General features: G+C 65.1%; 104 protein-coding genes and 1 riboswitch (1 of these 105 only partly in view). Of the genes, 30 read left to right on the top strand and 74 right to left on the bottom strand.

Going from position 1 to position 113,838, the window contains the following annotated elements:
• The 9 genes from AC1VNY_RS14435 to AC1VNY_RS14395 form a co-directional block, all read right to left on the bottom strand.
• A protein-coding gene (locus AC1VNY_RS14435) for an amidase (protein WP_482405626.1) crosses the window boundary here: on the bottom strand, positions 1-316 show its 5' portion. It extends 1,088 nt beyond the left edge of the window; the window shows 316 of its 1,404 coding nt (coding positions 1-316); the start codon lies at positions 314-316; the stop codon falls past the left edge of the window.
• A gap of 86 nt (positions 317-402) precedes the next feature.
• Positions 403-1,164 carry an SDR family NAD(P)-dependent oxidoreductase gene (locus AC1VNY_RS14430; protein ID WP_482405625.1) on the bottom strand — a complete coding sequence of 254 codons (762 nt, stop codon included), beginning with the start codon at positions 1,162-1,164 and terminating at the stop codon, positions 403-405.
• 63 nt (positions 1,165-1,227) lie between these two features.
• Positions 1,228-1,938, bottom strand: coding sequence for an ABC transporter ATP-binding protein (locus AC1VNY_RS14425; protein ID WP_050386935.1), 711 nt, complete (start codon positions 1,936-1,938; stop codon positions 1,228-1,230).
• Entirely contained in the window at positions 1,928-2,647 is a 720-nt protein-coding gene (locus AC1VNY_RS14420; RefSeq protein ID WP_482405624.1) for an ATP-binding cassette domain-containing protein, read from the bottom strand. Before AC1VNY_RS14420 ends, AC1VNY_RS14425 begins: the two co-directional genes overlap by 11 nt.
• A gap of 3 nt (positions 2,648-2,650) precedes the next feature.
• Positions 2,651-3,724 carry a branched-chain amino acid ABC transporter permease gene (locus AC1VNY_RS14415; protein ID WP_482405623.1) on the bottom strand — a complete coding sequence of 358 codons (1,074 nt, stop codon included), beginning with the start codon at positions 3,722-3,724 and terminating at the stop codon, positions 2,651-2,653.
• A 13-nt stretch (positions 3,725-3,737) separates the two neighbouring features.
• Positions 3,738-4,604, bottom strand: a complete 867-nt coding sequence (locus AC1VNY_RS14410; RefSeq protein ID WP_018270848.1) for an ABC transporter permease subunit — start codon at positions 4,602-4,604, stop codon at positions 3,738-3,740.
• 94 nt (positions 4,605-4,698) lie between these two features.
• Positions 4,699-5,913, bottom strand: coding sequence for an urea ABC transporter substrate-binding protein (locus AC1VNY_RS14405; RefSeq protein WP_155258877.1), 1,215 nt, complete (start codon positions 5,911-5,913; stop codon positions 4,699-4,701).
• Between the two features lie 58 nt (positions 5,914-5,971).
• Positions 5,972-6,967, bottom strand: a complete 996-nt coding sequence (locus AC1VNY_RS14400) for an acetamidase/formamidase family protein (protein ID WP_482405622.1) — start codon at positions 6,965-6,967, stop codon at positions 5,972-5,974.
• Positions 6,968-6,984: 17 nt separating this feature from the next.
• Positions 6,985-8,385, bottom strand: a complete 1,401-nt coding sequence (locus tag AC1VNY_RS14395) for an amidase (RefSeq protein ID WP_482405621.1) — start codon at positions 8,383-8,385, stop codon at positions 6,985-6,987.
• Between the two features lie 423 nt (positions 8,386-8,808).
• Between AC1VNY_RS14395 and AC1VNY_RS14390 the strand changes: the two genes are divergently transcribed.
• Both AC1VNY_RS14390 and AC1VNY_RS14385 read left to right on the top strand, forming a co-directional pair.
• Complete coding sequence (locus tag AC1VNY_RS14390) at positions 8,809-9,972, top strand: transporter substrate-binding domain-containing protein (protein WP_028345130.1); 1,164 nt, start codon at positions 8,809-8,811, stop codon at positions 9,970-9,972.
• Positions 9,969-10,556, top strand: a complete 588-nt coding sequence (locus AC1VNY_RS14385) for an ANTAR domain-containing response regulator (protein ID WP_482405620.1) — start codon at positions 9,969-9,971, stop codon at positions 10,554-10,556. The genes AC1VNY_RS14390 and AC1VNY_RS14385 overlap by 4 nt, the downstream gene beginning before the upstream one ends.
• A gap of 9 nt (positions 10,557-10,565) precedes the next feature.
• Here the strand turns inward: AC1VNY_RS14385 and AC1VNY_RS14380 are convergent, their stop codons facing one another.
• From AC1VNY_RS14380 to hutI, 14 genes are all read right to left on the bottom strand, one after another.
• Complete coding sequence (locus AC1VNY_RS14380) at positions 10,566-12,854, bottom strand: nitric oxide reductase activation protein NorD (RefSeq protein WP_482405619.1); 2,289 nt, start codon at positions 12,852-12,854, stop codon at positions 10,566-10,568.
• A 14-nt stretch (positions 12,855-12,868) separates the two neighbouring features.
• Positions 12,869-13,696: an AAA family ATPase gene (locus AC1VNY_RS14375; RefSeq protein WP_482405618.1), complete on the bottom strand. Its 828-nt coding sequence runs from the start codon at positions 13,694-13,696 to the stop codon at positions 12,869-12,871.
• A 34-nt stretch (positions 13,697-13,730) separates the two neighbouring features.
• Complete coding sequence (locus tag AC1VNY_RS14370) at positions 13,731-14,750, bottom strand: alpha/beta fold hydrolase (RefSeq protein WP_482405617.1); 1,020 nt, start codon at positions 14,748-14,750, stop codon at positions 13,731-13,733.
• Between the two features lie 34 nt (positions 14,751-14,784).
• Positions 14,785-16,119, bottom strand: a complete 1,335-nt coding sequence (locus AC1VNY_RS14365) for a purine-cytosine permease family protein (RefSeq protein ID WP_482405616.1) — start codon at positions 16,117-16,119, stop codon at positions 14,785-14,787.
• A 95-nt stretch (positions 16,120-16,214) separates the two neighbouring features.
• Positions 16,215-17,252 carry an aliphatic amidase gene (locus AC1VNY_RS14360; RefSeq protein WP_028331418.1) on the bottom strand — a complete coding sequence of 346 codons (1,038 nt, stop codon included), beginning with the start codon at positions 17,250-17,252 and terminating at the stop codon, positions 16,215-16,217.
• Between the two features lie 33 nt (positions 17,253-17,285).
• Positions 17,286-17,978, bottom strand: coding sequence for an urea ABC transporter ATP-binding subunit UrtE (gene urtE, locus AC1VNY_RS14355; RefSeq protein ID WP_482405615.1), 693 nt, complete (start codon positions 17,976-17,978; stop codon positions 17,286-17,288).
• Positions 17,971-19,860: an urea ABC transporter permease subunit UrtC gene (gene urtC / locus AC1VNY_RS14350; protein WP_482405614.1), complete on the bottom strand. Its 1,890-nt coding sequence runs from the start codon at positions 19,858-19,860 to the stop codon at positions 17,971-17,973. Before urtC (AC1VNY_RS14350) ends, urtE (AC1VNY_RS14355) begins: the two co-directional genes overlap by 8 nt.
• Positions 19,861-19,876: 16 nt before the next feature.
• Positions 19,877-20,746, bottom strand: coding sequence for an urea ABC transporter permease subunit UrtB (urtB, locus tag AC1VNY_RS14345; RefSeq protein ID WP_482405613.1), 870 nt, complete (start codon positions 20,744-20,746; stop codon positions 19,877-19,879).
• Positions 20,747-20,875: 129 nt separating this feature from the next.
• The gene (locus AC1VNY_RS14340; RefSeq protein ID WP_057015919.1) at positions 20,876-22,126 is read right to left on the bottom strand and encodes a transporter substrate-binding domain-containing protein; all 1,251 of its coding nucleotides are present in this window, start codon (positions 22,124-22,126) and stop codon (positions 20,876-20,878) included.
• 127 nt (positions 22,127-22,253) lie between these two features.
• Positions 22,254-22,895 carry an ANTAR domain-containing response regulator gene (locus tag AC1VNY_RS14335; protein WP_016845707.1) on the bottom strand — a complete coding sequence of 214 codons (642 nt, stop codon included), beginning with the start codon at positions 22,893-22,895 and terminating at the stop codon, positions 22,254-22,256.
• Positions 22,892-24,046 carry a transporter substrate-binding domain-containing protein gene (locus tag AC1VNY_RS14330; RefSeq protein ID WP_028331424.1) on the bottom strand — a complete coding sequence of 385 codons (1,155 nt, stop codon included), beginning with the start codon at positions 24,044-24,046 and terminating at the stop codon, positions 22,892-22,894. The genes AC1VNY_RS14335 and AC1VNY_RS14330 overlap by 4 nt, the downstream gene beginning before the upstream one ends.
• A 374-nt stretch (positions 24,047-24,420) precedes the next feature.
• The gene (hutU, locus tag AC1VNY_RS14325; protein ID WP_482405612.1) at positions 24,421-26,088 is read right to left on the bottom strand and encodes a urocanate hydratase; all 1,668 of its coding nucleotides are present in this window, start codon (positions 26,086-26,088) and stop codon (positions 24,421-24,423) included.
• A gap of 42 nt (positions 26,089-26,130) precedes the next feature.
• A complete protein-coding gene (gene hutH, locus AC1VNY_RS14320; RefSeq protein WP_482405611.1) occupies positions 26,131-27,690 on the bottom strand; it encodes a histidine ammonia-lyase in 1,560 nt (519 codons plus the stop codon).
• Positions 27,687-28,901, bottom strand: a complete 1,215-nt coding sequence (gene hutI, locus AC1VNY_RS14315; RefSeq protein WP_482405610.1) for an imidazolonepropionase — start codon at positions 28,899-28,901, stop codon at positions 27,687-27,689. Before hutI ends, hutH begins: the two co-directional genes overlap by 4 nt.
• Before the next feature lie 85 nt (positions 28,902-28,986).
• Here hutI and AC1VNY_RS14310 point away from each other — a divergent pair, with 85 nt between their 5' ends.
• The 5 genes from AC1VNY_RS14310 (at position 28,987) to AC1VNY_RS14290 (ending at position 33,832) form a co-directional block, all read left to right on the top strand.
• Complete coding sequence (locus AC1VNY_RS14310) at positions 28,987-30,345, top strand: formimidoylglutamate deiminase (RefSeq protein WP_482405609.1); 1,359 nt, start codon at positions 28,987-28,989, stop codon at positions 30,343-30,345.
• Positions 30,342-31,085: a histidine utilization repressor gene (gene hutC, locus AC1VNY_RS14305; protein ID WP_482405608.1), complete on the top strand. Its 744-nt coding sequence runs from the start codon at positions 30,342-30,344 to the stop codon at positions 31,083-31,085. The genes AC1VNY_RS14310 and hutC overlap by 4 nt, the downstream gene beginning before the upstream one ends.
• Before the next feature lie 168 nt (positions 31,086-31,253).
• The gene (locus AC1VNY_RS14300; RefSeq protein WP_482405607.1) at positions 31,254-32,198 is read left to right on the top strand and encodes an ABC transporter substrate-binding protein; all 945 of its coding nucleotides are present in this window, start codon (positions 31,254-31,256) and stop codon (positions 32,196-32,198) included.
• 78 nt (positions 32,199-32,276) lie between these two features.
• Positions 32,277-33,050: an ABC transporter permease gene (locus tag AC1VNY_RS14295; protein WP_018270830.1), complete on the top strand. Its 774-nt coding sequence runs from the start codon at positions 32,277-32,279 to the stop codon at positions 33,048-33,050.
• The gene (locus tag AC1VNY_RS14290; RefSeq protein ID WP_482405606.1) at positions 33,047-33,832 is read left to right on the top strand and encodes an ABC transporter ATP-binding protein; all 786 of its coding nucleotides are present in this window, start codon (positions 33,047-33,049) and stop codon (positions 33,830-33,832) included. The genes AC1VNY_RS14295 and AC1VNY_RS14290 overlap by 4 nt, the downstream gene beginning before the upstream one ends.
• 15 nt (positions 33,833-33,847) lie before the next feature.
• Here AC1VNY_RS14290 and AC1VNY_RS14285 read toward each other — a convergent pair whose 3' ends face one another.
• The 7 genes from AC1VNY_RS14285 to urtA all read right to left on the bottom strand — a co-directional run bounded on the left by AC1VNY_RS14285 (position 33,848) and on the right by urtA (position 40,536).
• The gene (locus AC1VNY_RS14285) at positions 33,848-34,195 is read right to left on the bottom strand and encodes an FmdB family zinc ribbon protein (protein ID WP_173641971.1); all 348 of its coding nucleotides are present in this window, start codon (positions 34,193-34,195) and stop codon (positions 33,848-33,850) included.
• A gap of 101 nt (positions 34,196-34,296) precedes the next feature.
• Complete coding sequence (gene fmdA, locus AC1VNY_RS14280) at positions 34,297-35,526, bottom strand: formamidase (RefSeq protein ID WP_057015910.1); 1,230 nt, start codon at positions 35,524-35,526, stop codon at positions 34,297-34,299.
• Between the two features lie 28 nt (positions 35,527-35,554).
• Positions 35,555-36,244, bottom strand: a complete 690-nt coding sequence (gene urtE / locus AC1VNY_RS14275; protein ID WP_050400072.1) for an urea ABC transporter ATP-binding subunit UrtE — start codon at positions 36,242-36,244, stop codon at positions 35,555-35,557.
• A 12-nt stretch (positions 36,245-36,256) separates the two neighbouring features.
• Positions 36,257-37,012 carry an urea ABC transporter ATP-binding protein UrtD gene (gene urtD / locus AC1VNY_RS14270; protein ID WP_028345151.1) on the bottom strand — a complete coding sequence of 252 codons (756 nt, stop codon included), beginning with the start codon at positions 37,010-37,012 and terminating at the stop codon, positions 36,257-36,259.
• Positions 37,013-37,024: 12 nt separating this feature from the next.
• Positions 37,025-38,161, bottom strand: coding sequence for an urea ABC transporter permease subunit UrtC (urtC, locus tag AC1VNY_RS14265; RefSeq protein WP_482405605.1), 1,137 nt, complete (start codon positions 38,159-38,161; stop codon positions 37,025-37,027).
• A 17-nt stretch (positions 38,162-38,178) separates the two neighbouring features.
• Entirely contained in the window at positions 38,179-39,105 is a 927-nt protein-coding gene (gene urtB, locus AC1VNY_RS14260; RefSeq protein WP_482405604.1) for an urea ABC transporter permease subunit UrtB, read from the bottom strand.
• 168 nt (positions 39,106-39,273) lie between these two features.
• A complete protein-coding gene (gene urtA / locus AC1VNY_RS14255; RefSeq protein ID WP_069278810.1) occupies positions 39,274-40,536 on the bottom strand; it encodes an urea ABC transporter substrate-binding protein in 1,263 nt (420 codons plus the stop codon).
• A gap of 168 nt (positions 40,537-40,704) precedes the next feature.
• Here urtA and AC1VNY_RS14250 point away from each other — a divergent pair, with 168 nt between their 5' ends.
• Together AC1VNY_RS14250 and AC1VNY_RS14245 are read left to right on the top strand one after the other, a co-directional pair.
• Entirely contained in the window at positions 40,705-44,073 is a 3,369-nt protein-coding gene (locus AC1VNY_RS14250) for a hybrid sensor histidine kinase/response regulator (RefSeq protein WP_482405603.1), read from the top strand.
• The gene (locus AC1VNY_RS14245) at positions 44,063-44,989 is read left to right on the top strand and encodes a response regulator (protein ID WP_482405602.1); all 927 of its coding nucleotides are present in this window, start codon (positions 44,063-44,065) and stop codon (positions 44,987-44,989) included. The genes AC1VNY_RS14250 and AC1VNY_RS14245 overlap by 11 nt, the downstream gene beginning before the upstream one ends.
• A gap of 53 nt (positions 44,990-45,042) precedes the next feature.
• Here AC1VNY_RS14245 and AC1VNY_RS14240 read toward each other — a convergent pair whose 3' ends face one another.
• On the bottom strand, positions 45,043-46,038 hold the full coding sequence (locus AC1VNY_RS14240; RefSeq protein WP_482405601.1) for an AraC family transcriptional regulator: 996 nt from the start codon (positions 46,036-46,038) through the stop codon (positions 45,043-45,045).
• Between the two features lie 130 nt (positions 46,039-46,168).
• Here AC1VNY_RS14240 and AC1VNY_RS14235 point away from each other — a divergent pair, with 130 nt between their 5' ends.
• From AC1VNY_RS14235 to AC1VNY_RS14225, 3 genes are all read left to right on the top strand, one after another.
• Positions 46,169-46,705 carry a carboxymuconolactone decarboxylase family protein gene (locus AC1VNY_RS14235; RefSeq protein WP_482405600.1) on the top strand — a complete coding sequence of 179 codons (537 nt, stop codon included), beginning with the start codon at positions 46,169-46,171 and terminating at the stop codon, positions 46,703-46,705.
• Positions 46,706-46,741: 36 nt separating this feature from the next.
• Positions 46,742-47,248 (top strand): YkgB family protein, encoded by a 507-nt coding sequence (locus AC1VNY_RS14230; protein WP_482405599.1) that lies wholly within the window; start codon positions 46,742-46,744, stop codon positions 47,246-47,248.
• Between the two features lie 355 nt (positions 47,249-47,603).
• Positions 47,604-47,795: a hypothetical protein gene (locus tag AC1VNY_RS14225; protein WP_038382082.1), complete on the top strand. Its 192-nt coding sequence runs from the start codon at positions 47,604-47,606 to the stop codon at positions 47,793-47,795.
• A gap of 36 nt (positions 47,796-47,831) precedes the next feature.
• Here the strand turns inward: AC1VNY_RS14225 and cobF are convergent, their stop codons facing one another.
• Genes cobF through cbiE form a run of 6 tightly spaced genes read right to left on the bottom strand, consistent with a single transcriptional unit; the run spans position 47,832 to position 52,961 of the window.
• Positions 47,832-48,581: a precorrin-6A synthase (deacetylating) gene (cobF, locus tag AC1VNY_RS14220; protein ID WP_482405598.1), complete on the bottom strand. Its 750-nt coding sequence runs from the start codon at positions 48,579-48,581 to the stop codon at positions 47,832-47,834.
• Positions 48,582-48,588: 7 nt separating this feature from the next.
• On the bottom strand, positions 48,589-49,317 hold the full coding sequence (gene cobA / locus AC1VNY_RS14215) for a uroporphyrinogen-III C-methyltransferase (protein ID WP_482405597.1): 729 nt from the start codon (positions 49,315-49,317) through the stop codon (positions 48,589-48,591).
• Complete coding sequence (locus AC1VNY_RS14210) at positions 49,314-50,624, bottom strand: cobyrinic acid a,c-diamide synthase CobB (RefSeq protein WP_482405596.1); 1,311 nt, start codon at positions 50,622-50,624, stop codon at positions 49,314-49,316. Before AC1VNY_RS14210 ends, cobA begins: the two co-directional genes overlap by 4 nt.
• The gene (gene cobM, locus AC1VNY_RS14205; RefSeq protein WP_482405595.1) at positions 50,621-51,418 is read right to left on the bottom strand and encodes a precorrin-4 C(11)-methyltransferase; all 798 of its coding nucleotides are present in this window, start codon (positions 51,416-51,418) and stop codon (positions 50,621-50,623) included. Before cobM ends, AC1VNY_RS14210 begins: the two co-directional genes overlap by 4 nt.
• Complete coding sequence (locus tag AC1VNY_RS14200) at positions 51,415-51,783, bottom strand: cobalamin biosynthesis protein (RefSeq protein ID WP_482405594.1); 369 nt, start codon at positions 51,781-51,783, stop codon at positions 51,415-51,417. Before AC1VNY_RS14200 ends, cobM begins: the two co-directional genes overlap by 4 nt.
• A complete protein-coding gene (gene cbiE, locus AC1VNY_RS14195; protein WP_482405593.1) occupies positions 51,780-52,961 on the bottom strand; it encodes a precorrin-6y C5,15-methyltransferase (decarboxylating) subunit CbiE in 1,182 nt (393 codons plus the stop codon). Before cbiE ends, AC1VNY_RS14200 begins: the two co-directional genes overlap by 4 nt.
• On the opposite strand from cbiE, the gene AC1VNY_RS14190 reads away from it, so the two are divergent.
• The gene (locus AC1VNY_RS14190) at positions 52,960-53,709 is read left to right on the top strand and encodes a cobalt-precorrin-6A reductase (protein ID WP_482405592.1); all 750 of its coding nucleotides are present in this window, start codon (positions 52,960-52,962) and stop codon (positions 53,707-53,709) included. The two genes, cbiE and AC1VNY_RS14190, sit on opposite strands and share 2 nt — an antisense overlap.
• Here AC1VNY_RS14190 and cobJ read toward each other — a convergent pair.
• The 7 genes from cobJ to AC1VNY_RS14155 are packed head-to-tail and all read right to left on the bottom strand — an operon-like array spanning position 53,685 to position 61,592.
• Complete coding sequence (cobJ, locus tag AC1VNY_RS14185) at positions 53,685-54,419, bottom strand: precorrin-3B C(17)-methyltransferase (protein ID WP_482405591.1); 735 nt, start codon at positions 54,417-54,419, stop codon at positions 53,685-53,687. The two genes, AC1VNY_RS14190 and cobJ, sit on opposite strands and share 25 nt — an antisense overlap.
• Positions 54,416-55,147 carry a precorrin-2 C(20)-methyltransferase gene (locus AC1VNY_RS14180; protein ID WP_482405590.1) on the bottom strand — a complete coding sequence of 244 codons (732 nt, stop codon included), beginning with the start codon at positions 55,145-55,147 and terminating at the stop codon, positions 54,416-54,418. Before AC1VNY_RS14180 ends, cobJ begins: the two co-directional genes overlap by 4 nt.
• A 2-nt stretch (positions 55,148-55,149) precedes the next feature.
• Positions 55,150-55,779 carry a precorrin-8X methylmutase gene (locus AC1VNY_RS14175; protein ID WP_482405589.1) on the bottom strand — a complete coding sequence of 210 codons (630 nt, stop codon included), beginning with the start codon at positions 55,777-55,779 and terminating at the stop codon, positions 55,150-55,152.
• Positions 55,779-56,942, bottom strand: a complete 1,164-nt coding sequence (gene cobG, locus AC1VNY_RS14170; RefSeq protein ID WP_482405588.1) for a precorrin-3B synthase — start codon at positions 56,940-56,942, stop codon at positions 55,779-55,781. Before cobG ends, AC1VNY_RS14175 begins: the two co-directional genes overlap by 1 nt.
• Entirely contained in the window at positions 56,939-60,187 is a 3,249-nt protein-coding gene (gene cobN / locus AC1VNY_RS14165; protein WP_482405587.1) for a cobaltochelatase subunit CobN, read from the bottom strand. The genes cobG and cobN overlap by 4 nt, the downstream gene beginning before the upstream one ends.
• Positions 60,187-61,221 (bottom strand): cobalamin biosynthesis protein CobW, encoded by a 1,035-nt coding sequence (gene cobW, locus AC1VNY_RS14160; protein WP_482405586.1) that lies wholly within the window; start codon positions 61,219-61,221, stop codon positions 60,187-60,189. The genes cobN and cobW overlap by 1 nt, the downstream gene beginning before the upstream one ends.
• Positions 61,218-61,592, bottom strand: coding sequence for a DUF1636 family protein (locus AC1VNY_RS14155; protein ID WP_028331460.1), 375 nt, complete (start codon positions 61,590-61,592; stop codon positions 61,218-61,220). The genes cobW and AC1VNY_RS14155 overlap by 4 nt, the downstream gene beginning before the upstream one ends.
• 94 nt (positions 61,593-61,686) lie before the next feature.
• Positions 61,687-61,901: riboswitch (cobalamin riboswitch) on the bottom strand.
• Positions 61,902-61,937: 36 nt separating this feature from the next.
• On the opposite strand from AC1VNY_RS14155, the gene cobO reads away from it, so the two are divergent.
• Positions 61,938-62,591 carry a cob(I)yrinic acid a,c-diamide adenosyltransferase gene (cobO, locus tag AC1VNY_RS14150; RefSeq protein WP_411780794.1) on the top strand — a complete coding sequence of 218 codons (654 nt, stop codon included), beginning with the start codon at positions 61,938-61,940 and terminating at the stop codon, positions 62,589-62,591.
• Between the two features lie 11 nt (positions 62,592-62,602).
• Positions 62,603-64,051, top strand: a complete 1,449-nt coding sequence (locus AC1VNY_RS14145) for a cobyric acid synthase (RefSeq protein ID WP_482405585.1) — start codon at positions 62,603-62,605, stop codon at positions 64,049-64,051.
• Here AC1VNY_RS14145 and cobD read toward each other — a convergent pair.
• Positions 64,048-65,013 (bottom strand): threonine-phosphate decarboxylase CobD, encoded by a 966-nt coding sequence (cobD, locus tag AC1VNY_RS14140; RefSeq protein ID WP_482405584.1) that lies wholly within the window; start codon positions 65,011-65,013, stop codon positions 64,048-64,050. The genes AC1VNY_RS14145 and cobD overlap by 4 nt on opposite strands.
• Positions 65,014-65,024: 11 nt before the next feature.
• Entirely contained in the window at positions 65,025-65,966 is a 942-nt protein-coding gene (gene cbiB, locus AC1VNY_RS14135; RefSeq protein WP_482405583.1) for an adenosylcobinamide-phosphate synthase CbiB, read from the bottom strand.
• Between the two features lie 148 nt (positions 65,967-66,114).
• Here cbiB and cobU point away from each other — a divergent pair, with 148 nt between their 5' ends.
• From cobU to AC1VNY_RS14110, 5 genes are read left to right on the top strand one after another with little or no spacing between them, the layout of a single operon-like run.
• The gene (gene cobU, locus AC1VNY_RS14130; RefSeq protein WP_482405582.1) at positions 66,115-66,618 is read left to right on the top strand and encodes a bifunctional adenosylcobinamide kinase/adenosylcobinamide-phosphate guanylyltransferase; all 504 of its coding nucleotides are present in this window, start codon (positions 66,115-66,117) and stop codon (positions 66,616-66,618) included.
• A 32-nt stretch (positions 66,619-66,650) separates the two neighbouring features.
• Positions 66,651-67,283, top strand: a complete 633-nt coding sequence (gene bluB, locus AC1VNY_RS14125) for a 5,6-dimethylbenzimidazole synthase (protein WP_038382114.1) — start codon at positions 66,651-66,653, stop codon at positions 67,281-67,283.
• Complete coding sequence (locus tag AC1VNY_RS14120; protein ID WP_482405581.1) at positions 67,261-67,605, top strand: hypothetical protein; 345 nt, start codon at positions 67,261-67,263, stop codon at positions 67,603-67,605. The genes bluB and AC1VNY_RS14120 overlap by 23 nt, the downstream gene beginning before the upstream one ends.
• Entirely contained in the window at positions 67,602-67,811 is a 210-nt protein-coding gene (locus AC1VNY_RS14115; RefSeq protein WP_482405580.1) for a CbtB domain-containing protein, read from the top strand. Before AC1VNY_RS14120 ends, AC1VNY_RS14115 begins: the two co-directional genes overlap by 4 nt.
• A gap of 10 nt (positions 67,812-67,821) precedes the next feature.
• Entirely contained in the window at positions 67,822-68,568 is a 747-nt protein-coding gene (locus AC1VNY_RS14110) for a CbtA family protein (protein ID WP_482405579.1), read from the top strand.
• Here AC1VNY_RS14110 and AC1VNY_RS14105 read toward each other — a convergent pair.
• Positions 68,551-69,378: a dienelactone hydrolase family protein gene (locus tag AC1VNY_RS14105; protein ID WP_482405578.1), complete on the bottom strand. Its 828-nt coding sequence runs from the start codon at positions 69,376-69,378 to the stop codon at positions 68,551-68,553. The genes AC1VNY_RS14110 and AC1VNY_RS14105 overlap by 18 nt on opposite strands.
• Before the next feature lie 104 nt (positions 69,379-69,482).
• On the opposite strand from AC1VNY_RS14105, the gene AC1VNY_RS14100 reads away from it, so the two are divergent.
• Positions 69,483-70,406, top strand: coding sequence for a GlxA family transcriptional regulator (locus tag AC1VNY_RS14100; protein ID WP_482405577.1), 924 nt, complete (start codon positions 69,483-69,485; stop codon positions 70,404-70,406).
• Positions 70,407-70,441: 35 nt separating this feature from the next.
• Here the strand turns inward: AC1VNY_RS14100 and AC1VNY_RS14095 are convergent, their stop codons facing one another.
• Positions 70,442-71,137 carry a DUF4336 domain-containing protein gene (locus tag AC1VNY_RS14095; protein WP_482405576.1) on the bottom strand — a complete coding sequence of 232 codons (696 nt, stop codon included), beginning with the start codon at positions 71,135-71,137 and terminating at the stop codon, positions 70,442-70,444.
• Between the two features lie 223 nt (positions 71,138-71,360).
• Between AC1VNY_RS14095 and AC1VNY_RS14090 the strand changes: the two genes are divergently transcribed.
• A complete protein-coding gene (locus AC1VNY_RS14090) occupies positions 71,361-72,722 on the top strand; it encodes a glycosyltransferase family 87 protein (protein ID WP_482405575.1) in 1,362 nt (453 codons plus the stop codon).
• Positions 72,723-72,896: 174 nt separating this feature from the next.
• On the opposite strand, the gene AC1VNY_RS14085 is transcribed toward AC1VNY_RS14090, so the two are convergent.
• The 4 genes from AC1VNY_RS14085 to chvE form a co-directional block, all read right to left on the bottom strand.
• Positions 72,897-73,730, bottom strand: a complete 834-nt coding sequence (locus tag AC1VNY_RS14085; protein ID WP_482405574.1) for an inositol monophosphatase family protein — start codon at positions 73,728-73,730, stop codon at positions 72,897-72,899.
• Positions 73,731-73,787: 57 nt separating this feature from the next.
• Entirely contained in the window at positions 73,788-74,978 is a 1,191-nt protein-coding gene (gene mmsB, locus AC1VNY_RS14080) for a multiple monosaccharide ABC transporter permease (RefSeq protein ID WP_482405573.1), read from the bottom strand.
• On the bottom strand, positions 74,975-76,555 hold the full coding sequence (gene mmsA, locus AC1VNY_RS14075; protein WP_482405572.1) for a multiple monosaccharide ABC transporter ATP-binding protein: 1,581 nt from the start codon (positions 76,553-76,555) through the stop codon (positions 74,975-74,977). Before mmsA ends, mmsB begins: the two co-directional genes overlap by 4 nt.
• A 167-nt stretch (positions 76,556-76,722) precedes the next feature.
• Positions 76,723-77,796: a multiple monosaccharide ABC transporter substrate-binding protein gene (gene chvE / locus AC1VNY_RS14070; RefSeq protein WP_482405571.1), complete on the bottom strand. Its 1,074-nt coding sequence runs from the start codon at positions 77,794-77,796 to the stop codon at positions 76,723-76,725.
• 139 nt (positions 77,797-77,935) lie between these two features.
• Between chvE and AC1VNY_RS14065 the strand changes: the two genes are divergently transcribed.
• Positions 77,936-78,370: a hypothetical protein gene (locus tag AC1VNY_RS14065; RefSeq protein WP_482405570.1), complete on the top strand. Its 435-nt coding sequence runs from the start codon at positions 77,936-77,938 to the stop codon at positions 78,368-78,370.
• Positions 78,371-78,408: 38 nt separating this feature from the next.
• Here AC1VNY_RS14065 and AC1VNY_RS14060 read toward each other — a convergent pair whose 3' ends face one another.
• The 8 genes from AC1VNY_RS14060 to AC1VNY_RS14025 form a co-directional block, all read right to left on the bottom strand.
• On the bottom strand, positions 78,409-79,125 hold the full coding sequence (locus AC1VNY_RS14060) for an HAD-IA family hydrolase (protein WP_482405569.1): 717 nt from the start codon (positions 79,123-79,125) through the stop codon (positions 78,409-78,411).
• The gene (gene cbbX / locus AC1VNY_RS14055) at positions 79,122-80,063 is read right to left on the bottom strand and encodes a CbbX protein (protein WP_482405568.1); all 942 of its coding nucleotides are present in this window, start codon (positions 80,061-80,063) and stop codon (positions 79,122-79,124) included. Before cbbX ends, AC1VNY_RS14060 begins: the two co-directional genes overlap by 4 nt.
• A 109-nt stretch (positions 80,064-80,172) precedes the next feature.
• Positions 80,173-80,598 (bottom strand): ribulose bisphosphate carboxylase small subunit, encoded by a 426-nt coding sequence (locus AC1VNY_RS14050; RefSeq protein WP_304499520.1) that lies wholly within the window; start codon positions 80,596-80,598, stop codon positions 80,173-80,175.
• Positions 80,599-80,610: 12 nt separating this feature from the next.
• Positions 80,611-82,068, bottom strand: coding sequence for a form I ribulose bisphosphate carboxylase large subunit (locus tag AC1VNY_RS14045; RefSeq protein ID WP_482405632.1), 1,458 nt, complete (start codon positions 82,066-82,068; stop codon positions 80,611-80,613).
• A gap of 36 nt (positions 82,069-82,104) precedes the next feature.
• Positions 82,105-83,187 (bottom strand): class II fructose-bisphosphate aldolase, encoded by a 1,083-nt coding sequence (gene fba, locus AC1VNY_RS14040; protein ID WP_016845644.1) that lies wholly within the window; start codon positions 83,185-83,187, stop codon positions 82,105-82,107.
• A gap of 15 nt (positions 83,188-83,202) precedes the next feature.
• On the bottom strand, positions 83,203-85,224 hold the full coding sequence (gene tkt, locus AC1VNY_RS14035) for a transketolase (protein WP_482405567.1): 2,022 nt from the start codon (positions 85,222-85,224) through the stop codon (positions 83,203-83,205).
• On the bottom strand, positions 85,221-86,096 hold the full coding sequence (locus tag AC1VNY_RS14030) for a phosphoribulokinase (RefSeq protein ID WP_028331481.1): 876 nt from the start codon (positions 86,094-86,096) through the stop codon (positions 85,221-85,223). Before AC1VNY_RS14030 ends, tkt begins: the two co-directional genes overlap by 4 nt.
• A 10-nt stretch (positions 86,097-86,106) precedes the next feature.
• Positions 86,107-87,126: a class 1 fructose-bisphosphatase gene (locus AC1VNY_RS14025; RefSeq protein WP_304500256.1), complete on the bottom strand. Its 1,020-nt coding sequence runs from the start codon at positions 87,124-87,126 to the stop codon at positions 86,107-86,109.
• A gap of 166 nt (positions 87,127-87,292) precedes the next feature.
• On the opposite strand from AC1VNY_RS14025, the gene AC1VNY_RS14020 reads away from it, so the two are divergent.
• Both AC1VNY_RS14020 and AC1VNY_RS14015 read left to right on the top strand, forming a co-directional pair.
• The gene (locus AC1VNY_RS14020) at positions 87,293-88,219 is read left to right on the top strand and encodes a LysR family transcriptional regulator (protein WP_028345195.1); all 927 of its coding nucleotides are present in this window, start codon (positions 87,293-87,295) and stop codon (positions 88,217-88,219) included.
• A gap of 97 nt (positions 88,220-88,316) precedes the next feature.
• The gene (locus AC1VNY_RS14015; protein WP_482405631.1) at positions 88,317-90,074 is read left to right on the top strand and encodes an ATP-binding protein; all 1,758 of its coding nucleotides are present in this window, start codon (positions 88,317-88,319) and stop codon (positions 90,072-90,074) included.
• Positions 90,075-90,087: 13 nt separating this feature from the next.
• Here AC1VNY_RS14015 and AC1VNY_RS14010 read toward each other — a convergent pair whose 3' ends face one another.
• Positions 90,088-90,792: a TetR/AcrR family transcriptional regulator gene (locus AC1VNY_RS14010; RefSeq protein WP_482405566.1), complete on the bottom strand. Its 705-nt coding sequence runs from the start codon at positions 90,790-90,792 to the stop codon at positions 90,088-90,090.
• Between the two features lie 156 nt (positions 90,793-90,948).
• On the opposite strand from AC1VNY_RS14010, the gene AC1VNY_RS14005 reads away from it, so the two are divergent.
• Positions 90,949-92,133: an HlyD family secretion protein gene (locus tag AC1VNY_RS14005; protein WP_482405565.1), complete on the top strand. Its 1,185-nt coding sequence runs from the start codon at positions 90,949-90,951 to the stop codon at positions 92,131-92,133.
• An 8-nt stretch (positions 92,134-92,141) separates the two neighbouring features.
• A complete protein-coding gene (locus tag AC1VNY_RS14000; RefSeq protein ID WP_482405564.1) occupies positions 92,142-93,755 on the top strand; it encodes a DHA2 family efflux MFS transporter permease subunit in 1,614 nt (537 codons plus the stop codon).
• A gap of 47 nt (positions 93,756-93,802) precedes the next feature.
• Here AC1VNY_RS14000 and AC1VNY_RS13995 read toward each other — a convergent pair whose 3' ends face one another.
• The 3 genes from AC1VNY_RS13995 to AC1VNY_RS13985 form a co-directional block, all read right to left on the bottom strand.
• Positions 93,803-95,446 carry a benzoate-CoA ligase family protein gene (locus AC1VNY_RS13995; protein ID WP_482405563.1) on the bottom strand — a complete coding sequence of 548 codons (1,644 nt, stop codon included), beginning with the start codon at positions 95,444-95,446 and terminating at the stop codon, positions 93,803-93,805.
• A 169-nt stretch (positions 95,447-95,615) separates the two neighbouring features.
• Complete coding sequence (locus AC1VNY_RS13990) at positions 95,616-96,431, bottom strand: alpha/beta hydrolase (protein ID WP_482405562.1); 816 nt, start codon at positions 96,429-96,431, stop codon at positions 95,616-95,618.
• A 3-nt stretch (positions 96,432-96,434) separates the two neighbouring features.
• Positions 96,435-96,929 carry a MarR family winged helix-turn-helix transcriptional regulator gene (locus AC1VNY_RS13985; protein ID WP_016845834.1) on the bottom strand — a complete coding sequence of 165 codons (495 nt, stop codon included), beginning with the start codon at positions 96,927-96,929 and terminating at the stop codon, positions 96,435-96,437.
• A 290-nt stretch (positions 96,930-97,219) separates the two neighbouring features.
• Between AC1VNY_RS13985 and AC1VNY_RS13980 the strand changes: the two genes are divergently transcribed.
• A complete protein-coding gene (locus AC1VNY_RS13980; protein ID WP_482405561.1) occupies positions 97,220-98,386 on the top strand; it encodes an ABC transporter substrate-binding protein in 1,167 nt (388 codons plus the stop codon).
• A gap of 84 nt (positions 98,387-98,470) precedes the next feature.
• On the top strand, positions 98,471-98,923 hold the full coding sequence (locus tag AC1VNY_RS13975; RefSeq protein ID WP_482405630.1) for a cupin domain-containing protein: 453 nt from the start codon (positions 98,471-98,473) through the stop codon (positions 98,921-98,923).
• A 195-nt stretch (positions 98,924-99,118) separates the two neighbouring features.
• On the opposite strand, the gene AC1VNY_RS13970 is transcribed toward AC1VNY_RS13975, so the two are convergent.
• From AC1VNY_RS13970 to AC1VNY_RS13925, 10 genes are all read right to left on the bottom strand, one after another.
• Positions 99,119-100,360, bottom strand: coding sequence for a flavin-dependent oxidoreductase (locus AC1VNY_RS13970; RefSeq protein WP_482405560.1), 1,242 nt, complete (start codon positions 100,358-100,360; stop codon positions 99,119-99,121).
• A 284-nt stretch (positions 100,361-100,644) separates the two neighbouring features.
• The gene (locus AC1VNY_RS13965; RefSeq protein WP_028345205.1) at positions 100,645-101,040 is read right to left on the bottom strand and encodes a RidA family protein; all 396 of its coding nucleotides are present in this window, start codon (positions 101,038-101,040) and stop codon (positions 100,645-100,647) included.
• Position 101,041: 1 nt separating this feature from the next.
• Positions 101,042-101,881, bottom strand: coding sequence for an enoyl-CoA hydratase family protein (locus AC1VNY_RS13960; protein ID WP_482405559.1), 840 nt, complete (start codon positions 101,879-101,881; stop codon positions 101,042-101,044).
• An 11-nt stretch (positions 101,882-101,892) separates the two neighbouring features.
• Positions 101,893-102,672, bottom strand: a complete 780-nt coding sequence (locus AC1VNY_RS13955; RefSeq protein ID WP_482405558.1) for an SDR family NAD(P)-dependent oxidoreductase — start codon at positions 102,670-102,672, stop codon at positions 101,893-101,895.
• The gene (locus AC1VNY_RS13950) at positions 102,669-104,984 is read right to left on the bottom strand and encodes a bifunctional salicylyl-CoA 5-hydroxylase/oxidoreductase (protein ID WP_482405557.1); all 2,316 of its coding nucleotides are present in this window, start codon (positions 104,982-104,984) and stop codon (positions 102,669-102,671) included. The genes AC1VNY_RS13955 and AC1VNY_RS13950 overlap by 4 nt, the downstream gene beginning before the upstream one ends.
• 424 nt (positions 104,985-105,408) lie before the next feature.
• On the bottom strand, positions 105,409-106,944 hold the full coding sequence (locus AC1VNY_RS13945; RefSeq protein ID WP_482405629.1) for a sugar ABC transporter ATP-binding protein: 1,536 nt from the start codon (positions 106,942-106,944) through the stop codon (positions 105,409-105,411).
• 11 nt (positions 106,945-106,955) lie between these two features.
• Positions 106,956-108,077: an SMP-30/gluconolactonase/LRE family protein gene (locus tag AC1VNY_RS13940; RefSeq protein ID WP_482405556.1), complete on the bottom strand. Its 1,122-nt coding sequence runs from the start codon at positions 108,075-108,077 to the stop codon at positions 106,956-106,958.
• Entirely contained in the window at positions 108,077-110,215 is a 2,139-nt protein-coding gene (locus AC1VNY_RS13935; RefSeq protein ID WP_482405555.1) for an ABC transporter permease, read from the bottom strand. Before AC1VNY_RS13935 ends, AC1VNY_RS13940 begins: the two co-directional genes overlap by 1 nt.
• 289 nt (positions 110,216-110,504) lie before the next feature.
• Positions 110,505-111,530 carry a sugar ABC transporter substrate-binding protein gene (locus tag AC1VNY_RS13930; protein WP_482405554.1) on the bottom strand — a complete coding sequence of 342 codons (1,026 nt, stop codon included), beginning with the start codon at positions 111,528-111,530 and terminating at the stop codon, positions 110,505-110,507.
• A gap of 70 nt (positions 111,531-111,600) precedes the next feature.
• Entirely contained in the window at positions 111,601-112,626 is a 1,026-nt protein-coding gene (locus AC1VNY_RS13925; RefSeq protein WP_482405553.1) for an ABC transporter permease, read from the bottom strand.
• A gap of 79 nt (positions 112,627-112,705) precedes the next feature.
• On the opposite strand from AC1VNY_RS13925, the gene AC1VNY_RS13920 reads away from it, so the two are divergent.
• On the top strand, positions 112,706-113,713 hold the full coding sequence (locus AC1VNY_RS13920; protein ID WP_225163683.1) for a LysR family transcriptional regulator: 1,008 nt from the start codon (positions 112,706-112,708) through the stop codon (positions 113,711-113,713).
• Positions 113,714-113,838 lie beyond the last annotated feature (125 nt).

Here is a 113,838-nt window from a genome sequence, read left to right as displayed (position 1 = left end):
AGGACGGCACGAACTTGGCGTGGATCGTGGTGCCACCGGCAGTCGGCGCAAACGAGGTGTAGCAGAGGTCCTTCAGCCCGATCGGAACGCCATGCAGCGGGCCGCGCCAGATGCCCTTGGCGATCTCCGCATCGTACTGCTTGGCCTGGGCCATCGCCCGCTCCGCAAGGACCAGCGCATAGCCGTGAAACTGTCCGTCCAGCTTCGCAATCCGGCTCAGCATCGCCTCGGTGATCTCCGAGGGCTTCGCCTCCTTGCGGCGAACGAGCTCGGAGATCTCGGTGATGGATTTGTAGTGCAATGAATCCGCTGACATCTGACGCCCTGCTGTTATCGGAAAATGCCTGCCCGGACCGCCGCCGCGGGCGGCGATCTCGCGACTCCGCTGACGGCGCGACCCGCCTAGAACTGGACGCCGCGCGTCAACGCGCCGTCCACCACGAGGTTGGTCCCCGTGATGAAGCTCGCCGCCCTGCTCGCCAGGAACACGGCGGCGTTCGCCATCTCCTGCGGAGTGCCCATGCGGCCGGTCGGGTTGAGCGCCAGTGCGGTCTTGTACAGTTCGGGATTGCCGTCCTTGATCATGTTCCAGACGCCGCCCTCGAAGTACGTGTTGCCCGGCGACACCGAATTGGCCCGGATGCCCTTGGCGGCGAGCTGGTAGGCGAGGCCCTGCGTGTAGTGGATAATCGCCGCCTTGAACGTCCCGTAGGGACCGCTGGCAAAATCGACCTCGCGTCCCGACACGCTCGAGATCGTGACGATCGCGGCGGCGCCGCTCTTCTCCAGATACGGCATCGCCGCGTTGACGAGCCGCACCGTCCCCATCATGTCGGTGGAGAATTCCTTCTCCCAGCTCTCCTCGTCCTGCCCGATCGACAGCGCGCTGACATTGGCGACCACGACATCGATGCCGCCGAGCTTGGACGCCATGTCGGCGACCCAGGCCTTCAGGACCGGCCCGTTCGAGACGTCGACGGCACTTCCGAACGCCGCAACGCCCTTGGCCTTGAGCGCGGTGACCGCAGCGTCGACGTCGCCCTGGTTGCGCGCACAGATGCCGACATTGGCGCCCTCCGCCGCGAACGTGTCGGCGATCGCCCTGCCGATGCCCTTGGTGCTGCCGGTAACGAGAACCTTCGCTCCCTTGAGTCCGAGATCCATGTCCATTCCCTCCGTTATTATCAATTATGCAACGCAATGATCCTTAGCGCATGGCGCGGTCGATCACAGCAACAGCTGTGCGCGAACGTTGTCCGCGTTGACCTCCTCGCCGGCCAGCGATCGCGTGATCTTGCCCTTCTCCATGATGTAGCAGCGCTGCGCGATCTCCAGGATGGTGTCGAGGTTCTGTTCGACGAACACGATCGTGGTCCCGAGCTCCGCCCGGAACGATTTCAGCGCCTCGCAAATGTGCTGCACGATCGACGGCTGGATGCCCTCGGACGGCTCGTCGAGGATCATCAGCGCCGGATTGCCGATCAACGCGCGGCCGATCGCAAGCTGCTGCTGTTCGCCGCCCGACATGGTGCCCGCGATCTGGCGCCGGCGCTCCTTCAGGCGCGGAAAATACTCGTAGACGAGCTCCGGCAGCTTCTTGCCTTCGGGCCCGCCGATCAACTCGCCGACCTGCAAATTCTCCTCGACGCTCATTTGCGGAAAGACGTCGCGGCCCTGCGGGATGTAGCCGAAGCCGGCGCGCGCCCGCGCATCGGCCTCGAGCTGAGTGACATCCTGATCCATGAAGCTGATGGTGCCGCGCCAGGTCTGCAGTAGACCGATCAGGCACCGCATCAGGGTCGACTTGCCGACGCCGTTGCGGCCGATCACGCCGACGATCTCGCCGCGCGAGACCGACATGCTGACGCCCTGCAGGATCGGCGTCGCGCCGTAGCCCGCCCAAAGCCCCGACACCTCCAGGATGCGATCAGTGGGCATGGGTCTTACCCAGATAGATTTCCGCGACCTTCTCGTCTTCCAAAATCGCCTCCAAGCTGCCGCGCGCGAAGATCTTACCAAGATGCAGAACGGTGACGCGCTGGGCGACCTGACGCACGAACGCCATGTCGTGCTCGACGACCAGGACGGTCATGCCCTCAGCATTGAACGACTTGATCAGCTCGCCGGTCTTGAAAGTTTCTTCGGGCGACATGCCGGCGGTCGGCTCGTCCAGCAGCAGCAGCTGCGGCTGCAGCGCCAGCGCCATGCCGATCTCCAGCCATTGCTGCTGGCCGTGCGACAGCGCACCGGCGAGCTTGCCGCTATCGTCAGCGAGATTGAGCAACGCGAGCAGCCGCTCCTCTTCGGCGCGACATTCCGCGCCCGAAATGCGTTCCTGCAGCGCGATCCGGATGTTCTGCCGCACCGGCAGCTCCTTGAACACGCTCGGTGCCTGCATCTTGATACTCATGCCGCGCTGCACCCGCGCGTAAGGCCGCTCGGCGGTGATATCGATCGAGTCGAAAAAGATGCTGCCCGTGGTTGGCGGATAGAGCCCGACGATCAATTTGAACAGCGTGCTCTTCCCGGCCCCGTTGGGCCCGATCAGGCAGTGGACCTCGCCGGCATTGACCGTCAGGTCGACATCCGAGACGGCGGTCAATCCACCGAAACGTTTCGATACGCCTTTTACGTCGACCAACGCCATGATTCAGGTCTCATCCGGTTGCAGGCGGGCGGTATCGGCCAGCGCGGGGGCTTCGTCGCGGCGCCGACGCCTGGTCCACCAATCGACGACCAGCTTACCGATGCCGAGCACGAAGCCTTGCGGCGCCAGCATCACGGTGGCGAGCAGCAGTACGCCCATCAGCACCAGCGCCGCTTGCTGACTGTAAACCGTGATGGTCTGGAAGCCGAACAGCAGCAGGAACGATCCGACCAGGGTCGCAGTCAGATCGTTGCGTCCGGAGAACGCCACCCACACGATCGGCATCGCCGCCGCCGGCAGGCCGATGCTGGATGGCGTGATGAACTGCCCCCAGGACGTGTACAGCGCACCGCTGAGGCCTGCGAGCCCGCTGCCGATCACGAAGGTCAGAAGCTGATACTTGCGGACGTCGTAGCCGAGCATCTCGGCGCGCTGCGGATTTTCCCGCGTCGCCACGATCACATTGCCAACGCTCGAGTTCACCAGCATGCGGAGCGCGATGTAGACGATCACGATCAGCGCGATCATAACGTAGTAGAGCGCCGAGCCCTCGATGTCGAAGTTGCCGACCGTGAGCGGGTCCATTCCCTTCATGCCGTTGAAGCCGTTCAGCCGGGCCGGACCGATATGCCATTCCGGCCCCGCGGTCTGCCCGAGGAAGAAGGCAAGCACCAGCGTTGCCGACAGCGTCACGATGCCGAAGAAAATCCCGCTGATGCCGCCCCAGATCATGAAGTAGCCGAGGATCCCGGCCGCGATCATCGCGATGACCACGGAGAGAACCAGCGCGGCGATCGTGGTCGTTCCCCCGCCCATATTGATGGCGAGCACGCCATAGCCGTAGCCGGCGATGCCGAAGAAGAAGGTCTGGCCGAACGACAGCATGCCGCCGTAGCCCCACATCAGGCAGAGGCCGAGCGCCATGAAGATCCAGATCAGGAAGTAGGCGAAATTGCCGACATCATAGGAATCAGCGAACAGCGGATAGATCAGTGCCCCCGCCAGCACGGCGAGGAAGCAGGACCAGAAGATCTTCCCGCGTCCGAGCGTCTGCGGGCCCTCGAGCAGCTTCAACATCAGAAATTCCCGTCTAGCGCCCACGACGAACCAGCACGCTGGATAGCCCCTCGGGCAGCACACGTATGATCAGGATGACTGCAAACAGCATGCCGATCTGGCCGATGATCTGCCCATAGCTCGCATTCAGCGCCATCCGGATCATCGCCAGGAACACGGCGGCCGGCGCAGTTCCCAGCAGGACATTGGCGCCGCCGATCACCACGGTGACAAAGCTCTCGACCACGAAGGTCGCTCCCATGGTCGGGATCAGCGTCATGGTCGGCGCGTAGAGCGCGCCGCAGAGCCCCGCGAGCGCGGTGCCTATGCCGAAGCTGATGGAATAGATCCGCCCGGTGCGCGCGCCGAGCGCCTTGGCCATCGCCGCATTCTGCATCGTGGCGCGTGCGATCACGCCAAAGCGCGTCTTCATGAAGATGATGTAGAGCCCGGCCAGCACGGCCACAGCACAGCCGAACAGCACAAGGCGGTAGGTCGAGAACGTGTAGCCCCCGATCGCAAAGCTTCCTTCCGGCGTGCCGATACCGCGCACCGCGGAGCCGACGATCAGCAGCATCGACTGCGTCACGATCAGGCTGAGGCCCCAGGTGGCGAGCAGCGAGTCGAGCGGACGCTTGTAGAAACGCCGAACGACGAGGTACTCGACGATCATGCCGATGATCCCCGCGGTCAGCGCGGCAAGGATCTGGGCAATCGGAAGCGGGACGCCGAGGTTGACGAGCCCCACGGTGACGTAGGCGCCGCACATGATGAACTCGCCATGCGCCATGTTGATGACGCCCATCATGCCGAACACGATGGCCAGGCCCGCCGCCGACAGGATCAGGAACGCGAAGACATCGGCGAACTGATAGAATACCGAGAAGAGTTCAGCCGACATTCCGGTCTCCCTGATCGCGGCGCCGCATCATTGCGGCGCCGGCTCGGTTCGAAGTCGTGACGCACCACACGAGCAAGATTCGTGCCTGCGCGCATCACGATTTGCTGGGGAGATGACTCGGCGTGTACTGATCCTTATCGTTCTTCTTGGTGAGGTCGCAGCCGATCTCGCCAAGCCAGTACGGCTGGATCGTCCCGTAGTCCTTCTCCACCGTCACCTCGTGCTTGGGCCCGACCGAGATCAGGCGCATGCGGTGCGACGTATGCTGGCTCTTCGGGTCGATGCAGACCTTGCCCTCGGGAGCGTCGATGCAGGCATCGCCGGTTGCGATCACCTTGCGCATGTCCTCGAGCTTGGTCGACTTCGCCTTCTCGACCAGCGCCTTGTACATGTAGAGCGCGTTGTAGGCGTTGTAGCCCATGTCGTTGATGTAAAGCTCATCGGGGAATTTTGCGTGCCAGCGCTTCTTGAAATCGTTGGCTTCGGGGGTATCGATCTCCTCGAACCAGTTCGCGGTCGCATGCATGTTGTTGAGCGCCGGCGGCTTGAACCGCTTGTGCTCGAAGCCGAGCATGATCTTGATCGAAGAGCCCATCGGCAGGTTGAGGTTGGCCGCGGCCGCCTGCTCGAAGAACGAGTCCTGCGCCGCGCCGACATTGATCGTCAACAGCCAATCCGGCTTCGCCTTCTGGATGTTCTGGATCGTCTGCGCGAACTGCGACACGCCGAGCGGGATGAATTCCTCTCCCACGACCTCGCCGCCGAGGTCCTTCATGATCTTGCGGTTCCACTCCGCGGAGATCTGGCCGAAATTGTAGTCGGCTGCGATGACATAGACCTTCTTGCCGAACTTCTGGACCATCCAGGGGATCAGGGTCGAGAACTGCTGCTCCGGCACCGCGCCCATGCTGATCATGCTGGCGTCGCAGACACCGCCTTCATACTGGTTCGTATAGAAGTACGGCGTGGTGGTGCGATCGACGATCGGGCGCAACGCCTCGCGCGAGGCCGAGGTGATGCCGCCGATCAGCACGTCGACCTTGTCGCGATTGAGCAGCCGGCGGCCGAACTCCTGATAGCGGGCATTGTCACCTTGGGGATCAAGGTGAATCAACTCGATCTGCCGGCCGAGAATGCCGCCGCTCTTGTTGATCTCCTCGACCGCCAGCTGCGAGCCGTGCAGCTTCGGCATGCCCATGAAGGCGAGATCGCCGGAGACGTCCTCCAGCAAGCCGACCTTCAGCGGCGGTTCAGCCGCCTGGGCGGCACCTATTGCCGCGGTCCCGAGCATTGCACCAAGCAAAGCCATTCCGACTATACGCCCCGAATACATCGCGATGTCCTCTGTCGTTGAAGGATGTTTGAAGTCACGCCTTGAGGTAATTCTTCAGGATCGACGCCCCCATCGTGTATTTGGGATCGACCATGTTGCCGAGCCGCATGCGGCCGGCCTGGCTGAGCAGCATGTAGGCGTCGATCTCATCGAAGCCGTAATCGGCGCTCATCCAGCGCACCAGCTCGCGATAGGCGATGCGCGCGGCGTCCTCGAGCGGGCGTGCGCTGCCGATCGTCATGATGAAGTCGCGCGTCTCCAGCCGCGGCCAGGCGAAGCTCCAGTTCTTGATCAGATCGATCTGCAAAGTGACAGTCGCGCGCTGCTCGAGCGCGACGCCCGAGAGCTCGCCGTCGCCCTGCGTGGCGTGGCAGTCGCCGACATAGAGCAGCCCGCCTTCGGCATGCACCGGCAGATAGATAATCGCGCCGGGTGCGACGTCGGGCAGGTCCATATTGCCGCCGTGATAATCGGGCTGCAGCGAGGAGATCGCCTCGATCTCTGGCGAGACGCCGATCGTGCCGATAAACGGCTCATAGGGCAGCGTGATCTTGTCGTTCCAGCGCACGCCGTTGCGGTCGACATGCAGCTTCTTGACGCGTTCCGGCAGCGGTGGATTGAGCAGCGCCGTGGATGCGGTCCCGACCAGACCGCCGAACTCCGGAATGATGCAGGTCGTTCCGGCCGGCTGCGCGCCGCGGGTCTCGACGTCGCGGATATAGACGGCGAGGCAATCGCCCTTCCTGGCGCCCCTGACCGCGATCGGCCCGCATTGCGGGTTCAAATAGGGGAAGTTCAGCTTCGCCGTAGGGCTATCGCTTTCGCTGGTGAGCACGCCGCCGAAGGCGTCTTCGGTTTCGACAACGACGACCCCGCCCGGGTCGATCGACAGGGTCGGCTTGGCATAGGGCCCATAGACGTAATGGAAGCCGCCCTGCTGCTCGATCGTCAGGCTATGGGTCGTGCCGGTCGCGCCCTTGGCAAGGGCACGCTTGGCCATGATGGAACTCTTCAACCAGTCTTCGGTCATGCGAACGGCTCCTCGATTCAGATCGCGGGATGGCGCTTGTGCCAGTCGGTGACGCGCTGGAAGGCATCGCCCGCGCGAACGAGGCTTGCTTCGTCGAAGTGTCGGCCGACGAACTGGAAGGCGACCGGCCCGCCGTTCGGCGCGAAGCCGCCGGGAAGCGTCACGGTCGGGCTTCCGGTCATGTCGAACGGACAGGTGAAGCGCAGCAGCCCGGTAATCAGCGACGGGTCCTCACCCAGCGCTGCCATCTTGGCCAATGTCGGCGCAGCGAATGCCTGGGCCGGAACGGCAATCAGATCGACCGTCTCGAACAACAGCCGCACCGCGCCGCGGAACGCTTCGCGCCGCAGCACGATCTTCTGATAGTTCATGCCGGATTGCGCCCGGCCGAGATCGAGCAGGCCGGCGAGCGCGGGACCATATTCGTCCTTGCGTGCGGGATAGATCTCTTCGTGCGCGACCGCCACTTCGATGCCGCACAAGGGGAACCAGTCCTCAATCACGGCCTTGGGATCGGGGAACGTGATGTCCTTGATCTTCGCGCCCAGATCGGCGGCAACGCGCAGCCCTTCGCTGAGCACCTTGCCGGCGGCATCGTCGGTGCCCTCGCTGGTCCAGCGCCGATCGACCCCGATCGTCACGCCGCGCAAGTCTCCGGACAGGCCGGCGAGATAGTTCGGCACAGGCAGCGGCACGGAGGTGGTGTCGTTGGGATCCTGGCCCGCAATCACGGCGAGGATCGCGCCGCAATCGGCCGCGCTGCGCGCCATCGGCCCGATGTGATCGAGCGTCGCCGCGAGTTCGAAAGCGCCATAACGGCTCACGCGTCCCCAGGTCGGCTTCAGCCCGGTGATGCCGTTGGCGGCCGATGGAAAGCGGATCGAGCCGCCCGTATCGGTGCCAAGCGAACCGAAGCAAAGCCCCGCGGCGGTGGCGACGCCGGAACCGCTCGACGATGCGCCCGACCACAAATCCGCATTCCACGGATTCTTCGGCGGATCGATCTTCGGGTGGTGGTCGGCATAGGCGCCCTCGGTCTGCTGCAGCTTGCCGAGGATAACAGCGCCGGCATCCTTCAGCCGCGCGACGACTGTGGCATCCTCGCTCGGCCGGAAATCCCGGTGGATGGTCATGCCGTGCGCGGCCGGAGCGCCTTTCGCCCAGCACAAATCCTTGACGGCGATCGGCACGCCGTGGAGCGGTCCCTTGATCTTGCCGGACGCGATGTCCTTCTCGGCTGCCGCCGCTTCGGCCAGCGCCGCCTCGCCCATCACATAAGCGTAGCTCTTGAGCTTGCCGTCGAGCTGCTCGATCCGCCCGAGTATCGCCTTGGTCACCTCGACCGGCGAGAGCTTTTTGGCCTGGATTTGCTGCCCGATCTCAATGAGCCCGAGATAGTGAAGATCCGTCGTCGGCATCGTTTCTCATCCCCGCACTTGACATGACGCAAGCGCAGGCACTGCCCATCACCGCGCATGCGCCTCCGGCTTGGCGGCACGGACGTGTCGCCAATTTGTTTAGCGGCAAAAGCAAAAAGCCACCCGCCCCTCCGAAACGAAGGTGACGAATGGCCCAAATGCCGCGGCTATGAACTATCGCATGGGTCCGGGGTCGAACGGAGCACTCTGCGCGGCGATCGGGACGTCATCGGCCAAATCGACGCACGCAAGGTTCGACAGGAAGCCCTGTAGGAGAAAATTCTAAGGAGGTGTGCAGCGCGTTGTCAACGAGGCTGGCTGCACAAATTTCGCGAGGTGCATGCGCAGCAAATCGGCATGACCCCTTGCACCGACCTCTGCCAAGATGATTTCCTTGATGCGTCGCGCCGCCGAAAGTACTCAATGACCAAGCCCTCCATTCCAGTTGGCATCATCTGCTCGCAGCACGGGCCCTATCAGGCCATGGGACGCGAGATCCTGAAGAGCGCCATGATGGCGGTCGACGAAATCAACAATCAGGACGAGTTCGACTTCGCGATATCTGCGCATGTCCGCGATCCCCGCGGAATCATTTCGGAGTACCACACGGTCTGCGACGACCTCATTCGCAACGTCGGCGTCGAGCACATCATCGGCTGCTACACCTCGGCCTCGCGCAAGCAGGTGCTGCCGATCGTCGAGCGTACCGACCGCCTGCTCTGGTATCCGGCGCGCTACGAGGGGTTCGAATGCTCCGACAACGTCATCTATGTCGGCGCCTCACCCAATCACAACGTGCTGCCGCTGGTGCGTTACGTGCTCGATAATCTGTCGCGCGAAATCTTCTGTGTCGGCTCCAACTATGTCTGGACCTGGGAAACCAATCGTGTCACCCGCGAGCTGGTGACGGCGGCCAAAGGACGCATTCTCGCCGAACGCCTGCTCGAACTCGGTGAAAGCGCGGTCACGCACATCGTGGACGAGATCGTGCGGCGCCGGCCGCCGGTCGTCTTCAACACGCTGGTCGGCAGTTCGAGCTACGACTTCATCCGCGCCTTTCATGCGGCGACCGCCGCGGCCGGCCTCGACATCCCGATGCTGAGCTGCAGCCTGTGCGAGCCCGAGCTCAAGATCGCGGGTCCCGCGTCGGCCGGATGCATCACCTCGTCGGCCTATTTCGAAAGCATTCGCCTGCCCGAGAACCGGGCCTTCGTGGCGCGCTGGAAGGCGCGCCACGGCGAACACAGCAGCCCGTCGGTCGACGGGCAATCCGCCTATGTCGCGGTCTATCTGCTGGCCCGCGCGCTGCAGCGCGCCGGCACATCCGATATCGGCGAGGTGCGGCGCGCCGCGGCCGGCCATCGCTACAATTCGCCGCAAGGTCCGGTCTGGATCGACGGCAGCAACAACCACTGCGTCCTGACGCCGCGGCTGGCCGTCTCGAACGCCGAAGGACAATTTGACATCTTCTGGGAAGCTGAAGCGCCGGTCAGACCGGATCCTTATCTGACGCAGCTCGACATCGCCGCCAGCCCGGCAAGGGATGGAACGTTGCCGAATGCGCCGCATTTGCGGGTTGTGAAATGAGCAAACCGTCTTCATTTTCACTGCGCGGGCGCAAGGCGCTCGTCGCCATCAGGGATGAACGCGATGCCTCGATCGTCAGGCGGCAGTTCGAGCGCCTCGGGATCGAGATCGTCACATGGGAGCCCGGCACCAATATCGACTGCCGTCCCGACGTGACGCTGATCGATGACGAGTTCCTGCCGCTCACCTCACCGGCACAGCGGGCGTCGCTTGGACGAAGCCCGGTCATCGCCCTGCTCGGCACCGAGACGCCGAGCCGTCTGAAGCTGGTGCTCGACCTCGATCCGGCGTCATTTCTGGTGAAGCCGCTGCGCTCGGCCGGAATCTATGCCGCGCTCGTCCTGGCTTTCGAGCGCAGCGAGCGCACCAGCGAGCTGAAGCAGCAGGTGCTCAAGCTGGAGCAGCGGCTGCGATCCCGCCGCGTCGTGCTCGCCGCGGTCCTTCAGGTCATGCACACCCATGCGCTGGCCGAGCCGGCTGCCTTTGCGCTGATCCGCCGCGCCGCCATGGAGCAGCGCAAGACGATCGAGGAACTCTCGGCGGAGATCACCGCAAAGGGCTCCTTGCCCCGGGCAACGGGCTAGCTCCTGCGCCTATTTCTTCAGTTCCGCGTAGAGCTGCATCACCCGTTGCGGCAACACCTCGATGCGCGGCACGCGGAGCGCATAGCGCTCGCCGAAAATCCGATCGAGCTGGGGAAATCTGTGCTCGCCGATGCCAAAAGCAAAGATATCGGTGCCGCGCCGCCGCAGCTGCTGGGCGGCACGGCGCGCGTCCTCGACGAGATATTGCGCATCCGGCACGTCGATGTCGGACGGCTCGCCGTCGGTCAGAACCAGCAGCACCTTCCGGAACGCGCGTCGTTCGGCGAGGTAGCCCCCGGCATGGCGCAATGCCGCGCCCAGCCGGGTGGAATGGCTGCTGCCTAGGCCCGCAAGACGCGCACGAACCACGGCGTCCATCGGCTCCGCAAAGCCCTTGATGCGCAGATAGCGCACCCGCTCGCGGCCGTCGGAGCTGAAACCATGCACCGCAATCGCATCATTGGCGGCCTCGACCGCCGCCGCCATGATCGCGGCCGCCTTGCGTTCGACGTCGAGGACCGTCCGGCCGCGGCGGTCACGGTCGGCGGTCGATTGCGACAGGTCCAAGAGCAGCAGGATGGCGAGATCGCGCGGTCCGGGCGCATCGCGCTGGTAGACCCTGGGCTCGCTGATATTGCCGGTGCGCCGCTCGATCGTCAGGGCGATCGCCGCGTCAATGTCGAGCGCGTCGCCGTCGCGCTGGCCCTTGTGTCTGATACGGCGGCCGATCGACGCGTCGCGGGTCAACTCCGTGATCCAGCGCATCGCCTCGGCGTCCGTCGAGGAATCGAAGGGCTGCGCGGAAACGGCGGCATCGGCCTCCAGGATCGTGGTCCAGTCCGGCCGCTCGGTACGCGCCGCATAGTCCCATTCCGGGTAGGTCGCGACTGGAAACCCGTCCAGCAGCGTGACCGCGCTGGCCTTCGCGCGCAACGTCTCGTCCGGCTTGGCGGTGTCGTCGGCCGATTGGCCACCCGCATCGTCGCGCCGCTCGATCCGGAAGGAATCGACGGCAAGTTCGATCGTCTCGACCGGACTGTCCGGCTGGTCGCCGAAATCCCACAGCGCCAGATTGTCGTCGCGATAGGCAGGTTCGACGACGTAGCTCTCGGCGTTGAACTGCAGCCGCATCTGCCCGATGTCGTTACCGAGCAAGCCACCGATCTCGCGGCTGATGGCGGGATCGTTCCAGCGGCCGGCGGCAGCGGCAAACAGCTGTTGTCCCTTGGTCACCCACGCATCCGGATCCTGATAATCGGGATCGATCAGCGCCCGCGCCAGCCGCACCATCAGTCCGGCTGCGGTTGCCTGGCCAGCCGGCGTCGCGCTGTGAAATGGCAACCACAGCCGGCGCAGCCCGGGCATCTCGCGGAGCGCCAGCGTCTCGACCCGGGCATCCTCGATCAGCGAGACCAGCGCGATCTGCAGCGCCTTCAGTCGCCCCACCGGAAAGCGGACGGTGGAATGTACCAGATGCGCGCCGGCATGCGCGACCGCCGCAAGATAGACGGCGTCCGCTGCCTCGCCTTCGAAGCCGGGAAAGGTCTGCGGAAGGCCGACGAGCCCGGCGGCGAGCGAGGTCCGCCGCGGCACCGGCGTCGGTGCAACGGCAAGTTTGCGGAAACGCGGCTTTCTGTTCCACAACGCAATCGTGGTCGCAGCGAGCCGCTTCTCCAGCCGCGCGAAATCATCCCCACTCCGGCCGGCTGCGAACAGCTGCGCCGAAAGCTGATCGTCGAGCGCGAAATAGGCGCGGCGGCGCGATGCGCGACCGCCGCTCGCACGCAAGCCGGCGGAAACCCACGCCGCAAACTCCTCGCCGCCGGCATGCGCCAGAAACTGCCCCAGCCGGCCGATCGCGAGGCTCGCCGATTCCGGCCCGGTGGCGGCGAGTTGGGCGAGCGCGACGAGAACCGCGGTGAGTTCGCCTGCACCCGCAAGCCGCGGCAGGACCTTGGACAATTCGCTCAGCAACGCATGGGCGACGCGGCTTCCGGCACTGCAGCCGATGTCCCGGACCGCACGGCCGATCGCGATCAGATCATCGGCCGATCGCTGCGCCGGCCATTGCTCCGATAGACGCAGAAAGCCCTGCACCACGGCTTGACCGAGATTGGCCTCGAACAGCGCGTGCACGGCCTCGTCCCAGACCGCGAGGTGATCGAACCAACCAGTTCGCTGCAGAGCGGCGCGCGCCGCCTGCACGGCCGCAGCTACATCGTCATGGCCGCGCAAGAGGGCCGCAAGCCGACGTCCGGACCGGAAGCTATCGAGCGAACTGATTTGCGCGACCGCCACCTGCAAACGTCCACTTACCCGCAGGCCGAGATCACGTCGCGCAATGTGTTCCTGGTGTCCACGTCATCGGTCAGGGGCACGACGATCGTGGTCTCGCAGGCCTTTTCGAGGCTGATGCCGCATCCGATCAGGCGGCCGGCATTGACCAGCATCCGGGTCGAGGCGCCTTCATCGAGCCCCTGGCCTTTCAGGTTGCGGCTGTGCTGGGCGATCTTCACCAGGAGATCGGCGAGGTTCGGCTCGATGCCGGCTTCGCGCGACACCACCTCGGTTTCGGCCGGCCGATCGGGATAGCCGAAATCCAGCGCCGCGAAGCGCTGCTTGGTGGATTCCTTGAGGTCCTTGATCGCGCTCTGGTAGCCCGGATTGTAGGATATCACGAGCTGGAAGTCGGAATGGGCGTGGATCAATTCACCACGCTTTTCCAGCGGCAGCACACGACGATCGTCGGTCAAGGGATGGATCACGACCGTCGTGTCCTGGCGCGCCTCGACGATCTCGTCGAGGTAACAGATCGCGCCAAGACGCACGGCGGTGGTGAGCGGCCCGTCACTCCACACCGTCCCCTCTGCGTCGAGCAGCCAGCGCCCCACCAGATCCGCCGCCGTCATGTCCTCGTGGCAGGCTACCGTGATCAGCGGGCGGCCGAGCCGCCACGCCATGTATTCGATGAAGCGGGTCTTGCCGCAGCCGGTGGGGCCTTTCAGCATCACCGGCATGCGGTTGGCATAGGCTGCACCGAACAGTTCGACCTCATCCTTGAGCGGCCGGTAATACGGCTCCTCCCGGATCCGGTACTGGTCGAGCAGCAAAGCGGGATTGGACAAGCTCACGCCTCCCATGATCGCGCAGGCAGCCGTTCGCAACCGGTCGATATCACGATGCGAGCAGCTCCTTGAGCTTGCCGTCGATGAAGGCGACATCGACCGGATTGGTCCCGGGCCCGCCGGCGAAGTGGCCCCAGATCGACGGTACCGGCACGAGCTTGGCGTTCGGCATGTTCTCGACCTCGAACGCGCTGTCTTCCGGCGGGAAATAGAGATCGGTCTGCCCCGGCATGACATAGGCCTTGGCCTTGATCGCTCTCAGCGCGGCCTTGAAGTCGCCATTGTAGATTTCGTTGTCGCTGATGTCGCCGTGCTGCCAGGTCCACAGCATGGTCAGCAGGTTGTTGGGATCCTTCGGCAGGAAGAAGCCTTCCCAGAACGCCACCAGGAAATCCTCCAGCGACGAATAGCCCAGCGTCTTGATGTCGAGCTGCTCGCGATAGAAGGCCTGCGAAAAGCCCCAGCCGGCATAGACACGCGCGGCGGCGCGCAGGCCGCGGGCCGGCTTGTCGGTGTACCAGCCCTCCTTCCACGCAGCATCCGCGGTGAGTGCCGCCTTGACGCCTTCGAGGAACACGAAGTTGTGGCGCGAGCATTTGGCCGAGCCGCAGAACGGCGCCAACAAATCCATCATATCCGGATAGAGCGCGCCCCAATGGAACGCCTGCAGCGCGCCCATCGACCAGCCGACCACCAGACGGATGTGCTTGATGCCGAATTTCTCGGTCACCAGCCGGTGCTGGGCGCGCACATTGTCATAGGCCGTCACCTGCGGGAAGCGCGGTCCGTTATACGGTTCCGGCGTGTTGCTCGGCGACGACGACAGCCCGTTGCCGAGCATGTTCGGGATGATGATGAAGTACTTTGCCGGATCGAGCGCCCTGCCCGGCCCGATCAGCCATTCATTGTCGTAGTGCTGGCCGGAGTACCAGGTCGGATAGACGATGACGTTGTCCTTGGCCGCGTTGAGCTGGCCATAGGTCTTGTAGGCGAGCTTGCAGTCGCGAATGGTCGCGCCGCGCTGCAAGGTCAAATTGCCGAGATCATGGATCTGATAGTCGACGCTCATTGATGCACCCTTCTTGCTTGATCGAGCTGATCGCTTACGCGGGACGCGCCACCTTTTCGGTCGGAGACTCCACCCGTGCGATCGCCCCGTACACGATGCCTGCGACCACCGCGGCGGAGATCGCAGTGGACAGTCCCGGCATCAGGTTTTCAACCGCAAAGGCAAACAGCGACCCGATGCCCCAGGCGATGAACGGCTTCGCACGCCAGTCCACGTCCGCCCGCGCCTCGGCCCGCAGCAGGTACTGGTCGACCAGGATGATCGCACCGATCGGCGGCACCAGGATGCCGAGCAGTGACAGCCACTGGATGAAGAACGCCCAGACATTGCCGGCAGCGACCAGGATGCCGAGCGCGCCGAGCACCACCGCCATCAGCCGCATATTGGTCCCGAGGATGCGCGACCAGCCAGTGGCCGCATTGTACAGGCAGTGCGAGCAGACCGAGCCGAGATTGGCATAGAGGAAGACGAACGCGAGGATGCTGAGCCAGGTCAGCTGCTTGCCGTTCATGTAGCCGAACATGTTGTCGACACCGAACGGATTTGCGTTCGGCACGGCGAGCGCCGCCGTCATCACGCCGCCGACCAGCATGGCCACCAGATTGGCGAATGGAAAGGCGCTGAACGTGGCGAACAGCGACGCCCGCGCGCTCGGCGCCCAGCGGTTGAAGTCCGCTGTCACTGTGCCCGCATCGATGAACAGCGCGAGCACCACGGTAAGCCCGACGCCCATCGACATGCTGGCGACGCCATTGTTGCCGGCATAGGCGAAGATCGCCGCCGACGTCGTGGTCGAGGCGGCATCAGCCGCGACCCAGAGGCCGAGCACGACAAACAGCGGCACCGACGCCAGCCCGATCCAGTGCAATCCCTTCACGCCGACGAAGGTAATTCCGATATAGAGCACGCCGGCGACGATGGTCATCGCCACATAATTGAGGCCGTAGGTCGAGGAGATCAGTGCGCCGGTGATGCCGGTCTGCACCGCATACCAGCCGAGCAACAGGGTCGACAGCAGGCCCGATGCCAGCACGTAGCCCTTCTTTCCGAACACGATGCTGGCGATCAGCGCGAAGTTCATGCCTTGCCTGGTGCCGATCAGGCCGAGTGCGCCGACATAGGCGAACATGATCAGATTGCCGACGATCATCGCCACCAGCGCATTCTTGAACCCCATGCCCAGCACCAGCAGCGATCCGGTCATCGCGCCGGTGATGATCATCGGAAAGCCCAGCCACACCATCGTGACCGAGAAGGCGCTGCGCCGGGCGCTCATCGGCACCGGCTCGTGCTCGAATTCATGGCCGAGAAGGTCGTCGATCTGCCCTTCGGTCTGATGAACCAGCCCGCTATTCGATTGACCGCTCATGATGTCCCCCTTGTTTCCTCCGCGAGGAAGTGTCCGCCGTTGCATCGAACCACGCCGGCGCGAAACGTCGCGCCGGCGCCGATCGTCGATGTCACTCAACGATGTGCGACTTTCTGGTTCGGAATGCCCTCGATCGGGCATTCGTCGGTTCCGACGGTCGGACGGGTCATGGCCTCGACCATTTCCCGGGTGCCCTCGGGGTCGGTGATCCAGTTCTTGTAGAAGGTGTAGGGGCAGACCGCGTGACCGCGATCGCCGTCGCCGGAGTTGATCAGGCCGGTATAGCCGCGGTGCATCAGCTTGAAGAGATGATTCTGCGACTGCATGTTGCGGCGGGCGTCGCGGATCAACGATACCGAGAGCTGCGCGTACTGGATGCCGTTCTCCTCGGTGCCGCACTCGCCGAGCGTCCTTCCGTCGAAGCCGATGAGCGCGGAATGGCCGAAGTAGGAATAGACGCCGTCGAAGCCGGAGGCGTTGGCGACCGCGACGTAGCAGTTGTTGGCCCAGGCCATCGACTTCGAGATCTGGATCTGCTGCTCCTTGGCCGGATACATGTAGCCCTGGCAGCGCACGATCAGTTCGGCGCCGCGCATCGCGCAGTCACGCCAGATCTCCGGATAGTTGCCGTCGTCGCAGATGATCAGGCTGATCTTCAGCCCCTTCGGCCCGTCCGAGACATAGGTGCAATCGCCGGGATACCAGCCCTCGATCGGCACCCACGGCATGATCTTGCGATACTTCTGGACGATCTCGCCCTTGTCGTTCATCAGGATCAGCGTGTTGTACGGCGCCTTGTTGGGATGCTCCTCGTGGCGCTCGCCGGTCAGCGAGAACACACCCCAGACCTTGGCCTTGCGGCAGGCGTCGGCGAAGATGCGGGTTTCCTCGCCCGGTACCGACGACGCGGTCTCGTACATCTCCTTGGAGTCGTACATGATGCCGTGGGTCGAGTATTCCGGGAAGATCACGAGATCCATGCCCGGCAGGCCAAGCTTCATGCCCTCGACCATCTTGGCGATGTTGCGCGCGTTATCCAGCACCTCGGCCTTGGTGTGCAGGCGCGGCATCTTGTAATTCACCACGGCAACGCCGACCGTGTCCTTGCTGCTCGATATGTCTCCATGCAACATGTCTCGACTCCCTTTCCTGAGCGATAATTCCCGCTACACGGCCATGTGCAGCTGGATGAGATCATCGGTGAGCTCACCGATCGCGCCCTTGGCGACGACGCGTCCCTTTTCGAGCAACGCGAAGCGATGAGACGCACGCCGCGCGAACGCGACATTCTGTTCGACCAGCACGACCGTGATGCCGCGCTCGCGATTGAGGTTGACGATCACGTCCTCGATCTGCTCGACGATGTTCGGCTGGATACCCTCGGTCGGCTCGTCCAGCAGGATGACCTTGGGCTTGGCCAGCAGCGCACGCGCGATCGCAAGCTGCTGCTGCTGGCCGCCGGAGAGATTGCCGCCATAGCGATTGAGAAAGTCCTTGAGGACCGGAAACAGCTCGAGCACCCACTCCTCGATGCCGTTGGCCGATTTCGCGGCGAAGGTCCCGAGCGTCAGGTTTTCCCGCACAGTGAACTTCGGCAAGATCCCGCGGCCCTGCGGCACGTAGGCGATACCGGCCTTGGCGCGCTGGTAGGTCCGCAGCGGCGAGATGTCGGCGCCGTCGAGCGACAGCCGTCCGGTACACCGGTCCATCAGGCCGAGGATGCTGCGCATCAGCGTGGTCTTGCCGACGCCGTTGCGGCCGAGCACCGAGAGGAATTCGCCATTGCCAACCGTCAGGTTGATGCCCTGCAGGGCGCGGCTGTTGCCGTAGAAGGCGTCGACGTCGGACAGCTCAAGCATGGCTGATGCCTCCCGATCCGAGATAGGCGCGGCGCACTTCCGGATGTGCCTCGACTTCCGCCGCGGTGCCCTCCGCCAGCATCTGGCCCATATGCATCACCGAGATGATGTCGCCGATCGCCTTGACGAAGCCCATGTCGTGCTCGACCACGATCAGCGTGTGCTTGCCCTTCAGCCGCGCGAACAGCTCGGCGGTCTTGCGGGTTTCCTGCGCCGTCATGCCCGCGGTGGGCTCGTCCATCAGGATCAGCTCGGCGTCCTGGGCGACCAGCATGCCGATCTCCAGCCACTGGGTCTGACCGTGCGACAGATAGGCGGCCGGCCGGTCGAGCTGCTCGGTGAGCCCGACCAGTTCGGCCAGACGCTCGACATGCTCGCGCCCTGAGTTGCCGATATTCCAGCGCAAATTGCCAAGCACGGAGGTGCGGCGGGCTCGCGCCACTTCAAGGTTCTCGGAGACCGAGAGCTCGCGGAATACGCTCGGCACCTGGAACTTGCGGCCAACGCCGGCGCGGGCGATTTCGTATTCCTCGAGATCCTGCAGCGCGGTGCCATCGAAGCTCACCGTGCCGGCGCTCGGCTTCACCTTGCCGCAGATGATGTCCAGCGCCGTGGTCTTGCCTGCGCCGTTCGGCCCGATCAGGCAGCGCAGCTCGCCCTTGCGCACGCTCATGTTGAGAGCATTGAGCGCCTTGAAACCGTTGAAGCTGACCGAGACGTCGCGGAGATCGAGATGGGAGCTCATGTGCTGCCCTCCGTCTGGCCGACGCCTTGCGCCACCCCCGCCCGTGGCCGCATGGCGGCGCTGCACGATCCAGCGCAGCACGACCTGCGCGAGGCCGGCGAGCCCCTTCGGCAGGAACAGCACCACGAGCACGAACAGCGCGCCCATCACCAGCGTCCAGGTTTCCAGGAACGCTGCGGACTCCGACAGTGCGCCCTGCATGCCCGCCACCAGCACCGCGCCAAGGAACGCACCGACCAGGCTCTGCCGGCCGCCGACCGCGCACCACACCACCACCGAAAGCGAGAGCTGCACGCCGAGGAAGGTCGGCGAGGCAAACTCCATCACCACCGTGTAGAGCATGCCGGCAAGGCCCGCGATCGCGGCCGACAGCGCGAACACGAAGATCTGGTAGAGCGCGACGTCGTAGCCGAAGTAGCGCACCCTGCTCTCATGGTCTCGGATCGCCTGCACGATCAGGCCGGCCTTGGTTCTTGTGAAAGCAAAGGCGACAAGCAGGCTGAGCAGGACACAGCTGGCGACGAGATAGTAGGTTGCGCGGCCATAGGCATCGAACGCGACGCCGAAGATCTCGAGCTGAGCGAGATCGGTGATGCCGTTGAAGCCGCCCGTGTAGCTCTGCTGGTCGATGATCACGAGATTGATCACCACCATGGTGGCGAGCGTGATGATCGAGACATAGACGCCGGTGACGCGGCCCCGGAACATGAACCAGCCGAGCGCCGCCGCGACCAGCGCCGGCACGATCAGGCCCGCGGCGATCGCGAAGGTCAGCGAGCGGAACGGCTCCCAGAACCACGGCAAATGCTGGACATTGTTCCAGACCATGAAGTCCGGCAGTCCGCTAGCTCCCGTATGCACCGGCACGGTCTTGAGCTTGAGCGCCATTGCCATGGCGTAGGAGCCGAGCCCGAAGCTCATCGCCTGGCCGAGATTCAGGATGCCGCCGAATCCCCAGGACAGCCCGAGCGATACAGTGAGGATCCCCAGCACCAGATAACGCGCGACCTTGTTGAGCAGGAAGTCGTTGTTGAGCAGCACCGGCAGCGCGAACACCGCGGCGCAGACGATCAGCAGAGGCGCAAGCTGCGCAATCAGGCGCTGCAATCCGCTGGAGTTAGGAACATGCGACGGCATAGATGAGCGATCTGTCTCAGGCCCGCACGCGTGCGGTGAAAAGCCCCTCGGGGCGGAAACGGATGAGCACGACGATGGCGAGCAGCACGATCGCCTTGGCCACCGTGTCGTTCTGCAGGAACGCAATGCCGCCGGAGAGCTCGCCGAGGATGAAGGCGCTCGCCACGGTCCCGGCGAGGCTCTGCACGCCGCCGAGCACGACCACCATGAAAGCATCCACCACATAGCCGGTGCCCATATCGGGCGAGACGCTCTTCAGCGGCGACACCAGCGCGCCGGCCAGTCCCGCCAGTCCCGCGCCATAGGCGAAAGTCAGCGCATAGACCCGTTTGGCGTTGATGCCGAACGAGGCGGCGACCGAACGGTCCTGGATGATCGCGCGCAGCTTCATTCCGACTGTGGTGCGGTTCATCAGCAACCAGGTCGCGACGAACAGTGCGATCGACACCACGAACAGGAACACCCGATAGGACGATACCGAAATGCCGAACAGGTCCATGCTGGCGGACAGCGCCGGCGGCAGCTGCACGTAGCGCAGTTCGCTGCCGACCATCAGCCGTACCGCCTGCTGCAGCATGATGCCGACGCCCCAGGTCGCAAGAATCGTGTCCAGCGGCCGGTTGTTGAGCAGGCTCAGGACATAACGCTCGATGACCCAGCCGAACGCGGCGACCACGAGGAAGATCGGCACCAGGCTCGCCAGCAGGCCGAGGCCGAGATAGGTGTGGAACACCCAGGCCGCGTAGGCGCCCAGCATCACGAACTCGCCATGGGCGAGATTGATGATGCCCATCGAGCCGTAAATGATCGACAGGCCCAGCGCGACCAGCAGCAGGATCGATCCAATACTGAGGCCGGTGACGATTTGTTCGATGAATTGGTCCACGTCGGGATCCGCTTTCGATGTTCGTTTTGTGCGCCCTGCCCCTCGCACCCGTTCGTACGAAAGGCCGCATTCGTTTCGGGACGCTGGCCGTCGGCGCCGCACGCCGACGGCCTTCGTCAGCCCCCGTCGTCAGCTCTTCTCGACCAGGCCCTTCTCGGTGCACGACTGCCCGGGATAGGCCGCGTAAGGCACCGGCTTCAGCCACTCCTTGGCCTCGACAAGAATCTCGAACTGTCCGTTCGACTTCGCCTGCGCGATCTTGGGCCACAGCCAGGTGTGCAGGTTCTCCGGCTCGATCCGGACCTTGCCCTGCGGTGCAATCACTTCCTGACCCTTGACCGCGTCGCGGATATTCGGCGGCGTGAGGTCGCTGGTCGCGAGCTTCTCGACCGCCTGCTTGAACAGGTAGGTCTGGAAGTAGCAGGCCTCCGACACGAAATGCGTCACCTTGTCGGCGCCCCAACGCTTCTTGTAGGCCTCAACGAACTTCTCGTTCTCCGGCGATTTGTGCACCATGAAGTAAGGCGCCGAGGTGAAATGACCGGCAGCCGCCTCGCCGCCCATCGCAGCGACTTCGTTCTCGGAGGTCGTCAGGCTCGCCATCGGCATCTTCTCGGGATCGAGGCCGGCCGCCTTGTACTGACGATGCAGCGCGACCACGGAATCGCCGACCACGGTGGAGAAGATCACGTTTGGTTGCGTCGAGCGGATCTTGTTGATGACGGAAGAGAATTCGGAATGGCCGAGCGGCACATATTCTTCCGCCACGACCTCGCCGCCGAGTTTCTCAAGCAGCTTCTTGCAGTAGTTGTTCTCTTCCTTCGGATAGATGTAGTTGGAGCCGATCAGGTAGAACTTCTTGCCGAACTTCTTGACCAGCCAGGGCACGAACTCGTCCTGCTGCTGGTTCGGCACCGCGCCGGTGTAGATGACGTTCTTCGAGCACTCGCGGCCTTCATAGAGCGTCGGATACCAATAGAGATTGTTCTGCCGCTCGAACACCGGGAGCACCGCCTTGCGGCTCGCCGAGGTGTAGGAGCCGAACACACTGACGCATTTGTCGCCGACGACGAGCTTACGAGCCTTCTCCGAGAAGGTCGCCGGATCGGACGCGGGGTCCTCGACGATCGGCACGATCTTGCTGCCCTTGATGCCGCCTGCGGCATTGATCTCCTCGATGGCGAGCAGCGTCGCCTTGTTGAGCGATTCCTCGATGATCGCGGTCGTTCCCGTCAGCGAGAACAGCACGCCGACCTTGATCTCGCCGCCGGCGGCGTAAGCGAGGTCGGCGTTCTTGATCCAGATGTGCGGCAGTCCGGCGCCGGCAAATGCGCCAAGCGCCGCGGTATTCCTCAGCAAAGTCCGCCGTGAAATGCTCATCCCTAGCTCCCTTCAGGACTGAAAAAACAAAAAGCCCTCCCGATGCGCGCTTACGCGAGCATTGGGAGGGCTTTGTTGCCGGTTGTGTCGAAGGCGGCGCTGTCGCCGCCGGCCCCGCTATTGGGGCTTACTGTTGATGATCGTAGCCAAGCAGTTCGAACGAGTCAACAATCGCCGCGGCGACTGCACTTGCCGACACGCGACGATCCATCGCTTGTCGTCTGATGAAGCCATAGGCTTCGGTTTCCGGCATCTGCCGCGTCGCCATCAAGATCGCCTTGGCGCGCTCCACCGTGCGCATCGAGCGCAGATTGTCGTCGAGCTTCTCGATCTTGCTGCGAAGCCGCCGTTCATAACCAAATTGACTGCGCGCCAGCACCAGGCTGGACAGCACTGCATTCTGCGTGAACGGCCGCGGCAGAACGGCGTTCGGCGTCGCATGACACAGCGCATCGGCGTGAACGGTTTCTGTCGCCGGCAGGATCACGACCAGCGCCGAGCGCGCATCGCCGGGAATCCACGGCAGGCGCCGCGCCAGGTCAGGAGAATATTCGCAGTACACTACGTCGGCATCGGCCGGCACGCTCTCCGGCATCGGCCAGACCTGCCGCACCCGCATCCGGAACCGCTGCAACTCGCGCAGCAACATGCCGACCTGATCGTCGACCGGCGCGACCACCACCGCCGACAGATCGGCAAGTTCCTGAACCATGGTCTTGCGTCCGCCGACGTCTCGGCTCAGCGACGGCTTACGCGACATTTCGTTCATTGGACGCTTCCTGTTTGCGTTGCACGACCATATCCGATCAGGAACGGATCCGCATGCACCGGCTCCTTCGACTGGCTGACGACATCGAACTGCCCCTGGCGGTTGGCGCGCCCGATGCGGGTCCAGAGGTCGGTATGACCCGACATCGGATTGACGGTGACCGCACCTTGCGGTGCATCAAAGCTGGTGCCGAACACCATCGAGCGGAGCACTTCGGTGTCGAGCGAATTGACCTGCTCAAGCGCTTTGGCAAACAGATGCAGCTGGAAGTACGACGCCTCGGCGCACATGTTGGTCGAGATATCGGCGCCGAACCGCTTCTTGAAGCGCTGCACAAACGCATTGTTGGCGCTGCCCTCGACGCCCTGGAAGTACGATGCCGCCGTGACGTGTCCCTCGCCGACGTCGAAGCCCATGGCGGCGATTTCGGCTTCCGTCGTGGTCAGGCTGGCGATCGGCACCTGCTTTGGATCGAGCCCGACATTCGCATAGGCCTGATAGAGGAACACCGTGCCCTCGCCGACGACGGTCGAGAAGATCACGTCGGGCCTGACACGCTTGATATCCTGGATGATCGGCACAAAATCCTGCCAGCGCGCATAGACATTGACATAGCGCTCGCCGACGACCGAGCCGCCATTGCTCTTGAGCAGCTCCCGCATCACCCGGTTGGACTCGCGCGGATAGATATAGTCCGACCCCACGAAATAGAACCGTGTTCCGAACGTATCCATCAAATAGCGGCACAGCGCGAGGCTGTTCTGGTTGGGCGAGGCGCCGGTGTAGATGACGTTGGGCGACGCCTCGAACCCTTCGTAAAGCGTCGGATACCAGAGCAGACCGTTCAGCCTTTCGACCACCGGCAGCACCGCCTTGCGGCTCGACGAGGTGTAGCAGCCGAAGATCGTGCTGACCTGATCCTCGATCATCAGCCGCTTGGCGTAATGGCCATAGGCAGCCGAGTCCGATCCGGGGTCATAGGCAACGGGAACCAGCTCGCGGCCGCAGACGCCGCCCGCTTCATTCACCTCTTCGATCGCGAGTTGCGTGCCCTGATACTGGGTCTCCTCGATGACCGACATGAAGCCGGTTCGCGAGAACAGCACTCCTATCCGCCACGGAGCGGATGTCGTCTGGGTAAGGTTCGACATGATCAGGCCCTCGACAGAATTGGAGGGACGAGAGGGATTATTGTTCTTGTTGCTCTCGAACAGCATTGCCGGCTGCGGAAGATTGCATGCCATCTGCCGCGAGACAAGGACCCCGGCCGCTCATCCTGTCAGCGAAGCTGACGCGAAAGCAGGCAGATTAATGTGTCACCCGCGACGGATCACAGGTGCAGCGCTCCACGGACCACCTATCTCCGGTAGCTGCACCACCGATTTCCCGTATCAAGGCATGTCCGGCCGGTCACCTCGCGCACATCAACCGGAAGGTTGAGAGCTGCGACGAGATTGCTCGTTAACCTGCGCCCCGATCGGGAGATGCCGCTGAACCCGCGAACAACTCCCGATCAGGAGTCCCCTCAGCGCAGGCTGGGCAGATCGAGCCCGTTGGCGCGGGCGCATTCGATCGCCGCGTCATAGCCGGCGTCGGCGTGGCGCATGACGCCGGTCGCCGGGTCGTTCCACAGCACACGCTCGAGCCGGCGCGCCGCCTCCGGCGTGCCGTCAGCGACGATCACCATGCCGGCGTGCTGCGAATAGCCGATGCCGACGCCGCCACCGTGATGCAGCGACACCCAGGTGGCGCCGCTCGCGCAGTTGAGCAAGGCATTGAGCAGCGGCCAGTCGGACACCGCGTCAGAGCCGTCGCGCATCGCCTCGGTCTCGCGGTTCGGGCTCGCCACCGAGCCGCTGTCGAGATGATCGCGGCCGATCACGATCGGTGCCTTGAGTTCGCCGCGCGCCACCATCTCGTTGAAGGCAAGGCCAAGCCGATGGCGGTCGCCGAGCCCGACCCAGCAAATCCGCGCCGGCAGCCCCTGAAACTTGATGCGCGCCTTGGCCATGTCGAGCCAATTGTGCAGGTGGCTGTCGTTGGGCATCAGCTCCTTGACCTTGGCATCGGTCTTGAAGATGTCCTCGGGATCCCCGGATAGCGCCGCCCAGCGGAACGGTCCGACGCCGCGGCAAAACAGCGGGCGGATATAGGCCGGAACGAAGCCCGGAAAATCGAACGCCTGCTTCAGGCCCATGTCCTTGGCCATCTGGCGGATGTTGTTGCCGTAATCGAGCGTCGGGATTCCCTGCGCGTGGAAATCCAGCATGGCCTGGACGTGATCGACCATCGAGGTCTTGGCTGCCGTCTCGACCGTCTTCGGGTCGGCCGCGCGTTTGGCTTCCCAATCGGCGAGCGTCCAGCCCTTGGGCAAATAGCCGTTGATCGGATCATGCGCGCTGGTCTGGTCGGTGACGATGTCCGGGCGCACGCCGCGGCGCACCAGCTCGGGAAAGATCTCGGCTGCATTGCCGAGCAGGCCGACCGACACCGGCTTCTGGCTCTTGACCGCTTCAGCAATGATCGCCAGCGCTTCATCGAGCGTCGTCGCCTGGCGGTCGAGATAACCCGTGCGTAGCCGCATCTCGATGCGGCTCGGCTGGCATTCGACCGCGAGCATCGAGGCACCGGCCATGGTCGCGGCCAGTGGCTGGGCGCCGCCCATGCCGCCGAGACCTGCCGTCAGGATCCATTTGCCGGCGAGACTGCCGCCATAATGCCGGCGGCCGACCTCGACAAACGTCTCATAAGTCCCCTGCACGATGCCCTGGCTGCCGATATAGATCCATGAGCCTGCCGTCATCTGGCCGAACATCATCAGGCCTTGGCGGTCGAGCTCGTTGAAATGATCGAGCGTCGCCCAATGCGGCACCAGGTTGGAATTCGCGATCAGGACGCGCGGCGCGTCGGCATGGGTCCGGAAAATGCCGACCGGCTTGCCGGACTGCACCAGCAGCGTCTGGTCGCCCTCGAGCTTGCGCAACGAGGCGGCAATGCGGTCAAAGCTCTCCCAGTCGCGCGCCGCACGGCCGATGCCGCCATAGACCACGAGCTCGCTCGGGCGCTCGGCGACATCAGGGTCCAGATTGTTCATCAGCATGCGCAGCGGTGCTTCCGTCAGCCAGCTCTTGGCGCTGATGTCGGTGCCGCGGGGTGCACGGATGATGCGTTCGTTGTCCAGTCGGCGGTTCATGACGGATGTCCCTGCTAAGCAAGTCTTTTAAGTCAGAGTCTTCTAAGTCAGTCTTGGAAATGGATCGGTCGAAAGCACCGCGATCGCAGCAGCGGGCAATGCGTCGGCTTCGATCAGCGATGCGGCCCGCGCGAGATCGTCGGCCATGTAGCGGTCGGCGGCGAGTGCGGGAACGTGCTGCCGCAGCGCGGCAATGACCGCCGCGAGCGGTGCGCTGGTCGCATGCGGCGCGCGCAGCGTGATGCCCTGCGCCGCGACCAGCAGCTCGATGCCGAGGATGGCGGCGAGATTGTCGGCCATGTCGGACAGCCGGCGCGCGGCATGGGCGGCCATTGAGACGTGATCTTCCTGATTGGCGCTGGTCGGCGTGGAGTCGATCGAGCAAGGTAATGCACGCTGCTTGTTCTCGGCATAGAGCGCGGCGGCCGTCACCTCGGCGATCATGAACCCGGAATTGATGCCGGGCTCCGGCGTCAGGAACGGCGGCAGGCCGAAGTTCAAGGCAGGATCGACGAGGGTCGCGATCCGGCGCTCGCTGGTCGCGCCGATCTCCGAAAGCGCCAGCGCGATCTGGTCGGCGGCGAATGCCACCGGCTCAGCGTGGAAATTGCCGCCTGACACGATCTCACCGGTCTCCACCAGCACCAGCGGGTTGTCCGTCACGGCATTGGCTTCAATCGTCAGCCCGCGGGCGGCTTGCGCGAGCAGGTCGAGCACGGCACCCGCAACCTGCGGCTGACAGCGCAGGCAATATGGATCCTGCACACGCTCGTCGCCTTCGAGATGCGATTGCCTGATGTCGCTGCCGTCGAGCAGCGCGGTCAGCGCCGCAGCCGCGGCGATCTGCCCGTCATGGCCACGCAAGGACTGGATCTCCGGACGAAACGGCACCGTGGAGGCCATCGCCGCATCGACCGACAGCGCGCCGGTCACCAGCGCGGCGCACGCCAGACGATGCGCACGCAGCAGGCCAGAGATGGCATAGGCGGTCGAAAACTGCGTGCCGTTGATCAGCGCGAGCCCCTCCTTGGGGCCGAGCGTCAACGGCGCGAGGTCGGCAGCCGCAAGCGCTTCGCGGCCTGGCACGATCCTGCCATCAAGGAATGCCTGCCCCTCCCCGATCATGACCGCGGTCATATGGGCGAGCGGCGCGAGATCGCCGGAGGCACCGACCGAGCCCTGCTGCGGCACCAGCGGAGTGACGCCGTGCGCCAGCATGTCCTGCAACTGCTCGATCACCTCGCGGCGCACGCCGGATGCGCCGCGACCGAGCGAAATCACTTTCAACGCCATCATCAGGCGCACGATCGGCTCGGATGTCGCCGCGCCCACTCCGCAGCAATGCGACAGGATCAGGTTGCGCTGAAGCAGCGCGGTCTGGTCGGGCGCGATGCGTGTCGATGCCAGCTTCCCGAAGCCGGTATTGATGCCGTAGACGGGAATGTCGATGCGCGCCGCCTTCGCCACGATCTCCGCGGCCGCCTCGACGCGCGGCCAGCACGATGGATCGAGCACAACGGGCGCACCGGCGAGCACGCGCGCCAGGACGTCGAGGCCGACGGTTCCGGGCGCTACGACAACGGGCGAATCCCGATCGTTCATTGTCCCCTCCACACCCGGCTGTGCAGCGGGTTGAAGCCGATGCGGTAGACCAGTTCGGCCGGACGCTCGATGTTCCAGATCGCCAGATCGCACCACTTGCCGGCCTCGATCGTGCCGGTCTCGGCGAGCATGCCCAGCGCACGCGCGCCTTCCCGCGTCACCCCTGCGAGGCATTCGGCGACCGTCATCCGGAACAGCGTTGCGCCCATGTTCATCGCCAGCAGCAGCGAGGTGAGCGGGGAGCTGCCCGGATTGCAATCGGTCGCCAGCGCCATGTTCACACCGTGGCTACGAAACAGCTCGACCGGCGGCTTGTGCGTCTCACGAATGAAATAGAACGCGCCGGGCAGCAGGACCGCAACCGTGCCGGCCTTGGCCATCGCCGCGGCGCCGGCTTCGTCGGTGTGCTCGAGATGATCGGCTGAGAGTGCCGAAAATTTTGCGGCCAGCGCCGCGCCGCCGAGATTGGACAGCTGATCCGCATGCAGCTTGACGGGCAGTCCCAACGCGCGCGCCGCCTCGAACACCCGCGCCGTCTGCTCTCCGGAAAACGCGATCCCCTCCATGAAGCCGTCGACGGCATCGGCAAGGCCGGCCTTGGCCACGGCCGGCAGCATCTCGTTGCAGACCAAATCGATGTAACCGTCCTTGTCGCCATTGGCCTCCAGCGGCAGCGCATGCGCTCCGAGGAACGACGTGCGGATCGCAACCTGCCGCAGGCGGGCGAGGCTGCGTGCCGCTGCAAGCTGCCGCATCTCGGTCTCGGCATTGAGGCCATAGCCGGACTTGATCTCGACGGTGGTTGCGCCCTCGCCGATCAGCGCGTCGAGCCGGGGCAGCGCGCCGGCGACGAGGTCCGCCTCGGTCGCGCTGCGCGTTGCCGCGACGGTCGAGACGATACCGCCGCCGGCGCGCGCGATCTCCTCATAGCTTGCGCCTTTCAGGCGCAGCTCGAACTCGTGCGCGCGGTTGCCGCCGAAGACGAGATGGGTGTGGCAATCGACGAGGCCAGGCGTGATCCAGCGGCCGGCGCAATCGATCCGTTCAACGGCGTCCGCATCCACAGGAAAATCCGACTGCACGCCGGCATAGACGATGCGGCCTTCACGCGCCGCGATCAGCCCCCGCTCGACCTCGCCGAGATCGGTGCGGTCGCTGCGCATCGTGGCGAGCCGGGCGTTGTGCCAGATACGGTCGAAGCGCTCTGCCATGCGATCGTCCCCTCGATGTGGGATGCTTGACTTATATGTCTAGACATATAATCGTGTCCGGGTTCTGTCCAGCCGGCGTGGAAAAATGACACGACTGCATTTCGCATTCGCGCTGCTGCCTTCGGGCTGGGCCAATGACGTGCAGGTCGTCGTTGCCGATGGCGCGATCGCCTCGGTGACGGCGGGCGTCGCGCCTGCCGCCGGCGACGAACGTCACCAACTGGCGGTTCCGGGATTGGCGAGCCTGCACAGCCACGCGTTTCAGCGCGGCATGGCCGGCCTCGCCGAACTGGGCGGCGACACCACCGATACGTTCTGGACCTGGCGCGAGACGATGTATCGCTTCGCGCTGACCATGACACCGGACGACGTCGCCGCCGTCGCAACCCTGCTCTATGTCGAGATGCTCGAGCGCGGCCTTACCCGCGTCGGCGAGTTCCACTATCTGCATCATGATCGGGACGGCGCGCCATACGCCAATCCCGCCGAGATGGCCGTGCGCATCACAGAGGCCGCCAGCGCCTCCGGCATCGGGCTCACGCTGCTGCCGAGTTTCTATGCCCACAGCACATTCGGCGGCGCCGCACCGCATGCCGGGCAGCGCCGCTTCATTTGCTCGGTCGATCAGTTCGCCGCGCTGATGACTGCCTCGCGCGAGGCAATCCGAGATCTACCCGGCGCCAACATCGGCATCGCTCCGCATAGCCTGCGCGCCGTGGCGCCGGACGAACTGGCCGCGATCATCCCGCTTGCCGGGGCGGCCCCGATCCACATCCACGCCGCCGAACAGGTGCGCGAGGTCGAGGATTGCCTCGCCTGGTCGGGACAGCGGCCGGTGCAATGGCTGCTCGAACATGCCCCCGTCGATCAGCGCTGGTGCCTGATTCACGCGACCCACATGGCGGAGCCGGAAGTCACAGCGCTCGCACGCAGCGGCGCGGTTGCCGGCCTTTGCCCCGTCACCGAAGCAAGTCTCGGCGACGGCATCTTTTCCGCGCGCGAATTCCTCGCGGCGGGCGGCCGGTTCGGCATCGGAACCGATTCCAACGTGCTGGTCGGCGTCGCCGACGAACTTCGCCAACTCGAATACGGCCAGCGGCTGAAGCACCGCGAGCGCAACGTGCTCTCGGGGCGTCCCGGCGCATCCACCGGCCGCGCCCTGTTCGATTACGCACTCGCTGGCGGCGCACAGGCCCTGGCACAGACCAAGGCTGGGCTCGCGCCCGGCGCGCGCGCCGACATCGTGTCTCTCGACACCGCGCATCCGTCCCTGGCGGGACGGTCGGGCGATGCCGTTCTCGACGGCTGGCTGTTTGCAACCGGCAGCGACGCGATCGATTGCGTCTGGGCCGGCGGCGACAAGGTGGTTGCGGGCGGACGGCACCGGCAGCGCGACAAGGCGCGTGAGCAGTTCAATGCGAGCGTCCGGGGGCTCGTCGCATGAGTCTCGCCTCCGACCAGGCCAAGCCGAATGCAGCCGGCAAGCCGACGCTCTACAAGCGCATCCGGCTCGACATCGAGACCCGGATCCTGACCGGCGAATGGCCGCCCGGTCATCGCATCCCGTTCGAGCACCAATTGATGGCGCGCTATCGCTGCTCGCGTATGACGGTGAACAAGGCGTTGTCAGAACTGGCGCAGGCCGACCTGATCGAGCGGCGGCGCCGTGCCGGCACCTTCGTGCGCCGCCCACAGCATCTGTCGGCGGTGCTGAAGATCGCCGACATCCGCGCCGAGATCACCGCGCTCGGCCGCAGCTATGGCTATCAGCTGATCGATTGCCGGCGCCGTACCGCGACATCAGCCGATCGCGCCCGGCTCGGCATGGACAAGGCCGGCAAGGTGGTCGCGATCGCCTGTCGGCACAGTGCGGACAACGTGCCGTTCGCCGTCGAGGACAGGCTGATCGATCTCTCCACGGTTCCGGAGGCCGCAAACGCGGACTTCGCCCGCGAGCCGCCGGGATCGTGGCTGCTGCATCACGTGCCGTGGACCGAAGCCGAGCATACGATCAGTGCCGTCGTCGCCGACGATCGCACGGCCGCGGCGCTCGACATCGCGGTCGGCGCGCCCTGTCTCGTGATCGACCGCTACACCTGGCGCAGCGCGCGCACGGTGACGGCGGTGCGGCTGCATTATCCGGGCGAGACGCATCGCCTGGTGGCCCGCTTCAAGGGAGGCTGAGGACAGCTTGCGCGGCATATTTCATGCAATGCATCATGGGCCATCGTCCGCCGACATGCTTCATGCGGCAATCCGCCGCGACTGACGTGAAGAGATGACTGACGTCAAGAGATCACTGACGTGAAGAGATCAACTGGGTTCAATCCATCGTTCAAGGGGTCGACAATCATGCGTTCCTTCAAGCTATTGCCCGCAATCGCAGTGCTGCTCGCGTCCACCGCCGCGTCAGCGGATGACGTCAAGGTCGGCGTCGGCATCTCCGGATGGACCGGCTTCGCACCGCTGACGCTCGCCAAGGAGGCCGGCATCTTCAAGAAGAACGGCCTCGACGTGACCTTGAAGAAGATCCCGCAGAAGGACCGTCATCTCGCGATCGCCTCGGGCGACATCCAGTGCGCGGCGACGACGGTCGAGACCTGGATCTCCTGGAACGCCAACGGCGTCGCGACCAAGCAGATCTTCCAGCTCGACAAGAGCTATGGCGCCGACGGCATGGCCGTGCGCAACGATGTCGCCGCGATCAAGGACCTCAAGGGCAAGACCGTCGCGGCATCGGCGCCGGGCACCTCGCCCTATTTCGCGCTGGCCTGGATGCTGAAGAAGAACGGCCTCACGGTGAAGGACGTCACCGTGGTCAATCTGGAGCCGGCCGCCGCGGCGCAGGCCTTCGTCTCCGGCCAGAACGATGCCGCGATGACCTACGAGCCCTATCTGTCGACCGTGCGCGCCGCTCCCGACAAGGGCAAGATCATCGCGACCACGCTCGACTACCCGATCGTGATGGATACCTTCGGCTGCACGCCGAAATTCCTGACCGACAATCCCAAAGCGGCGCAGGCGCTTGCCAACAGCTATTTCGAGGCGCTCGACATGATCGCCAAGGACCAGGCCAAGTCCTACGAGATCATGGGCGCTGACGTGAAGCAGAGCGGCGAGCAGTTCGGCAACTCGGCAAAGTACCTGCGCTGGCAGGACAAGGCCGCCAACCAGAAATTCTTCGCCGGCGACTTCCTCACCTTCAACAAGGACGCCGCAGAGCTGCTGCTCGAGGTCGGCATCATCAAGGCCGCGCCGAAGGTCGAGGACATCTACGACGCAAGCTTCATCAAGTAACGCAGCAACCATTTCGGCCGGTCCCGCCTCGCGACACAGCGGGCGGGACCGGCGCATAAGATACGCCCGGATCATTTGATGCGTCCTCTCGAGCCCACGACATCGAAGCAGCGCGTGGCCTATGGCCTCGCCTTCTTTGTGCTGTTCGTCGCCCTCTGGTCCTGGGCCACGTTCGGCGGCCACGTGTCGAAGACTTTCCTCGCCAACCCGCTCACCATGGTGCAGGAAGGCTATGAGCTGCTCGCCAAGCAAGGCTTTCTGTTCGACATCGGGATGACGATCTGGCGCGTGATCGGCGGATTTGTGCTTGCTGCCGTCATCGCGGTACCGCTCGGTGTTCTGATGGGAGCCTACAAGCCAATCGAGGCCTTTCTCGAACCGTTTGTGTCCTTTGCGCGCTATCTGCCGGCATCCGCCTTCATCCCGCTGCTGATCCTGTGGGCCGGCATTGGCGAATTGCAGAAGCTGCTTGTGATCTTCATCGGCGCGGTGTTTCAGATCATCCTGATGGTGGCCGTCACCGTCGGTGCCACAAGGCGCGACCTGGTGGAGGCCGCCTACACGCTCGGCGCCCGCGACCGCGGCATCATCCGCCGCGTGCTGCTGCCCTCCGCCGCACCCGAGATCGCTGAAATCCTCAGACTGGTGCTGGGCTGGGCCTGGACCTACGTCATCGTGGCTGAATTGATCGGCTCATCGTCGGGCATCGGGCACATGATCACCGACAGCCAGGCGCTGCTCAACACCGGCCAAATCATCTTCGGCATCATCGTGATCGGGCTGATCGGCCTGATCTCCGATTTCCTGTTCAAGGCCTTCAACGCCTGGCTGTTCCCGTGGAAGCTCGCATGACCGCGCTCAGGATCGATCAGGTCTCGCGAACCTTCCCCGCCCGCGCCGGCAACGCGCCGACGAGGGCGCTCGAGCCGACCACGCTCGACGTCGGCGACAACGACTTCGTCACCATCCTCGGCCCCTCCGGATGTGGAAAGTCCACCCTGCTCCGGATCATCGCCGGGCTCGACCGGCCGACCAGCGGGCGCGTCACGCTCGACGGGCGCGAGGTCACGGGCCCCGGCGCCGACCGTGGCATGGTGTTCCAGTCCTACACTCTGTTCCCCTGGCTGACGGTGCGGGAGAACATCGCCTTCGGCCTGCGCGAGCGCGGCGTTGCGCAAGGCGAACGCCACGACATCGCCGATGCGTTCATTCGCCGGGTCGGGCTATCGGGCTTCGAGAATCACTGGCCCAAGCAGCTGTCGGGCGGCATGCAGCAGCGCACCGCGATCGCCCGTGCGCTGGCCAACGATCCGAAGATCCTGCTGCTCGACGAGCCGTTCGGCGCGCTGGACAACCAGACGCGCGCGCTGATGCAGGAGATGCTGCTCGGGATCTGGGAGCGCGACCAGAAGACGGTGCTGTTCGTCACCCACGACATCGAGGAAGCGATCTTCCTCGGCAGCCGCGTCATCGTCATGAGCGCGCGGCCCGGCCGCATCAAGGCCGAGATCGCGGTCGACCTGCCGCATCCGCGCTCCTACAGGATCAAGACCACGCCCGAATTCGTCGCCCTGAAGGAACGGCTGGTGGAAGAGATCCGCACCGAGGCTCTGAAGGTCGCCGAACAGGCCTGATGATCAGCGGCGCCGTCAGTGGCTGATCATCCAGGGCCGCGCGGTCGGAAAGCCCTTGGCGCCGCTCTTGGTCTTGGTCATCAGCCGCGCCGGCTTCTTCTTTCCGGTGGAGCAGCAGCCGCAGCCTGGGCCGTGCGCCGCCTTGTACTGATCGAGCGTCTTCGGCGCGTGCCGGCTCTGCTCATTGGTGGCGTGCGCCTTGCGCTTGTCGGAGGGCATGCAGAAGAACGCCGGCGCAGTCAGGATCACGCGCGGCGACGTCGTCTCGCATTGCGGGCAATCCTGCGGCAGGTCGCACTCCGCCATCGGCCGCATGTCGGTGAACGGACCGCAGTCGTTGCAGAGATATTCGTAGATCGGCATTTCCTTAATCCTTGCGCAGTCGTGCGTGACATCCGGCGATGGATGCGGGGCGGCCAGAACGCAGCCGTCCCGCACCCTTCGCGCAGGGATCACCTAAAGGATCACTTGTCCGGTGAGATCGGCATCTGCACGTCGCCCGTGATGTGCTTAATCGGTCCCGCCGACGACGGCATGACGTCGAAGTCGAAGATCTCCGTCGGCAGCCACAGCGTGGCGCAGGCATTCGGCACGTCGACCACGCCGGAGATGTGGCCCTGGCACGGCGCGGTGCCGAGGATCGAGTAGGCCTGGGCGCCGGAGTAGCCGAACTTCTTCAGATATTCGATCGCGTTCAGGCAGGCCTGGCGATAGGCGATGTGGACGTCGAGATAATGCTGCTTGCCGGCCTCGTCGACCGAGATACCCTCGAAGATCAGATAGTCCTTGTAGTTCGGCGTGATCGGCGACGGCTTGAACACGGGGTTCTTGATGCCGTATTTCGACACGCCGTCCTTGATGACATCGACCTTAATGTGCAGCCAGCCGGCCATTTCGATGGCGCCGCAGAAGGTGATCTCGCCGTCACCCTGGCTGAAATGCAGATCGCCCATCGAGAGCCCGCCGCCCGGCACATAGACCGGGAAATAGATCTTCGAGCCGCGCGACAGATCCTTGATGTCGCAATTGCCGCCATGCTCGCGCGGCGGCACGGTGCGGGCGCCTTCGAGGCCGATCTTGGCCTTGACGTCGCCCTTGGCCTGGCCGGCATGGGCGGTCGGCGCGAACGGCGGATTGGCGAGCCCCGGCACCCGGGTCGGGTTGGTCGCGATCAGCTCGGCTTCGCGCTTGTTCCAGGCCGCCAGCATCTTGGCATCGGGCAGACAGCCGATCAGGCCGGGATGGATCAGGCCGGCGAAGTTGACGCCGGGGACGTGACGCGACGAGGTGTAAAGGCCCTTGATGTCCCAGATCGACTTCTGCGCCAGCGGGAAATGGTCGGTAAGGAAGCCGCCGCCATTCTGCTTGGAGAAGAAGCCGTTGAAGCCCCACAGGCTCTCCTTCAACGGACCAACGTCAAGCAGATCGACGACGAGGAGATCGCCGGGCTCGGCGCCCTTGACGCCGATCGGACCCGAGAGGAAATGCACGATCGACAGATCGATGTCGCGCACGTCATCGGCAGAATCGTTGTTCTTGATGAAGCCGCCGGTCCAGTCGACGGTCTCGATGATGAAGTCGTCGCCCGGGCTGACCCACTCGACGATCGGAACCTCCGGATGCCAGCGGTTATGGATCTTGTCGTTTTCATAGGCCGACTTGCTGAGATCGACCTTGATCAGTGTATCTGGCATCGCATTGCTCCCCTTCGTTTACTGGTGGTTACACGGACAGATATTTCGAGATCTGCGCGGCATCGACGCTGGCGCGCGGATCGTCGCGGACGATCTCGCCGTTCTCGATGACGAGCACGCGGTCGGCGATGTCGAGCGCGAAGCTCAGGACCTGTTCGGAGACGACGATCGAAAGCCCTCGCTCATCGCGGATCCGCTTCAGGGTGCGCGCCATGTCCTTGATGATCGACGGTTGGATACCTTCGGTCGGCTCGTCGAGCAGCAGCACCTTCGGCTTGGTCGCCAGCGCCCGGGCGATCGCGAGCTGCTGCTGTTGCCCACCCGAGAGGTTACCGCCGCGGCGGCCCTTCATCTCGAGCAGCACCGGAAACAACTCGTAGATATCGCCGGGTACTTCGGAGCCACCTGACACCACGAGGCCGGTCTCGATGTTCTCCTTGACAGTCATGGTAGAGAAGATCATGCGGCCTTGAGGGACGTAGGCGAGGCCCTTCGCCACCCGCTCGTAGCTCTTCATCGCGCCGAGCTCGGTGCCGTCCATGGTCACCTTGCCGCTCTTGGCCGGCAGGATGCCCATCAGCGATTTCATCAGCGTGGTCTTGCCCATGCCGTTGCGGCCCATGATCGCGACGATCTCGTTGGGCGCGACCGAGACGTTGAGGCCGTGCAGCACCTCGCTCTGGCCATAGGCGACATGAAGATCATTGATTGCCAGCATCGTCCCAGTTCCTCAGTGGCCCAAATACACTTCAATGACTTTCGGATCGTTCTTGACGTGCTCCATCGTCCCCTCGGACAGGATCTGTCCCTGGTGCAGCACCGTGACCTTGTGCGCGATGTCCTCGACGAACTTCATGTCGTGCTCGATCACCAGGACCGAACGGTCCTTGATGATGCGGTTGAGCAGCTCGGCGGTCTTGGCGCGCTCGGAGACGCTCATGCCGGCGACCGGCTCGTCGAGCATCAAGAGGTCCGGATCCTGGATCAGCAGCATTCCGATCTCGAGCCACTGCTTCTGGCCGTGGCTGAGCTGGTCGGCAAAGGTATTGAGCTTGTCCTTCAGGAAGATCATCTCGGCGACCTCCTCGACTCGCTGCTTGACGGTGTCGTCGCGCTGGAAGGTCAACGAACCGAACACGGTGCGGCCGCGCGGAAAGGAAATCTCGAGGTTCTCGAACACGGTGAGATCCTCGAACACCGACGGCGTCTGGAACTTGCGCCCCACCCCGGCCTGCACGATCTCGTTCTCGCGCAACCTGGTCAGCTCCTGGCCGCGGAACTGGATCGAGCCTGACGTGGCCCTGGTCTTGCCGCAGATCAGGTCGAGCACGGTGGTCTTGCCGGCGCCGTTCGGGCCGATGATGACGCGGATCTCGTTCTCCTCGACATAGAAGGAAAGATCGTTCACGGCCTTGAAGCCGTCAAAGGACACGGTGAGACCGGAGACCGCGAGCAGGAAGTCCTTGGGCTGATGGCCGACGAGCATGATGGTCCCTCCTCACTCGGCCGGTGCGCCGTCGGCGATCAGGCCGGCCGCCGATTTCGATTTGCGTGATGCCAACAGGCGATCGATGCGCGGCTGGACGTGGTCCGCCCAGATGCCGGAGAGCCCGTTCGGGAACGCCAGCACGACCGCGATGAACAGCGCGCCGAGGCCGAACAGCCAGAGCTGCGGGAACGACTCCGAAAGGCTGGTCTTGGCGAAATTGACCAGCAGCGCGCCCCACACGGCGCCGAAGATCGACATCCGGCCGCCGACCGCCGTGTAGATCACCATCTCGATCGATGGCACGATGCCGACGAAGGACGGCGACATGAAGCCGACTTCGAGCGTGAACATGGCGCCGCCGATCGCAGCGAACACCGCCGCGGCGCAGAACGCGAAGATCTTGAAGTTGGCGACGCTGTAACCGGAGAAACGCACGCGATCCTCCTGCTCTCTCATCGCCACCAGGATGCGCCCGAGTTTTGTCAGGCGGATGAACTGCGCGGCGCAGATGCAGCCGAACAACAATACCACCTCCACGAAGTACAGGACGTACTTGGCGTGATCGGTTCGGATATCCCAGCCATGCAGCGTGCGCAGGTCGGTGATCCCGTTGATGCCGCCGGTGTAGCCCTGCTGGCCCACGATCAGGATGGTCATGATCGCGGCGATCGCCTGGGTGATGATCGCGAAGTAGACGCCGCCGACCCGGCGCTTGAACATGGCAGCGCCGATGATGAAGGAGAAGATCGCGGGCACCAGGATGATCGCGATCAATGCCACCGGGAAACTATGGAACGGCTTCCAGAAGAAGGGCAGCGAGGTGAGCTGGTTCCAGTCCATGAAGTCAGGGATGCCCGGCGTCGATTGGATCTTGGTGTTCGCGACCGAGGACGCCTCGAGCTTGAGATACATCGCCATGCAGTAGCCGCCGAGGCCGAAGAACACGCCCTGCCCGAGGCTCAGGATGCCGCCATAGCCCCAGCACAGCACGAGGCCGATGCCGACAAAGGCGTAGGTCAGGTATTTGGCGACCAGGTTGAGACGGAAGATATCCAGCGACAGCGGCAGGATGAGAAACAGCAGCACCGCGAGCGCAAGGAAGCCGAGCAGTTCGGAGCGATTGAAAAAGCGCGAGTTGATGATCATGACCAGCCTGCTTGTTCTTATTTGCGGACCTTGAGCGCGAAGAGCCCCTGCGGACGCACCATCAGGATCGCGACGATCGTCAGCAGCGTGATCACCTTTGCCATTGATCCCGACAGGAAGAATTCCAGCGTCGATTGGGTCTGCGAGATCGAGAAGGCGGAGGCGATGGTGCCGAACAGCGAGGCGGCACCGCCGAACACCACGACCAGGAAGGTATCGACGATGTAGAGTTGGCCGGCGGTCGGTCCGGTCGAGCCGATCATGGTGAAGGCCGAGCCCGCGATCCCGGCGATGCCGCAACCCAGGCCAAAGGTGTAGCGATCGACCTTCTCGGTATTGATGCCGACGGCGCCCGCCATCACGCGGTTCTGCACCACGGCGCGCACCTGCTTGCCCCAGCTCGACCAGAACAGAATATAGATCACAACGATCGTGATCAGGATGGTCAGCGCCATCACGAACATGCCGTTGATCGGGATCTGAATGGAGTCGGTCGCCTGCCAGGAGCCCATCATCCATTCCGGCAGTTCGACGCCGACCTCGCGCGCGCCGAAGACCGAACGATAGGCCTGCTGCAGGATCAGGCTAAGGCCCCAGGTCGCCAGCAGCGTGTCGAGTGGGCGTTTGTAGAGATGGCGTATCAGCGCCCATTCGACCAGCATGCCGAGCGCGCCGGAGGCGATGAAAGCCAGGATCATCGCGATGAAGAAGTAACCGGGGAACAGCCAGGGCGCGGCATGCTGCACGGCGTTCGACGTCATCCAGGTGACGTAGGCGCCGAGGATCATGAACTCGCCATGGGCCATGTTGATGACGCCCATCTGGCCGAAGATGATGGCAAGCCCCAGCGCCATCAGAACATAGACGGAGAACAGGATGAGCCCGGCAAATCCCTGCATCGCAAGGATGGCGCCGAGATCGCTGATCGAATAGTCGCCGAACATGATGTCCTCCAGTCCAAGGGGCACGCGCCGCCGGTCAAGCGACGCTCGTTCCGTGGCGCGGACGACGACGTCCACGCCGCGATGCGTTGTGGAGCTTCGTAGCCCGGGTGAGCGGTAGCGATACCCGGGACGGTCCCGCATATCGCTCCGCTCATGCGGGCTACTGGCTCACTGGTATCCCTTGGGGAACGGGTCCGGCTCGACGAGATCGGCGGTCTCGTAGATCAGCTCATACTGTCCATCGGCCTTGGCGCGCCCGACGCGGGTCTTCGACCACAGGTGATGGTTCTCGTGGATCCGGACGTAACCTTCCGGCGCGCCCTTGAACTCGACGCCGGGCGACGCCGCCGCCACCTTGTCGATGTCGAAGGAGCCGGCCTTCTCCACCGTCAACTTCCACAGCCACGGACCGAGATAGGCAGCCTGGGTGACGTCTCCGATCACGGTCTTCTCGCCCCACATCTTCTTGAAGGCGGGCACGAAGGCCTTGTTGTTCGGATTGTCGAGCGACTGGAAGTACTTCATGCAGGCATAGGCGCCGGCGATGTTCTCGCCGCCGATACCGTCGATCTCGTCCTCGGTGACCGAGATCGTGAGCAGCGTCTGCTTGGACAGGTCGATGCCGGCCGCCTTGAGCTGCTTGTAGAATGCGACGTTGGAGCCGCCGACGATGATCGCGTAGATCACGTCCGGCTTGGTCAGCTTGATCTTGTTGATGACCGAATTGAACTGGGTCGAGCCGAGCGGGAAGTATTCCTCGCCGACCACCTTGCAGCCTTGCAGATGGTTCTCGATGTGCTTGCGCGCGATCTTGTTCGAGGTGCGCGGCCAGATGTAGTCCGAGCCGAGCAGGTAGAAGCTCTTGGCGCCCTTGGTCTTGTTGACCCAGTCGAGACCGGCAATGATCTGCTGGGTCGCCTCCTGGCCGGTGTAGATGACGTTCTTGGACTGCTCGAGGCCTTCATAGAAGGTCGGGTAATACAGCATGCCGTTGTACTGCTCGAACACCGGCAGCACCGCCTTGCGCGAGGCCGAGGTCCAGCAGCCCATCACCGCCGCGCATTTGTCGTTGACCAGCAGCTTCTTGGCCTTTTCCGCGAAGGTCGGCCAGTCGCTGGCGCCGTCTTCCTGGATGAACTTGATCTTGCGGCCGAGCACGCCGCCGGCGGCGTTGATCTGCTCGATCGCGAGCTTCTCGGCCTCGACCGACCCGGTCTCGGAGATCGCCATGGTGCCGGTCACCGAATGCAGGATGCCGACCGTGACTTCGCTATCGGTGACTGCAAGACCGGTGGTGTTGACCGCAGAGGTTGCAGGAACGTCGGCAAATGCGGGACGGCCCAGCATCGACATGGCCGGCAAAGCGGCCATTCCCATCAAGAGCTTGCGGCGGAGCGGAGACGGCAGTCCTGGTTTTGTATCGTCTGACATGAGCACCCCATTGGTTCGAGAACGCTTATTGATGAGGCTAGGATTGCTCACTTTTGTGCAGCGCACTGATACGTGAGATCGCGTATACTGCACCGCAAAATAGCGACGTAGGTTTTTGGTACGGGATTTGCCCGCGATCAGCGCATCGTGGACCAGGAGTTCAAACGAGTGGCAGGGCGGCAGCGGATAGACCGCGTCAGGCGCCAGTACAATCAATGGGTCGCCAACCAGACGCTGGAAGACTACGCGCTGCGCTTCACCGCCAAGAGCGCGCGGCGCTGGTCCGCCGCCCGGGTCGCCAACACCGCGCTCGGCGCGATCTCGTTCCTTGCGCTGGAGGCGATCGGCGGCACCATCACGCTGAACTACGGCGCAATGAACGCCTCCGCAGCGATCCTGGTGGTCAGCGTCATCATCTTCCTCTGCGGACTTCCGATCGCCTACCATGCCGCGAAAAGCGGCATCGACATCGATCTGCTGACCCGCGGCGCCGGGTTCGGCTATATCGGCTCGACCATCACCTCGCTGATCTACGCCTCCTTCACCTTCATCTTCTTCGCGATCGAGGCGGTGATCCTGGCCAGTGCGCTGGACATGTGCTTCGGCATCCCGCGGCCGATCGGATACCTGATCAGCGCGGTCGTGATCATTCCGCTGGTCATCTACGGCATCACGCTGATCAGCCGCTTCCAGCTCTGGACCCAGCCGCTGTGGGTCATCCTCCACATCATGCCGTTCGCGGCGATCGCCTGGGCCAATCCGCATTCGTTCACCGAGTGGCGCAAATTCGCCGGCGATCACGGCGATCCCGCAGGGAATCTCGATCTGCTGCTGTTCGGCACCGCGGCCTCCGTGGTATTCGCGCTGGTGGCGCAGATCGGCGAGCAGGTCGACTTCCTGCGCTTTCTGCCGCGCGACCGCCGCACCTCGCGCAAGGCCTGGTGGATCGCGCTGCTCAGCGCCGGTCCCGGCTGGATCGTGCTCGGCGCGCTCAAGCTGCTGGCCGGCTCGTTCCTCGCCTTCTTCGCGCTCAGCCACGGCGTCTCGGCCGAGCACGCGGCTGAGCCCGCCAACATGTACCTCGAGGCGTTCCGCTACGTGCTGTCGCAGCCGGATCTGGCGATGGCGCTGACCGGGACATTCGTGATCCTGTCGCAGGTCAAGATCAACGTCACCAACGCCTATGCCGGCTCGATCGCCTGGTCGAACTTCTTCTCCCGCCTCACCCACTCGCATCCCGGCCGTGTGGTGTGGCTGGTGTTCAACGTCGTCGTCGCGCTGCTGCTGATGGAGATCGGCGTCTACAAGGCGCTGGAGCAGACGCTGGCACTCTACTCCAACGTCGCGATCGCCTGGGTCGGCGCGCTGGTGGCCGATCTCGTCATCAACAAGCCGCTCGGCTTGCGTCCGCAGCACATCGAGTTCAAGCGCGCCCATCTCTGCGACATCAATCCGGTCGGCGTCGGCGCGATGACGATCGCCACCGTGGTCTCGATCAGCGCGTTCTACGGCCTGTTCGGCCCGACTGCGAAGGCGCTGTCGGCCTTCGTTGCGCTTGCGGTCGCGTTCATCACGGCTCCCCTGATCGCCTGGGCCACCGACGGCAAGTACTACATCGCGCGCAAGCCGAAGCGCAGCTGGCAGAACATCGAGTCGATCCAGTGCTGCATCTGCGAGCATGCGTTCGAGCCCGAGGACATGGCTTCCTGCCCCGCCTATGCCGGCCCGATCTGCTCGCTGTGCTGCTCGCTCGACGCACGCTGCCACGACCTCTGCAAGCCGCATGGCCGGATCGGCGCGCAAGTCGCGGACGCGCTGGGCAAGGTGATGCCGCAGCCGATCTATGCCCGCATCAATTCGCAGCTCGGGCATTATCTCGGCGTGTTCGCGGTCTCGGCCGGCCTCGTGGCGCTGGTGCTCGGCCTGATCTACCTGCAGACCACGGCGGCCGTGCATGCCAATGAACTATTGGCCGACGTGCTCTGGAAGGTGTTCTTCGCGCTGACCCTGATCATCGGCGTTGTCGCCTGGCTGTTCGTGCTGGCGCAACAAAGCCGGCGCGCCGCGGAAGCGGAAACACGCCGGCAGACCACGCTGCTGATCCAGGAAATCGACGCGCACAAACGCACCGACGCCGAACTGCAACGTGCCAAGGAAGTCGCCGAGTCCGCCAACCTTGCCAAGAGCAGATATGTCGTTGGCCTCAGCCATGAGCTGCGCTCGCCGCTGAATGCGATCTCCGGCTACGCGCAATTGCTGGAGCAGGACGACAGCCTGCAGGTGCGGCCGCGCGAGCAGGTGCGTGTGGTCCGCCGCAGCGCCGATCATCTCTCGGGCCTGATCGACGGCATCCTCGATATCTCCAAGATCGAGGCCGGCCGGCTCTACCTGTCGCGCGATGAAGTGCGGTTGAATGACTTCCTCGAGCAGCTGGTCGGCATGTTCCGCCTGCAGGCGGCGGCAAAGGGCATCGACTTCGTGTTCAAACGGCCGGCCGTGCTTCCGGTCGTGGTCTATGCCGACGAGAAGCGGCTGCGGCAGATCCTGATCAACCTGCTGTCGAATGCGATCAAGTTCACGCAATCCGGCCAGGTGCAGTTCGTGGTGCATTACCGCAGCCCCGTCGCTGAGTTCGAGGTCATCGATACCGGACCCGGCATCCAGCCCGACGACCTCGAGCGGATCTTCGCGCCGTTCGAGCGCGGCGCGCTTGGCGTCACCCAGCCGCAGACCGGCACCGGGCTTGGCCTCACCATCAGCCGCCTGCTCGCGGGTGTGATGGGCGGCGATATCAAGGTTTTGAGCACGGTCGGCACCGGCAGCACGTTCCGCGTCAAGCTGCTGCTGTCGGAGGTCACCAATCCGCGGCGCGATGCGCCGGTCGATGCTCCCGTGTACGGCTATCACGGTCCGCGCAAGACCATCCTGATCACCGACGACGACCCGACCCACCGCGACCTGTTGCGCGAGATCCTGACGCCGCTCGGCTTCATCCTGCTCAGCGCGCCGGACGGGCCAGGCTGTCTTGCCCTCGCGCAGCATTGCCGGCCGGACCTGTTCCTGCTCGATATCTCGATGGCGGGCATGGACGGCTGGACGGTCGCCGAAACCTTGCGCGCCGAAGGCCATCACCAGGCCCGCATCCTGATGATCTCGGCCAGCGCGCTGGAGGCCCATGGCGCGCCGCTGGCGCAACCATTCCATGACGGATACCTGATGAAGCCGATCGACATTCCACGGCTGCTCGAGACCATTCGCCAATTGCTCAAGATCGAGTGGCAGTATGAGGCCGAGCCGGCCCCGCCTCCGCAATGGAAGCCCGAGAGCGGCTCGCGGCCGCCGGTGAAATATGTCGAAGAGCTGATCAGCCTCGGCCAGCTCGGCTATGTCAGGGCGATCCAGCTCAAGCTCGACGAGATCGGCAATGAGTGTCCCGAACATGCCGATTTCGTCGGCCAGATGCACACGCTGATCGACCGGTTCGATCTCGATCAATATATGGCGACGTTGAAGACATTGCACAGCTATGACCATTGAACAGAGAAAGCGCGACGTCGCGCTCGTCGTCGACGACTCGCCCGAGACGTTGCGCCTGCTGACCGACGCGCTCGACGGCGCCGGCATGACCGTGATGGTGGCGCTCGACGGCGCCTCGGCGATGCGCATCGTCGACCAGATCACGCCCGATATCGTGCTGCTCGATGCCGTGATGCCCGGCATGGACGGTTTCGAGACCTGCAAGCGGCTGAAGCGCGATGCCGGGCTCGACGGCGTGCCGATCATCTTCATGACGGGGCTCGCCGAGACCGAGCACATCGTGCGCGGGCTGGAGGCCGGCGGCGTCGACTATGTGACGAAGCCGATCGTGGTCCAGGAGATGCTGGCGCGCATCCGGGTCCATCTCGCCAATGCGCGGATGACGCAAAGCGCCCGCGCGGCGCTCGACGTCTCCGGCCGCTATCTGCTCGCCGTGAACAGCGCCGGCGCGCTGCTGTGGGCGACGCCGCAGGCACAGCGACTGCTGTCGGATACGCTCGCCGACGCCGCCGACAATTTCGCGCTGCCGGACCCGATGCCGCATTGGCTCGAGCAGGCGCAGAAGGGCGGCACGGGAAAGAAGACGGCGACCGTGGCGTCATTCCCCGGCAACGAGCAGCTTCGGCTGCAATACATGGGCAAGCTCGGGCCCAACGAATTCCTGCTGCGGCTCGCCAAGGACACCAGCGGCGACATGCCGGCCGAGTTCTCCAGCGAGCTCGGCCTGACCACCCGCGAGGGCGAGGTGCTGTCCTGGCTCTCCAAGGGCAAGACCAACCGCGACATCGCGCAGATCCTCGGCCTCAGCCCGCGCACCGTCGACAAGCACCTCGAGCAGATCTACGCCAAGCTCGGCGTCGAGAACCGCACCGCCGCCGCCGCAATCGCGGTCAACGCAAGGCATCGCAAGTCCTGATCGAGCGCACTCTGCGCCTCCCGCACCGAAACGTGAGCGAGGCACGGAGGACGCTACGCATCCACAGTCGGCGAACTGCCTTTCCGATCAGCCGGTGCAGCAGGTCCCAGCGACACCTCCTGTTCCGGCGGCTGCGTCTTTCGCCACTGCGCCGGCGTCACGCCCATGTGGCTCTTGAAGGCGCGCTGAAAGGCGGCCTCCGATTGATACCCGACCATCTCTGCCACGGCGCCGGTCGAAAGCGATGATCCCTTCAACTCGTTCGCCGCAAGCATCATCCTGATATCGGTTAGCAGATCGCTGGCCGATCGCCCGAGCTTGTCCTGGAACTGCCGCGCCAGCGTGGCGCGCGACATGTTACAAAGCCGTGCGAGCTCCGGCAGCGACCACGCACGCGCGGGCTCCTTGAACATTGCGGCCACGGCCGGCGCGAGCCTGGGATCACCGACCAGGGCGAGAAGTCCCCGTGACGTTGCATCGGTCTCGCTCGCAAGCCGCAGCACAAGCGCGAACATTGCCGTGGAGAGCGCATTCAGCATGGCGTGGCCGCCGAGATGATCGTCGGCCGTTTCGCTGCGCATCAGCGACACGAGCCCGGCGAGCTGCGCAGCCGTTCCCTTTCCCGCACGCGTGCCGGCATGCACGACAAGACGCGGCGGAAGATAATCGCGCAACAGGCGGTCGTGCGGGGGTGCAATCGCGAAGTGCCCGCACAACAGGTCAAGCCGTTCGTCCGATCCGAGGTTTTCGCTGATGGTGAAATTCTCAGCCGCCCGGTTGCGCGCCGGCAGCGGTGTCGCCCCGCTGCCGTCGTGCATCACGTGTCGCGGGTTACCGGGAAGCAGGAGGATGTCGCCGGGCTTCAGCAGCAACGGCCGTCCGCTCGCGGCGTCGTCCAGGATCGCCGAGCCGGCAAGCACCGCATGATAGGGGATCTCGTTGGTTAGGCCCGGTCCCTGCTCGATACGCCAGGGCACGCTGTAGCTGCAGCGCAAGTCGAGCCGCCCGCGCACCGGCATCATCTCGAACAGCCGGCTGAGCCAATCCATGGCCAATCCCCCTGAAGCAGCGCATGAGACGATTGAGCATATAAACGAGCAATATGAATATTCAATGTCTCAAATCTCGATCCTATTGTCACTCCGCAATCGTTCACCACCCCGAACAAGGAGTGCCACCATGTCTCGTCTCTCAGTTCCGAACCTCGAAGCCGATACCGGTCCGTCGGGCCAGGTCTACGCCCAGATCAAGAAGGCGATCGGCGCCGTCCCGAACACCTACGCGGCGATTGCGGCCCACGGTCCGGCCGCGCTCAAGTCGATCCTCGCGGCCGATGCCGTGCTGACTGGCGGCAGCCTGCCCCGGCGCGACCTGGAGGCCGTCAAGCTCGTGATCAGCGCAGCCGGCGGCTGCGATTATTGTGTCGCCGCGCACTCGCATCTCGCCGGGCTCGCCGGCGTGAATGCGGATGTGCTCAAGCAGATCCGCGAGGGCGAGCCGACCGGTGACGCCAGGCGCGATGCGCTCGTCATTTTCGTCCGCAAGCTCGCGCAGTCGAGCGGCACCGTCAGCGACGAGGATTTCGCCGCGATCAAGTCCGCCGGCTACAGCGACGCGCAGCTGGTCGAGATCAGCCTGGCGTTTGCCACCACGGTCTTCACCAACGTCTTCAACCGCATCAACGACACCGACATCGACTTCCCGGCAGTCGCATGAAGCGACCGAGCGATGTCACGCGAAAGGATCACGACCATGACCACGCTTGCCAACACCACACAAAATCCGTTTGTCCGCACGCTCGACAGGTCCGGCCTGCTGGCGGAGGACCTCGACTATCACGTCGTCCGGGCCGCGATGGTGATCATGTTCTTGTTCTTCGGTTACCAGAAGTGGTTTCCGTATGAATTCGAACGGCTGGTCCCGTTCATCAGCAACGGGCCGCTGATCTGGTGGCTCTATCCAGCGTTCGGCAATGCCGGCGCCAGCTATTTCCTTGGCGCCTCAGAGTGGACGTTCGGTTCGCTGCTGCTCGCGGGCTTCTGGGACAAGCGGCTCGGCGTGCTCGGCGCCCTCGGCTCGACCGGCACCTTCATCGCGACCGTCACCATCATTCCGTTCATGCCCGATGGCTGGGACGTTGCCGCCGGTGGCTTCCCCGCGATGACCGGCAACGTGCCGTTCCTGATGAAGGACGTCGTGCTGCTCGCCGTCTCGCTCTACCTGCTGAGGCAGGACGTGGTTCGTCTGATCCGGCAATAGATGGCCTCAGCCGATCGCGACTGATCGCCGGTGGGCCCGATGCGCACCGGCGATCGCGCGTTGCCGAGGGATTGAGCAGACGCAGAATCTCCGGCACAGCGACATGGCAGCCATTATTGCGACGCAGCACCGAGACACCTGACCCTCACGGCCAAGCCAACCCCTTGCCGAATTTGCGGAATGCATTGAAATCGCTGGTTCGTTCCGCGCCATCAGGTTGCGCGGCCTCAAGCACCATTGTGGTCGCGTCGTTGCTTCCATGCACGAATGGATCCGTCGCTCCGCGGCCATGAACATAGTTCCGCCGCGCGGTCTGCGCTAAAAAGCAGCGCCGGTGTTGTTCTGGGGTGAGTTGATGAAGAAGGACGACGTCACATGCCCGCGCTGCGGGGCCGGATTCCGACGCCTTGAGCTGGCGTCCGGATCTGGAAGCAAGGGCGAGTATCGCTGCCCGGTCTGCGAGACGACCCTCGAGCAGTTCGATGGCGACAGGCTCGTCGCCTACCGCCTGACCATCCAACCTTCGATTCGCGGATTGAAGACCTAGCAGCCGTCTGCATGGAATGCCGGAGCAAAATCTGGATCACGATTTCCGCTTCAGGACATAGCTGTCCATGATCCAGCCGTGCCGCTCACGTGCCTCTCGTCGCGCGGCAACGATGCGAGGGCCGACCTCTGCCAGTTCACCCGCCATGATGATCTGATCGGACATGCCGAGATAGGCGCCCCACCAGATTTGCAGCCCGGCAGGATCCAGCGTCTGGAAGGCGGCGCCGCCGTCGAGCATCACGACCACGGTGTCGATGCCGGGCGGCCAGCCACCCTCGCGCAGCCGTCGGCCGGTCGTCACGAGGAACGGCTCGCCGATCTCATTGAGCGGCAGCGCATGCGCCGCGCACAGCGCCTGGATCGACGTGATGCCGGGGATCACCTCGATCGATGGCAACGGATCGAGCCGCCGCGCAATCCGCAAGCTCGAATCGTAGAGCGAGGGATCGCCCCAGATCAGCAGGGCGACACGTCCCTCTCCGCCGAGGTTGCGCGCGATTTCCTGCGACCACGCCGCAGCGATCGCATCGTGCCAATCGTCCACACCCCTGCGATAATCCTCTTCACCGGCGTCACGCACCGGCAGGTCAAACTCGGCAATGCGTGTGCGGGCATTGCTCAACGCGTCCGCGCAGATGGTGCGACGCAAGTCGGCGAGATCGGACTTTGTCGTCCCCTTGCGCGGGATCAGGATCAGGTCGGCGGCATTGATCGCGGCGGTCGCAGCGAAAGTGAGCTGCCGGGGATCACCACAACCGATGCCGATCAGGGACAGCGTCAACATGGCCGCCTTACCCTCGTTCCGGCGCCAGCGCACCGAACAGGATCACGGCAGCCGCCGTGGCCGCGCCGGCATGCGTGAGCTGTTCGGCCAGCGCTGCGATCGTGGTGCGAAGCAGCCGCTCGTCGGCGTGGCCGAGCGATTCCGCCAGCAGCGCGGGCGTGTCGGGCGCGAGGCCGTGCGCGATCAGCCTTGCGGCCAATGCCGGGAACGTCCGCCGCCCCATATAGACGACGGTGGTCGCTTCCGGATCGGCCAGCGCCGCCCAGTTCAGGTCCGCGGGCAATTCGCCCGTCACATCGGCGCCGGTCACGAACTGGACCCGGCGCGAGGTCAGCCGTCGCGTCAGCGGAATGCCGGCCTGCGCGGCGGCAACCGAGGCCGAGGTCACGCCGGGAATGATCTCGTAGCCGATGTCCGCCGCGCGCAGCGCTTCGATCTCCTCCTCGAGCCGACCAAAAATGCCGGCGTCGCCGGATTTCAGCCGCACCACCCGCACGCCGGCGGCAGCGTAATCGACCAGCAGCCGGCTGACATGGTGCTGCTTCGCCGACAGGCGGCCGGCACGCTTGCCGACCGCGACGAGATTGGCGCCCGAGCGCGCGAGATCGAGGATCGCGCCCGAGGCAAGATCGTCATAGAGCACCACATCGGCCTCGCGCAGCCGCGCGGCGCCTTTCACCGTCAGGAGCTCGGGATCGCCCGGACCGGCCGAGACGAAGGAAACGAATCCGCTCACCGGTCCTCCGCAATCAGATGGAAGAATGTACCCGTCGCACAGCCGCGCCGCGATCCGGTCTCCGCAACGATCGCGCCGGTCGCATCGCGCACCACCGCGAGCGGCGTGTCGGGCTGCGCGATGATCGTCGAATAATGAAACTCGTGGCCGCGCAGGCGTGCGCCCGGGCCGTGGCCGGGCATCGGCGCGGCAAGCTCGGCGAGCCGGTAGCCCAGATGCATGCGGCGCTTGGCATAGCTCGTCTCAAGGCCGAGCAACCCCGCCATCTCGTGGCGCACGCCGTCGGCATCGGTCAACGCGGCACCCAGCACCATGTAGCCCCCGCATTCGCCATGCACCGGCCTCGTCTCGGCGAAGGCGCGGAGTTGCGAAAGAAATCGTCCGTTGGCCGCAAGCCGGCCGGCATGCAGTTCGGGGTAGCCGCCGGGCAGCCAGCACACATCGGCGTCCGCGTCGGGGCCTTCGTCGGCAAGCGGCGAGAACGTCACGATCTCTGCGCCGGCCGCGCACCAGGCTTCCAGCATGTGAGGATAGACGAACGAGAACGCGGCATCACGCGCCAGCGCGATGCGCTGACCGGGCGGCGTGAAGTCCAGGCTGCGCACGGCTGATTGCGGCGACCAGACCTTGGCCGATTTCAGCACGGCGTCGAGATCGACATGCTCGGCGACGAAGCGTGCGGCTTCGTCAATCAGACCGTCGATCTGGGCCTGCTCTTCGGCTTGCACCAGGCCGAGATGACGCTTCGGCAAGGCGATCTCGGCGTGGCGCGGCAGCGATCCCAATACCGGAATGCCCGCGCCCGCCATGGCATTGCGCACCAGGGCTTCATGCCGCGCGCTCGCGACGCGATTGAGGACGACGCCGGCAAGCCGTACGCCGGCGCGAAAATCGCGCAATCCCGCCGCGACCGCCGCCGCGGTCTGCGCCTGACCGGAGGGATCGATCACCAGCAGCACCGGCCAACCCATCATCTCGGCAATGTCGGCGGTGGCGCCGGTCCCCGAGACGCCACGCGCGGCGACGCCGTCGAACAGTCCCATCGAGCCTTCCGCCAGCACGAGATCGGCATCCGCGCCGCGGCCTGCCAATTGCGCGATCGCTTCGCGCGCCATCGCCCAGCTATCGATGTTGACTGACGCGCGTCCCGTGGCGACCGCGTGAAAGGCGGGATCGATGTAATCAGGCCCGCTCTTGAGGCATTGCACCCTCACGCCGCGATTGCGATAGGCGCGCGCCAACGCCAGGGTCAGCGTCGTCTTGCCGACACCGGATGCCGGCGCGGAGATGACGAGCCCCGCGGTCATTGCGATGATTCCGGCGACGATTCCGGAAAGCGCGGCGCCGCCCCGACCGGACGGTAGCGGCGGTCGTAGTCCGCTGCATAGAGACGGCTCTCGGCGAATTCGTCCGCGCCGAGCGTCTTGCCGACCAGAATGAGCGCAGTGCGTTCGAGCTCGGGGCCGACGGCGGTATCGAGCGTCGCGAGCGTGGCACGCACGATGCGCTGGTCCGGCCAGCTCGCGCGCCAGACGATCGCAACCGGGCAATCCGCGCCGTAGTGCGGCGTGAGCTCGGCCACGACCTTGTCGAGCAGATGGATCGAAAGATGGATCGCCAGCACCGCGCCGGTCGCGGCAAACGCTGCGAGTTCCTCGCCATCCGGCATCGCGCTCGCCCGGCCCGGCGTGCGCGTCAGCACCACCGATTGCACAAGGCCCGGCAGCGTAAGCTCGGCCTCCAGCGCCGCCGCAGCCGCCGAGAAAGCCGGCACCCCGGGCGTGACCGAATACGAAATCTGCAGCGCGCGCAGCCGGCGCAGCTGCTCGCCCATCGCCGACCAGATCGAGAGATCGCCCGAATGCAGCCGCGCGACGTCCTTGCCCTCCGCATGCGCGGCAGCGATCTCGGCGATGATTTCGTCGAGCGACAGCGGCGCGGTGTTGACGATGCGCGCATCCGGCGGGCAATGCGCCAGAACACCTGCGGGCACCAGCGATCCGGCATAGAGACAAACCGGGCACGAGGCGATGAGATCGCGCCCGCGCAGGGTCAGCAAATCGGCAGCGCCGGGTCCTGCGCCGATGAAATGCACCGTCATTCGCCGTCTCCTTCCGCGATCGCTGCAATGGCCATCCGATCCTGTGACGCGGTCCTGACCGAGATCAGGCGCGCACCGCGCCCTGCTGCAGCGATCGCCGCGGCTTCGGCGACGGATCCCGTTCCGAATCTCGCCTTGATGACCTCGGATTGCGCTGCAGTCTTTATCTCAGCCAGGATCTCGACGGGAATGCTCCGGATCGGCAGCCCCAGTTCCCGCGCCAAGTCTCTCAACGCCATCGCCTCGGCCTTGTCAGTCACCGTCGCAATTGCCGCAAGGCCGTCGGCACCGCCGGCCGCGTCGAGCGCGTCGCGCAAGGATGCGGCGCTTGCATTGCGCCTGAATCCGAGACCAGCGACCTTCATCGGAGCGCGCTCCACTGCACGATCGGCCGCGCGGCCTTCCAGGCGCGATAGCGGCCCAATGGCTCGGCCTGCGCGATCTCGAGGCGCATCAACTCGCCGCCATGACGCCGGTGCAGATCGGAGAGCAGCGCCTCGGTCTCCAGCGTCACCGCATGCGCGACCAGTCGCGTTCCCGGCGCGATGCGCGACCAGATCGCATCGAACATCGCGGCGTCGAGGCCGCCACCGATGAACACGGCATCGGGCCTCGCGAGGTCCGATAAAGCGCCGGGCGCCTCGCCTTCGATGACGGTGATCCGGTGAGTCAGGCCGAAGCTCGCCGCATTGCTGCGGATGTTCGCGGCGCGTTCGCTGCGGGCTTCGACGGCGATCGCCGTCCCTCCACACAGTGCCCATTCGATCGAGATCGAGCCCGAGCCCGAGCCGACATCCCACAGCCGCTCACCGGGCCGCGGCGCAAGCGCCGACAGCGCAAGCGCGCGGACCGGCCGCTTTGTCAGTTGCCCATCATGCACAAAGAGCGCATCGGCAAGACCCGAGCTGCGTGCGATCCCTTGTCCTCCCTTCGCCTCCAGCGCAACCGTGACGAGGCTGTCGCCCGAATCCTCCACATAATTGTCGGCGCGATGCTGCGTGATGGACTCACGCGGTCCGCCAAGCGCCGCAAGCGTCCATATTGCCGACGCCCCCCAACCACGCTCCGTCAGCCAGCGCGCGAGATCGGACGCCGCCTTGCCGTCGCGCAACAGGCAGATGATCCGCGCATCGCGCACGAGATGCGGTAACAGCCGTTCGAACGGTGCGGCATGAAGACCGAGACAGACAGCATGCTCGATACGCCAACCCAAACGAGCCGCCGCCAGTGAGAACGTTGACGGCGCGGAGTGCGCGACCCATTCGCCGGGCCGCAGCTTCTCGACAAGGCTTCCGCCGGCGCCATGCCAGAACGGATCGCCCGACGCGAGCACCACCGTCGGACGACCCCGGCATTCAAGCACGATGCTCGCATCGAACGGAACCGGCCAGGCACGGCCGCGGTCGGCGATGCCGGCGAGCGCGAGGTGCCGCTCGCCACCGAAAACCGTTTCGGCTTCGGAAAGCGCCTTTCGGCTTGCATCGGAGATGCCGGCAAGGCCATCTTCGCCGATGCCGATGATGGTCAACCAGGGATTACCCATGATGCGCGCCCTGATCCTGGGCGGAACAGCGGACGCCAATTTGCTTGCCGTTGCGATCGCTCGCGCGGGCATCGACGCGGTCTATTCCTATGGCGGCCGCACCCGTGCGCCGGCCGACCAGCCGTTGCCGGTCCGCAGCGGTGGTTTCGGCGGCGTCAGCGGTCTTGCCGATTATCTGCGTCGCGAAGCCATCACGCATGTGATCGATGCGACGCATCCTTTCGCGGCCGAGATGAGCCGCAACGCGATCGCCGCATGTGCGCAAACCACAACGCCCCTGATCGCGCTTGAGCGCGCGCCCTGGGACAAAACCTCCGGTGATCGCTGGATCGAGGTCGCGGACGTCGTATCCGCGGCCGCGGCCTTGCCGGACAGCCGCGCCAGCGTGTTCCTCGCGATCGGCCGCCAGCATATCGCGCCGTTCGGCAACCGGCCGCAACATGCCTATACGTTGCGTTTCGTCGACCCGCCCGAGCAAGCGCTGCCATTGCCCGATGCCGAAATCATCGTGTCGCGCGGCCCCTTCACGCTCGAGGGCGAGCTCGAGATGATGCGCGCGCGTCGCATCGAATGGATCGTCGCCCGCAACTCCGGCGGAATCGGCGCGCGCGCCAAGATCGACGCCGCCCGCGTGCTTGGCCTTCCCGTCATCATGATCACGCGGCCGGCGCTGCCCGACAGACCGCGGGTGGAAAGCGTGCGCGAGGTGATGCAATGGCTCGGTCATCGGACCTGCCTCGGCGCATAGACCCAGCGGCCGATCCGCCGGGTCGCCGAATTGCCGACGATCACGAGCGTCCGCATGTCGGCCATCTCGGGCCGCGCGTCACGCAGCTCGACCGTCTCGATCCGCTGCTCGGGCGCGCTGACGGCGCGCGCGAACACCACGATCCGCTCGTCGCAGCCCGCTTCTTTCAAAATCTCGAGCGTCCGTGCAAAGCCTTCCGGCCGGCTGGCCGAGCGCGGATTGTACATCGCGATCGCGAAATCCGCTTCGGCCGCAAGCCGCAGGCGCTTCTCGATCACCGGCCATGGCTTGAGATTGTCGGAGAGATTGATCGCGCAAAAATCATGACCGAGCGGCGCGCCGGCGCTTGCCGCCGCCGCCAACATCGCCGTCACGCCGGGCAGAACGCGAATCGGCAGGTCGTGCCATTGCGGCGCGTCCTCCAGCGCTTCGAACACGGCGGATGCCATCGCAAACACACCGGGATCGCCCGAGGACACCACGACAACATGGTGCCCCTCGGCCGCAAGCCGCAACGCCTCGGCGGCACGCTGCAACTCCACGCGATTGTCCGAGGGATGCAGCGTGAGCCCGGCGCGCGGCGGCACGCGGGTCACATAGGGCGCATAGCCGACGATGTCGGTCGCAGCCGCGAGCGCAGCAGAGACCTCCGGCGTGATCAGCGCCTCATCGCCCGGTCCGAGCCCCGCGATGGTCAGCGTGCCGGTCATTGCGCGACCTCCCTGCGCCGCCCCTGCCCGTGCACCAGCACGATCGCAAAATACGGACACTCGGCCTCGCCGACATCCGCAAGCCGGGCGACGCGCTGATCCGGCATGGTGCCGCGTTCGACGAGCCACGCATCATCGAGGCGCCCCGTGGAAGCCAGCGCGCGGCGAATCTTCGGAAGATTGCGGCCGGTCTTCATCACGACCAGCGCGTCGGAGCCGCGCATCCGCTCGGCGAGCTCCGGCTCCGGCAGCGTCCCCATCAGAACGGTCGTCACATCGTCGGCTAGCGCAATCGGCTGCCCCACCGAATTCCAGCAACCGACCATGCCGGGAATGCCGGCGATCACCTCGATCTCGACACGCCCCTGCAGCCGCGCATGCAGATGCATGAACGAGCCATAGAAATAGGGATCGCCCTCGCAGAGCACGACGATGTCGATCGCGCGCGCGAATCGCGCCAGGCGCTCGGCCCATTCGTCATAGAAGTCGGCCAGCAGCCGCGCGTAGTCCGGACTGTCGAACGCGATTTCCGTGGTGACCGGATATTCCATCGGATATTCGCTGACGTCAGCGGCGAGCAAGCCTTCGACAATGCGGCGCGCCTGCCCCGGCTGGCCCTTCTTGCGAAAATAGGCGACGTGCTTCGCGGCACGCACCGTACGGTCGGCGCGCACGCTCATCAGGTCCGGATCGCCTGGGCCGACGCCGCAGCAGATGATACGTCCCATCGCTATTCGCTCCGGCTCGCCAGCGCATTGACGGCGGCAACCGTGATCGCCGAACCACCAAGCCGTCCCTCGACAGTCAGCGCCGGTACCGGGGGCTCAGCCATCAATGCCGCCTTGGATTCCGCCGCGCCGACAAAGCCGACCGGACAGCCGATGATCGCCGCCGGCCTCGGGCAGTCGGCGTCCTCCAGCATGTTGAGCAGATGAAACAGCGCCGTCGGCGCGTTGCCGATCGCGACGATGGCGCCGCCCAGATGCGGCCGCCACAGCTCAAGCGCCGCCGCGGAACGTGTGTTGCGCATCGATTGCGCGAGTGCAGGTACCTTGACGTCACCAAGCGTGCAGATGACCGCATTGCCGGCCGGCAGCCGCGCGCGCGTAATTCCTTCCGACACCATGCGCGCGTCGCAGAGGATCGGCGCGCCCTCCTGCAAGGCGGCTCGCGCGCACGCAGCCATGCCTGATGTGAAGCGCACATGCGCTTCCAGGCCCACCATGCCGGCGGCATGGATCATGCGCACGACCACCGGCTCTTCGTCTGGCGCGAAGCGGGCAAGGTCGGCCTCGGAGCGGATGGTGGCAAAGGACTGGCGATAGATCGTCGCGCCGTCGGTTTCGTAGACGTGCGGCATCAGAGTCCTCCCGTCAGCACGGAGAGATTTTCGACGAGGTACGAACTGGTCAGCCCTCGGATGACGGGCACATCCCGCGTCGTGCCGCGGCGGATCAGATCAAAGCCGTCGCTTGTCGCAACGAGGGTGACATCCGCAGAACCGGAATGGGCACAGCCCTTGGTGCAGCCGGACACGTGAAGGCGCGCATCGGGTGGGATAAGCCGCGCGAGCGCCGACGCCAGTATACGCGTATCCGCGTGCGCCTCGCCGCAGCGCGGCGCGCCGCTGCAGGCGACCACGCGCAGCCTGGGATCACCGGCATCAGTCACGAGGTCCGCGCCACGGGGCATCTCGCGCATCCCCTCCACCAGCATCATCCGCCACGGCGTCATGCGAAGAGCTGGTGCGCTCCCGGCAAGATCGCTGAGCGTCTGGTGCCGCATCTGCCCGAAGGCGACGCCAACCATCGCGCCCGTCGGATAGAGGCCAGGCGCAGGGTCCGCCGATCGAGCCACGGGCTCGACATCACCGCGAAGTGTCTCCGGAACGCTCGCACCGCCCGCCAGATGAGCCGCCATCCGCCGTTTCTCACCCTTGGTTCCGCCGGAGGCGACGAACCACTCGGCCAGCGCCAGCGCCGCCTGCACCGCCTCGCTCCGCGTGACCGAAAGCCCGCGCTGTGCGCCATCGGCCCGCACCAGCAGTCCGCCGTTGCGATCGCGCTCGATCCTGATATCGGCGGACGCACTAGTCAGCATCCGCGCATTGCCATCATCGATTGCGAAGCCGAACTTGGTTGGAAGATCAAGCGAGGCACTGGCAAGCACCTGCTCAAGCTCGGTCGCGAGCGAGCGCGTCTCGTCGGCGGCAGTCCAGAACGGCGTCACCAGGACGTTGCGCTGCGCCTCGGTACTCGAGTCGGCGTCCAGCAACCCGAGCTCAGCGAGCCCATCGACCAAGGGCGGATAAGCTTCATCGCCGACGCCGCGAATCTGGAGATTGGCGCGGCTGGTCAGATCGATCAGGCCGTTGCCGTATCGCGCCGCCAGCTCGGCAATTCCCGCCGCCTGCGCCGCGTCCAGCCGTCCGGCGCGCGGGCGAACGCGCACCACGAGGCCATCGCCCGATCGCATCGGCCGCAGCGCGCCGGGACACCAACCCTTGACCGCAACCGCGCTCATAAGGCCTCCTGCAGCGCAGCCGCAATCGAATTGCGCCGCGTCTGCCACAGCGACGCCTCATGCAATCGCGTGAAGCAGGTCTCGATCGCCGCCAGCGCCGCCGGATTCTCGCGCGCCATGAAGCCGCGAACCTCGTCATTGCCGAGCGTTGCATCGTAGTAGAGATCGAACAGATGCGGCGGCACCGCGCCGGCGAGATGGGCGAACGCCGCCATGTGCTCCAGCGTCGCGGTGATTTCGGCGGCACCACGGAAGCCATGGCGCATCATGCCCGCGATCCAGGCAGGGTTGGCCGCGCGCGCCCGCACCACCCGTGAGATTTCCTCAGTCAGCGCGCGCGCATGCGGCCGATCCGGCCGCGTGGCATCGAGGTGATAGAGCGACGGAACTTTTGTGCCAAGGCGCCGGGCCGCCGCCGCGATACCCGCCTCGTGCGCGGCATAGTCCGCCGCCAGCAACAGATCGGTCTCCGGCAAATCCTGGGTGTGAACAAAACCGTCCGCAGCCGCGAGCCGCGCCTCGATGCCGGCGCGATCGGGCCGCATCTCGCCATCGGATGCGAGAGCCCACGATGATGCCGACAGCCAGGCATCGCCGGCCGCCTCACGCGCCTCCTCGGTGAAGACATCCGGCATCGACGCAATGCCAACGCCGTAATGTCCGGGACGAGGACCGAACACGCGCGAGACGCGCTCTCGGTAAGGATTCTCGTCCGCCTCGTCGCTGCGTTCGGACAACGTCTCCGCCGCGGCTTCGAACAACTGGGCCAGCCCTGAGAAGACGTCGCGGAACAGCCCCGACACGCGCAGCGTGACGTCGATGCGCGGCCGGCCGAGCTCCGCCGGCGCGATGATGTCGTAGCCCGACACCCGCCCCGATCCATGATCCCAGCGCGGCGCGATGCCCGCGAGGTGCAGGGCCATCGCAAAATCCTCGCCGGCGGTGCGCATCGTCGAGGAGCCCCACAGGTCGACCACGAGCCCCTTCGGCCAGTCGCCGTGATCCTGCAAATGACGGCGCAGCAACTCTTCAGCGAGCTTCACGCCCTGCGCATGCGCCGACGGCGTTGGCACCGCGCGTGGATCGACCGCAAACAGATTGCGTCCGGTCGGCAGCACGTCGCGGCGTCCACGCCAGGGTGAGCCCGCCGGCCCCGGCGCCACGCGCCGTCCCGCGAGCGCATCGCGCAGCGCCGTCCTCTCCGCCTCGCCGCAGGCGCCCTGCCCGAACACATGCAGGCCGTCGCCGAACTGGCTTTCCTTGAGGTCGCAGACGAAGCGATCGATCTGTGGAATGGCCTCGGCCGCGGAGACCGACGCGGCGAGACCGAGATCGTCTTCCAGCCCGGCGATGCGCGCTTCGTCGCGGATCGCGGCGATCAGGCGCTGCCGCCGCGCCGGATCGAGACCATCGGCAGTCGAATACTCATCGAGCAAGCGCTCGAGACTGCGCAGGCCTTCCGGCAGCGCGGCCTGTGCCAGTGGCGGCGGCAGATGACCGATCGTCACGGCACCGATCCGGCGCTTGGCCTGCGCGGCCTCGCCGGGATCGTTGACGATGAAGGGATAGACAACAGGCAGATCGCCGACCAGCGCCTCCGGCCAGCATGCGGACGACAGCGCAACCGACTTCCCCGGTAGCCATTCCAGCGTTCCATGCGCGCCGATGTGGACGACGGCATCGATGCCTTGCCGCCTGAGCCACAGATAGAACGCGACATAGGCGTGACGCGGCGTGCGTGCCAAATCGTGATAATCGGCGTCGCGCTGACCGACCTCACCGCGCTCCGGCTGAACGGCAATGACCGATTTGCCGCAGCAGATCGCCGCGAAATGAAATGCGCCGTCACGGCAATCGGGATCATCGTCCGGCGCGCCCCATGCGCGGCTGAGATCGTCCTGCAGCGGTTCGGGAAGGCCGGAAAGCGCGGCGCGATAGTCGGCGACGTTCCACGTCAAATTCCTGCGCAAAAGAATGTCACCCAGCGACGCCACCGGCTCAAGGTCAAATCCCGCGGCCGCGAGATCAGCCAGCAACGCCTCGACCGAGGCCAGCGCATCGAGGCCGACGGCATGCGCGATCTGATGCGGACGGCCTGGATAGTTCGAGAGCACCAGCGCAAGCCGCTTCTCCTGTGCCGGCTTGCCGGCAAGCCGATGCCAGGCGGCCACGCGTGCGGCAATTGCAGCGACGCGCTCGGCGTCCGGTCGATGTGCAAGATGCGCGAATTGCAGCTCGGGATCGCGCTCACCAGGCGACTTGAAGCTCACGACGCCTGCGAACAGGCGGCCGTCGACCTCCGGCAGCACCACATGCATCGCAAGATCGCCGGGCGAGAGCCCGCGCAGCGATAAAGCCCAATCCTCGCGCCGCGCCGTCGAAAGCGCGACCTGGAACACCGGACACGAGGCCGCATCGAACGGCGTCGTGCCGTCGTCACCAGCCGCGGAGAACGCGGTCGCATTGACGATGGCGGCTGGCGGACATTGCGCGAACTGAGCGCGCAGCCAATCGGCCACGCCTGCCGCCTTCAACGACGTAACGAACACACCGTGGGCATCAAAGCCCTTCGCGCGCAACGCATCGATCAATGCATCGACCGGCGCCGTGTCACCGGCCGCAAGATAAGAACGATAGAAGGTGACAAGCACGCGCGGCTGGCCGTCCGGTGCCGGCAACGCCGCGATGGCACCGCGCCGGGAATCGTAGACGCCGATCTCGGGAAGATCGATCTCGCCGACCACAGGCCCGGCATAGAGTCCGGACGCCAGCGCCAGTTGCGCGATCACGGCCTGCGCGGCAACGGGGCCGCCCTTGTCGCACAGCACCTTGAGACGGCGCAGCGTCGAGACCGGCAAGGTCGAAAATTCATCCAGCCGCAGATCGTCGCGGCCATCGGCCGGCAGAACGACCAGGGCAATGCCGCGCTCCTTGGCCAGCCGATGCACCGCGGCCAGCCCGTACGACCAGTAGGGCTCGCCGCCGATCAGCCGCACCAGAATGCCGCGCGCGTGCGAGAGCGTCCGCTCGATATAGGTATCCACCGACAGCGGATGGCGCAGCTCCGCGAGATTGGCGAGCCGCAGCGACGGCAACGCAGCGCGGCCGCGCCGCCAGCCGGCCGCGAAGGCAGCAAGATCGCTGTCGGAAAACGACAACACCACGAGATCGGCCGGATCCTGGCCGAGGTCCCTTGGCGTCGCGGTCTCCTCAAGGCCGCGGCTCTCGCGGAAGACGACGTGCATCAGACACCAAGCCGTGCCCTGATCGCGGCTTCATCGATGTCGGCATGTTCGCCGATCACGACGAGCTTCGACTGCCGCGCCCGTGCGCCCCAGGGCATGTCGAACTGATGCCGCACCCGTTCGCCGACCGATTGCACCAGCAGCCGCATCGGCTTGCCTTCCACCGCGATGTAGCCCTTGGCGCGCAGCACATTCTGCTCGCGCGCCAGCCCCTTGATCGAGGCGACCAGCGCGTCGACATCCGAAACTTCCGGGAGATCGATCACGACGGAATTGAAATCGTCGTGCTCGTGTTCCTCCTCGCCATCGTGATGCGACGGCCGCGCCGCGAGATCGTTTTCCGCCGCCGCCTCGAGCCCGAGGATCACGCGCGCGTCGATCGTGCCGTCGACGACGGGCAGCATCGGCACCTCGCGCGGCATCTCGGCCGCGATCACCTCTTTCGCTGCCTTGATCCCCTCCGCCCCGGCAAGGTCGGCCTTGGTCAGCAGCACGAGATCGGCACAGGCGATCTGGTCCTCGAACACCTCCGACAGCGGCGTCTCGTGGTCCAGATTGTCGTCTGCTGCGCGCTGCGCGTCCACCGCGGCCGGATCAGGCGCAAAACGGCCGGCGGCGACAGCCTCGGCGTCGGCCAGCGCGATCACACCGTCGACCGTGATCCGCGAACGGATTTCCGGCCAGTCGAACGCCTTCAGCAGCGGCTTCGGCAGCGCGAGCCCCGAGGTCTCGATCACGATGTGATCGGGCTTCACGTTCCGCGCCAGCAACTGCTCCATCGCCGGGATGAAATCATCGGCGACGGTGCAGCAGATGCAGCCATTGGCGAGCTCGACGATGTTCTCGGCCGGACAATTGGCGTCGGCGCACGACTTCAGGATGTCGCCGTCGACGCCTTCGCTGCCGAATTCGTTGACCAGCACCGCGAGCTTCTTGCCGTTGGCGTTGCGGATCAGATGCTGGATCAGCGTCGTCTTGCCGGAACCGAGAAAGCCGGTCACGACGGTGACCGGAATTTTGGCGAGCGTGGTCATTCTGCGGCCTCCGGCACGACGGGAAGAGGTGGAATGCGGGCGAGCGATTGCTTGCGGAAGATTTCCGGACGGCTGCGCCACGGCACGATGCCGTCAGGCGCTGCCGCATAGGCGGAGGCACCGGCGATCACATCCGCGGCATTGTCAGCGGACAGTCGGCCGTAGACATAGGACCATCGCCCCGGCGCGCTGAGCGCGACCGAGCAACCCTGGCTGCAGGCCGACAGACATGCGACGGGAACCAGATTGACGTCATCGGGCACGCCGGCCTCAACGAGCGCGGCATGCAGGCGCGCACCGGGCGCGAGTTCACCTTCCGCCGGCGTCTGGCCGGCGCGGCAAGTGATGCAGACATGAAGTGTAACGCTCATCGCCCTTCCTGGATTGACAGCGGGAAGCGATGAGGCACACGAACCGATTTTGGACAGGTTCGTTCCCCGTCGCGGAACACCCCGTCCGCCGGTCTCACAACATGCTGCGTTGGCAGGTCTCCCGGCTTGCGGAGCAGGTTTTACCCTTCGATGCCCACCTTCCCGACTCCGTATGGAATCAGTGGCTTGGGCATCTCTCCGGTCACGGTCGCGGGGGCGGCTGCGCTTCGGGCGAACCTTGCGGTCATCGCCCTATCGCATTCCCTCTTCGCCTGTCGTAGGACAGGAACCAACGCGGACCCACCATTCGTCCAAGCCTCGCACTTGTCAAGCCGAAGGAACGTGATGACTTCTGATGGAAACGAAGCTGAAGACGGCGCCGTCGGCACCGATTCTTCGCTGGATGCACGCCATGCGGACAAGATGGCGAAAAAGAAAGCCGCCCGCGACCGCATCATGGCGACCAAGAGCGGTGAAAAGGGCCTGATCATCGTTCATACCGGCGCCGGCAAAGGAAAATCCTCCTCCGCGTTCGGCATGATCGTGCGCTGTGTGGCGCACGGCTTTCCCTGTGCCGTGGTGCAGTTCATCAAGGGCGCCTGGGATACCGGCGAGCGCCGCCTGCTCACCGGGCATTTCGGCGATCTCTGTCAATTCCATGCGATGGGCGAAGGCTTTACCTGGGAGACGCAGGATCGCGCCCGCGACATCGCGGCAGCGCAAGCCGGCTGGGAAAAGGCCAAGCAGCTGATCGCGGACCCGAGCCTGCGCATGGTCGTGCTCGACGAGATCAACATCGCACTACGCTACGATTACCTCGCGATCGCCGATGTCGTCGACTTCCTGACCACATCGAAGCCGCCGATGACCCATGTCGTACTCACCGGGCGCAATGCCAAGGAGGAACTGATCGAGATTGCCGATCTCGTCACCGAGATGACGCTGGTGAAGCATCCGTTCCGCTCCGGCATCAAGGCCCAGCCGGGCGTCGAGTTCTGACGGACATCACGATGGCGCGCGCATTGATGATCCAAGGAGCCGGCTCGGACGTGGGCAAGTCGCTCATCGTCGCCGGCCTTGCGCGCGCGGCCCGACGGCGCGGCCTGCGCGTGCTGCCGTTCAAGCCGCAGAACATGTCGAACAACGCCGCCGTGACCGTCGACGGCGGCGAGATCGGCCGCGCGCAGGCGTTGCAGGCGCTCGCCGCCGGCGTCGAGCCGCACACCGACATGAACCCGGTGCTGCTCAAGCCCGAGACCGATGTCGGCGCCCAGATCATCGTGCACGGCAAACGGATCGCCACCGCACGCGCGCGCGAATACGCCGGCATGAAGCCGTCGCTGATGGGCGCGGTGCTGGAGAGCTTTGGCCGCCTGAAAGAGCGCGCCGGCCTCGTGCTGGTCGAGGGCGCCGGCAGCCCCGCCGAGGTCAACTTACGCAAGTCCGACATCGCCAACATGGGCTTTGCACGCCGGGCTGGCGTGCCCGTGGTGCTGGTCGGCGACATCGACCGCGGCGGCGTGATCGCGCAGCTCGTGGGCATCAAGACAGTGATCGACCCTGACGATGCCGCGATGATCCAGGGCTTTGTCATCAACAAATTCCGCGGCGATCCGACATTGTTCGATGACGGTTACCGCCTGATCGAAGAGCGCACCGCCTGGCGCGGCTTTGGCGTGCTGCCCTGGTTCGTCCGCGCCGGCGAGCTTCCGGCCGAAGATGCGCTTGGGCTCGGCGAGGCGCGCAAGCCCGGTCAGCGCAAGATCGCATTCCTTGCGCTGTCGCGGATTGCCAATTTCGACGACCTCGATCCGCTGAAGCTCGAGCCCGGCGTCGATCTCGTGATGGTACGTCCGGGCGAAGCCATCCCGGGTGATGCGAAGCTCGTTATCCTGCCCGGCTCGAAATCGACCCGCGGCGATCTCGCCTACCTGCGCGCGCAGGGCTGGGACATCGATCTCCTGGCGCATCATCGCCGCGGCGGCCATGTCCTCGGCCTGTGCGGCGGCTACCAGATGCTCGGGCACACCGTCGCCGATCCCGATGGGATCGAGGGGCCCGCCGGCGAAACGCGCGGCCTCGGGCTGCTCGATGTCACGACCACGATGACCGAACAGAAGACGCTGACGCGCGTCAGCGCAGTGCATGAGGCGACCCATCAACCGATCAACGCCTATGAAATCCATATCGGGCGCACCGACGGGCCGGATCGCACGCGACCATTTGCGTTGCTTGGCGGCGGGCCGGAAGGCGCCATTTCGAGCGACGGGCGCGTTCACGGCAGCTATCTGCACGGCCTGTTCGCCTCGGACGAATTTCGCAAGGCTTTCCTCGCGCAACTCGACATCGCGGCGGCTGATCAGCCCTACGGCGCCAGGGTGGAGAGCGCGCTCGACGCACTTGCCGAGCACATCGAGACCCATCTCGATGTCGAAGGCCTGCTCGCGCTGGCGCGCTAAACGGACAGCACGGCGGAAAGGCGAGACCATTCCGCCTCGCCGCCCGGCAAGCCGAGCCGCAACCATCCCGGCTGTTGCCGGAAGACGCGCGACCAGATCTGGCCGCCGGCAAGCTTCGCCTGCGCGGCCAGCGCATCGCCGACCTCATAAAGCCGGAACAGCGGCGTGCCGCCGAGCAGCGTCCAGCCCTGCGATCGCGCCGCCGCGTCGAGCCTGACGCAGTCGTCCGCGAGCCGCGCGGCGGTCGCCTCTGCCCAATCGCGATCGAGCAACGCGCGCCGTCCGATCGCAATCGCGGCGCCCGAAACCGGCCATGGGCCCGCCATCGCAGCAAGCGCGACGATGTCAGCCTCGCTGCCGATCGCGAAGCCAAGACGCAAGCCGGCAAGCCCGTAAAACTTGCCGAATGAGCGCAGGATCAGGAGCCCCGCGCGTCCTGCTTCCGGTGCAAGGGACAGGTCAGGAACGGCGTCCGCAAAACTCTCGTCGATGACGAGCCGGCCAACGCGCGGTAGCAGTGCCAGCAACTCCTGCCGATCATGGCGTCGTCCATCGGGATTGTTCGGATTGACGACGATCGCAATGTCCGCTCCTGGGAGCGCGGCGAGATCGGACACCTCGGCGACGTCCCAGCCGGCGGCCGACAACACCGCGGCATACTCATTGTAGGTCGGCGCCAGGATCCGCGCCCGCCCCTTGAGCGCCAGATGCGGCAGCAACTGAATGGCGGCCTGCGCACCGCCCATCGCCATCATCGGCGCGTTGGTGGCATAGGCCTGCCGCGCGGCGTCGTGCAGCGATTCAAGATCGGATCGCGACGGCAGCGCGCTCCACCGTCGCGGTTCGACATCGACCAGGGGATACGGCACCCGGTTGATCCCGGTCGACAGGTCGATCCAGTCGTCCGCGGCGCCGCCGAAGCGCTGCTGGGCGACATCAAGATTCCCGCCGTGCTCCCGCATGCGCCGCTCCTTCACGCCAGCGCCAGGGCGACGCACGCCGCAGCCAACAGCACCATGGCGTAGCGATAGAGCTTCAGCCCAATGAGGACGTCAGCGGCAGCCGGATCGCGCGCCCCCTCGTTCAGCCAGGGCTCATCGGCGATGTGACCGTGATAAATGCGGGGACCGCTGAGCCGGACGCCGAGCGCGCCAGCCATCGCGGCTTCTGGCCAGCCGGCATTCGGCGAGCGATGACGATGCGCATCGCGCAACATGCATGACCATGCCTGCGAACGGTTCGGCGCGAGCAGCACGAACAGAAGCCCGGTCAGCCGTGCCGGAACGAGATTGGCGAGATCGTCGATCCGGGCGGCTGCCCAGCCAAAGGCTTCGTGCCGCTCGGTGCGGTGGCCGATCATCGAGTCCAGCGTGTTGATCGCCTTGTAGCCAAGGATCCCCGGCAGGCCGAACAGCGCGCCCCAGAACACCGGCGCCACGATGCCGTCGGATGCATTCTCGGCGAGGCTCTCGATGGTGGCGCGCGCGATGCCGGAATCGTCGAGCGTAGCCGGATCACGCCCGACAATCTGCGCGACCGCCAAACGCGCAGCCGTGATGTCGCCGGATGCCAAAGGACTTGCCACCGCGGCGACATGGTCATGCAGCGAGCGCACGGCAACCAGCGGCCATGCCAGGACACCGACGAGGACAACGCGAACCCATCCGGATGCGAGCACGAACTGAACGGCCCAACCGAGCGCCACTACCAGCGCGATCACCGAGATCGCAGCCGCGACGCCAGCCCCGCGACGAAACGCCGGCGGATCGGAGGCGCGGTTCCAGGCGCTATCGACAAGATGGATCAGCCGGCCGAGCCAGGTCACGGGATGGCCGATGCGGGCAAACAGCGCGGACGGCCAGCCGATCAAGGCATCCACCGCCATCGCCACCGCCATCGCTCCCGCAAAACCCACGCAACCCTCTCCTCGCCGCGATCCCCCTGATGCGCAAGACATCGGCCGAGCGCAAGCCCTCTGTGACGGATTTCGGCTTTGTCTTTCTCCGCGATTGGTGGTTAGAGCGTCTCCGAACGACGTGCGTACCGGTCGCACAGGAGATGATATGGTCGTCATTCTGATCACGGGGGGAGCCCGGTCCGGCAAAAGCCGGCGCGCCGAACTTCGTGCGCGCAGCTTTCCGGGGCAACCGGTCTATATCGCAACCGCCGGGGCGCTCGACGCGGAAATGGATGAGCGGATCGCCAAACATCGCGCGCGGCGCGGCAGCGACTGGATCGAGCGCGAGGTGCCGCTCGATCTCGTTGAAGTGCTGTCCGAGACCGATGGCGGCGGCGCAAGACTGGTCGAATGCCTGACGCTCTGGCTATCCAATCTGCTGCATGCCGGGCGCGACTGGTCGCAGGAAGTGACGCGGCTGGCGAATGCGCTGTCGCGCCAGCACGGCCCGGTCATCCTGGTCACCAACGAGGTCGGTCTCGGCATCGTGCCGGACAATGCATTGGCGCGGACTTTCCGCGACGCCGCAGGAATCATGAACCAGACTATCGCCGGCATCGCAGACGAGGTCGAGTTCGTCGTTGCGGGCCTGCCGATGAAGCTTAAATGAAGTCCGAGATCGATCCTGCCAAAGGCCCCGCGATGGTCTCATTCGACGATACGTTTCGCCGCCAACTGCACGAACTGTTCGTGTGGCGGCGCGACGTGCGGCGGTTCCGGGCCGATCCGCTGCCAGATAACACGATCGAGCGGCTGATCGAGATCGCCTGCCTGTCGCCTTCGGTCGGCCTGAGCCAGCCCTGGCGGTTCGTCATTGTCGACGACGAGGCACGCCGCCGCGCTGTCATCGACGACTTCAAGGCCTGCAACGCCGATGCGTTGCGGTCCTATTCGGGCGAGCGCGCCGCAAAATATGCCGCGTTGAAATTATCAGGCCTGGAGGAAGCGCCGGGCCATCTCGCCGTGTTCGCCGAGAAGACCGACCGGATCGGCGCCGGTCTCGGCCGCGCGACGATGCCGGAGACGTCGGAATATTCCGTGGTGGCCGCGATCTGCTCGATGTGGCTTGCCGCGCGCGCTGAAGGCATCGGCATCGGCTGGGTGTCGATCCTCAATCCGGAACGCATTCATGACGTTCTGGAAATCCCGGTCTCCTGGAAATTTATCGGCTATCTCTGCGTCGGTTACCCCCAGACCGAGTGCGACCGTCCGGAGCTCGAACAGGCCAAGTGGGAATCGCGGCGAGGTCCGGATGAATTCACCATCCGACGCTGATCGAGCCCCTGCCGGCGACGGCACCTCGAGCTGTGACGCGCACTGGCGCGCCGACATCGCCTCGCTGGTCTTTCCCGTGCCGGAGCACCGCGCCATCTGCGCGGTGCATCGGGGCGCCTTTCGCACGCTGCTTGGCACCGATCCAACGGTCGACGCATGTCTCGCCTATTTCAGGCAGTTTGAACAAGCCTTCAAGGCAGCCGCGCGCGCCAAGATCGAGCGCAAGCGCATTCTCCTTGGAACAAATTTGCATCTTACCAGTCGCGACATCACCCGAAAGCTGCTAGAAGCCGATCAAATCGAATGTGGAGAACGACCATGAGCCAGTCCCAGACCGCGCAAACCCAGGTTACTCAAGCTCAGGTCACGCTGCCGATCGCTAGCCGACAGGTCGGACGGCTTGCGCAGTCGTTGATGGCCATGACGCTCGGCCTGTTCATCGTCGGCGTGGTCGGCTTCTCGCACATCGACGTGATCCACAACGCCGCGCATGACGTGCGCCATTCCAACGCCTTCCCCTGCCACTGACCGCCCTTGCATGAGCACGTTTCGCTCGATCGTCTTCTCGTCGGTCATTGCCGGATTCATCGTCGGCCTGATCGTCACCGCGGTCCAGCAGTTCGGCACTGTTCCCCTGATCCTCAGGGCCGAGGTCTATGAGAAGGCGGCCGCGCACAAGCACGAAGCCGCGGCGTCACCGCAGGCGATCCTCGTGCATGATCATGCGGATCATGATCATGGCGCGGAGGCCTGGGAGCCGCGCGACGGTTTGGAGCGCAACGTCTATACCGCGGGGGCAAACATCCTGACCGCGATCGGCTTTGCGCTTCTGCTCTGCGGCTTCCTCGCGGTTCGCAGCGGCGCGACCGGCGAGCAGATCTCGTGGCATGAAGGCCTGATGTGGGGCCTTGCCGGTTTTGCCGTCTTCACCATTGCTCCGGGCCTCGGACTGCCGCCTGAATTGCCGGGGGTCCCCACCGCTCCATTGCTGTCGCGCCAGATCTGGTGGGTGACGGCGGTGCTGGCGACCGCAGCCGGCCTCGGGCTGATCGTGTTCCGGCGCTCGATGCCGGCCGCCATCGCCGGCGTGGTCCTGATCATGCTGCCGCATCTGATCGGCGCGCCCGAACTGGAGCATGTCGAGACCAACGTGCCTTCGTCCCTGTCGCATCAGTTCGTGGTCGCCGTCACGCTGACCAGTCTGGTGTTCTGGTCCCTGCTGGGCGGCCTGACCAGCGCCGCATTCGCCTATTTCGATCGGCCGGGCTCATCCGCTCACGGGTGACAGCCGCTGCCTGAAAAACGCCAGGATCTCATCGCGGGCCGCGATGGTCGGCTGGCCGGCCTCGTCGATCAAATGCACCGTCACGACGCTGTGCGGTGTCGTGACGAAATTCCGGAAGAACGGCGGCACATCGCGGTTCGCCGCGCTGTCGGGAAGCACCCGCCCGATGAATCGGTCGCCGAGCGCCTCGCGATAGGCCGCAAAGCGCTGCGCCATACAGAACGTGTCACCCTCAAAGCGATAGGCCAGCACGGTCAGGTCTTCGCGCTCCAGCCGCTCGCGCACCGCTTTGACTTGCTCCGGTGCGATCTCGATGCCCGCCGGATCATTCAATGGCAATGACGGCTGCGAAAGCACCGGCGCCAGCATCGACGGCTCCAGCATCATGGTGAGCGCGAAATTGCCGGTAAAGCACATCCCGATGGCCCCGACACCGAGACCGCCGCATTCGCCATGGGCAAATCGCGCCAGCGCGCGCAGCCATTGCGTCACGGGACTGGACTGGTTTGCGGCCATCGCACGAAACTCCGCACTGACGCAGGCGCGCTGAAACACCGCGGCGCCCTCCTCCGCGCTCGCGACAGCGCCGTCACGGCCGAACAGCGACGGCATATAGACGGTGAATCCGGCATCGCGAACCCAGCGGGCGAAGCGGGCCACATGCGGGCTGATGCCCGGCATCTCCGCCATCACGATCACCGCAGGACCTGCGCCGCCAGCATGGACGGTCTTGCCGGCCCCATCGAGGGTAATCTGGCGGCGCTCGAAATCCTCGAGCGGGTCGTCCTGGGTCATCGGCCGGTTCGGCATCGGCGGTCCTCCTGATCGAGATCGGCAGCGTCTTGGCGTCAGAGTTGCGATTTTCCGGCCGGGCGGCTAGTGTCAAAAATGACATTGATCGCGGATTTTATGACATGACCAAGGTCGCGGTTGTCGAGATCGACGGCTGCCTCGCGTCGGCGGCCGCCATCACCCACGACGTGCTGGCCATCGCCAACCGGATCAGCACGACGAAGCGCGCGCGCTTCGAGGTGACGACGCTGCGTTATGGGCCGAGGCGGCACGGCGGCCGATTGCGCGGCGCCGACCTCGTCATCGTTCCCGGGCTCGGCTCGGCATCGGCCGGCGAACTGGAGCGCAAGCTGGCGACACCGGCATGTCGGCACGCTCGCGACATGCTGGTCACAGCGTTCGCGAACGGCGCGATGCTCGCCGCGTCCTGCGCCAGCAGTTTCCTGCTGGCGGAGACCGGCCTGCTCGACGGCAAGCGAGCGACCGCCACATGGTGGTTCGCGCCGCTGTTTCGGCAACGCTATCCGAATGTCGAGCTGATGACGGAGCGGATGGTGGTGGCCGACTGGCCGATCGCAACCGCCGGCGCGGCGATGGCGCAGATGGACCTGATGCTTGCGGTGATCACGCGTTTCGGCAGCCCGGCGCTGGCCAAGGGCTGCGCCAACTACCTGCTGCTTGGCGAGCGGCATTCGCAGGCGCCGTTCATGGCGATCAATTATCTTGCCAGCCAGGACCCCAAGGTCGCCAGGGCCGAGAAATGGGTGCGCAGCAACATCGCGCGCGACTTCACGATCGGGGACGTCGCCGCCGCGGTGGCGCTGGCGCCGCGGACATTTGCCAGACGGCTCGAGGCGATCTGCGGCGTGTCGCCCATTCAATTCGTGCAACGCATCAGGATCGAGACGGCGCGGTCGCTGCTCGAGACCACGCGCCTTTCGGTCGAGGAGATCGCGGGCAAGGTTGGATATGCCGAGCCATCGACCCTCCGCCGGCTGATCCGGCGCGAAACGCGGCATTCGCCGCGGCATTTCCGCTCAGGCTGATGATCCGCAACGACGCCACATCCGCGATGAAATCATCACGCCGAGAGCCACGCGAAGGCGCGGCGCAAGAATGCAGGCGCATCCTTTTCGACTGGCGTTCCATGGGCCATCAGCACCTTTTCGGCGGGCCACGCCAGAATCCTTTGCAAGGCCGCACGCGCGGCGCGGCGGCCCGTGAAGGCAACGCGGAACTTGCGCGGCACCGACGGCTCCGGCCCGACCATCAGGTCGAGTCTCGCGATCGTCGCCCGCCAGCCGGAGAGCAGGTCGGGAGGGATCTGCTGCAGCAGGTCGGTGAACAGCACGGTGCTGCTTTCGACATGGAAGAACACCACCTCCGTGGTGATCAGGTTGCCGCGCATCACCACCTGATCGATCTGGCCGGCCCAGTCGAGGCTCGGCGCGTCCGCGAGATCGGCATCGAAGCCGAGGTCACGGCGCCGCTTGCGCAGGCCCGGCGGGGCGTGGAGCACAGCGGCCGGACAGGCCAGCTTCCATTCGGCGAGGAACAGATGATGCAGCGAGTTGGGGGCCACGATGTGCCTGACCTGACCGAGTGCGTCGACGCCGGCCTGCAATTCCTCCGTCCACCGGACCGGCGACCAGATGAAAAGGCCGCCGTCGGATAGCCTGACGACCGCCATCCGGGTCGGATAGTGAAACCCGGCGACCGCAAGGTTCGGTCCCCCGGCAATCCAGATGTCGTGGCCGAACTGCTGCAATACCGCCATTCGCGATAAACCTTGACCGTCGGGCGCCGCATCCAACACCGCACGCTCCGCCGGCGTTGCGGGTTCATTTACCATGCCCGGCGTGACAGGCCGCGGACAAGGGGCAATGTCGATCATCGGTTCCGATTGCGCCGCGGCCAATTGCAACGATCGGGTTTACGCAACCTTAGACGATTTGATCCAAATGTTGCGCGTGCACGACGCGATTGGGATGAAGCGGCCGATGTCGCAGAAGTCGGACCTCGAGGGACACAGGCTGGCCTTCGCTGATGACGCCGCGCGTCACCTCGCGGCGAATGACGCGGATCGTGGCACTGTGATGCCGCACGCAACCATCGGCCGAACCTCGTGGGCGCCCGTAGGTCAGCCGCAGGCGGCAATTGTGCATTTGCCGCGGTCCGGCGCGGGCGCGCTGGTCTCCGCGCTGCGTGAGGCCGACTGGCTCACGGCTGACCGTGTCACCGCCTTCACCCGCGTATTTCTCGTCCTGTTCATCGGCTGCATCGCGATCATCCCATGGGCCGCACCGACGATGGATGTCGGCCATGATTTCGCGGCGTTCTGGACGGCGGCAAGGCTCGCGCTCGAAGGCCGCGCCGGCGACGCCTATGGCGATGCAGGCCGCGGCGCTGTAGCCGCCGTGCTCGGTCAGAACACCTACGCACCATTCTTCTACCCGCCGACGTCGCTGCTGTTCTGGCTGCCCTTCGCACTGGTTCCCTTTGCAACGGCGGCCGTCATCTGGATCGTCGCGACCTGCGCCGCCTATGCGGCCGCGGTGAGAGCCATGCTCGAGCGTGGCTCCGTCGTTCCCGCGCTCGCCTTTCCCGCCGTGTGGGTGTGCGCGCTGTTCGGACAGAATTCGCTGTTCTCGGCAGCCCTGCTCGGCGGATCGGCCGCCACGCTCGACCGCTATCCGGTGATCGCCGGCGCGCTGCTCGGCTGCTTTAGCTACAAGCCGCAGATCGCCCTGCTTGCGCCGCTGGTGCTGATCCTGACGCGGCGCTGGCGCGCGCTCGCCGCGGCGGCCGCAACGACGCTCGTGCTTTTGCTGGCGGCCACCGCCATCTTCGGGATCGACGCGTGGATCAAGTTCGTTGCCGTTCTGCCGGAGGCAAGCGCCTGGAGCCTCGGCGGCGGACCCGGCTTCGAGAAGTTCGCCAGTCCCTATGCCGCGGTCAGGCTGGCCGGCGGATCCAGCAGCACGGCCTGGCTCGTCCAGGTGACCGCGGCCGCGATCGCGATCGTCGTCCTGATCCTGGTGCTGCGAAAACGTCCCGGCGGCGCTGCCGAGATCGCGCTGATGGTGGCGATGACTGGCCTGTGCGTGCCGTCGCTCGGCAACTACGAGGTCGTGATCCTGGCGATCCCGGGCGCGTGGCTGATCGCGCAAGCGCTCGCGCAGGGCTGGCTGCCCTATGAACGCATCGCCCTCGCTGCGCTTTATTTGACGCCATTCGCCATGGTGCCCGCGGGCGCCAACGGCCTGCAACTGGCACCGATCGCCGCTGCGGCAGTTGCCATCCTTGTCGTGCGCCGCATCAGGCATCTGCCGCCCTCGGACGGCGAAATCGTGCAGGCCTGACGCCCTAAGCGAAGGTATGACCCACAAACGACGACCCATATTGGGTGTCGTCCCTGCCTAGTGCGCAATTGCGCACTAGGCAGGGACGACACCGAACAAGCTGATTGACGGTTGAATCCGACAAACCAATGCGGCCCGTAACCGCCGCAATGCGACGAACCGCACGTCCTGCTTCTATCCCGCCGGCATCAGGATCGCCTCTCGCGCCGCGTGCCAGCTCGCCTCGTCGGGTGCGCAGAGCAAGCCGCCGGTCAGATTGACCGGCCGGTAGGGTGATCCGTCGAAATGCGCGCTGTAGCCGCCGGCCTCGCGATGCAACAGCCAGCCCGCGGCATGATCCCACGGCATCAGCTTGTTGTAGAACAGCAGGTGGCAATGTCCGGACGCCGCCATGCGATACTCATGCGCGGCGCATCTGAGCCAGGCGCTGCCGCCGAGCCTGGAAAGATTGCCGGCGACAATCGTGCGCAGCGGCTCGGGTAGGAAGTTGACGCCGACGATCGCATCCATCTGCTTGACCGGCACGGCGGGAGCCACTTTCAGGTCATGCCGCCGGCCATCCGGCATCGCGAGCCACGCGCCTTCGCCGCGCAGCGCGAATGCGGTGTCGTTGCTGACCGGATCATGGATCGCGCCGAACACGATCTCGCCGCGCATGGTGGCGGCCACCATGGTGCCGAACAGCGGCAGGCTCGAGGTGAAGTTCCGCGTGCCGTCGATCGGATCGATGATGAAGGCAAGCTCCGCGGTTCCGACCTGATCAAGCGCGGCCGGATCACGCGCGGTGCCCTCCTCGCCGATCACGACCGCATTCGGAAACGCCCGCAGCAGCGCCGCCGATATCGCCTGCTCGGCAAGCTCATCGGCTTCGGTGACGACGTCGAATGCCGATGTCTTGGTGCGGACCTCGATCTCCCGCACACGGCGGAACCGCGGCATGATCTCGCTGCGGCCGACTTCGGCAAGGATGGCTCCGATATCAAGCGCGTCGGCATGGGACAGTTTCACGCGGCATTCTCCTGCGTTGCGCCGGCATCCTACCGTGGGATTGTGACTGCGTGGCGGTCAGCGGCGCTGGTTGTAGACATCGATGCAGACGGCGCCGAGCAGGACGAAGCCCTTGATCACTTGCTGATAATCGATGCCGATGCCGAGGATCGACATGCCGTTGTTCATGACGCCCATGATCATGGCACCGACCACCGCGCCGCCGACCCGGCCGACGCCGCCATAGGCCGACGCACCGCCGATGAAGCAGGCGGCGATCACATCGAGCTCGAAGCCGAGGCCGGCCTTCGGCGTCGCGGTGTTGAGCCGGGCTGCGAACACCAGCCCGGCGAGCGCGGCCAGCACGCCCATGTTGACGAAGGTGAAGAAGGTGAGCCGTTCGGTCTTGACGCCCGACAGTTTCGCCGCCTTGGCATTGCCGCCCACCGCGTAGATCTGCCGCCCGATCACCGTCCGCCGCGTGACGAAGCCATAGAGCGCGATCAGGACGGTCATGATGACGAGCACGTTGGGCAGGCCGCGATGCGAGGCGATCAGATAGGTGAAGTAGAGCACCGCGCCCGCCAGCGCGATGCTCTTGACGATGAAAAACGCATAGGGCTCGACGGCGATGCCGTGCGCCTGCTCGCGCGCCCGGCTCCTGGCGGTCGCCAGCACCAGGACAAACGCCAGGACGATGCCGATCGCGAGCGACGTCGGATAGAGCGTGCCGGCGCTCGGGAACAGCTCGGGGATGAAGCCCGACGACAGCTTCTGGAAGGTCGGCGGGAACGGCCCGACCGACTGGCCCTGCAGGACCGCAAGCGCGAGACCCTTGAACACCAGCATGCCCGCCAGCGTCACGATGAAGGACGGAATGCCGAAATAGGCCACCCAATAGCCCTGGGCCGCACCGATCGCGGCGCCGACCAGGAGGCAGGCGACGAAGGCGATCGGGTAGCTGACATGGTAGCGCACCATCAGCACCGCGGCGACGGCGCCGACGAAGCCCGCGACCGAGCCGACCGAAAGATCGATATGCCCGGTGACGATCACCAGCAGCATGCCGAGCGCCATGATGACGATGTAGCTGTTCTGCAGCACGAGATTGGTGAGGTTGAGCGGCTGCAACAGCGTGCCGTCGGTCACGATCTCGAAGAACAGCATGATCGCGAGCAGCGACAGCAGCATGCCGTAGTTGCGCAGATTGTTCTTGATGAAGCCGGAATGCCTCGCGGTCTCGGGAAGTGATACCGTCTTGTCGGTCATGATGCCCCTCCTCCGGCGCGTGCCGCCCTTTCGTCGGCGCCGCGTCCGGACATTCTGACATTGCGCATGATGGCGCGCATGATCTTCTCCTGCGTCGCGTCGTGGCTTGCGAACTCGCCGACGAAGGCGCCGTCATTCATCACGCAGATCCGGTCGCAGATGCCGAGCAGCTCGGGCATCTCCGAGGAGATCACTACAACGCCCCTGCCGGCCTCGGCCAGCTCGTTGATGATGGAGTAGATCTCGTATTTCGCACCGACGTCGATCCCGCGCGTCGGCTCGTCCAGCAGCAGCACCCTCGGATCGGTCATCAGCCATTTCGACAGCACCACCTTCTGCTGGTTGCCGCCCGAGAGGTCGCCGGTCGCCTGGTAGACGTCGGAACAGCGGATCCGCATCCGGGTGCGGTAGTCGCTCGCGGCTTTCAGCTCGGCGACATCGTCGATCACGCCGCGCTCCGACACCTGGCGCAGGCTCGCCACCGTCACGTTCTTGCGGACGTCGGCGGCAAGGATCAGCCCGAGCTGCTTGCGGTCTTCCGTGACATAGGCGATGCCGGCATCGATCGCGGCCGGCACGCTGGACAGATCGGTCTCGCGTCCATCGAGGCGGACCTTGCCGGAGACGTTATAACCCCAGGCGCGGCCGAACAGGCTCATGGCGAACTCGGTGCGGCCGGCGCCCATCAGGCCGGCGATGCCGACCACCTCGCCGCGGCGCAGCGTGAAGTCGACGTTCTTGATCACCTGCCGCTCGGTATGCAGCGGGTGATACACCGACCAGTTCTCCACCGTCATCACGGGTTCGCCGATCTCCGCCTTCCGCTCGGGGAAACGATGCGCGAGGTCGCGGTCGACCATGCTGCGGATGATGCGGTCCTCTTCGATGCGCTCGGTCCGGCAGTCGATGCTGTCGACGGTGCGGCCGTCGCGCAGCACCGTGATGCGGTCGGCGACGCGCGCAACCTCGTTCAGCTTGTGCGAGATCAGGATCGAGGCGATGCCCTGCTCGCGGAAGGCCAGGAGACGCTCGAGCAAGGCGGCGCTGTCGGCTTCGTTGAGGCTTGCGGTCGGCTCGTCGAGGATCAGGAGGCGCACCCGCTTGGACAGCGCCTTGGCGATCTCCACGAGCTGCTGCTTGCCGACGCCGAGGTCGGTGATTAGCGTGTCCGGCGGCTCCCGCAAGCCGACCTGCGCCAACAGCTCGGCGGTCCGCCGATGCACCGCGTTGCGGTCGATGACGCCGAACCGCGATGGCGGATGCGACAGAAAGATGTTCTCGGCAATCGACATCAGCGGGATCAGCGCCAGCTCCTGATGGATGATGATGATCCCGAGCGCCTCGCTGTCGTTGATGTCGCGGAAGCGCCGCTCCTCGCCATCGAACACGATCGACCCATCGTAGCTGCCGGCCGGATAGACCCCGCTCAGCACCTTCATCAAGGTCGACTTGCCGGCGCCGTTTTCGCCGACCAGCGCATGGATCTGCCCGGCCTCGACGGTGAAGCTGACGTCGCGCAGCGCCTGCACGCCGGCAAAGCTCTTGCTGACGCCGCGCATCTCAAGCATTGCCGTCATCGGATCATGTCCCGCAGCGTCGATCGTCCCCGGCGCGGCTCGCCGCCGCTTGCCCGGCGATCCGCCCTGGAGCCTATTCCGTTCCGATTAAATCGGAACGGGGCTCTGGATTCTAGTTTTGACGCGTTTCCTCACGCGAACCGGTAGCCACATCGCTCGAAAACGCTCTAGTCGAATTGCGCGCGCTTGTAATAGCCGCTGTCAATCAGGACTTTCTCCCAATTGGTCTTATCCACCACGACCGGCTTGAGGAGATAGGACGGAACCACCTTGACCCCGTTGTTGTAGGTCTTGGTATCGTTGACGCTGACCTCCTTCTTGCTCAGCACGGCGTCGACCATGTCGGCCGTGACCTTGGCGAGGTCGCGGGTATCCTTGAAGATGGTCGAATATTGCTCGCCGCGCAGCATCGCCTTGATCGAGGGGACTTCTGCATCCTGCCCGCTGATGTACGGCATCGGCTGGTCCTTGCTGCCGTAGCCGACGCTCTTCAGCGAGGAGATGATGCCGATCGACAGGCCGTCATAGGGCGACAGCACCGCATCGACGCGCTTTTTGCCGTAGAACGCGCTGAGCAGGTTGTCCATCCGCGCCTGCGCGGTCGCACCGTCCCAGCGCAGCGTCGCAACCTTGTTCATGCCCGTCTGGCCGCTGCCGACCACGAGCTTGCCGCTGTCGATGTAAGGCTTCAACACCGACATCGCGCCGTCGTAGAAGAAATACGCATTGTTGTCGTCGGGCGAGCCGCCGAACAGCTCGATGTTGAAGGGCCCCTTGCCCTCCTTGAGCCCGAGCGCGTTCTCGATCGACTGCGCCTGCAACACGCCGACCTGAAAATTGTCGAAGGTCGCGTAATAGTCGACGTTGGGGGTGCCGCGGATCAGGCGGTCATAGGCGATCACCGTGATGCCCTGGGCCTTGGCCTGCTTCAGGACATCGGACAAGGTGGTGCCGTCGATGGCGGCGATGACCAGCACCTTGGCACCCTTGGTCACCATGTTCTCGACCTGGGAGAGCTGGTTTGGAATGTCGTCTTCGGCGTACTGCAGGTCGGTGCCGTAGCCGCGCTCCTTCAGCACCTTGACCATGTTGTTGCCGTCGTCGATCCACCGTGCCGAGGACTTGGTCGGCATCGCGATGCCGATGGTCGGCTTGCTCTGGGCGAGCGCGTCGCGATCCGACACCGCCGCGGCAAGGCCGGCCAGCGCGAGCGCAAACAAGCTGGTCTTCAATTTGGACATGCTTCACTCCCTCGTTTTTTTGAGTTGGGGTACCGTTGCCGTGAACAGCGTCAATCGACGGCTATCGTTCGTGGGCGGACCGCAGATTCTACGGCGATGTCGGATCGGCGCCGGGACCGTCACGAACCGAAATTGCGGAATGTCGATCGATCCCGTCAACAGCGCCAATGCTCACTCCGCACGATCGGCCATGTCGATCCCGCAATGCCGGGTTCAGTCGCGGGTCACGTCGTGGGACGAACGAGGCGCGGGAATGACGTGGAGGATCATGACGCGCCGGTCTCCCGGAATCGTCGGCGAGCGCCAGCGTCCGCCAGAACTTCTGGCAATGCGTCACCGCTTCTTGCACCCTTTGGTTGATGTTGCCCCTACCAGATGGACGCAAGCACCGACTGGCCATTTATTTAACCATCCGAATAAATTGATCGGAGATGTGGAGGGTCCTGGGGCACAATCCGGTATCGCTGGCAAGTCCCAAAGCCCCCAGGTGGCGCGGCACTACTTCTGGCAACCATTGGTGGGATTGTGCCCGCACCCTGCTATGGATGCAAGCGCCATTTATTTCACCACCTGAATAAATTTGCCCCAACTGCCGGCCAGCGGCAGCGGCCTTCAGGCATTGATGTCAGAGAGATCGTCGACGACAAGCAGCGCCTCGGCAAAATCGTCGTCGCTGAAATAGGTGCTGCGGGTGATGACCACGGGGATGCCGGCGCCTGCCGCGGCGGCAAGGCCGTTGCCGGAATCCTCAACGGCGACGCAATCTCCCGGCCCGAGCCCGAGCCGCGCCAGAACCTCGACATAGACATCCGGCGCCGGCTTCTTCCGCGGCACGTCGTCGCCGGCAACGATCGCCTCGAACTGGTCGGCCCAGTCCAGCCCGAGCGAAACCGAAAGCAACGCATCGATATTGCCATGCGAGGTGGTCGTTGCGATCGCCAGGCGCTGGCCGCGGCTGCGCGCGCCGGCGAGCCAGGCCCTAACGCCCGGCCGCAACGGACAGTCGCCCGCGGCGATCAGCGCGGCGTAGCGCGCGGTCTTGATCCTGTGCAGGTCGGCGATCTCCGCGAATGTCAGCATTGGGACCGCGTTGCGCTGGTCGAAGGCGCGGATGCGCTCCTTGCCTCCGGCCACCCGAAGCAGCCGCGCGTAAGTGACCTGGTCCCAGAACCAATCGAGGCCGGCTTCGGCAAAGGCTTCATTGAAGGCGCGGCGATGCACCTCCTCGGTCTCGGCGAGCGTGCCGTCGACATCGAAGATCAAGGCGCGGGCGCTCGCAATGATGTCGCGCATCCCGGCGGACCGGATCGCGGCGAGCGCCTCGTTCATCGTCCCTCGCCCGGCGCACCGGCGCCCTTGACGAACACCCGGCTGGCAAGCACGTCGCCGGCCTCGATCGACATCACGTCGTCGGCGGTGAGCGTGCGGTCGAGCTTCGCCACGATCCGATTGGCCTGGCGCAGCCGGATGCGATCGAGCGCATTGCGGATCGAGCGTGCATTGGAGAACAGCGGCTGTTCCTTGCGGATGCCGATGTACCGGGTGAAGGCCTCGCGTGCTTCGGGAGAGAAACGATAATTCTGCTGCTGCAACATCAGCTCGGCGATCCAGAGCAACTCGCCGTCCGAATAGTCGGGAAAGTCGATGTGATGCGCGATCCGGGAGCGAAAACCCGGATTGCTCTGGAAGAACTTCTCCATGCGGTCGCCATAGCCGGCCAGGATCACGACCAGATCCTCGCGCTGCTGCTCCATCACCTGCAGCAGGATCTCGATCGCCTCCTGCCCGTAGTCGCGCTCGTTTTCCGGGCGATAGAGGTAATAGGCCTCGTCGATGAACAGCACGCCGCCCATCGCCTTCTTCAATATTTCCTTCGTCTTCGGCGCGGTGTGGCCGATATATTGGCCGACGAGGTCGTCGCGCGTGACGCTGATGACGTGGCCGCGGCGCACGAAGCCGAGCCGGTGCAGGATTCCGGCCATCCGCAGCGCGACCGTGGTCTTGCCGGTGCCGGGGTTGCCGGTGAACGACATATGCAGGGTCGGAAACGTCGTCGCCAGCGCCATCTTCTGCCTGATGCGTTCGACCAGCAGCAGCGATGCGATCTCGCGGATACGGGTCTTCACCGGCTTCAGGCCGATCAATTCGGAATCGAGCTGGTCGAGCACGTCGCCGATGCCGAGGTCGGCGAATTCATGGCGAAGGTCGATGGTCTCGAGCGGGGTCTCGCGGATTTGTTCGCTGATCTGTTCTTGCGCTTGCGTCATTGTCCTCTCGCCTGGAAAAGCTCCGTCGCCGCGGCGGCGACGACGGAGAAGTGCATCCGGACCAGGACGGTCGAGGGAGCAACCCGCCTGGTTTGCAAGCCGGACGCGGTCAATGATCGGTGTAGCGTTCGCCTTCGGGGCGGCTCGCTGCATAGGAATGGGTCGCGTAACGCAGATTGCGTCCGGCGGCCTCCTGGCGGTCGAGCCGGAAGCCTGGCTCCTCCTGCGGCCGGTTGACGATGAAGGAGATGCGAACCGACTCCCAACCCGGGCTGGAATCAAAGCCGGAGACCCGGATATAGCGGTCGCCATAGACTCGCCGGCAGTCGGCGAGTTCCTTCATGATGCCGGCCGCATCGCGCAGGTCGAACATCGGCAGGCCCCACATATCCCAATAGGTGTTGCGGGGATGCGGATCGTCGGTGAACTCGATGTTCACCGCCCAGCCCTTGTCGAGACAATATTGCACCTGTGCGGCGATCTGCTCGTCGGTGAGATCGGGCAGGAACGAGAAGCAGCCTTGGGTAACGCGCATGAGAACCTCCTCTCAGACCGCCATGCTCGGCGTGGGAACGAAATCGGGGGCGTCCGTCGACTCGTAGTTGAAGGTGACGTCCTTCCAGACATCGAGTGCCTCGCGTAGCGGCGTGCAGGTCTGCGCCGCCTTGGCCAGGATCTCCGGCCCTTCGTGGACGTAGTCGCGTCCCTCGTTGCGGGCGAGGATCATGGCCTCCAGCGCGACGCGGTTGGCGGTGGCGCCGGCCTGGATGCCGCGGGGATGGCCGATGGTGCCGCCGCCGAACTGCAGCACGACGTCCTCGCCGAGCAGATCGAGCAGCTGGTGCATCTGGCCGGCATGAATGCCGCCGGAGGCCACGGGCATCAGCTTGTTGAGGCTCGCCCAGTTCTGGTCGAAGAACACGCCGTGCTCCAGGTGCAACGGATTGAAGTCCTCGCGGCAGATGTCGTAATAGCCGCGGGTGGTGTTCGGATCGCCCTCGAGCTTGCCGACCACCGTGCCGGCATGGATGTGATCGACGCCGGCGAGCCGCATCCATTTCGCGATCACGCGGAACGAGACGCCGTGGCTGCGCTGCCGTGTGTAGGTCGAGTGGCCGGCGCGATGCAGATGCAGGATCATGTTGTTCTTGCGCGCCCACTTCGCCATCGACTGGATCGCGGTGTAGCCGATCACAAGATCGATCATGACGATGTTGGAGCCGAGCTCATGGGCGAGCTCGGCGCGCTCGTACATGTCCTCCATGGTCGCCGCGGTAACGTTGAGATAGGTGCCCTTGATCTCGCCGGTCGCGGCCTGCGCGCGGTTCACCGCCTCCATGCAGTAGAGGAAGCGCTCACGCCAGTGCATGAAGGGCTGCGAGTTGATGTTCTCGTCGTCTTTGGTGAAGTCGAGCCCGCCTTTCAAGGCTTCATAGACAACGCGGCCATAGTTGCGGCCGGACAGGCCGAGCTTCGGCTTCACGGTGGCGCCGAGCAAGGGACGGCCGAACTTGTCGAGCCGCTCGCGCTCCACCACGATGCCGGTCGCCGGCCCCTGGAATGTCTTCACATAGGCGGTCGGCAGCCGCATGTCCTCGAGCCGCAACGCCTTCAGCGGCTTGAAGCCGAACACATTGCCGATGATCGAGGCCGTCAGGTTCGAGATCGAGCCCGGCTCGAACAGGTCGAGGTCATAGGCGATATAGGCGAAGTAGCTGCCCGGCGAATTCGGCACCGGATCGACGCGGTAGCACTTCGCCCGGTATTTCTCCGCGGCCGTCAGCCGGTCGGTCCACACCACGGTCCAGGTCGCGGTCGAGGATTCGCCCGCCACCGCCGCGCAGGCTTCGGTCGGATCGACGCCGTCCTGCGGCGTAACGCGGAACAAGGCGATGACGTCGGTGTCCTTGGGCTCGTAGTTCGGCTCCCAATAGCCCATCCGCTTGTATTCCATCACGCCGGACTTGTAGCGATCCTTGCCGCGCACCGTCATCGACTGCTGCATATTCATCGAAATCTCCTGTGGTTCGTCGCCATTTGCTCAGGCGGCCTGGGTCATCTTTCCAATTTGCGGATCGAGCGCGCCGGCGCGATAGCGGCGGGCCATTTCCGGCAGTGCAACCACCTTGATCCTGGCGGCGTTGCCGGCCGTGCCGAACTGCTCGAAGCGGTCACGGCATAGTTCGCGCAGCGCATCCATCGCGGGCTTCAGGAATTTGCGCGGATCGAACTCACTCTTCGACTGGACGGCGACCTTGCGGAAGGCCGCCGCCATCGCCAGACGGCAATCGGTGTCGATATTGACTTTGCGCACCCCGTGCTTGATGCCGCGGACGATCTCCTCGACCGGGACGCCCCAGGTCTGCGGCATCTCGCCGCCGAACTGGTTGAACATATCCTGCAGCGGCTGCGGCACCGAGGACGAGCCGTGCATCACCAGATGCGTGTTCGGCAGGCGGCTGTGGATCTCCTCGACCACGCGCATCGCCAGGATCTCGCCGTCGGGCCGCCGCGTGAACTTGTAGGCGCCATGCGAGGTACCCATCGCGATCGCGAGCGCATCGACCTTGGTGGCGCGGACGAAATCGACCGCCTGATCGGGATCGGTGAGCAGCTGATCATGGCTCAGCTTGCCTTCGACGCCGTGACCGTCCTCCTGCTCGCCGCCGCCATGCTCGAGCGAGCCGAGCACACCGAGCTCGCCTTCGACCGACGCGCCGACCCAGTGCGCCATGTCGACGACCCGGCGGGTGATATCGACGTTGTAGTCGTAGTCGGCTGCCGTCTTGGCGTCGGCCTTGAGCGAGCCGTCCATCATGACGGAAGTGAAGCCGTAGCGGATCGCGGTGGCGCAGGTCGCCTCTTCGTTGCCGTGATCGAGATGCAGGCAGAGCGGAATCTGCGGATGCATCTCCTCGAGCGCGTCGATCATCTTCGCCAGCATGATGTCGTTGGCATAGGACCGCGCGCCGCGCGAGGCCTGGATGATGACAGGCGCATCACAGGCGGCCGCCGCCTCCATGATGGCGAGGCCCTGCTCCATATTGTTGATGTTGAAGGCGGGCACGCCGTAGCCGCGTTCGGCGGCATGATCCAGCAACTGTCTCAGGGTTATCCGCGCCATGGTGGCGTCCTCCTTTCAATTCGCTCGTTGAATGAGCTGTTTTGCAGCAGCAGCGATTGCCGCGGGCGTGATACCGAACTCGCGGTAGAGCACGTCGGCCGGCGCGGAAGCGCCGAAGCCGGTCATGCCGACGAACGCGCCGTCCTCGCCGAGCCAGCGCGCCCAGTCGCCTTCGACCGCAGCTTCCACGCCGACGCGCGGGGCGCTGCCCAGCACCTGAGCGCGATAGTCGCTCGGCTGCTGGCGGAACAGGTCGAAGCACGGGGCCGAGACGACCGCGGCCTGTACCCCGTCTTCCGCCAGCAGCTTTGCGGCTTCGAGCGCGATCGCCACCTCCGAACCCGTTGCAATCAGGGTGACGTCACGCGCGAAGTCCGGCTCGACGAGAACGTAGGCGCCGAGCGCGACCTGGTTGTCCTTGCTGCCGTCGCGCACCGTCGGCAGCGCTTGCCGCGACAGGCAGAGGATCGACGGCGAGGTCTCTGCCTTCAGCGCGCAGTCCCACGCTTCCGCGGTTTCGACGGCATCGGCCGGGCGGAACACCAGGACGTTCGGGATCGCGCGCAGCGCCGCCAGATGCTCGACCGGCTGATGCGTCGGCCCGTCCTCGCCGAGTCCGATGGAATCGTGGGTCATCACATGGATGACGCGGATCCCCATCAGCGCCGCGAGGCGGATCGCCGGCCGGCTGTAATCGGCGAAGCTGAGGAAGGTGCCGCCATAGGGAATGAACCCGCCGTGCAGGGCGATGCCGTTCATCGCCGCGGCCATGCCATGCTCGCGGATACCGTAATGGATATAGCTGCCGTCGAGCGTTTCCGGCCGCACCGAAACCTGCGACTTCGCCAGCGTCAGATTGGAGTGCGTGAGGTCGGCCGAGCCGCCCAGCAGGTTGGGCAACGCCTCCGCGATCACGTCGATGACCTGCTGCGAGGCCTGCCGCGTGGCGAGCTTCGGCCGCTCGGTCGCGAACCGCGCCACCAACTTCGCCATCGCCTCGGCATAGGCGCAAGGCAATTTCCGGTTCAGCGCATCGTGGAACGGAGACCGCTCGGCCTTGTCGCCCTTGCAGGCGCTGCGCGAACGCTCGATCCAGGCCCGCCGCGCGTCGCGGCCGCGGCCGCCAAGCTCGCGCCACTCCGCCAGCACCGCGTCGGGAATTTCGAATGCCGGATACGGCCAGCGCAGCGCGGCACGGGTCTTCGCCACCTCATCGGCACCGAGCGGCGCGCCATGCACCTTTTCGCTGCCCTGCCGGTTCGGCGCACCGAACCCGATCACCGTCCGGCAGGCGATCAACGACGGACGATCGCTCGATCGTGCCTGCCTGATCGCCGCGGTGATCGCCTGCGGATCGTGGCCGTCGATGCGGTTGACGTTCCAGCCGCTGGCCTTGAACCGCGCCGTCTGGTCGTCCGAGCAGGACAGCGAGGTGGCGCCGTCGATCGAGATATGGTTGTCGTCGAACAGCACGATCAGACGATTCAGCCGCAAATGGCCGGCGAGCGAGATCGCCTCATGGCTGATGCCTTCCATCAGGCAGCCATCGCCGGCGATCACATAGGTGTAGTGGTCGACGAGGTCGTCGCCGAAGCGCGCGTTCATCAGCCGCTCGGCGAGCGCCATGCCGACCGCGGTCGCAATCCCCTGCCCGAGCGGCCCGGTCGTGGTCTCGACACCCGGGGTGTGGCCATACTCGGGATGTCCCGGGGTTTTCGATCCCCACTGCCGGAACGCCTTGAGCTCGTCGACCGTCATGCTCTCGTAGCCTGTGAGATAAAGCAGTGCGTAGAGCAGCATCGAGCCGTGACCGGCCGACAGCACAAAGCGATCGCGGTCGGGCCAGGCCGGATCGGCCGGATCGAACTTCAGAAAGTCCGTGAACAGCACGGTCGCGACATCGGCCATGCCCATCGGCATGCCGGGATGACCGGATTTCGACTGCTCCACCGCGTCGATGGCGAGGAAGCGGATGGCGTTCGCCATCTCGTCGTGGCTGATTTCGGGGCGGCTGGCAACGGACGCAAGTGCGGTCATATCGTTCGCCTCTTTCGTTCGATCAGTTGCAGGATCAGCGGGGTCAGGATGAGCTGCATCGCGAGGTCGAGCTTGGCGCCGTGCACCACGATCGAATTGGCGCGCGACATGAAGCTGTTCGGGATCATCGAGAGCAGATAGGGAAAATCGATGCCGCGCGGATTCTTCAGCCGGATCACGACCATCGATTCATCCGGCGTCGGGATCCAGCGCGCGATGAACGGGTTCGACGTGTCGACCGTCGGCACGCGCTGGAAGTTGATGTCGGTCTCGGTGAATTGCGGGCAGATGTAATTCACATAGTCCGGCATGCGGCGCAGGATGGTGTCGGTCACCGCCTCGGTGGAGTAGCCGCGATGGCTGCGGTCGCGATGCAGCTTCTGGATCCATTCGAGGTTGATGACCGGCACGACCCCAATCTTGAGGTCGGCATGCTGCGCGACATTCACCTTGTCGGTGACCACCGCGCCGTGCAGGCCCTCGTAGAACAACAGGTCGGAATTCTCCGGCAGCGCCTCCCAGGCGGTGAAGGTGCCGGGCTTGGCGCCGTAGAGCCGCGCCTCCTCCTCGTCGTGCACATAGTGACGCGTGGTTCCGGTGCCGGTCTCGGCATAGTCGCTGAACAGCTTCTCCAGCTCCTCGAACAAATTGGTCTCGGGGCTGAAATGGCTGAAGTGCTTGTTGCCGCGCTCGGCCCTCTCCGCCATCAGGCTGCGCATCTCGGCGCGGTCGTAGCGGTGGAACGCGTCGCCCTCGATATAGGCGGCGACCACGTTCTCGCGGCGGAAGATGTTCTCGAACGTCTTCTTCACCGAGGTGGTGCCGGCCCCGGAGGAGCCGGTGATCGAGATGATGGGATGCCGACGTGACATGCGGTCCTCCTCAGCGGAACAGGCCGCGCCGTGCGAACAGCGGGGCATCGCTGCTTTCGAACAACGGCTCGACGGTCAGGTGGATCGCATCGACGTCGCGCACGGCGCGCGTCGATCCCATGATCAGCGGCACGCGCTGATGCGGCGTACGTGCCGACAGTTCGAGAATGCGCGACCGGCCGTTCGAGGCGGCGCCACCCGCCCATTCCATGATCAGTGCGATGGGATGCGCCTCGTACAGCAGACGCAACCGGCCTTCGCGGTAGCCCTGGCGCGCATCCGCCGGATACAGGAACACGCCGCCGCGCATCAGGATGCGGTAGGCCTCCGCCACCAGCGAGCCGATCCAGCGCATGTTGAAGTCCTGCCCGCGCTCGCCGTTCACCCCGGCGAGGCAGTCGTCGATGTAGCTGCGCACCGGGCCGCTCCAGTGCCGCCGGTTCGAGGCGTTGATGGCGAATTCCGACGCATCCTGCTGCACGCGCAGGTCACGCGCGGTCAGGACGAACTCGCCGGTTCGCGGGTCCAGCGTAAAGCAGTCGACGCGCTGGTCGAGCGCCAGCACCAGCACGGTCTGCGGACCGTAGATGAAGCAGCCGGCGGCACATTGTGCCGTGCCGGGCTCGAAGAAGGTCGAGATGACGTCGTTTCCTTTCGGCCGGATCGAGAAGATCGTTCCGATCGAGATGTTGTTTTCGAGATTGGCGGATCCATCGAGCGGATCGATCGCGACGCAGAGCGGCGCGTCGGGATCGAGCGTCTCGGGCAGTTCGACCTCCTCCGACAGCACCGCGGCGACCGGCGCGGTGCGCAGCGCGTTCCGCATCAGATCGTCAGCGACGATGTCGATGGTCTTCTGACGATCGCCGTCGGGATTGACCCCGCCGCTCTCGCCGCCGATGCCGGCGAGAGGCCCGGCGGCAATGATGCGCGAGAGCTCGATCGCGGCGCCCGCAAGGGCCTCGATCACCACAACGGTCGCGGCGCGCAACGGGTTGTGCTGCGTCGGCCACTCCAGATGGGCATGCAATGCAGGACGAATCTCCACCGGCCTCTCCCTATGATCGCGCCCTCTGTCCCGAGGCTTCGAGAGGCGACCTCAGGGAGTCGCCTTCGCCCTATCAACGCGCGAATTGCCCGATTAGGGAAATTTTATTATCTTTGGTCCGGGCAAAGTATTTCTTATGGAGCTTGTCATGGCCGGCAACTTCTCGCGGGATCTCACCATCCGCCAGCTGCGCGCACTGTCGACCTTGCACGAGGCTGGTTCGATCACGTCCGCGGCCAACCGGTTGAACCTGACCCAGCCCGCGGTGACGCTGCAGCTCCGCAATTTGCAGGCGCTCGCGGGGTTGCCGCTGATCCAGCGCACCGGCGACGGCATGGCGCTGACGGATGCCGGCGCGCATGTGCTGACGCTGGTCGAGCGGATCGAGGCGGCGCTGAAGGACTGCGAACAATCGCTCGACATGATCGCCGGCCGCAGCGGCGGCCGCGTCGCGATGGGCGCGGTCTCTACCGCGAAATACTTCGTGCCGTTTGCGATCGCGGCGTTCTCGCGCCGCTTTCCCAAGATCGAGGTCACGCTCAGGATCGGCAACCGCGAGGAGATTCGCGACGCGCTGCGCGGCTATGATCTCGACATCGCGGTGATGGGCCGGCCGCCGGCCGATGTCGAGGTGGAGATGAAGCCGCTCGGCCGGCATCCGCACTTCATCATCGCCGCGCCCGATCATCGGCTGGCGCGGCGGCGGCACGTCGCCCCCTCGGAGCTTGCCAACGAAACCTTCATCACCCGCGAGCAAGGATCAGGCACGCGGATGCTGATGCAGCAATATTTCGAGCGGGTCGGGCTGGAGCCGAAGCTCGGCATGGCGATGGACAGCAACGAGACCATCAAGCAGGCTGTCATGGCCGGGCTCGGCATCGCCTTCATCTCCCAGCACACGGTGTTCCATGAGCTGGAGGACGGCCGGCTGGTGGTGCTCAAGGTGAAGGGCCTGCCGATCGTCCGGCAGTGGCACGCGATCAGGCGGACCGACAAGATCCTGCTGCCGCCCGCGCAGGCCATGCTGGACTTCCTCGGCAAGGAGGGCTGGCGCTATCTGCCGAATTCGCACTAGCGGCCCGGAGCCGCCACGACGCCCGATCGGTCGAGAAAATCGAGCCAGTGCCGTATGTTAGGCATTGAAGTTCCACGAAACGCATGTCACATCTTGACTGCGGTCACCCGGCGGACCGCACCCTGCGAGGGAGGTTGAACTGCAGAACCAGTCCCCGCCGACGCCCGACTTCAAGGCGTTATTCGAGGCGGCGCCCGGCCTTTATCTGGTGCTGACTCAGCCCGACTTTCGCATCGCGGCAGTTAGCGACGCCTATCTGCGCGCCACCAAGACCGAGCGCGCTGCGATCCTCGGGCGCGGGCTGTTCGAGGTGTTTCCCGACAATCCGGACGATCCGGCCGCCGACGGCGTGCGGAACCTGCGCGCCTCGCTCGAGCGCGTGGTCCAGTTCCGCCGCCCCGACACCATGACGGTGCAGAAATACGATATCCGCAAGCCCGAGTCGGAGGGCGGCGGATTCGAGGAACGCTACTGGAGCCCGCGCAATTCGCCGGTGTTGGGGCCGAACGGGCAGTTCACCTACATCATCCATCGGGTCGAAGACGTCACCAGCTTCATCCAGCTGAAGCAGCGAGGTGCCGAGCAGGACCAGCTGACCGACCGGTTGCGCGAGCGCACCGAGCAGATGGAAGCGGAAATCTTCATGCGCGCCCGCGAAGTCGAGGCCGCCCGCGAACAGCTCGAAGCCGAACAGAAGCTCCGCCAGGTGCAGAAGATGGAGGCCGTCGGGCACCTCTCCGGCGGCATCGCCCACGACTTCAACAACATCCTGACCGTCATCACCGGCCTGATCGACATCCTCGCGGAAGCCGTTGAACATGATCCCGCGCTGTCGTCTGTCGCCAAGATGATCACCGACGCGGCGTTTCGCGGTGCAGAAGTGACCAAGCACCTGCTGGCCTTCTCGCGGCTGCAGCCGCTGCAACCGCGTGAAGCCAATCTCAACACCCTGGTGCAGGACACCGCGCGGCTGCTGCGCCCCTCGCTCGGCGAGCAGATCGAGATCGATACCGCGCTCGAACCCGACGCCTGGACGGCCTTCATCGATCCGAACCACATGGCGACCGCGCTGCTCAATCTCGCCGTCAATGCCCGCGATGCGATGCCCGATGGCGGCAAGCTGATGCTGGAGACCAGCAACGTCATCCTCGACGAGGTTTATGCCGTCGCCAACCCCGACGTGCGGGCGGGTGAATATGTGATGGTCGCGGTCAGCGACACCGGCGGTGGCATCCCGGCGGGAATCCGCGACAAGGTGTTCGAGCCGTTCTTCACGACCAAGGACACCGGCAAGGGCACCGGCCTCGGGCTCAGCATGGTGTACGGCTTCATCAAGCAGTCCAACGGACACCTCAAGATCTATTCCGAAGAGGGCCACGGCACCTCGATCAAGCTCTATCTGCCGCGCAGCAGCGGCGACATGATCGACGTCGAGCCGCCTCCTCCGGTCGACACGCGCGGCGGCAATGAATCCATCCTGGTCGTCGAGGACGATCCGCTGGTGCGCAATTACGTCAGCGCCCAGCTCGAGCAGCTCGGCTATCGCACCATGGTCACCGCCAACGGCCCGGAAGCATTGGCTGCGGTCGACAACGGATTCGTCTGCGACGTGCTGTTCACCGACGTCATCATGTCCGGCGGCATGAACGGCCGGCAGGTCGCCGACGCCGTGATCGCCAAACTGCCCTCGGTGCGCGTGCTCTTCACCTCCGGCTACACCGAGGACGCGATCATCCACCACGGCCGCCTCGACCCCGATGTGACGCTGCTGCCGAAGCCCTACCGCAAATCCGATCTCGCGCGGATGATCCGGCAGGTGCTGACCCAGCCGCCGGCGGCGGCAATGGGCAAGTAACGCTGCAGCGGCATCACGCCTCTCCGCCACGCCTCTTGGTCTGGTCGGCCGGTGCGGCGCATCCGGACAGGAACAGCGCCGCGCAGGCCTTGGCGCGGGCCTCGATCTGCGCCCGCGACGGCGGCGGCCTGTGGCCGTACATCACGTCGCGTTGCGGCTGGAACACGAGCATGCCGAGCAGCATGCCCGCAGCGGCCTGCGCGTCGTCCACCGCGATCCGTCCCCGCCGCTGCTGCACGCCCAGCCACGCAGCCAGCGCGCCAAGGGTCCGCTGCATCGCCTTCTCGTAGAACATCTTGGCAATGCCGGGGAATTTGTCGCTGTCGGCCAGGATGATGCGCTGGAGTGCGATGACGTCGGCATCGAGGATCAGTTCGCCACAGCTCGAGAGCGCCGCCTCCAATGCCGCCGCGATATCGCGGCCGTCGCAGGCGCCGAGATTTACGGCGGATATGAATCGGTCCATCCGGTCCGTCACCGTGCCCTCGAACAGCGCCAGCTTGGTCGGGATCAGCCGATAGAGTGTCTTGGTGGAAACGCCGGCGCGGCAAGCCACGTCGGCGATGTTGGCCGCAGCGAAGCCGCGCTCGGAGAACTCGCGCCGCGCGGCGTCATAGATCAGCGCGCGCGTCTCGTCGTCGGATCGCAGCTGCGGCCGCCCGCGGCCGCGCCGGGCCGGCGCGCCTTGTTCAGTCTGATCCTTGTCATTCCGGTTCATCCGCGAGCCATGCTTTTAAATGATACCTGTCATTCTATTGACACTCCTAATATGGGCTCTATTTTGGAAAACATCAAGTTTCCTAATTAATCCTACGGGCATCTGCCGATATTGGCTAGATTTTCCAATGGGATAGAACGGATCAGGAGCACCGCCATGAGCCAGCATGAGACATCATTCAAGGCCGAGAGCCAGGTTCCGGCCGAGACCGCCAGGCAATTGATCGCAAATCCGGAGGCCGCCAGGCCGCAAGCCGCCAAGGGCAGGCTTCGCCGCCTGCTGCTGGCCGGCGCGGCGCTCGCCGTTCTCGCGGGCGGAGCCTGGTACGGCTGGGATTACTGGACGGTCGGCCGTTTTCAGGTCTCGACCGACGACGCCTATGTGAAGGCCGACAACACGACGATCGCGCCAAAGGTCTCCGGCTATCTCAGCGCGGTGCTGGTCGGCGACAATGAGCATGTGCGCGCCGGCCAGATGCTGGCGCGGATCGACAATCGCGATTTCAGGGTCGCGCTGGATCAGGCCAAGGCCGACGTCGCCGCCGCCGAGGCCGCGATCGCCAGCAAGCATGCGCAGCTCGATGTGCAGCAGTCCGTGATCGAAGCGGCACGCGCGACCCTCGCCGTGGACACCGCGACGCAGACGTTCGCCGAGCAGGAGAACAAGCGCTACACCGACCTCGCCGGCACCGGCTTCGGCAGCGTGCAGAACGCGCAGCAGGCGCAGTCGCGCTACGCCAGCGCACAGGCCGCCGTCGCCCGCGATACCGCGAACCTCGCCTCCGCGCTCCGCCAGGTGGAGCTGCTCAAGGCCGACATTGCCCAGACGGTCGCGTCGCAGGCGCGCGCAACCGCGCTCCAGCATCAGGCCGAGCTGAACCTCGGCTACACCACCATATCAGCCCCGATCGACGGCGTGGTCGGCAACCGCACGCTCCGCACCGGCCAGTTCGTCCAGGCCGGCACGCAACTGATGTCGCTGGTGCCCGCCACCGGCGCCTATGTGATCGCCAACTACAAGGAGACGCAGCTCACCAATGTCCGCAAGGGTCAGCCGGTCGAGATCGCCGTCGACATGTTCCCGGGACAGGTGGTGCGCGGCCATGTCGACAGTCTCGCGCCCGCCAGCGGCCAGGAATTCGCGCTGCTGCCGCCTGACAATGCGACCGGCAACTTCACCAAGGTGGTGCAGCGCATTCCGGTGAAGATCAAGCTCGACGCGACGGCGGTCGAATTGCGGCCCGGCATGTCGGTCATCCCGACCATCGCAACCTTGTCGCAACCCGGCGAAGCGCCGCGCTCCGGCGCCTCTCCCAAGCTCGCTGTCGCCTCCTTCAAATAGGTGATGTCATGTCCGATCTCGCGCTCTCCTCCCCGGCCGCTGCGCCCCGCGCAGCAACCGTAGCAGCCGATCCCAACCGCGCCAGCATGGCCGTCTGGATCTCCATCGTCGCCGCCATGATCGGCGCCTTCATGGCGATCCTCAACATCCAGATCACCAACGCCTCGTTGCTCAACATCGAGGGCGGCATCGGAACCGGCGTCGACAACGGCTCCTGGATCTCGACCTCCTATCTGATCGGCGAGATCGTGGTGATCCCGCTGACCGACTATCTCAGCCGGGTGTTTTCCTTCCGCAAGATCATCATCGGCTTCGCCACCCTGTTTGCGATCTTCTCGGTCGCCTGTGCCTTCACCCACGACCTGCCCTCGATGATCGCGATGCGCGGCTTGCAGGGCTTCTTTGGCGGCGTGCTGATCCCGATGGCCTTCACGCTGGTTTTCACCAAGCTGCCGAAGGCCCAGCAGCCGGTCGGCCTTGCCATGTTCGCTCTCGCCGTGACCTTTGCCCCCGCGATCGGACCGACCATCGGCGGCTACCTCACCGAGAATTACGGCTGGCAGACCATCTTCTTCGTCAATGTAATCCCGACCGCGGTGATGGTCATCACCCTCTATTTCACGCTGGAACGCCAGCCGATGCAGTTGCATCTGCTCCGTGAGGGCGATTGGCTCGGCATCGCCACGATGGCGATCGGCCTCTCGTCGCTGCAGGCCGTGCTCGAGGAAGGCAACAAGAACGACTGGTTCGGCTCGCCCTTCATCGTCAAGCTCGCGGTGATCGCGGCCGTCAGCCTCACTCTGTTCGTCTGGATCGAGCTCGTCGTCGAAAAGCCGCTGATCCAGCTGCGCCTCCTGACCCAGCGCAGCTTCGGCTTCGGCACCATCTCGGCGGTGTTCGTCGGCTTCGCGCTGTTCGGCTCGGTCTACCTGCTGCCGGCCTATCTCGGCCAGGTGCAGCGCTACAACGCCGAGCAGATCGGCCAGGTGCTGGCCTGGACCGGCCTGCCGCAGCTGATCCTGATCCCGCTCGTGCCGAAGCTGATGCAGCGTTTCGATCCGCGCTTCATCGCCTTCACCGGCATGATCCTGTTCGCGGTCTCCTCCTTCATGAACATCGCGATGTCGCTCGATTACTCCGGCGACCAGTTCTTCGTCCCGAACATCGTCCGTGCGATCGGCCAGGCGATCATGCTGGCCCCGCTGTCGGCGGTCAGCCTCGGCAGCGTCGCGCCGCAGGATGCGGCGGCGGCCTCCGGCATCTCAAACATGATGCGCAATCTCGGCGGCGCGATCGGCACGGCCCTGCTCGCCACCATCGTCACCAAGCGCGAGCAGTTCCACTCCAACATCATCGGCCAGTCGGTCGACCTCGGCCGCGAGGAAGTGCGCACCCGGATCGCCGAGGTGACCAATTACTTCCTCAGCCACGGCATCTCCGATCCGGCGACCGCGCATCATCAGGCGATCGTGGCGCTCGGCAATATCGTGAAGCGCCAGGCCCTGGTGCTTGGTTTCAGCGACACCTTTGCCGTGATCGGCATCGTGCTGGTGTTTGCCGCGATCGCGATCCTGCTGACCGGCAAGCCGAAGAGTTCGGCCGGCGGCGGCGCGGCGCATTGATCTCTCGTTGATCCCCGGGGCGGCGGCCGAAAGCCGTCGCCCGATTTTCAGCTTGCTTCGCGCAGCTTGAAGCGCTGGATCTTTCCGGTCTGGGTCTTCGGCAGCGCCTCGACGAAGGCGATCGCGCGCGGATATTTGTACGGCGCGATCGCCGCCTTGACGTGATCCTGCAGCAGCTTGACCTCGACATCATCGCAGCGCGCGCCCTGCTTCAGCACGATGAACGCCGAGACGATCTGTCCCCGCTCCTCGTCGGGTGCGCCGATCACAGCGCACTCCGCGACATCGGGATGGCCGAGCAGGGCCGCCTCGACCTCAGGGCCGGCGATGTTGTAGCCCGCCGAGATGATCATGTCGTCGGCCCGCGCCACGAACGACAGCCGGCCGTTCTCGTCGCTGACGAAGGCATCGCCGGTGATGTTCCAGCCGTCGCGGACATATTTGGTCTGCCTGGAATCCGCGAGGTAACGACAGCCGGTCGGACCGCGCACCGCCAGCTTGCCGACCTGGCCCGCCGGCAGCTCGTTCATGTCTTCGTCGACGATTTTGGCCTCGTATCCCGAGACTGGCGTGCCCGTGGTGCCGCCAACGGCGCTGCCGGTGCGGTTGGTGATGAAGATGTGCAGTAGCTCGGTGCTGCCGATGCCGTCGAGGATCGGCTTGCCGGTCTTCTTCGTCCAGCTCTCGAACACCGGCGCCGGCAGCGTCTCGCCGGCCGAGACGGCGAGGCGCAGCGACGACAGATCCGCGCCCTTGTCCATCGCCGCCATCATCGCCCGATAGGCGGTCGGCGCGGTGAAGCAGATCGTCGCCTTGTAGGTTTCGATGATCCGGATCATTTCGCTCGGTGCCGCGTTCTCCAGCAGCGTCGCGGTGGCGCCGAAGCGCAGCGGGAAGATCGCGAGCCCGCCGAGGCCGAACGTGAAGGCAAGCGGCGGCGAGCCGACGAACACGTCGTCCGGTGTGACCTTGAGCACTTCCTTCGCATAACCGTCGGCGACGATCAGGAGATCGCGGTGGAAGTGCATGGTCGCCTTGGGCTCGCCCGTCGTGCCCGACGTGAAGCCGAGCAACGCGACGTCGTCGCGGCCGGTCTTCACCGCATCGAACTTGACCGGCTTGTTCAGCGCGATCCGGTCGAGCTCGGCATCGTGGTTCTGCGTGCCGTCGAAATTGACGACCTGCCTGAGGAACTTGCTGGTCTTGGCGCAGGCCACCAGTTCATCCGCGATGCGGCTGTCGGTCAGCGCCAGCGAGATCTCGGCCTTGTCGACGATCTTGGCCAGTTCGCCGGCGCGCAGCATCGGCATGGTGTTGACGACGACGGCACCGGCCTTGGTCGCCGCGAGCCAGGCCGCGACCAGCGCAGGGTTGTTGCCCGAGCGGATCAGGACGCGATTGCCGGGCTTGACGCCGTAGTTCTCCACCAGCGCATGCGCCAGGCGGTTCGACCAATCAAGCAGTTCCTTGTAGGTGCGCTGACGGCCATTGCCGATCAGCGCGATGCGATCGCCCATCCCCTGCTCGACGATGCGGTCGGTCAGCTCGACCGCGGCGTTGAGATAATCGGGATATTGAAATTCCGGCCGGTCGAGCAGCAGCTGCGGCCATTGCGCTGATGGCGGCAGGTTGCGCCGTGCGAATTCGTCGACATGCCCGGATGGGCCGAGCCCGGGAAATTCACCTGACATTCGATCGCCCCTCGCTTTCCATCCAGAAAGGCCAAGACCAATATCGAGAAGACCAACATCAATATCGAGGACGCCCGGCAGCGTTCCAACCGCCAATCATTTTATACTTAAAATAATTCGGCGCAAGGGTGGAAATCGCGTGGCAATCGCTCGCCGGCCCTTCAGAACCTCAGATTTGCGTAAGCTGCTTCAGCCGCGCGACCATCGCCGAGCCCGGGTCGGCGAGCGGCGCGATCGCGGTGAAATGATTGGCGTCGGGCACAACGCCGAACTGCGTTGCAACGCCCGCTTTGCCCCAGACATCGACGATGGTCCGGCTCTGCCGGTGATATTCCGCGCTCTCGGCGCCGCCGACGACGGCATCGAGCGTCGCGCCCGCAGGCGGCGTCCAGGACAGCGGGCTCGCCGCCCGGGCGGCGGCGCGGTCGAGGCCAAGCGCCTTGTTGATGGAGGTGCCGACCAATGGCTCGAGCTCGAACAGGCCGGAGATCGCGTAAGCAGCCCTGACCAGGTCCTTCGGCAGCGACGCATCATGGGCCGGCCAATCGGTCGCGAGCATGCATGCGGCAAGATGTCCGCCTGCGGAGTGTCCCGACACGACCAGCGGCCGGCCGAGCCTGGCCAGTTCGCGGCACGCCGCACGCATCTCGCCGATGATGGCGTCGACCGTGACATTGGGGCAGAGATCGTAGCTCGGCACCGCGACGCTGATGCCGTGGCCGTTGAGGCCACGCGCGCAGTGGCTGGACGACGAGCCATCCAGCGCCTGCCAATAGCCGCCATGGATGAAGACCACGAGCGGCCCGTCGCGATCGCCTTCGAACAGGTCGATGACGTTGCGGCTGCCCGGACCATAGGTCAGCCGCCGCGGCGGGTGCTGCTCGCGATAGGCCGCGGAGTCCCGCGCCCAGCCGGCCATCAGCGCCGGATTTTCCGGCACCCGCGCCCGGTTGTTGTATTCGACCTCGTAATCGACCTCGGTCACGGCTTAAGCGCTCCTTGCCTTGGCGGAGCGCTGCGCCGAGCCCTTGGCCTTGGCGAGCAGCCGCATCAGTTCGCGGATATCCTTCGGCGAGAGATCGCCGAAGATATCGGCGATCCACTTCTCGTGCTCGGCGGCCATCTTGCGGAATTCGGCGCGGCCGAGTTTTGTGAGTCGGATGAACTGCACGCGGCGGTCCGTCTCCGAGGTGCGGCGATCGAGATGGCCTGATTCAACCAGGCGCTCGACCAGCCCGGTGACGTTGCCGTTCGACACCATCATCCGCTTCGACAGGTCCGACAGCGTCATGCCGTCAGACACCTTGTCGAGCTGGGCCATTAGGTCGAAGCGCGGCAGCGTGACGTCGAACTTCTCGCGCAGCCGGCTGCGCACCTCGCCTTCGATCAGCGTGGTGCAGGTCAAGAGGCGCAGCCACAGCCGCAGCTCGGTGCCGTGATCGTCGGGCAGTTCGACGGCTTTGGTTTCGGAATCGAGGATCATGCGGCGATCGTGCCTCCGCGGCGGGTTCCGGTCTGACCAATTGTTTTGAGCTTCAAGCAATTCGCGGCGTCCCGCAAGGACAATTGCGAATCGCGCCTGATACGCCGGGGCAATCCTGCAATTTCTTTAAACTTCAAGCAATTGGCGCGGCGCTTGCATGTGCGACGCCTGCATGGTCCGCGGCGATCATCCTGACGCAATGCCACATCGCTTGCAGCGGTCGCGCGCGTCAGACTAAGCTGAAGCCAAATCGGCCGCCGAAGCATCAGGCCAATGGTTGGGGGAGTGAGATGAAGCAATTGACAAAGCTCGCGGGATTGGCGGCGCTGCTCGGTGTCGCGGTCACCCCGGCGACCGCGCAGGAGAAGATCAAGATCGGCGTGCTGGTCACGACCTCCGGCCCGGCCGCGGCGCTCGGCCAGCAGGTCCGCGACGGCTTTGCGCTCGCGATCAAGGACCTCGGCGGCAAGATGGCCGGCCGCGATGTCGAGATCGTCAACGCCGACGACGAACTGAAGCCCGACGGCGCGGTGGTCAAGGTGCGCGGCCTGCTCGAGCGCGACAAGGTCGACTTCGTGGTCGGCCCGATCTTCTCCAACATCCTGCAGGCGATCCACCGCCCGGTCACCGACAGCAAGACCTTCCTGATCAGCCCGAACGCAGGCCCTTCCAGCTATGCCGGAAAGGAGTGCAACCCGTTCTTCTATGTGACGTCGTACCAGAACGACCAGGTGCACGAGATCCTCGGCAAGGTGGCGCAAGACCGCGGCTACAAGCGCGTCTACCTGCTGGTGCCGAACTATCAGGCCGGCCGCGACTCCGTCGCCGGATTCAAGCTCGACTACAAGGGCGAGATATCAGAGGAATCCTACACGCCGCTGAACACGCTGGATTTCCAGCCCGAGCTGTCCAAGATCGCCGCGCTGAAGCCGGACGCGCTGTTCACCTTCATGCCGGGCGGCATGGGCGTGAACCTCGTGAAGCAATACAAGCAGGCCGGCACCACGGTGCCGGTGCTCTCCGCCTTCACCGTCGACGAATCCACCCTGCCCGCGCAGCAGGACGCAGCGGTCGGCATGTTCGGCGGGGCGAACTGGGCGCCTGATCTCGACAATCCCCAAAGCAAAAAGTTCGTCGCGGCCTATGAGGCGGCCTACAACGGCGTGCCAGGCACCTACGCCATGCAGGCCTATGACGCCGCGCTGTTGATCGACAGTGCGGTCAAGGCCGTGAAGGGCGACCTCTCCAACAAGGACGCGGTCGCGGCCGCGCTGAAGAAGGCCGACTTCACCTCGCTGCGCGGTAACTTCAAGTTCAGCAACAACGGCTATCCGATCCAGGATTTCTACCTCACCAAGGTCGCGAAGCGGCCGGACGGCAAATTCCAGACCGAGATCGTCGATAAGGTGTTTTCGAATTATGGCGACCGCTACGCCAAGGACTGCGCGGCAAAGTAAGGCGTTCAAAGCGTTTTCGAGCGAAGTGGATACCGGTTCGCGTGAAGAAAACGCGTCAAATGGAAACATGGAGCAAGCATGAGCATGAAAGACGAGATCGCCGGCATCACCCGCGCCAATGATGGCATCCAGGGCATTTCCTGGAGGATCCTCGGCCAGACCTACGTGCCGAAGAGCCGCACCGAGCATTCATTCTCCTGGCACGCCACCTTCCCGCCGGGCACCTTCGTTCCTCCGCATATCCACCCCGACCAGGACGAGTACCTCTACATCCTCGAGGGCAAGCTCGACTTCATGCTCGACGGTGCCGATGAATCCGCAACTCCTGGCGATCTGGTTCGGCTGCCGATGGGCAAGCCGCACGGCATCTTCAACAAGTCGCAGCAGGCGGCCAAGACGCTGTTCTGGGTGTCGCCGACGCGCCGGCTCTACGACCTGTTCTGGGCGATCCACAACATGAAGGAGCAGAACCCGGATGACGTGGTGCGGCTCGCCGCCGAGCACAACATCCACTTCCTCCCGCCGCCTCCGGCTTAAGTTACGCGGAGACCCATTTCCGTCATCCTGAGGAGCGCGTAGCGCGTCTCGAAGGATGCACGGCCCCGCTGGTGGCCGTCGACCCTTCGAGACGCGCGCAAGTGCGCGCTCCTCAGGGTGACGGATCGGATGTTGCCTTCTCAGCACGAAGGTCAGCAGTCTGGGCTCCGATGCGCTCTCCTCCCGGAGTCTTTCCTACTGCCGCGCCACCACGCGCGCGGCAAAGCCGGCTTTCGCGGCATAACCACGCACGATCGCCTCGCGCGCCTCGTAATTGAGAATGGTGTCGACGTCGGTAAAGCCCTGCGGCGCGAGTTGCTCGACGGCGTCGATCACGCCTTCCGGCCCGCCGCGGCGGTTGGAGGCGACGATGTCGGCGGTCATCGGCAGCCGCTGCCGCTCATAGGCCGCCAGCGCCTGGCGCGGGTGCTCCGATCGCGCCAGCATGTCGGCCAGGCAGCGCGCATCGAGAATGGCCTGCGATGCGCCGTTGGAACCGACCGGATACATCGGATGCGCGGCGTCGCCGAGCAGCGTGACGCGGCCGCTCGACCAATACGGCAAGGGATCGCGGTCGCAGCACGGATACTCCCAGAACTCCGGCGTCGCGTTGATCAGGCCGGTAAAGTCGACCTGCGGGATCGTGAAGCTCGTGACATAGGGCATCATCTCGTCGCGCCGGCCGAGATTGGACCAGCCCTCGCGGCGCGGCGGCGGCGAGGTGCCATCGCCGATCCGCACCAGCACCGCCCAGTTGGTGAGGCGGCTTGCCGGGCTCGAGCCCGGCGCGATCGGATAGATCACGGCCTTGGCGTTCAGGCCGCCGGCGATGATCATCGAGCGCCCGGTCAGGAAGGCCGGCCAATCGGTTGCGCCGCGCCACAGCATCAGGCCGTTCCAGCATGGCCCGCCCTCATCCGGAAACAGCATCTCGCGCACCTTCGAGTGGATGCCGTCGGCACCGATCAGGATGTCGCCGCGCGCCGTGTGCACATGGGCGCCACTGCGATCGAAGAAATAGGCCGAGACGCCGCCCTCGTCCTGGGTGAAGGAGCCGAGCCGGCAGCCGGTGCGGATCGCATCCGCGCCAAGCCGGTCGATCACGGCCTGATGGATCACGCTCTGCAGGCGGCCGCGATGGATCGAGAATTGCGGCACGTCGTGGCCGGCATCGAGCCCGCGCTTCTCGTGCCAGACCTGCTGACCATGCCGCGTCAGATAGAACAGCTCATAGGTGCGGATCGCCACCTCGTCGAGCTTGTCGAGCAAACCAAGCCCCGCCAGCTCGCGGATCGCATGCGGCAGCGTGTTGATGCCGACGCCGAGCTCGCGGATCGTGTCGGACTGCTCGTACAGCTCGCAACTGATGCCGCGCGAGCGCAGCATCAACGCAGTGGTGAGGCCTCCGATTCCGCCTCCGACGATAATCGCCTTCATCGTCCTCACCTCCACTCACACCAGGACGCTTTTACGCTTTCGCCTAGGGTCGCACGCCCGCTCGCCCGGCCGCAAGCGGGTTTGTCGCCCGGGACTCGGGCCTGCAGAAGGTGTTTTCGCTTAGGCTTAACATTGGCTCAGCGCTCTCCAATGCGTTCCCGTCACCCTGAGGAGCCGCGAAGCGGCGTCTCGAAGGGTCGACGGCCACAGTCCGGGCCGTCGATCCTTCGAGACGCGCGTTCCGCGCTCCTCAGGATGACGGATTACGCCCATGTTTATTCCGATCAATCCGGCACCACCGCAATTGCCTGGATTTCCACCTTGGCGCGGTCCTCGATCAGGCCGGCAACCTGGATCGCGGTCATCGCCGGAAAGCGCCGGCCAATGATGTCGCGATAGACCGTGCCGATCTCCTTCAGCCGCGCGGAATATTCCTTGCGGTCGAGCAAGTACCAGGTCATCGACACGATGTGCTCGGGCCCGGCGCCGCCGGCGGCGGCGACTGCGACGATGTTGCGCAGGGTCTGGCCGATCTGCGCCACGAGATCGTCGGTCTCGAACACACATTGTCCGTTCCAGCCGATCTGGCCGGCGATGAACAGCTGTTTGCCGCGCGCGGCCATGCCGTTGGCGTAGCCGATCGGCTTGGCCCATCCTTCCGGTTGCAGGATCTCGATCATCTCAATTGCCCTCGAAGGCCGGTTTCTGCTTCGCGGCGAACGCCTCGAAGGCGCGGCGGAAATCGCCGGTGACCATGCAGATCGCCTGCGCCTGCGCTTCCGACTCGATCATCTCGTCGACGCCCATCGCCCATTCCTGGTTGAACATCGTTTTCGTCACGCCATGCGCGAACCACGGCCCATCCGCGAGCGAGTGCGCCAGTTCTTGCGCGGCACCGGCGAGCTCCGCCGGCGGCACCAGGCGGTTGTGGAAGCCCCACGCAAAACCTTCCTCGGCACTCATCGCACGCCCCGTGTAGAGCAGATCGGCGGCATGGCCCTGCCCGATCACGCGCGGCAACAACCCGCACGCGCCCATATCGGCGCCGGCGAGGCCGACGCGGGTGAACAGGAACGCGGTCTTGGCCTGCGGCGTTGCCAGCCGCAGGTCGGACGCCAGCGCCAGCATCGCGCCGGCCCCGGCGCAGATGCCGTCGATCGCGGCGACGATGATCTGCGGGCATTTGCGCATCGCCCGCACCACCTCGCCGGTCATCCGCGTGAAGGCGAGCAGGTCCGGCATCGCCATCCGCGTCAGAGGCTCGATGATCTCGAACACGTCGCCGCCGGAGCAGAAGTTACCCTCGGCGCCGGTCAGCACGATCGCGCGGACATCGGAGGCGTATTTGAGATTGGTGAAGTGATCGCGCAGCTCCTCGTAGGACTCGAAAGTCAGCGGGTTCTTCTTGTCCGGCCGGTTCAGCGTGATGGTCGCGACACGGCCGCTCGCATCGACCTGCCAGCGGAAGTGCTTTGCGGGATAATCCTTGAACGGCCGGAGCTTTGCTTTCATCTCGGACATGACGTGTTCCTTCACCCGGTAAAGACTTCGCCGCCGGCGACCGCGACGGCTTGTCCGTTGATTGACGATGCAGTCTCGGAGGCAAGCCAGAGGACGGCGTCGGCGACCTCCTCGGGCGTGACCAGCCGCTGCATCGGATTGACTTTTGCCAACGCGGCGCGCGCTTCCTGTTCGCTGCGGCCGGTCTTGGCGACGATGTTCGCGGCGGCATCCGCCACCAGCGGCGTATCGGTGTACCCCGGGCAGACCGCATTCACGGTGACGCCGCGCCGTGCATATTCCAGCGCCAGCGAGCGCGTGAGGCCGATGACGCCGTGCTTGGCCGCGACATAGGCCGAGACGTAGGCATAGCCGGTGAGACCCGCGGTCGAGGCGACATTGATCACGCGTCCGCGGCCGCGCTGCGCCATGCCGGGCAACACGGCATGCGTCACCAGGAATACGCTGGAGAGGTTGCTCGCCAGCATGTCGGCCCAGAGCGCCGCGTCGGTCTTGTCGAACGGCGCGCTCGCGGCCTTGCCTGCATTGTTGACGAGAATATCGATCGGGCCCGCCTCAGCCTCGATCTGCGCGACACCCTTGTTCACCGCAGCTTGATCGGTCACGTCGATCGAAACAATGGCGCCGCCCTGCTTGTCGAGCGATGCCGCCGTCGCTTTTAGCGCGTCGATCCGCCGCCCGGCGATGCTGACGCGCACGCCGGCTTTTGCGAGCGCGATTGCCGTCGCGGCGCCGATGCCGGAACCGGCACCGGTCACCAGCGCATGTGCGTTGGGCCAGAACCTCATCATGCCTTCACTCCCGCAGCCGCGCGTTCGAGATTGGCCTCGTATTGCGACTTGCCCGACAGGTACTGCTTCGGCCACGCGATCTGCTTGACACCAATCTTGGCGGCTTCATGCAGCGTCCAGGCCGGATCGGCGAGATGCGGCCGCGCGATGGCGCAGAGATCGGCGCGGCCGGCGGCGATGATCGAGTTGGCGTGATCCGCCTCCGAGATTGCACCGACCGCGATGGTGGCGATGCCGACCTCGTTGCGGATCTTGTCGGCGAACGGCGTCTGGTAGAGCCGGCCATAGACCGGATGGTCGTCGGCCCAGACCTGGCCCGAGGAGCAGTCGATCAGATCGGCACCCGCCTGCTTGAACAATTTCGCGAAGGCCAGCGCATCCTCGGGCGTATTACCGCCCTCGGCCCAGTCGTGACACGACAGGCGGACCGACATCGGCTTGTCCTCCGGCCACACCGCACGGATGGCGCGGAACACCTCCAGCGGATAACGCGCGCGGTTCTCGATCGATCCGCCATACGCGTCGGTGCGGCGGTTGGTCAGCGGCGAGAGGAAGCTCGACAGCAGATAGCCGTGCGCGCAGTGCAGCTCGAGGATATCGAAACCCGCGGCAGCCGCGCGCCTGGCTGCGGCGACGAACTGGTCGCGTACCTCGTCCATCTCGGCGCGGTTCATCGGCTCCGGGATCTGGCCGTCGGCCAGATAAGGCACTGACGAAGCCGACACCAGCGGCCAGTTATGATCCGGCAGCGCTTCGTCCATGCCCTCCCAGGCGACCCGCGTCGAGCCCTTGCGGCCGGCATGGCCGAGCTGGATGCCGATCCTGGCTTGCGAATTCTGGTGCACGAAGTCGACGATGCGCTTGTAGGCCGCCGCCTGCGCGTCGTTCCAGAGGCCGCAGCAGCCGGGCGTGATCCGCGCCTCCGGCGAGACGCAGGTCATCTCGGTAAAGAGAAGGCCGGCGCCGCCGAGCGCGCGGGAGCCGAAATGCACCAAATGGAAGTCGGTCGGCACGCCCTCCTCGGCCGAATACATCGCCATCGGCGAGACGATGATCCGGTTGTGAAGCGACAGGCCGCGGATCCGGAACGGCGTCAGCATCGGCGGCGTGACGCGGTCGTTGGTCGCGGCCACGCCGCTGCGCTCCGCGAACCAGCGCTCATAGCCCTCGAGCCAGGTCTTGTCGCGCAGCCGCAGGTTCTCGTGGCTGATGCGCTGCGAACGGGTCAGCAGCGAATACATGAACTGCTCCGGCTCGAGCGTATCGGCATAGCGCGAGCCGACCACCTCGAACCATTCCATCGCGTTGCGCGCGGCGTTCTGGATCCGCGCCACGTCGACCCGGCGCAGCTCCTCGTAAGCCTTGAGTACTGTGGGAGTACTGTCCCGCGTCGCGCCGTGGATCTTGAACTGGTTGGTCAGCTCGATCGCATCCTCCAGCGCGAGCTTGGTTCCCGAGCCGATCGCGAAATGCGCGGTGTGGGCGGCATCGCCCATCAGCACGACATGGCTGTTGCCGTTAAACGCGGTCCATTTGCCGCAGATCAGCCTGGGGAACGACAGCCAGGCCGAGCCGCGCAGATGTCGCGCGTTCGAGACCAGATGATGCCCCTCGAGGATTTCCGCGAACACGTTCTCGCAGAATGCGATGGAGTCGCCCTGCTCCATCTTGTCGAGGCCGTGGGCGAGATAGGCCTCCTCGGTGGTCTCGACGATGAAGGTCGCCGCGCCCTCCTCGAATTTGTAGATGTGCGCCTGGAACCAGCCGTGCTCGGTCTTGCGGAAATCGAAGGTGAAGGCGTCGAACGGACGGTTGGTGCCGAGCCAGATATAGCGGTTCGGCCGCATCAGCATGTCGGGCTGGAAAGCCTCGGTGTATTTGGTGCGGATCTTCGAGTTGACGCCGTCGCATGCCACGATCAGATCGGCATCGGGGAACTCGAGATCGGAATTCACCTCGCGCTCGAAGATCAGCTCGACGCCGAGCTCCTCGGCCCGCGCCTGCAGGATGTTGAGCAGTCGCTTGCGGCCGATGCCGACGAAGCCGTGGCCGGTGGTGCGCATGCGGCGGCCCTTGATCAGGACCTCGATGTCGTCCCAGTGGTTGAAGGCCTGCTCGATCGTATCAGCGGTGACCGGATCCCATTTGCGCATGTTGTCCATGGTCGCATCCGAGAACACCACGCCGAAGCCGAAGGTGTCGTAGGGCCGGTTGCGCTCGACCACCGAAATGACGTGCGCGGGATCCAGCATCTTCATCAGGATGCCGAAATAAAGCCCGGCCGGCCCGCCTCCAATGCAAACGATACGCATGGCGTTCTCGCCTTTCCGTTTGAGCATGATCGCCTCGGAAAACCGGGTGCCACTCTTCCGGATCATGCTCTGGCTTCGGCGACCGGGGGCATTTCCCATCGGAGCCGATGGGGGATATTATTTTATACTTAAAATAATTGTCAAGGGCGGGCTCGCACATGTGCAACTGTCGTCCCTGCGAAAGCAGGGATCCATAACCCCAGGCCTTTGTTGGTGAAATAAGCTGTGGCCCCGGCGCCGCGAACCAAAAGCGATCGGCGGCTATGGGTCCCTGCTTTCGCAGGGACGACACCGAGTTTGGTGCACGACCGGTGACCACGCATTGCATACGCGCGGCACGCGGCGGCAAGCGCAGACGGACGTGGATTGCTTCGTCGCCGTCGCTCCTCGCAATGACGCCGATGCCAGGCCGCGCTGCGAGCCCTCAATGCACCGCGGCGTACAGGATCTTGTCCTGCGTCGCATCCGCCGCGTCGAACTCGGCGACGATGCGGCCGGTGCGGGCGACCAGGATGCGGTCGGAGACCGCGAGGATCTCCGGCAGATAGGACGAGATCACCACCACCGCCTTGCCCTCGTCGGCGAGACGGCGGATTTCGCCGTGGATGTGCGGGATGGTGCCGACGTCGACGCCGCGCGTCGGCTCGTCGAAGATGATGATCGAGGGGTCCTGCACCAGGGTCTTGGCCAGCACCACCTTCTGCTGGTTGCCGCCGGACAGCTCGATGATCCTGGCCTTGCGCTGCAATGCGCTGATCTTCAGCCGATCGACCCAGTAGCTGGCGAGCTTGCTGCGCCGCGCGCGCGACAACAGGAAGCTCCAGCCCTTTCCGGTGGCGAGGCTGCCGATATAGACGTTGTCGTCGACCACCATGGTCTCGAAGAAGCCGTTGGCCTTGCGGTCCTCGGTGATGTAGGCGATGCCGTCATTGATCGCCTGCCGCGGCACGCGGTAGCGGATCGGCTTGCCGCGCAGCCGGATGATACCGCCATTGACCAGATTGCGCTTCAGCGCGCCGTAGATGATCTTGGCGATCTCGGTGCGGCCGGAGCCGATCAGGCCGGCGATGCCGACCACCTCGCCGGCATAGACCGAGAACGACATGTTCTTGACCGCCATGCCCATGGTGACGTTCTCGACCGTCAGCACCTTCTCGCGGCGCTGATGGGTTTTCGCCTTGCCGCCATAGACCGCCTGCGCCACCTCGCGGCCGACCATGTGCTGCACCAGCGCATCGCGGGTCAGCTGCCTGGCCGGCGCCGTGATCACCAGCTTGCCGTCGCGCAGCACGGTGATGCGGTCGGCGATCTGCAGCGACTCCTCCAGCGCATGCGAGATGTAGATGATCGAGACGCCGCGGGCGCGCAGATCGCGCACCAGATGGAAGAAGTGGACGATCTCCTCCGGCGTCAGCGACGCGGTCGGCTCATCGAAGATGATGATGCGCGCCTTGTTGTAGATCGCGCGCGCGATCTCCACCATCTGCTTCTTGGCGGTGCCGAGCAGCGCGACCGGCGTTGCCGGATCGACGTGGAAGTTGAGCGACTGCAACAGCTGCTGGGCCTGGATGTTCAGGGTGCGGAAGCGCGTCAGCAGCTTTTCGTTGCCGAGCTCGATGTTCTGCGCGGCAGTCATGGTCGGCACCAGGCTGGTCTCCTGATAGACCATGCAGATGCCGGCATTGAGCGCGTCGCGCGGCTGCTCGAAACCGGTCGGCTTGCCGTCGAGCAGATAGTCGCCGGAGGTGAGCTGGATCGCGCCCGCGATCGCCTTGCACAGCGTCGATTTGCCGGCGCCGTTCTCGCCGACCAGCGCATGCACCTCGCCGGGATAGAGGTCGAAATTGACGCCCTCGATGGCGTGGACGCCGCCATAGATCTTCGAGCCGTTGGTGATCCGCAGCACCGGCTCGCGGGCTGCGGAGGTCTCGGCCGTCTTGGCGCCGGGGGCCGCCTGCATCACACCGTCATTCATCGCAGCTCTCCCGTAGTGCGCAGCAGGCGTCCGGCGCCGCGCGCCGCGATCACGACGCCCGATGGCGTGGCGCAGGCGGCGGTGATGCCGTGGAAGCGGCCGCCGGCGCGGCTGTGCAGGCTGTCGGTCGCATCGCCCTCGGCATCGAGATGCACCAGCAGACCGTAGGAGCGCGGCGGCGCCCACGGCTTCTGGATGCCGAGCGCCTTGACGCTGCCGATCTGCATCGGCTCGAGGCAATCGCTGCCGCCGGCGAGCGCCGGCGCGACCCAGTAATCGGGCGGCATCGTCGCCATCATCTCCTCGCGGAAATCGTCTTCCTTGAGCACGAACTCGATCAGATGGGTGCGGCGGGCGAAGATGCCGAGCAGCATGCCGCCGTGGCCGTCCGGATGCAGCCGCGCCGGATAGCCCGGCATGTTGGCGGCGACGGTCTCACGCGGACCCAGCCCGTTGCCGCCGAGCGCGAACCGGCTGAGACGATGCGCCCAGCTTTCGGTGAGCCAGAGGCTGTTGCCGTCGGCCGAAACACTGACGCCATAGGGATAGGGCAGATCGCGCAGCAGCACCTGCGGATTGTCGAGGCCGGCGCCGCAGCTGATGAGGCGGCCATTGGCGCGCTTTTCCATCAGGTCGTGCCGCCATTCGCCCGGGCGTCGGCCGGCGCTGCCTTCGACGGCATAGATGCGGCCATCGGGCGCCGCCGTCACCGACAGCAGCCCGGTGAGCGCGCTGCCGCCGGCAGCATTCAGCCAGCGCGGATCGGGCTTCGCCGGATCGATCGCGGCAAGGCCCCTGCCCGCGACGCAGACCAGGAGGCGGCCGTCCGGATGCAGCGCGAGCCCGCCGGCATCGTCCTCGAACTCGGCGACGACTGTACTTGTCGACAAGTCCTTGCCGCCGAGCTTCAGCACCCGGCTTCCTGCGGAAACATAGACCGTGCCGTCGCCGGCGGCGATCACGTCGTCGATGCCGGGCAGCGGCTCGCCGATCGGGGTGGCAGCGTCGAGCCGGTCGTTCGGGCTCAGCGCGCCGTCGAGCGGCGGGATCGCGTTCTGGCCGCCGTCGCGGTCGATGACGCTGCGGATGTCGCGCAGCAGATGATCGAAAAATCCCATTACGTCGTCACCCTGCTTTTCGCGCCCCAATAGGCATCGTAGCCGGTCCAGCTGTCGTCGACGCCCTCGAGCTTGATGCGGCCGATCCGGTTGTTCTCGAGCCCGCCGAGATAGAGATAGCCCTGATGCTCGCGCATCGAGGTCAGGGTCGAATGCGAGATGCCGGTCGGGTCCCACCAGGATTCCAGCGCCTCGCCCTTTTCGTTGAACTTCAGCACGCAGCCATGGTTGAGCGCCGGCGCCAGCCATTCGTCGGTCGGCACCTGCTTCACCATGCGCAGCCGGAAGCCGGGTTTTCGCGCGGCAAGGTCGAATGTCGGTGTGCGGATGCCGACCAGCGCCAGCCAGTAGGTGCCGTCGGAAGCGCGGTTGATGTTGTCGGGGTTGCCCGGCAACTCATCCATCAGCACTTCGGTCTTGCCCTTGTTCGGTCCCGCGATCCAGTGGCGGAACACCTTGCAGAGCGAGGTCGACGCGATCAGGATCGACTTGCCGTCATGCGAGACGCAGATCCCGTTCGGGAAATAGAAGTGGTTGATCACCGTGCGGGTGGTCTTGGTCGCCGGGTCGTAGCAGACCACACGGCCGTTCGGCCGGCCCTCGAGGATGTCGAGGGTGTTGGTGGTCATCTCGTAGCGCGTGGTGCAGTCGCTGAAATAGATCTTGCCGTCGGGCGCGATGTCGAGGTCGTCGGCCATGCGCAGGCGGCTGTCGTCGTTCAGCTTGTACCATGTGCGGTTGGTCTCGTCGGTGACCTTGAAGATGCCGCCATCGGGCGCGACGCCGTAGACGCCCATGCCGGCGACCGCGACGATCAGATTCTCGTCGCGATCGAACTGCATGCCGAGCGGCCGGCCGCCGATATGGGCGAACACCTCGCGGGTCTTGAAGTCAGGCCCGGAGAAACGGATCACATTGCCGTCGCGGGTCGAGCCGTAGAGCCGGCCTTGGCGGTCGAGGATGACGTCCTCGGGCCCCTCGACCTGATCGACACCGATCGCCTGCGCCTTGATCAGCCGGTCGTTCTGCGCGTAGGGCGACGCCGCGCCGGGCTGCACCGCGGGCGCCGAGGCGAGCGGCACGAAGGCCGGATTGACATAGATCTTCTGGATCGCCTTGCCGCGGTTCTTCGACCATTTGACGTCGATGCCGACGGCGGCGAGCAGGATCATGCCCGTCACCGCCGAGGTGACGTAGCCCGGGATGCCCATCCGCACGAGGCCGTTGATCAACAGGAAGATGATCAGCGCGCCGATCATCGCCCGCCACACCGTGCCCTTGCCGCCGGCCAGCGACACGCCGCCGAGCACGACAGCGGTCAGCGCCTGGAACTCCCACCCCACGCCGGTGGTGGAATCCGTCGAGGATTGCCGCGCGGCGTAGAAGATGCCGCTCGCCGCGCACAGCGTTCCCGACAGCACATAGGTCATGAACAGCATCACGCGGACGCGAATGCCGGCGTGGCGCGCCGCCTTGCGGCTGGCGCCGATCGCGGTGAGATGCCAGCCGTAGCGCGAGCGCGACAGGAAGATGTGGCAGATCAACAGCACCACGAACAGCGTCGCCGCATTGACGGGAATGCCGAGCACGCTGCCGCCGCCGATGAAATCCCAGGCGTCGCTCTCAACCGAGTTGGTCGCGAACACCTGGGCGTAGCTGGTATTGAGCAGGTTCACCGAGGCGCGCAGGATGATCAGCGTCACCAGCGTGGTGAGGAACGGCCGCGTCTTCAGGAAGCCGATCAAGAAGCCGTTGATGCTGCCGAGCAGCGCACCGACCAGAAGCGTCGCCGGCACGGCGAGGCCGACCGGCCATTCGCGCACCAAGAGGAAATACAGCGCCGCGAAATTGCACAGCGCGAAGATCGCGCCGACCGAGAGGTCGATGCCGCCGGTGACCAGGCAGAAGCCCATCGCGAGCGCGACGAAACCGAATTCGGCGAACAGCCGCAGCAGCGACACCGAGTTCTGCACCGAGGCGTAGTCGGGAATGGTGAGCGCGAAATAGGTCCACAGCCCGATCATCACGGTGAAGGGAACCACCGGCTCGAACCACTGTTTCAGCAGCAGCTCCGACAGCAGGAGCCGGGGTGAAAACCGCCGCACCGATGCGGCAAAGGAATCAACGGCCATCGACATCGCCAAAGCACCCTCTTGATTGAGCACGATCTTGCGGAAAACCGGCTTCCACTTTTCCGGATCGTGCTCGTGATTGAGCACGATCTTGCGGAGAGCCGGCTTGCACGTCCCGGATCATGCTCCTGGTCATGACGCGATCGGCCATCGCATCGCGACCTCGTCCCTTGATGAACACGCTCTCCGCGAACGCTGCGCGTCGGTCGGAGAAAAACCGGCTCCACCTTGCCGGATCGTGCTCTTTGATACAGCCGGCGCGGGAATGCCCCCCGCGCCGGCTGTCCGCGCCTTGTTAATTTTTCTTGGGTAGCGCGAAGCAGTTGGCGCCCGAGGCGTTGGACTTATCGAGCCAGATCGGCCGCGTGTAATAGACGAGATTGCGGCTGCCCGGCTTCTCGCCCGATACCAGCAGGGTCTCGGCCGCGAACATTAGGTCGTGGCCCTGCTCGGTCGCCTTGTAGCTCAGGAACTTGTAGAAATTGCCCGAATTGACCTGGTCGCAATCGAGCTGCGAGCCTTCACCGGAGGCGAACACCTTCACATCGTCGATCTTGCCGGCATTGCGGATCGCCTGCGCCGCGCCCGACTCCATGATGCCCCAGAACCCGATCGAGGCGCAGAGGTCGGGATGCTGCTGGATCACCGTCGCGGTGACGTTGAGCGCGGTGTTGGCGTCCCAGTTCGCGGCCTGGTTCGAGACCACCTTGATGTTCGGATCCTTGTTCAACACCTCCATGATGCCGCCGACCTGATCGACGCTGGCGGCCGCGGTCAGTTCACCCTGCACGATCTGGACCTTGCCCGACTTGCCCGAGCCGGTGCCGCAGGCCTTCACGGCTTCGTTCGCCAGCATCCTGCCGATCTCGCGCCAGTCGGCGCCGACAAAGGCGCCGGACTTGTAGTTCGAGGACATGTTGATCTGGATCACATGCGTGCCCTGGCTTTCGGCGCGCTTCAGATCCTTCATCAACAGCGTGACGCTCGGATTCTGCACGATCAGCACGTCGGGCTTCTGGTCGACCAGCGCGGTCAGGGCCTGCTGCATTGCCGAGGGGTTGTTGTTGGGATCGCGCACGACATATTTCATGCCGCGCCACTCGGCTTCCTCCTGCACCACCCGGCCCCATTCGTCGGACAGCGGCACGCCGAGCGCGATCGGCAGATAGGCGATCGTCTTGCCCTGCAGCGCCTTGTCGTAGACGGCACGCAGCTCGCGCGCGGTCTTGGTGCCTTCCTCCTGCCCCGATGCCGCGAACGGCATCGCGGCCAGCGTCACGCCGGCCAGCAGGATCGTCCAGAATTTTGTTGTCGTCTTCATCGTCTCCCTCCACAAAGCAGTTTCTTTTGATTGATTTATTTGACGCAGCGGCCGGCTCAGTCGCCTCGTCTCAGTCCCCTTGCCGCGCGGTCTCCTCGTCGCGGGGATGCAACCAGTTGTCGAGCACGATGGCGGCCAGCAGCACCACGCCCTTGATGATGTTCTGCACCTCGCTGTTGACGTCCATGATGGTGAAGGCGTTGAGCAGCGTGCCGATCAGGATGCAGCCGACCACGACGCTGAACACGCTGCCGCGGCCGCCGATCAGGCTGATGCCGCCGATCACGACGACGAGCACGACGTCGAAGATCATGGTGCCCTGGGTGATCGCCATCTGCATGCTGCCCGTGGTGCCGACCCAGACCAGGCCCGCAATCCAGGCGAGCAGTGCAACCAGCACGTGCTCGAGCACGATCAGCGGCCGCAGCGCGACGCCGGTCAGCCGCGCGGCCTCCGGATTATCGCCCTGCGAATAGATGAAGCGGCCGATCGAGGTGCGCGACAGGAACAAATGCATCGCGATTGCACAGGCCGCGAACACCAGGATCGGAACCGGGATGCCGAACAGCCGTCCGGCGCCGAGATACATCAGTCCCGGCGCATCCTTCGGCGCATAGACCACCCAGGCCGGCGCGATCCAGAAGGCAAGGCCATAGATCACGAAGCCGGCAGCCAGCGTCACGAACAGCGCCGGCGCCTCGACGAAGGCGACCATCACGCCGTTGACGACGCCGATCAGCACCGCGATCGCCAGCGCCAGCAGCGCTGCCGTGAAAACAGGCATGCCGTTCTGCATGTAGATCAAAGCGATCGCCCAGGAACCCGCCATGATCGCGACCTCGGAGAGGTCGATGCCGCGGCTGATCACGATCAGCCCCATGCCGAGGCCGAGCACGCCGAGGATGGAAATACTCCGCAACAAATTCAGGAGATTGGAGACGGTGGCAAAGCCGTTCAGCGTCAGCCCGAACACGATCAGGAGCGCGATGGTGATCAGGAGCACGATCTGCTCCTGGCTCGGCTTCGCAAACATTGCGCCCAGGCGAGATGATGCCGCAGGGACAGCAACGCCGCGCGATGGCGATTGCACGCTCATCGTTTCCTCCAGGTATTATTTTGCTTGAGACTTTAAGAGTGCCGATTAGTATTCGTCAAATGCATTCGACGGATACGGATTGATCATTTCCATGCATGTACGCGACGTCGATCTGAACCTGTTCGTCGTGTTCGACGCGATCTATTCCGAGGGCGGCGTCAGCCGCGCCTGCTTCCGCCTCAACCTGACCCAGCCCGCGGTCAGCCATGCGCTGAGCCGGCTGCGCGCGATGTTCAACGATCCGCTGTTCGTGCGCCGCAACCACGTGATGACGCCGACCCCGCTGGCACGGCAGATCATCACCACGGTGCGCCAGGCGCTCAACGGCCTCGAGACGACGCTGACCCACACCCACCGGTTCGATCCGGCGCAGACGCCCAAGCGGTTCGTGATCGGGCTGCGCAACAATCTGGAGGCGCCGATGCTGAGCGCGCTGGTCAACCGGATCAGCACGGTGGCGCCGCTGGTGGAGATCGCCACCGTGCGCAGCGAGCGCAACAATCTCGAGCGCGAGCTTGCCGCCGGCACCCTCGACGTCGCGATCGATACGCTGTTGCCGCTATCGGCGGAGGTGCGGCGCGAGCAGATCCTGACCGAGCATATCGCGGTGTTCGCGCGGCGCGGCCACCCCGAGCTCGGCAGCCGGCTCGACAAGAAGGCTTATTTGCGCATGGAGCATGTCTGCGTGACGTCGCGGCGCAGCGGCCTGTCGTTCGAGGATTTTCAGCTCCAGCGCCTCGGCCTGACCCGCACTGTTCGCCTGACCTGCCAGAATTTCGCAACCGCCTGCCACGTCGTGAGCCGCAGCAACATGCTGCTGACCGCGTCGGAGAGCGCCGCTTCCGTGCTGGAAGATCCCGGGCTGCTGCAGTGCTTCCCCTGCCCGTTCCCGATCAGTCCGCACGTCAATTATCTCTACTGGCACGCCACAGCCGAGGACGACACCACCAATCAATGGCTGCGCGAGCAGCTGCGCGCGGCCGCGGCGTTGCTGGCCGGCAGCCGCTTCAGCAAGAAGAATCGCCGCGCAGTGAAAGCGCGCCCCAGGGTCGGCATCCCGCTGCCAACCAGCCTCGCCGCGGAATAGCGGCGCGCTATCGAGCCGCAAAGGCAGTGGGCTCCCTCTCCCGCTTGCGGGGGAGGGCTGGGGCTGTCCCTTATACACATCTGACGCTGCCGACGATCGCATAAGTGTAAATCACGTTGGTAGCC

This window comes from Bradyrhizobium ferriligni (assembly GCF_056837965.1).
The sequence above is the reverse complement of the archived record's forward strand: the minus strand, read 5'-3'. Positions and strand labels throughout refer to the sequence as shown.

Bases quoted from the DNA above. Each gene is read 5' to 3' on its own strand.
- chvE (WP_482405571.1), bottom strand. From the start codon at position 77,796: ATGTCCAAATTGAAGACCAGCTTGTTTGCGCTCGCGCTGGCCGGCCTT.
- AC1VNY_RS13970 (WP_482405560.1), bottom strand. From the start codon at position 100,360: ATGAAGGCGATTATCGTCGGAGGCGGAATCGGAGGCCTCACCACTGCG.
- AC1VNY_RS14065 (WP_482405570.1), top strand. From the start codon at position 77,936: ATGTCGATCGATCCCGTCAACAGCGCCAATGCTCACTCCGCACGATCG.
- urtA (WP_069278810.1), bottom strand. From the start codon at position 40,536: ATGTCAGACGATACAAAACCAGGACTGCCGTCTCCGCTCCGCCGCAAG.
- AC1VNY_RS14155 (WP_028331460.1), bottom strand. From the start codon at position 61,592: ATGAGCGTTACACTTCATGTCTGCATCACTTGCCGCGCCGGCCAGACG.
- urtD (WP_028345151.1), bottom strand. From the start codon at position 37,012: ATGCTCGTCGGCCATCAGCCCAAGGACTTCCTGCTCGCGGTCTCCGGT.
- fba (WP_016845644.1), bottom strand. From the start codon at position 83,187: ATGGCGCGGATAACCCTGAGACAGTTGCTGGATCATGCCGCCGAACGC.
- AC1VNY_RS13945 (WP_482405629.1), bottom strand. From the start codon at position 106,944: ATGCAGGCGGCCCCCGGCGCCAAGACGGCCGAGACCTCCGCAGCCCGC.
- AC1VNY_RS14420 (WP_482405624.1), bottom strand. From the start codon at position 2,647: ATGGCGTTGGTCGACGTAAAAGGCGTATCGAAACGTTTCGGTGGATTG.
- AC1VNY_RS14300 (WP_482405607.1), top strand. From the start codon at position 31,254: ATGCGTTCCTTCAAGCTATTGCCCGCAATCGCAGTGCTGCTCGCGTCC.
- AC1VNY_RS14200 (WP_482405594.1), bottom strand. From the start codon at position 51,783: ATGAAGGTCGCTGGTCTCGGATTCAGGCGCAATGCAAGCGCCGCATCC.
- cobF (WP_482405598.1), bottom strand. From the start codon at position 48,581: ATGTTGACGCTGTCCCTGATCGGCATCGGTTGTGGTGATCCCCGGCAG.
- AC1VNY_RS14370 (WP_482405617.1), bottom strand. From the start codon at position 14,750: ATGAGCGTCGACTATCAGATCCATGATCTCGGCAATTTGACCTTGCAG.
- AC1VNY_RS14030 (WP_028331481.1), bottom strand. From the start codon at position 86,096: ATGTCACGTCGGCATCCCATCATCTCGATCACCGGCTCCTCCGGGGCC.
- AC1VNY_RS14400 (WP_482405622.1), bottom strand. From the start codon at position 6,967: ATGACCGAAGACTGGTTGAAGAGTTCCATCATGGCCAAGCGTGCCCTT.
- AC1VNY_RS14190 (WP_482405592.1), top strand. From the start codon at position 52,960: ATGATGCGCGCCCTGATCCTGGGCGGAACAGCGGACGCCAATTTGCTT.
- AC1VNY_RS14060 (WP_482405569.1), bottom strand. From the start codon at position 79,125: ATGAACGAGGCGCTCGCCGCGATCCGGTCCGCCGGGATGCGCGACATC.
- AC1VNY_RS14425 (WP_050386935.1), bottom strand. From the start codon at position 1,938: ATGCCCACTGATCGCATCCTGGAGGTGTCGGGGCTTTGGGCGGGCTAC.
- cobW (WP_482405586.1), bottom strand. From the start codon at position 61,221: ATGACCACGCTCGCCAAAATTCCGGTCACCGTCGTGACCGGCTTTCTC.
- mmsB (WP_482405573.1), bottom strand. From the start codon at position 74,978: ATGACCGACAAGACGGTATCACTTCCCGAGACCGCGAGGCATTCCGGC.
- AC1VNY_RS13985 (WP_016845834.1), bottom strand. From the start codon at position 96,929: ATGATCCTCGATTCCGAAACCAAAGCCGTCGAACTGCCCGACGATCAC.
- AC1VNY_RS14230 (WP_482405599.1), top strand. From the start codon at position 46,742: ATGACCACGCTTGCCAACACCACACAAAATCCGTTTGTCCGCACGCTC.
- AC1VNY_RS14310 (WP_482405609.1), top strand. From the start codon at position 28,987: ATGACACGACTGCATTTCGCATTCGCGCTGCTGCCTTCGGGCTGGGCC.
- AC1VNY_RS13940 (WP_482405556.1), bottom strand. From the start codon at position 108,077: ATGGGATTTTTCGATCATCTGCTGCGCGACATCCGCAGCGTCATCGAC.
- AC1VNY_RS14415 (WP_482405623.1), bottom strand. From the start codon at position 3,724: ATGTTGAAGCTGCTCGAGGGCCCGCAGACGCTCGGACGCGGGAAGATC.
- AC1VNY_RS14120 (WP_482405581.1), top strand. From the start codon at position 67,261: ATGAATTCACCATCCGACGCTGATCGAGCCCCTGCCGGCGACGGCACC.
- AC1VNY_RS14290 (WP_482405606.1), top strand. From the start codon at position 33,047: ATGACCGCGCTCAGGATCGATCAGGTCTCGCGAACCTTCCCCGCCCGC.
- AC1VNY_RS14365 (WP_482405616.1), bottom strand. From the start codon at position 16,119: ATGAGCGGTCAATCGAATAGCGGGCTGGTTCATCAGACCGAAGGGCAG.
- AC1VNY_RS13930 (WP_482405554.1), bottom strand. From the start codon at position 111,530: ATGAAGACGACAACAAAATTCTGGACGATCCTGCTGGCCGGCGTGACG.
- hutU (WP_482405612.1), bottom strand. From the start codon at position 26,088: ATGAACCGCCGACTGGACAACGAACGCATCATCCGTGCACCCCGCGGC.
- AC1VNY_RS13935 (WP_482405555.1), bottom strand. From the start codon at position 110,215: ATGTCGATGGCCGTTGATTCCTTTGCCGCATCGGTGCGGCGGTTTTCA.
- AC1VNY_RS14010 (WP_482405566.1), bottom strand. From the start codon at position 90,792: ATGAACCGGAATGACAAGGATCAGACTGAACAAGGCGCGCCGGCCCGG.
- urtC (WP_482405614.1), bottom strand. From the start codon at position 19,860: ATGCCGTCGCATGTTCCTAACTCCAGCGGATTGCAGCGCCTGATTGCG.
- AC1VNY_RS14050 (WP_304499520.1), bottom strand. From the start codon at position 80,598: ATGCGCGTTACCCAAGGCTGCTTCTCGTTCCTGCCCGATCTCACCGAC.
- AC1VNY_RS14145 (WP_482405585.1), top strand. From the start codon at position 62,603: ATGGCGCGCGCATTGATGATCCAAGGAGCCGGCTCGGACGTGGGCAAG.
- AC1VNY_RS14360 (WP_028331418.1), bottom strand. From the start codon at position 17,252: ATGTTGCATGGAGACATATCGAGCAGCAAGGACACGGTCGGCGTTGCC.
- AC1VNY_RS14375 (WP_482405618.1), bottom strand. From the start codon at position 13,696: ATGGGAGGCGTGAGCTTGTCCAATCCCGCTTTGCTGCTCGACCAGTAC.
- cobD (WP_482405584.1), bottom strand. From the start codon at position 65,013: ATGCGGGAGCACGGCGGGAATCTTGATGTCGCCCAGCAGCGCTTCGGC.
- tkt (WP_482405567.1), bottom strand. From the start codon at position 85,224: ATGACCGCACTTGCGTCCGTTGCCAGCCGCCCCGAAATCAGCCACGAC.
- urtC (WP_482405605.1), bottom strand. From the start codon at position 38,161: ATGATCATCAACTCGCGCTTTTTCAATCGCTCCGAACTGCTCGGCTTC.
- AC1VNY_RS14405 (WP_155258877.1), bottom strand. From the start codon at position 5,913: ATGGCTTTGCTTGGTGCAATGCTCGGGACCGCGGCAATAGGTGCCGCC.
- AC1VNY_RS13995 (WP_482405563.1), bottom strand. From the start codon at position 95,446: ATGTCAGGTGAATTTCCCGGGCTCGGCCCATCCGGGCATGTCGACGAA.
- cobU (WP_482405582.1), top strand. From the start codon at position 66,115: ATGGTCGTCATTCTGATCACGGGGGGAGCCCGGTCCGGCAAAAGCCGG.
- AC1VNY_RS14245 (WP_482405602.1), top strand. From the start codon at position 44,063: ATGACCATTGAACAGAGAAAGCGCGACGTCGCGCTCGTCGTCGACGAC.
- AC1VNY_RS14105 (WP_482405578.1), bottom strand. From the start codon at position 69,378: ATGCCGAACCGGCCGATGACCCAGGACGACCCGCTCGAGGATTTCGAG.
- AC1VNY_RS14115 (WP_482405580.1), top strand. From the start codon at position 67,602: ATGAGCCAGTCCCAGACCGCGCAAACCCAGGTTACTCAAGCTCAGGTC.
- AC1VNY_RS14430 (WP_482405625.1), bottom strand. From the start codon at position 1,164: ATGGATCTCGGACTCAAGGGAGCGAAGGTTCTCGTTACCGGCAGCACC.
- fmdA (WP_057015910.1), bottom strand. From the start codon at position 35,526: ATGCCAGATACACTGATCAAGGTCGATCTCAGCAAGTCGGCCTATGAA.
- cbiE (WP_482405593.1), bottom strand. From the start codon at position 52,961: ATGGGTAATCCCTGGTTGACCATCATCGGCATCGGCGAAGATGGCCTT.
- AC1VNY_RS14385 (WP_482405620.1), top strand. From the start codon at position 9,969: ATGAGCAAACCGTCTTCATTTTCACTGCGCGGGCGCAAGGCGCTCGTC.
- AC1VNY_RS13975 (WP_482405630.1), top strand. From the start codon at position 98,471: ATGAAAGACGAGATCGCCGGCATCACCCGCGCCAATGATGGCATCCAG.
- cobN (WP_482405587.1), bottom strand. From the start codon at position 60,187: ATGCACGTCGTCTTCCGCGAGAGCCGCGGCCTTGAGGAGACCGCGACG.
- AC1VNY_RS14235 (WP_482405600.1), top strand. From the start codon at position 46,169: ATGTCTCGTCTCTCAGTTCCGAACCTCGAAGCCGATACCGGTCCGTCG.
- AC1VNY_RS13965 (WP_028345205.1), bottom strand. From the start codon at position 101,040: ATGATCGAGATCCTGCAACCGGAAGGATGGGCCAAGCCGATCGGCTAC.
- hutH (WP_482405611.1), bottom strand. From the start codon at position 27,690: ATGAACGATCGGGATTCGCCCGTTGTCGTAGCGCCCGGAACCGTCGGC.
- AC1VNY_RS14045 (WP_482405632.1), bottom strand. From the start codon at position 82,068: ATGCAGCAGTCGATGACGGTGCGCGGCAAGGATCGCTACAAGTCCGGC.
- hutC (WP_482405608.1), top strand. From the start codon at position 30,342: ATGAGTCTCGCCTCCGACCAGGCCAAGCCGAATGCAGCCGGCAAGCCG.
- AC1VNY_RS14095 (WP_482405576.1), bottom strand. From the start codon at position 71,137: ATGGCGGTATTGCAGCAGTTCGGCCACGACATCTGGATTGCCGGGGGA.
- AC1VNY_RS14090 (WP_482405575.1), top strand. From the start codon at position 71,361: ATGTCGCAGAAGTCGGACCTCGAGGGACACAGGCTGGCCTTCGCTGAT.
- AC1VNY_RS14210 (WP_482405596.1), bottom strand. From the start codon at position 50,624: ATGACCGCGGGGCTCGTCATCTCCGCGCCGGCATCCGGTGTCGGCAAG.
- urtB (WP_482405604.1), bottom strand. From the start codon at position 39,105: ATGTTCGGCGACTATTCGATCAGCGATCTCGGCGCCATCCTTGCGATG.
- AC1VNY_RS14335 (WP_016845707.1), bottom strand. From the start codon at position 22,895: ATGAACGAAATGTCGCGTAAGCCGTCGCTGAGCCGAGACGTCGGCGGA.
- AC1VNY_RS14285 (WP_173641971.1), bottom strand. From the start codon at position 34,195: ATGCCGATCTACGAATATCTCTGCAACGACTGCGGTCCGTTCACCGAC.
- cobM (WP_482405595.1), bottom strand. From the start codon at position 51,418: ATGACGGTGCATTTCATCGGCGCAGGACCCGGCGCTGCCGATTTGCTG.
- AC1VNY_RS14110 (WP_482405579.1), top strand. From the start codon at position 67,822: ATGAGCACGTTTCGCTCGATCGTCTTCTCGTCGGTCATTGCCGGATTC.
- AC1VNY_RS14175 (WP_482405589.1), bottom strand. From the start codon at position 55,779: ATGCCGCACGTCTACGAAACCGACGGCGCGACGATCTATCGCCAGTCC.
- AC1VNY_RS14395 (WP_482405621.1), bottom strand. From the start codon at position 8,385: ATGCCGACGACGGATCTTCACTATCTCGGGCTCATTGAGATCGGGCAG.
- AC1VNY_RS13955 (WP_482405558.1), bottom strand. From the start codon at position 102,672: ATGATGAGGTTCTGGCCCAACGCACATGCGCTGGTGACCGGTGCCGGT.
- AC1VNY_RS13925 (WP_482405553.1), bottom strand. From the start codon at position 112,626: ATGAGCGTGCAATCGCCATCGCGCGGCGTTGCTGTCCCTGCGGCATCA.
- urtE (WP_050400072.1), bottom strand. From the start codon at position 36,244: ATGCTGGCAATCAATGATCTTCATGTCGCCTATGGCCAGAGCGAGGTG.
- AC1VNY_RS14020 (WP_028345195.1), top strand. From the start codon at position 87,293: ATGGCCGGCAACTTCTCGCGGGATCTCACCATCCGCCAGCTGCGCGCA.
- AC1VNY_RS13950 (WP_482405557.1), bottom strand. From the start codon at position 104,984: ATGCGTATCGTTTGCATTGGAGGCGGGCCGGCCGGGCTTTATTTCGGC.
- AC1VNY_RS14005 (WP_482405565.1), top strand. From the start codon at position 90,949: ATGAGCCAGCATGAGACATCATTCAAGGCCGAGAGCCAGGTTCCGGCC.
- AC1VNY_RS13980 (WP_482405561.1), top strand. From the start codon at position 97,220: ATGAAGCAATTGACAAAGCTCGCGGGATTGGCGGCGCTGCTCGGTGTC.
- cobJ (WP_482405591.1), bottom strand. From the start codon at position 54,419: ATGACCGGCACGCTGACCATCGCGGGGCTCGGACCGGGCGATGAGGCG.
- AC1VNY_RS14295 (WP_018270830.1), top strand. From the start codon at position 32,277: ATGCGTCCTCTCGAGCCCACGACATCGAAGCAGCGCGTGGCCTATGGC.
- AC1VNY_RS14330 (WP_028331424.1), bottom strand. From the start codon at position 24,046: ATGTCGAACCTTACCCAGACGACATCCGCTCCGTGGCGGATAGGAGTG.
- cobG (WP_482405588.1), bottom strand. From the start codon at position 56,942: ATGAGCGCGGTTGCGGTCAAGGGTTGGTGTCCCGGCGCGCTGCGGCCG.
- AC1VNY_RS14225 (WP_038382082.1), top strand. From the start codon at position 47,604: ATGAAGAAGGACGACGTCACATGCCCGCGCTGCGGGGCCGGATTCCGA.
- AC1VNY_RS14000 (WP_482405564.1), top strand. From the start codon at position 92,142: ATGTCCGATCTCGCGCTCTCCTCCCCGGCCGCTGCGCCCCGCGCAGCA.
- AC1VNY_RS14240 (WP_482405601.1), bottom strand. From the start codon at position 46,038: ATGGATTGGCTCAGCCGGCTGTTCGAGATGATGCCGGTGCGCGGGCGG.
- AC1VNY_RS14180 (WP_482405590.1), bottom strand. From the start codon at position 55,147: ATGGGACGTATCATCTGCTGCGGCGTCGGCCCAGGCGATCCGGACCTG.
- mmsA (WP_482405572.1), bottom strand. From the start codon at position 76,555: ATGACGGCAATGCTTGAGATGCGCGGCGTCAGCAAGAGCTTTGCCGGC.
- bluB (WP_038382114.1), top strand. From the start codon at position 66,651: ATGGTCTCATTCGACGATACGTTTCGCCGCCAACTGCACGAACTGTTC.
- AC1VNY_RS14390 (WP_028345130.1), top strand. From the start codon at position 8,809: ATGACCAAGCCCTCCATTCCAGTTGGCATCATCTGCTCGCAGCACGGG.
- cobO (WP_411780794.1), top strand. From the start codon at position 61,938: ATGACTTCTGATGGAAACGAAGCTGAAGACGGCGCCGTCGGCACCGAT.
- AC1VNY_RS13960 (WP_482405559.1), bottom strand. From the start codon at position 101,881: ATGTCCGAGATGAAAGCAAAGCTCCGGCCGTTCAAGGATTATCCCGCA.
- cbbX (WP_482405568.1), bottom strand. From the start codon at position 80,063: ATGACGCAAGCGCAAGAACAGATCAGCGAACAAATCCGCGAGACCCCG.
- AC1VNY_RS14100 (WP_482405577.1), top strand. From the start codon at position 69,483: ATGACCAAGGTCGCGGTTGTCGAGATCGACGGCTGCCTCGCGTCGGCG.
- AC1VNY_RS14410 (WP_018270848.1), bottom strand. From the start codon at position 4,604: ATGTCGGCTGAACTCTTCTCGGTATTCTATCAGTTCGCCGATGTCTTC.
- AC1VNY_RS14340 (WP_057015919.1), bottom strand. From the start codon at position 22,126: ATGAGCATTTCACGGCGGACTTTGCTGAGGAATACCGCGGCGCTTGGC.
- hutI (WP_482405610.1), bottom strand. From the start codon at position 28,901: ATGGCAGAGCGCTTCGACCGTATCTGGCACAACGCCCGGCTCGCCACG.
- urtE (WP_482405615.1), bottom strand. From the start codon at position 17,978: ATGCTTGAGCTGTCCGACGTCGACGCCTTCTACGGCAACAGCCGCGCC.